We start from the raw sequence: 115,343 nt of genomic DNA, 5'->3' as shown, positions 1-115,343 counted from the left end.
ACCGAACGCGGCGCACGGCCCACCGGAACCGCCCGCCAGCCCGTGGGCAGCACGGGCGGGCGCACCTCCACGGCCAGGTCACGGGCCGCGCTGTTCCGCACCCGCAGCCGCTCGCCGTCGGCGGAGGGGCGCAGCCGCACGATCGACGACGACCGTGACCACACCCGCACCGATCGCAGTAGGTCGTTGCTGCCGTCACGTGTGTGCACCACCCACACCCGTACCGCCGACACCTCCACCGGACGTTTGAGGACCATCGACTCCTTGCTGGGGTCCCCCGAACCGGCCCGGTCCAGATCGAACTGCCAGCTTCCGCGCGGCGGGGTGACCCAGCGCGAGCCGATCCGGTAGTCCACCGTGCCGAGTCCCAGGGCACTGCCCCACTCCTTGTCGACGCGGTGGATCAGCACCGGTGTGCCGAAGTGCAGTACCCACTGGTCCACGTCATGAGGGCTGCCCTTGGACGACCAGACGCCCCCGCGGTGACCGTCCCGCGCCATGTCCGGTGTGCTGCCCGGCGCGGAGTAGGTGGCCAGCGCCCGGGGCCAGTCCGCGCCCGGGGTGTAAGCGGCCAGGTCGACGTCATGGACCGAATCCGCCAACGGCCGCCGCCAGCGGTCGTACTCCTGCGGCAGCCCGAAGAACCACGACGGCGGCAGCGCCCCCGCCACCAGCAGGGACACCGCCAGCGGCAGGGACAGCAGCCCGACCAGATGGGCCGTCAGCAGTCCGCCACGCGCCGTTCCCGCGCCCCGGGCCGCCCCGCCCTCGCGCCCGCCGGGCACCCAGCCGTCGGTCCGCCGCCGGGCCGAGAGGCGGGCGCCCTCCAGGAGACTGCGGCGCGCCCGCGCGCGCCGCTCACCGGCCGCGAACAGCGCGGTCAGCGGCCGCCGTCCAGCCCCCGGCACCGCGGACCACAGACGCCGCCACCGCAACTCCGCCGCACGGGCCCGCCGTTGCCGCAGCGCCAGCCGCTCGGCGGCGGTACGGCGGCGGACACGGCGGACGGTGGGGCGGGAGGCGTTACGCGGGACGAGGCGCGGCAGACGACGCCGGCGCGCGACCCGCACCCCGGCGGCCCACAACAACAGCCCCCCGAGCGGCGCACCGTCCCGCGCCGCCCCGGCGGTCTCCGCCGTACCCTCCGCGGCGACCGTGTACCGGACCCGGGCGCCGAACCGCTCGACGGTGCGGACCAGATTGCCGCCACCGGAACGCTCCAGCCAGTCGCGGACCTCCGTGCCGGACGCCACCGCGGCCTCCGGCAGATCGGCGCCCAGCGGGGTCCGCCGCAGCGCTCCGGCCTTCGTGACCACCACCGCGATCCGGCCGGGCCGCCGCCGTGCCGGGAGGGCCTCCACGGCGTGCAGCACCCGCTCCACGGCGTCGGACGGATTCCGGGGCGGGACCGGTACCCGGCCGACGGCCTCCTGTCCGGCTTCGCCGGGCGCGAGCGCCCGCCGCACCGAGGGCAGCGCCGCCGCGTCGACCACGAACACCAGCCCGTCGGCGCGCCGCAGACAGCCCAGCGCGTCCACCGACTCCTGCCGGGTGTACGCCGAGCCGGGCGGATCGTAGACGACCAGCGGCACATCGGCCCCGCGCAGTCCGGTCAGCGTGGTGGCGTGCGTCGCGACCGGTTCGGGGCGCAGTACGCCGCCGAGCTCCTCCACCCGCTCCCGCGCCTCCGCCAGGGCCCGGTAACGCACCGCGCTGTGACCGGAGTCCGGGCCGCCCGCGAGCACCACGGTCCGGGGGCGCGCCCGCCCGCGCCCCGTCCGGCGCGGCAGCGGCCGGGCACACGAGGCGCAGGACGTCTCCAGACGGCGCGCCCCGAACGCCCGCGAGGCGGGCAGCCGGGCCCCGCAGCGGCAGACATGGCGCAGGGCCCCGTACCGGCCCGGCACCAGTCGCCGGTGACCCGCCCCGCAGACCGGACACCGGTGCACCGGCAGGGCCACCGGCTCCCCGCACTCCAGATGCGGACAGACCGCACCCCGGTCCGTCCGCCACCGCCCGGCCCGGTCCACGGCCGCAAGCGGCGCCCACCACACCACCGCGCGGACGGCGGACGCCACCGCCCACAGCGCGCACTGGACCACCGCGGCCAGCAGGCACAGCGCGGCCGCGAGGACCAGCACCGGCAGCAGACCGAGCAGGAAGGTCAGGTAGCCGAGTCCGATCCACGGCGCCAGACGCTCTCCGGACTCCCTCCGGACGTAGACCGGCCGGGCGCCCCGACGGGCTGCCGGGAGCACCGAGAGCCAGTCCTCGTAGGTGTCCCGGTACAGCCGCCCCAGATCGCGGAGGGCCGGACCGGGGAGATAGGCGCGGTACGCGGGTTCGACCGCGTCGCCACCGGGCCGTCGGTCACCGGGCGACGACACATGGACGAGGGCGGACGGGAGTTCCGGATCGACCAGGGCGAGCCGCCGGAAGGCGGCGGCGAGGCCGGACGGCCGCCCGGGCCGTCCGGGCACCGGGCGTCCCAGCGTCGCCCACAGGATCAGCAGATGGCGCCCCAGCAGGAACAGGAGCATCGCGGGCAGGTTGAGGCACAGCGCCACCGCCACCGCGATGGCCTGTGCGGGAAGGATGAGGACAGGCACCGTCTCACCCCTCGCCGCGCCACAGCACGCGCCGCAGCAGCCCTGGCGGGGAGGCGCCCCCGGGCGGTTCGCCGGGCGGCTCGCCGGGCGGTCGCGGCGGGACGGGGACGGCCAGTTCGCAGACGGCCGCGCAGGTCTCCTCCTCGCCCAGCAGACCGTGCTTGTACAGCCGCAGCACCCGCAGCGCCGCCTCGTGGCGCCGCCCGGGGTGCGCCCCGGCGCCGGTCAGCCACACCCGCAGCGCGGTGCGCGGCGCCGGTGCCCATGGCTCGCCGCCCTCGGCCGTCCCGAGCGGATCGGGCGGGCGGCGGGTCAGCGCCGCGCACACCTCGGGTGTGAGGGCCGCGTCCCGCAGCGCCGCGGAGCCCTCCAACGCCCGCAGCACCCCGGCCAGAACGGCCCTGCGGTGGGTGTAGGCGAGCGTGGCGTCCTGCGGTCCCGCCGGAACCACGGACCCCCGTGGTTCCGGCGGCAGCAGCGCGGTGAGGGTGTCGCCGAACGGACCGGGGCGGGCCGTCAGCCACTGCTCCGCGCCGTCCCGTACCGCTTCCGGTGCCACGTCCGCCTCGGCCAGCCGCAGCCGGACCGCTCCGGTCACGAAGCGCGCGAGCGCCGGCCCCGACGCGCCGTCCGTGCCCGGTTCCGCAGACGGTTCCGGGAACGTGCCCGTCAGCAGGGCCCGTTCCAGCGCGGGGCGGGCGGCGTCCCGGAAGGCGGGGGAGACGGCGAGCAGCCGGGCGGCGAGCGGCGCGTCCAGACCGGCCGGGCCGGAGGCCAGGGAGCGGTGCAGCTCGGGCGGTAAGAGCTCGGGCCGCCCCGCGAGGGTGCCGAGCAGCTCCTCGACCGCGTCCCGCTCCGCGGGCGCGGCATCCGCGGCGTCCCAGTCGCCACGGGTGAGCGCGACCAGGGCGCACACCGTGCCGAGCCGGGCCACCGGGGCCTTGGGCGCGGGCACCGCGGACCAGAGGTCGGCGACGGTGTCGAAGACATCGAGGTCGTCCTCGGCCCAGGCGCGGGCGAGCAGTCCGGCGGCCGTGGAGTGCGGTGCGCTCCCGGTGGCGGTGTCCTCCACGGGCAGCGGCCCATCGAGGTGGAAGACGGTGCCGTGCCCGTCGCCCCGGCGCTCCCACACCTCCGGGACCGTGCCCACCAGCAGCCGGTGGTCCTCGTCCGGCCGGTCGGTGTAGGTGATGAACGTCAACGCGGCGGCCAGCGGCGCCGGAAGGGCGAAGGACACGGCGGTGAGCCAGTCCAGCACCTGGTCACCGGAGGAGGCGACCAGCACCACAGGACCGGACCCGTCCGCGCCGTCCTCCGGCGTCCGTCCCAGCGCGCCCAGCACCGCCGAGAGCAGCCGCTCCAGCAGCCGTCCGCCCGCCGGACCGGTCTCCCGGAGCAGCCGCCGGACCCGGTCGGGGCCGGCCTCGCTGCCCAGGGGCAGTTCACCGGTCTCCGGCAGCGGACGGCCGTCGTCGGGGGCCGGGGTCTCCGCCCACAGCGGCGCACCCCACAGCTCCACCGGCCGCAGCCCGGTCAGCTCCTCCGGCACGGCGAGCACGGTGTGGCAGAAGTAGTTGCCCCAGCGGCCCGTGTAGTCCTGGCCGACGCTGCGGATACGGGTCACCGCGCGCACCGGGCCGAGCAGGTCGTAGGCGAACGCCACCGGGTGGGCCGTCGGTTCCGTGCCCGCTCCCGGCGGCGGGGCGTAGGCCATCAGCGGCCGCAGTCCCTCCAGCGTGGCGCGCGGGACGTCCGCCGACACCGCGGTGAACCGGAACCCGCCCTGCGGATCACCGGCACCGGGAGGGGCGGAGGAGTAGTGCGCCTGTCCGGCCACGGCGGCTCACCCCGTTCCCCGGTCGAGCATGCCGAACCGGTGCAGCAGCCACATCAGCGGATCCTCCACCCGGTGCGGCCGCACCCCGCCCAGACCCAGCTCCGCGCCGCGCGGCGACGAGCCCAGCATCGACACGGCGAAGAGCTGGTAGTCGGCGCAGGACTGGTCCAGCCGACGGGCGAGCCCGCCCTCCTGCCACCCGGTCAGCAGAGCCCGCAGCTCGGTGTGCACGGCGGCGCGGTCGTCCGCGTCGAACACCGGGCCGGGCGTACGGGTGCGGTGCAGCGGGGAGTTGTCGGGCAGCCGGGGCCACAGCAGATCCAGCTTCGTGAGCGCCACCCCGACCGGGACCGGCACCTTCCGGCGTCCGCCGGGGGCGTGCACCTCGCCGAGGTGGCGCAGCACCCGGGTGAGCACGTCCGCCGACGGACCGGCGGTGTGCTCGGCGGTGCGGACGGCGCCGCCCGCCGCCGCGCCGGATGCCGGGTTCGACGCCGCGCCGGGCCCCGCCACGTCCCCGGGGTCGACCAGCACCACCACCGCGTCGGCCTCCGCGAGGTACCGCAGCCGGGTCTCCATCCGGTCCCGGGAGCCGAAGTGTTCACCCGCGGTGTCCAGGAAGACCAGGGTGAGCGAGGTGTCCCGGGTCCTGCCGAACGCGCCGCGGCGGGTGCGGCCGAGCCGGTACACCAGCGGGCGGCCGCCGTCCCGCTCCTGGGTCTTGGGCACGGTCCGGTGGCCGTCGTACAGATGGCGCTCGTAGCGCTCCCGGTAGTCGTCGGTGGTGCGGTCGTCGCACGGCACCAGCGAGGTGCCCAGCTCATCGCCGAGACGGTGCAGCAACTCGTGGACCAGCACCGCGATATACGTGCTCTTGCCCGAGCTGACCGGCCCGGCGAGCGCCACGATCCGCCCCGGCGACTCCAGATAGCCCTCCGGCAGCCGGTCCCCGCAGGCGTGGCAGCGGCGCCGGGTGGTGAGATGGCCGCAGGTGCCACAGGTCGCGCGGCGGTCCAGCGGATCGGCCGCGGCCAGCCGCCGGTCCTCGGCGCACTCCCGGCCGCCCGTGACACAGACGAAGCCGAAGCCGCCGCGGCCGACGCGCCGGAAGCAGTGCGGACACACCCAGGTGCGCCGCCCGCGCCCACCGCCGCTGAACCTCATCGGTCACCCACCTGCTCCACCCGTCGTCGCATGCGTCCCCCTCATGTCCCTCGCCCCACCCGGAGTTCATGTGTCGGCGGATCGCGCAGCAGCACCCCGTCGGCGACGGCGAAGCAGCGCAGCCAGTAGCCCTTGCCGCCCGGCCCCTTCCCGCCGGGCGCGGGCACGGTGAGCTCCACCGGCCGTCCGGCGCGCAGTTCGACGTCCGTGAGCTCTCCGAGCGTCTCGCCGTCCCCGGGCGTCAGCGGCCAGCTCTCGCCGTACGCCCGTACCAGCAGCAGCCGTTCCGCGTGCACAGTGGCTTCCGCGGTGAACACCGCGCGCAGGGCGCGCCGTCCGGGCAGCCCGGACCGGCGCAGCCGGTAGCCGACCTCGACCCGCGCGGGCAGCGAGACGGACGAGGGGGCGCCGCCCACCCGCGGCCCGGCGCCGGACGCCATCGCCCGCACCTCGATCTCCACCGCCGCCCCGTCCGCCACCGGGATCCGGGCCCCCGCCCCGTGCAGATACGCGGCGCGGGTGACGGTCCTGCGGCCCGCCGGGGCACCGCCCACCGTCCAGGACACCTCGGCCGCGTCCACCCCGTGGGCGGGCCAGTCGAACGCCACGGACACCTCACCGCCCAGCCGCCGCGCCTCGATCCGGCCGAGCCCCGGCAGCACCTCGACCCGCCGGTGCGGACCGGTCACCGCCTCGTCCCCGGCCACCGTCACCACCAGCACGGTGGCGCTGCGCGCCGGGACCGTGAACCGCAGACCGCCGGGGGCCGGTGCGGCCGTCAGCGGACGGGCGGCGGGCCGCAGTCCGGCCACCGGCAGCCGAGTCCCCTCCGGCCACGGCACCGCCCCGTCCAGCAGATAGAGCGCGGCGTCGCCGCCGGACGGCGCGGGGAACCGGGCCACCAGCGCCGCCGGATCGTCCGCCGCCGGCTCCACCCGCAGCGCGGTCACCGCCCGTGGCGGGGAGACCGGGGTGGCCGGGAGCCGGACGCCCTCGGTGACCGTCCGCGAACCGTCCGGGCCGCGGTAGACCACCGCGATCCGGTAGCGGTGGACGGTGCCGTTGGCCAGGCCGCCCTCGGTGAAGCCGTCCCGGCGGGTGACCACCCGCACCGCGCGCCCGCCGTGCACATCGCGGGTCACCTCCACCGACTCCGCCCCGGCCGGACACCGCCAGGCGCCGGTGACGGTGGCGTCGCCCGCCCGCAGCGACACCTGCGACACCTCGGGGCGGTGGTACACCGGCCCGCACACCGTGAGCGCGGACACCGGGGTGTCCGGCCCCGCTCCGCGCCGCACCGCCACGCCGTAGTACAGCGGACGGCCGACGAACAGGGCGGCGCCGTCGGGTGCGAAGGTGTCGCGCAGCGAGGTGGCCGCGGGGGAGTCCGGCCGCAGGACGGTGCCGTCGAGTGCGGAGCGCGGCGGCCTGCCCGCGCGCCGCACCACCAGGTACTCCGGCTCCCCGGCGGTGGAGGCGGAGGGCTCCCACTCCACCAGCACCCCCGCGTCGTCGGAGACCGCCCTGGCCCGCGGTACCGGACGGGCGGGCAGCGCCCGGCGCAGCGCGTCCGCCCCGGGCAGGTCCGCGGCGATCTCCCCGGCCCGCTCCAGCAGTTCCCAGCCGCGGTCCGGATCGCCGCCGCGCAGTCCGGCGGCCCGGTCGCGCAGCCGCACCGCCTCGGCCAGCCGCTCCCGGACGTGCGCGGCCAGCCCGGCCGTCTCCTCCGGCAGCGCACCGTCCGGGAACCGGTCCAGGACGGCGGCGGCCTCGGCGAGCAGCCCGTCGGCGGCCAGCCGCCGCAGCCGCCCGGTGACCGGGTCCCCGGCGTGCTCGTGGAGGACGGCGAAGACCAGCCGCTTGGCGTCGGCCTCGGCGACCGACAACTCCCCGACGGCGTGGGCCAGCAGGGTGGCGGCGCCGGAGCGGGCCGCGCGGTGCTCGCGCACCGAGGCGGCCAGTTCGTACCGCAGTACCGCTCCCAGGGCTTCTTGGCCGCCCTCGCCCAGCACCTGCCGCAGCGCGGCCACCACACCGTGCGCGGCGGTCTGGGCGGCGCTGTGCGGCAGCCGCGCCCAGCGGAGGGCCGCCCGGTCCAGGTCCCGTTCCCCGGGCGGGGGCTCGCCGAAGGGGGCCAGCGGGGCGGCGGTCCGGCCGCCGGGTCCGTCCGCCGCCAGGAAGTCGGCGACATGGCGCAGCCGCAGCAGCCCGAGCTGCCGGGCGCAGCGCAGATACGCCGGATGCGGGGCGGCGGGCAGCGTGTCCGGCTCCCTGACCTCGATCCCCGCCCCGCGCAGCGTCTCGCGCACCCGGTCCCCGGGGACCCCGTGGGCCGCCGCCACCTCCTCGACGGTGGCGGGTGCGATCAGCCCGAGCCCGTCCGCGGCCTCCTCCAGCGCGGCCACCAGCCGGCGGCGGCCGTCGTCCTCACGGCGGCCCTGGTCGGCCAGTGCCGCCCGCAACGGCGCCAGGTCGCCCGCCGCCGCGGCGTCGAACACCCGCTGGTGGACCGGGTGTCCGGCCTCCAGCGCCTCGATCACCGGCCGGTACTTCAGCCGGGACCGGCTCCGCCGCCAGCAGGCCCGGGTCTCCCGCACCGCCTCGGTGACCGAGGCACCGGTCAGCGGCTCCTCGAGCTGGTACCGCCAGCGCAGGTCGTCCTTGAGCGGCAGCCCGTGGTCCAGCACCTCACGGCGGTAGCGCGCCTCGTCGAATGCCATCGCTCACCTCCCCCAACGGCGTTCCGGCGGCGGCCGGTCCAGGCGGTCCCGGTTCAGGCGATCCGCTCCTTGGTGAGGGAGAGCCTGGCCTCCTCCACCGCCTCCTCGGTCATCCCGCCGATCCGCACCGTGAGGGTCAGCCGTTCACCGGTCTCGCGTTCGGTGGCCACGACCGTCAGCAACCCCGAGGTGTCCAGGGTGAACTCGCACTGGATGGGCCAGCGCTCGGGCTTGTCCGGCGGGATGTCCAGCGTGCCGTCGGCGACCACCGTGTTGTGGCCCAGCTCATCGGACTCGACCGCACCGGCCTGTTCCATCACCTTGATGTCCACCTTCCGCTGACCGGCGCGGATGGTGTAGAAGTCCTGGACCACCGCGACCGGCAACGCATCGTTGGCGTGCACCAGATGGGTCACGTACTCCCGCTCCAGAGTGGTGTCCCACACCTGGATGCCGTAGCCGCGCGAGGCGACGGTGGAGATCGTGTACGGCTGGTGGGTGATCCGCCCGGTGTCGGGCACCTGCGGCGCCTCCTCGGCGGACACCTCACCGCTGTTGATCACGTACAGCGCGCGGTCCAGGGCGTACAGCGAGGCGCCGCGGGCCACCGCGAGATCCGGGTTGTGCAGCCGGGGCTCGAAGCCGAACTCCTCGCGCAGCCGCCGGGCCACCGCGGGCATCTTGGTGGCCCCGCCCACCAGCAGGACGTCGTCGAAGTGCGCCACCCCGCGCTCCCGGGCCAGTTCCACGGTGCGCCGGGTGAGGTCGACGGTGCGGTCCAGCAGGTCCCGGGTGAGCTCCTCGACCAGCTCCTGGGTCAGCTCGACCGGCTCCACCAGCCCCTGGTGCATCACCCGGACCGTGTACGCGCCCCGGAACGACAGCGCCTTCTTGGCCTCCTCGGCGTCCTTGCGCAACTGGGTCTCGGTCTGCGGATCGGCCAGCGGATCGCCCGCGTCGGGGAACCGGGTCCGGAAGGCGTCCACCAGGTGCAGCACCAGCCGGTCGTCCCAGTCGGAGCCGCCCAGTTCCTTGGCGCCGTCGGTGCACACCACCTTCAGCTCGGTGCCGCGCAGCGTCAGCACCGTGGTGTCGAAGGTTCCGCCGCCCAGGTCGTACACCAGGATCGCGCGGTCACCGCCGTCCGCGCCCGCGCCCAGCGCGCCGTAGTCGAGGGCGGCCGCGATGGGCTCGGCCACCACGTCCAGCACCCGCAGACCCGCGATCTCGCCCGCCTTGCGGGTGGCGTCGCGCTCGGCGATCCCGAAGTAGGCGGGAACGGTGATGACCACGTCCCGCACCTCGTGGCCGCCGCTGATCCGCGCGTCGTCGGCGAGTTTGCGCAGCACCCGGGCGGAGATCTCCTCCGGGGTGAACGACCGGCCGTGGAACTCGCGGGTCACCGCCTCGCCCATGTCCCGCTTGATGAGCTGCACCACCGCCTCCGGGTCCACCACGGCGGCGTCCTTGGCGGACTGGCCCACCACGGTGCCGTCCGCGCTCTCGAAGTACACGACCGAGGGGGTGGTGTCCGAACCCTCCAGATTGCGCAGCACGGTGGGTCTGCCCACGTCGTCCACGCAGGCGATGCACGAGTAGGTGGTTCCCAGGTCGATGCCGTAGACGGCCATACGTGCCCCCTCCGCTGTCCTTCCCTGCCCCGATCACTGCCCCGCGGCCGGCGGCGCACCGCCCGGCGGCACCCAGCGCGCCACCACGACCTCGGCCTTGCGCACCACCCGCTCACCGCGGGCGAATCCGGCCGCCGCCACCCGCGCCACGGTGCGGTCCGCCTCCTGCGAGGCGGCCTCGGCGCGCCCCACCGGGCGGTGCCGCGCGGCGTCGAACGGCTCGCCCTCCCGCGGGGCGTAAAGCTCGGTACCGGTGCCCGCGAGGGTGTCCGCCGCCTCGTCGGCCAGCGCCCGCAGCAGCGTGCGCAGTTCACCGGTGTCCAGCGGGGCGTCGATCTGCTCGGCCTGCCGCAGGATCCGGTCGTACAGCCGGATCAGGCCGTGCCGCACCAGGTCCAGGGCGGTGTCCAACTCGCCGCGGCGCAGCTCCTGGAGCTCGGTGTGCAGCCGGGTGATGATCTCCTCGCGCCGGTCGGCGAGATCCTGCTGCCGCGCCAGCGCGGCGGTGAACCCGGCGACGGCGTGCTCCAGCCCGCCGTCCGGTCCGGCCTCCGGCGCCGCGTCCTCGGTGACGGCGGGTGCGTCGGTGACCGCCGGTCCGTCGGTCTCGGCCGGTTCTCCGGGCGCGACCGGATCTTCGGTCGTCGTACTGGGTTCCGTCTCCGGCACGCGCGCCCCCCGAAGTCTGTGCGGCCGAGTCTGTGCGGCGCATCAGACCCTAGCGCAATCGCCGTGACCGGGGGCGGAACTGGCGGTGCGACGCGCGGAGTTGACGGCAAGCGGTTACGGCAGCAGCTTGTCCAGGGTGATGGGCAGATCGCGGACCCGGACCCCGGTGGCGTGGTACACCGCGTTGGCGATGGCCGCGGCCGTGCCGACGATGCCCACCTCGCCCGCGCCCTTGGACCCCATCGCGTTGGTGTGCGGATCCCGTTCGTGCACCCAGTGCGCCTCCACCGCGTGCACATCGGCGTTGGCGGCGATGTGGTACTGGCCGAAGTCGTGGTTGACCACATGTCCGAACCGCGGGTCCAGCACGCTGTGTTCGTACAGCGCCATCGACATCCCCTGCGTCATCCCGCCCATCAGCTGGGAGCGGACGGTCTTGGGGTTGATGACCCGGCCCACGTCGAACATCCCCAGCAGCCGTGCCACCCGCACCTCCCCGGTGTCCCGGTCCACCCGCACCTCGGCGAACTGGGCGCCGAAGCTGTGCATCGCGTAGCGGTCCTCGTCGGGGTTGGCGGGCATGTCCGCGGTGACCTCCAGGCCCTGCGCCGGGACGGTACCGCCGTGGTCGGACTCCAGGACCTGGCGCAGCCGTTCGGCCGCCGCGCAGATCGAACTGCCCCAGCTGCTGATCCCGGAGGAGAACCCGGCCACCGACGCGGGCGGCAGCGCGGTGTCCCCGATCCGCACCTCCACCTGTTCGACCGGGACGCCCAGCGCGTCCGCCGCGATCTGGGTGAGCGTGGTCCAGGTGCCGGTGCCCAGGTCGGCGGCGGCGATCAGCACCCGGTGGTGGCCGTCGGGGGTGACCCGGATGGTGGCGCTGCTCCCCGGCAGCCGGGGCGAGGGGTACGTCGAGGCGGCCACCCCGCTGCCCAGCAGCCAGCGCCCGTCCCGGCGTGCCCGGGGGGCGGGGTCGCGCCGCTCCCAGCCCGCCCGGCGGGCGCCCTCGCGCAGACAGGCCACCAGATGGCGGCTGGAGAACGGCAGTCCGGACTCGGGGTGGACCTCCGGCTCGTTGCGGATCCGGAACTCCACCGGGTCCATTCCGCAGGCGAGGGCCATCTCGTCCATGGCCGACTCCAGCGCGAACATCCCCTGCCCCTCGCCCGGTGCCCGCATGATGGTGGGCACCGGGATGTCCAGGGGCGCCAGCCGGTGGGTGGTGCGGCGGTGCGGGGCGGTGTACATCAGCCGGGTGCACACCGCCACCTGGTCCGCGTACCCCTTGGCCTTGGCGGTCTGTTCGGCCACCTCGTGGGCGATGGCGGTGAGCCTGCCGTCGCCGTCGGCGGCCAGCCGGATCCGCTGGATCGAGGCGGGGCGGTAGCCGACGAGGGCGAACATCTGCTGACGGGTGAGCGCGAACTTCACCGGGCGGCGCACCGTACGGGCGGCCATCGCGGCAAGCACCGCGTACGAGTGGGGGTAGACCTTCGAGCCGAAACCGCCCCCGACGTGCGGTGAGATCACCCGGACCCGGTCCGGCGGCAGTCCCAGCACCCCGGCGATCAGCATCTGGCTGAAGGACGAGCCCTGGGTGGAGCAGTACACCGTCAGCGCGCCGTCGTCCCAGCTCACCACGGCGGTGTGCGGCTCCATCGGGTTGTTGTGGTACATCGGCGTGGTGTAGGTGGCGTCCAGCCGGACCGGGGCCGAGTCCAGCGCCGCGTCCGCGTCCCCGAGCAGGCTGTCGGCGGGTGAGCCGTCCTGGAGGTCGCCGGGGGCCGAGCCGAACTGGGCGGCGTGTTCGGGTTTGCGGAGGTCGTCGCGGTCCGCGCGGAGCACCACGTCGTGCTCCCGCGGCGCGTAGCCGAAGCGGACCAGTCCGGCGGCGGCGCGCGCGGCCTCCAGGGTCTCGGCCACCACGGCACCGGTGAACTGCCCGCGCCAGGCCACCTCATCGGTCTGGAGCACGGCGAGTTCGGGGTCGTCGGGCCGGGTCAGCGAGGGTGCGTTGAGATGGGTGAGCACGGTGAGCACCCCGGGCTCGGCCTCCGCCTCGGCGGTGTCCACCGAGGTGATCCGTCCGGCGGCGATGGTCGACTGGAGGGGGTACAGATGGACGGCGTGTTCCACCGGCCACTCGTAGGCGTAGGTGGCGGTGCCGGTCACCTTCTGGGCGCCGTCGATGCGGTCCATCGGGCTGCCGATGGCGTGGGGCCGTGCGCGGACATCGCTCATCGCCCCTCCTCCAGCAGTTCGAGCAGGACGCTCACCATGGTGTTGCGGGCGAGCGGCACCTTGAACGCGTTGCCCGGCAGCGGGGTCGCGCGGGCCAGTTCGGCCGCCGCCGCGTCCCGGAAGCTCTCCCCGGTGGCGGGCGCGCCGTGCAGCGCGGACTCGGCAGTGGTGGCCCGCCACGGCTTGTGGGCCACACCGCCGAGCGCGATCCGCACCTCCCGTACGGTGCCGTCGGCCACGTCCAGCGCGGCGGCCACCGAGACCAGCGCGAAGGCGAACGACGCCCGGTCGCGCACCTTGCGGTAGCGGGAGGGGATCAGATGGGCGGGCGGGGGCAGTTCGACCCCGGTGATCAGCTCACCGCGGGCCAGCACGGTGTCCCGCTCGGGGGTGTCCCCCGGCAGCCGGTGCAGAGCGGTCACCGGGATCCGCCGCTCCCCGTCCGTACCGCGCACCGTGACCGCCGCGTCCAGCGCGGCCAGCGCCACCGCCATGTCCGACGGATGGGTGGCCACGCAGGCGGGGGAGGAGCCCAGGATCGCCATATCGCGCTGATGGCCCTCCAGCGCGGAACAGCCCGACCCCGGCGCGCGTTTGTTGCACGGAGTGGTGACGTTCTGGAAGTACGGGCAGCGGGTGCGCTGGAGCAGGTTGCCGCCGGTGGTGGCGACGTTGCGCAACTGGCCCGAGGCGCCGGACAGCAGTGCCTGGGAGAGCATCGGATAGCGCCGCCGGACCCGGTCGTCGGCGGCCAGGTCGCTGTTGGGGACGGCCGCGCCGATCCGCAGCCCCCCGTCGGGCAGTTCCTCGATCCGGTCCGAGATCAGCCGCCGTACGTCGATCAGCACCTCGGGGGTGGCCACCTCGAGCCGCATCAGATCCACCAGATTGGTGCCCCCGGCCAGGAAGGCCGCCTCCGGCTCCTCGGCCAGCGCGGTGACGGCGGAGGACACGTCATCGGCGCGTTCGTAGCGGAAGGGCTTCATCGGTGCGCCACCTCCGCGATGGCCGGGACGATATTGGCGTACGCGGCGCAGCGGCACAGGTTGCCGCTCATCCGCTCGGCGATCTCCTCGTCGTCCAGCACCACATCGGTGGCGCCGGGGTCCTTGCTCACCGCGCTGGGCCAGCCCGCCTCCGCCTCCGCCAGCATCCCGCAGGCGGAGACGATCTGGCCGGGGGTGCAGTAGCCGCACTGGAAGGCGTCATGGGCGATGAACGAGCGCTGGAGCGGATGCAGCCCGCCGCCGTCACCGTCGGCGAGTCCGGCCGCGGTGACGATGTCCGCGCCCTGGTGGGCCACGGCCAGGGCGAGGCAGCCAAGGGCCCGCCGGCCGTCGATCAGGAGGGTGCACGCGCCGCACTGTCCGTGGTCGCAGCCCTTCTTGGGGCTGGTGTTCCCCAGTCGGTCGCGCAGGGCGTCCAGCAGCGTCGTACGGGTGTCGACGGTCAGCCGGTGCTCGGTACCGTCCACCCGCAGCGTGATCTCCACGTCCATGGTCCTGTCCTTGTTCGTCGTCCCGCCGGGATGTCACGCAGCTCTCCCAGTGTCGGACAAATGTGCACTGATCGCCCGTCCGGTGGCGGTAACCTCGCACCTTGACGTGATCTGTGCACGGTGATTGCATGTGGCTCATCCACTGAGCCACTGGGGGAGGATGAGCGTGGAGGCACTGCCCCGCGAAACCATCGTCGACGTCCTGGAGAACCGCCTGCGGGAGGACATCTTCACCGGCCGTCATCCGGCGGGCACCCTGCTGCCACCGGAGCGCGAGCTCGCCGAGGGATACGGGGTCACCCGCACCACCCTCAAACACGCCTTCGGACGGCTGATCCAGGCCGGACTGCTGGAGACCCGGCACGGTGTGGGCACCCGGGTGCGCGACTACGCCCGCCTCGGCGGCGCCGATCTGCTGCCCATGCTGGTACGGCACAGCCCCGACTGGATCGGTGAGGTGTTCGAGGTGCGGCGCTCCGTGGGCGCGCTGATCGCCGAACGGGCCGCCACCCGCGCCACCGACGGGCAGAAGGACGAACTGCGCACCCTGCTCGCCGAGGTGGGCGAGGCCGGGGACACCGACGCAGTGCAGCTCGCCGATGTCGAGGTGCACCGGGCGCTCGCCCGCGCCACCGGCAACCGCGTCTACGCCCTGCTCACCAACACCCTCTTCAACGCCTATCTGCCCGTGCGCACCGCCCTGTCCGGGCCCTTCACCGATCCCGCCGCCGCCCACGACCGGCTGGAACCGGTGGTCGAGGCCGTGGTCCGGGGCGATCCGCGCGCCGCGCACCGGGCCGCCGAGGCGTATCTGACCGCCACCGAACGCATCATGCTGGAGGGCCTCGCATGAGCATGCGCACCAGCGCTCCGGACGGCAACCACGCCCCCGGGAGCGACACCGGCACATCCGAACGCCACCGGCCGCCCCGGCGCGGCACCACCTTCCGGGAGTCCATGCTCGGCCGGATCCGCCTCGAAGGCGAGGACCACGACCGCCCGGTCCGCCTCGATCTGCGGGTCGCGGCCGAGCGGGTGCTGCGTCCGCTCGGCACCACACCGGCCCGGCTGGAGGGCCGGATACGCGTCGCCGGGTGGGCCGACGACCCCGACGCCACCGGAACCCTGGAGATCTCCCCGTTCGCCCGGCGCCGCATCCGCTACCGGATCGACTTCACCGCGGACGGCCGCCGCCTCAGCCTCGACGGCTGGAAGTCCATCAGCCCCCGCCGTCCGCTCGCCTCGATGACCGTGCTGCCGTACACGCTGTACGAGGACGGCAGGGCCATCGGGACCGGCACCGTACGGTTCCCGCTGACCACCCAGCTCCTGCCGTTCCTGGCCAGCTTCCGCTTCCCGCGCCGCGAGGAGTCGGCCCCGCTGCACGCGCCCCGGTGGGACGGCACCCCCGGCCGCACCGAGGTCTGGTACACCACCGCCACCGACCCGGCCACCGGCACCGGGATCTGGCTGCACCATGAACTCGTGGCCCCCTCCGACGGATCCCCGGCCTTCGCCCACGGCTGGGCCGCCGCCTTCCCCCAGGACGGCCCGGTGCGCCACGCCCGCTTCGGCCCCACGCCCTGGACCCGCCCCGCCGAGGGATTCAGCGGCGACGGCATCCAGGCGGCCCCCGGTCAGCTCAGCGGTACGGCGGGGGAGTTCAGCTGGAAGCTGTCCGAACAGCCCACCGACACCCCGCTGTACACCTTCCCCCGCTGGTCCTGGCGGCGCCCCCTGCTGCCCGCGGCCCAGATCCTCCCGGCCGCCCGCGCCCGCTACAGCGGCACCCTCAGCTACGACGGCACCACCCTCACCCTCGACGGCGCGCCGGGCGCCTCCGCCCGGATCTACGGCCACGGCAACGCCCACCGCTGGGCCTGGCTCCACGCCGACCTGGGCGACGGCGGGGTGCTGGAGATCGTGGCCGCCGTCTCCACCCGCCCCGGACTGCGGCGGCTGCCCCCGCTGGTCTTCCTGCGGCTGCGCCACCGCGGCCGCACCTGGCCCCGGCGGGCCGAGCGCGCCGCCCTGGGCTGGGCCGGACTCGGCCGGTTCCGTGCCGATGTCGCCCTGCCCACCTGGACGGTGACCGGACGCGCCGGACTGCGCCGGATCCGCGTCGAGGTCACCCAGCCCGAGGACCGGACGCTGGCCCTGGACTACGCCGACCCCGACGGTTCCCCCGCGGTCTGCCGCAACAGCGAGAGCGCCGACGCCCACGTCCTGCTCGAACGCTGGTGGGGCAGGTGGCGTACGGAACGCGTCTGGACCCTCGACGGCACGGCACACGCGGAGGTGGGCGACCGATGAACCCCGACACCCCCCACGGCGACACCTCCCGCGCCGCCGTCTGCACCTCCGCCACCCGGCTGCGTGCGCCGCACGGTGGCGGCAGCCTGGACGGCCTGGTCGCCGCCCTCCTCGCGGACGACGGCGCCACCCCGTGGCCCGGCCGGGTGCCCCGGCGGCTGGAGACCGTGCTCTCCTCGATGCCGCTGCCCGCCCGCGCCGGAGTGCGCGCCGCGGCCGCCGCGCTCGACGGATTCGCGCTCGCCACCACCGGCCGCAGGCTGAGCGCCCTCCGCCCGGACGAACGGGAACGGCTGCTCGGCTCGCTGGGCGCCCGCTCCGCGCTGCTCCCGCTGTTCGACGTGCTCAAGGTCCCCGTCCTGCTCGCCGCCGGTACCGAGCGCATGCTCGACCACGGCGGCAGCCGGCCCGGGCCGGCGCTCTCGCGCCAGGACCCGCCGCTGGACTGCACCCCCGCCGACGCCTGGCCCGCCCGCTCCACCGCCGACGCCGTGGTCATCGGCTCCGGTGCGGGCGGGGCCATGGCCGCCCGCACCCTCGCCCGCGCCGGACTGAGCGTGGTCGTCCTGGAGGAGGGCCACCACCACTCCACGGCCTCCTTCGGACGGCGCACCCCGCTGGACCGGTTCACCGAGCTGTACCGGGACGGCGGCGCCACCGTGGCCGTCGGCAACCCCCCGCTGCTGCTGCCGGTCGGCCGGGCCGTCGGCGGCACCACCGTGGTCAACTCCGGTACCTGCTACCGCACTCCGGACCATGTCCTCGGACGGTGGCGCGGCGCCTTCGGGTTCGAACTGGCCGACCGCTTCGACGCCGCGCTGGACGACGCCGAGAAGACCCTCCAGGTGGCCACCCAGCCGCTGGACGTGCTCGGCAACAACGGACTGCTCGCCCTCAGCGGCGCCGAACGGCTGGGCTGGCAGGCCGCGCCACTGCGCCGCAACGCCCCCGGCTGCAAGGGCTCCTGTCAGTGCGTCGTGGGCTGCCCCACCGGCGCCAAGCAGAGTGTGCAGCTCTCCGTGCTGCCCGACGCCTGCGCCGCCGGAGCCCGGATCGTCACCGGCGCCCGGGTGCGGCGGATCCTCGTCGAACGCGACCGCCCCGGCGGACCGCGCGCCGCGGGCGTCCGGGTGCGCCGGGAGGACGGGGCCGAACTGGAGATCCTCGCCCCGCTGGTGGTCGTGGCCGCGGGCGCCCTGGAGACACCGCCGCTGCTGCGCCGCTCCGGCCTCGGCGGCCATCCGATGCTCGGCCGCAACCTGAGCGTGCATCCGGCGACCAGCGTGGCCGGGCGGTTCGCCGAACCCGTCACCGCGTGGGAAGGGGTGCTCCAGAGCGTCGGGGTGGAGGAACACCACTCCGACGGCGTCCTGATCGAGGCCACCGCCACTCCGCCGGGCATGGGCTCCTTCGTCCTCCCGGGCCTCGGCGGCGAACTCCGCCGCGAACTGGAGACCTCCGACCGGCTCGCCACCTTCGGCGCCATGATCGCGGACCGGCCGTCCGGCCGGGTGCTGGGCCGGGACCGTACCCTGCTCCGCTACGGACTGGACCGCCGGGACGCGGGCCGTCTGGTGCGGGCCGTGCGCGCCATGGGCGAACTGCTGCTCGCGGCGGGCGCGGAGGAGGTGCTCACCGGGCTCCCCGCCACCCCCCGGGTGCGCACCCTCGACGAACTCGACGCCGCCCTGGAGAAGGTGAACGGCCGTCAGCTCCATCTGTCCGCGTTCCACCCCACCGGTACGGCCGCGGCGGGTGCCGATCCGCAGCGGGCCCCGGCCGATCCGGCGGGACGGCTGCGCGGGGTGCGGGGAGTGCTGGTGGCCGACGCCTCGGTGCTGCCGAGCTGTCCCGAGGTCAATCCGCAGCTCTCCATCATGGCCGCCGCCCTCACGGTGTGCGAGGCCCATCTGGAGGGGGCGGAGGCGGCCGTGGCGGTCTCGGGCGGCATCGGCTGACCGGTGGCGTCCGGCCCGGCTACACCCCGGCGGTCACGATGCCGATGACCTCGGTGGCGGCGGAGAAGTCCGGGGTGAGCCGGTTCTTGGTGATGGCGAAGGCCACCCCGTTCGCCACGTCCCCGAAGGTGAAGCTGCCACCGGCGCCGCCCATGCCGAACACCCCGGCCTTCCGCTGGGAGCCGTCGGGCAGTCCGAGCGCGAAGCCGAGCCCCCAGGCGGACTCGTTGCCGTAGATCCGGTCGGTGCCGCTCGCCGCCACCGAGGTCATCTCCCGCAGCCGCTCCGGGGAGACGAGCCGGACACCGGGGATGTCACCCATCAGGGCGGCGTGGAGCCGGGCCATGGCGCGGGCGGAGGTCTTGCCGCCCGCCGGGATGTCGGCGGCCAGGATGTCCGTGCGGTTGCCCAGCGCGGCCGTGGGGAACGCGGCCTTCGGGCCGGCCCGGAACATCGGCAGGTCCTCGGGCAGCCCCGCCCACATCTCCTCGGCGCCCGGCGCGTCCTCCAGGCGTGCCAGCCGTCCGTGCTCGGACACCGGCATCCCGAAGTACAGCTCGTCCGCCACGCCCAGTGGTCCGGTCAGCTCCTCGCGCAGTACCCGGGCGAGGGGGCGGCCGGTCACCCGGCGCACGATCTCACCGACGATGTAGCCGAAGGTGTACGCGTGATAGCCGACCGCCGTGCCCGGCTCCCACCACGGCTCGGCATCGGCGATCACCGCACACATCCGCTCCCAGTCGCACAGCTCCTCGACGGTGGTGTCCAGGGGCAGCCCCGGCACCCCTGCGGAGTGCGTGAGCACCTGCCGTACGGTCACCCGCTCCTTGCCGTGTGCCCCGAACTCCGGCCACAGCGCGGCCACCGGGGTGTCGTAGCCGAACGCGCCCCGCTCGGCCAGCACGTGCACCAGCGCCGAGGCGGCCGACTTTCCGATGGAGTAGTTGTAGAACACCGTCGCCGGGGTCACCGGCCGTCCGGTGGCCGGATCGGCGATCCCCGCCACCGCGTCCACCACCAGCTCCCCGTGCCGGTGGACCGCCACCTGGACACCGCGCTCCGCCCCGGACTCCACCATCCGGTCGATGCTCCGCCGGACCCGCTCCGCCGTGCCGTCCATCACCGCTCCTCATCCGCGTACCGCTGTCGCGCCTGTGGAAGGTGAGACCGGAGGGCGGCCGGAAACTCATCGCCGCCCCGGCGGGGCGCCCGCGGCGGGGTCCGCGGGCCGCGCGCCGCGGCGGTCCTGGACCGCCCTCACGAGCGGTCGGCCGCGACCTCCAGATGCGGCAGGTAGTGGTCCATCCGGTCCCGCTTGGTGCGCAGATATGTGATGTTCTCCTCGCGCGGCGGGGTCAGCAGCGGCACCTGCTCGCTGACGTCGATGCCATGGCGCAGCAGCGCGTCCCGCTTGAGCGGGTTGTTGGACAGCAGCCGCACCGACCGCACCTGGAGGTCGTGCAGCATCTCGGCCGCCACCTGGTAGTCACGGGCGTCCGCGGGCAGTCCGAGGGCCAGATTGGCCTCGACGGTGTCCATCCCCTCGGCCTGGAGCTGCATCGCCTGCAGTTTGGAGAGCAGACCGATGCCCCGGCCCTCATGGCCACGGAGGTAGATCAGAATGCCGCGGCCCTCGCGGGTGATGGTGTTCAGCGCGGCGGAGAGCTGGTCCCCGCACTCGCAGTGCTTGGATCCGAAGGCATCTCCGGTCAGGCACTCCGAATGCAGCCGGGTAAGAACGTCCTCACCCTCGACATCACCGTATACCAGGGCTATTTGTTCATCCCCGCGATTGAGGTCGAGGTAGCCGACCGCGCGGAATTCGCCGTACACGGTGGACAGTTGGAGATTCGCCACGCGCTTGGCACCCGCGGTGCGAGCACTGGAGTCGAACACGCTATCACTTACTGTCATGTCCCGATCCTATCTGGCAAACTGCCTGCGGTGTAGGTGAAAATGGCGGGCATGTGTCGACACGATGCCCCGGTATACGAACGAAAGGCCCGGAAAACATGAGCAGTTCGGGAACGCGACCACAGGTCCCGGATCTTCTGCCGACGGATACGACGGAGGACGTCCGGGCCCGGGGAGCCCGGGTCGCCGTCCTGCCCGTGGGGAGTTTCGAACAGCATGGCGCCGGACTCCCGCTGATCACCGACACGGTCGTGGCCTGCGCGATCGCCAGTGAGATCGCCGCGGTCCACCCGGTGCTCGCGCTGCCTCCGATCACCGTCTCCTGCTCGCACGAGCACGCGGACTGGCCCGGTACGGTGAGCATTTCCGCGGCCACCCTGCACGCCGTCGTCCGGGACATCGCCGTATCGCTGCGGGCCTCGGGCGTCCACGCCCTCGTCGTGATCAACGGACACGGCGGGAATTACGTGCTGCGCAACGTGGTACAGGAATCCGCGGGCATCGGTATGCGTATGGCACTTTTCCCGGGCTCGGCCGACTGGGCGGCCGCGCGTGAGCGGGCCGGAGTGCAGACGCCGTCCAACAGCGATATGCATGCCGGAGAACTGGAGACTTCCATCCTCCTGCGGGTCCGCCCGGAACTCGTCCGGCCCGGACAGGAAAAGGCCGACTGGATAGCGGATGACCGGAAGCATCTGCTCACCCTCGGTATGTCCGCCTATACGGAGTCCGGGGTCATAGGGAGGCCCTCCCTGGCATCCGCCGAAAAGGGAAAGGAACTCCTGGCCGGTCTCGTCGATTCCTTCCATGAGTATCTCTCCTTGCTCGGCGCCCGGGAGGAGACGCGATGACGGACCGCACCGCCGAACTCGACGCGGCGCGCGCGTGGGACCTGCTGCGCGCGGTCCGGACCGGAACGGAGGCCGAGGCGGCCGGTCTGGTCCGGGACGCGGACGGTACGCACCGGTGGCGGCAGCCCGCCACACCCGAAGCCGGGGAACTCGCCGCGCGCTACGCCCCCCTGTGCCTGGCCGGGCCCCGGCTGGTGGTGGCCCAGCTCGGCCAGAGCCTGGACGGGTTCATCGCCACCCGCACCGGCGACGCCGACTACGTCACCGGTGAGGAGGACCGCCTTCATCTGCACCGGCTGCGGGCGCTCACCGACGCGGTGCTCGTCGGCGCCGGAACCGCCGCCGCCGACGATCCGCAACTCACCGTCCGCGCCTGCGCCGGTGACCATCCGGTGCGTGTTGTCGTCGATCCGCATGGCCGGGTTCCCCTCACTCGCCGGGTCTTCACGGACGGTTCAGCGCCCACGCTGTGGGTGGTGGCCGCCGGCAGCGAGCACCCGGCCGCCCCGGAGGGCGTGGAGGTGCTGACGCTGCCGGACCGCGACGCATTCGCCCCCCACCGCCTGGTGGACGCGCTCGCGCGGCGCGGCCTGGGCCGGATGCTGGTCGAGGGCGGCGGGGTGACCGTGTCCCGCTTTCTGCACGAGCGGGCACTGCACCGGCTCTACGTCACCGTGGCGCCGGTCCTGATCGGCGACGGTGTCCCCGGACTGCGGTTCGCCGGTACCCCGGTGCTGCGGGACGCGCTGCGCCCCTCCGTGCGCCGCGGTGTCCTCGGCGAGGACACCCTCTTCGAACTCGACCTGGGGACGCCGCAGCCCGGCGGCCCACTGGCCGATGAGCACCGCGACACCGGGCAGGCTCGCCGCGAAGGTGAGCACCCCGTAGACCACGGCCACCGAAAGACCCTGGCCGGCGCCGAGCCCCGCGGCGCCGAACGCCCAGGCGGTGACCCCCTCCCGGGGACCCCAGCCGCCGACGTTCAGCGGCAGCGCCATGGCGATCAGGGCCAGCACCAGCAGCGGCACCAGCACGGCGACCGGAGCGGTTGACCCCGCGGCCCGCGCGGCCAGCAGGAACGTGGCCACATGTCCGGCCAGGACGACCACCGAGGCCACCGCCACCCCCGGCCAGCTCCCGCGGGCCAGCAGCCCGCGGCGCGCCTCGGCCAGCGCGCCGCGGAGCGCCCGCCGCCCCCGGGAGGGGCCGGCCGCTCCGCGGCGACGCCGTACCAGCAGCGCCACCACCCCGGCGGCCACCACGGCCACCGCCGTCACAGCGACCGGGGACCCGGCGATCCGGGCGGCCACCCGGCCGGTCTGCTCCAGTGCCACCGCCGGATGGGCCAGCAGCAACAGCACTCCCACCGCGATCAGCACCACCTGACCGGCCACCCGCTCCAGCACCACCGCGCGCACACCACGCCCGACATCACCGGAGGTGCGCCCGTGACGCACCGCGCGGTGCACATCGCCCAGCACCCCGCCGGGCAGCGCGGCGTTGAGGAACAGCGAGCGGTAGTAGTCCGCCACGGCCCGGCCCAGCGGCAGCCGGATCCGCAGGCCCCGCGCCACCAGACACCAGCGCCATGCGCTGAACACCGTGGTGAGCAGACCCAGTCCGAGCGCCGCCAGCAGCGTCGGCCCGTCGATCCTGCGCAGTCCGTCCACGAACGCGCCTGTGCCCAGCCGCCACAGCAGCACCGCGAGGATGACCGTACCGGCCACCGCGCCGAGCCGCGCCCGGACCGCCCCGCTCATGCCGCGGCCCCCACCGGTACGGGCAGCGCCAGCAGATCGCGGTGGTGCACCACCGCCCCCAGACCACCGGACGCGCACACCTCCAGCCGGCGCCGCAGATACGCGTCCGCGCGCGCCCCGAGGTCCGGCCGCTGCTCCTTGGCCGCGCCGACCCAGCCCCGCAGCCACTCCGCCGTCAGCGCGGACTCCTCCGGGCCCAGCCGCCACGGGCTGCTGTGCGTCCGCACCACCACGCCCCGCCGTTGGAACGATTCGGTGGCCACCGCCACCGCCTCCGGACCCAGCAGCACCCCACGCCGCTGATGGGCGTTGAAGGCGTCCAGGATCTCGTCGTCCAGCGGATCGGCCGGGGTCAGCTCGACCCGGCCCATCACCGACAGCGCCAGCAGCACCGGACACCCGGCCTCCGCGCACAGCGCGGCCAGCCGGTCGATCTCCTCCCGCGTCAGGACGTCCAGCAGCGCCGAGGCGGTCACCAGGGAGGCGCCCGCCAGATCCGCCGCGGTCAGCCGTCCCAGATCGCCCTGCCGGGTCTCCACCTGCACCGGTGTGCCCCCGGCGTCGCACGGCGGCTGTCCGGCGGCCCGCTGGAGCAGCCGCGGATCCCGGTCGTGCAGCACCCAGCGCTGCGGCGCGTGCAGCCGGGGCGCCAGCCAGCGGCCCATCGACCCGGTGCCACAGCCCAGGTCGTGCACCACCAGCGGACCGTCCGGCCCCGGCCGTGCGGCGAGCTGGGCCCGCAGCGCATCCAGCAGTTCGGGGGCGCGGGCCGCCGCGTCGGCACCCTCGCGCAGCTCAAGCCAGTCGGGGGTGTAGCGCGGTGTGTCGGTCGCCGTCACGCGGCCCTCCCGGTGTCCCGGCGGAGCCGGTCCAGCACCGTGGCCAGACTCCGCGATGTCGTGTCCCACCCGTCCAGGGCGGTGCGCCGGCCGCGCGCGGCCTCCCGCAGCCGCCGCCGCGTGTCGGGCTCACCCAGCCAGCGGCGCAGCGCGGCGGTGAGCGCCTCCGGGTCCTCCGGGGCGATGAGCATGCCCGGCACACTGCCGTCCGGCGCCTTGCCCACCGCCTCCGGGACCCCGCCCACCTCGGTGGCGAGCACCGGGATGCCACGGGCCAGCGCCTCGGTGACCGCCATGCCGTAGGTCTCCGCGTGCGAGGGCAGCACCAGCAGATCGGCGGCGGCGTAACTGGCCTCCAGCTCCGCGCCCGAGCGCGGGCCGACCAGCCGCAGCCGGTCCTCCAGACGCGACCGTCCGATCAGCTCCCGCACCCGCTCCACATAGTCCGGATGCCGGTCGAGACCGCCCACGAACGTGCACTCCCACGACAGATCGCCGATCCCGGCCAGTGCCTCGATCAGTCCCCGCTGTCCCTTGCGCGGGGTCACCGACGCCACGCACAGCAGCCGCGTCCCGGCCTCGCCGCCCTCGGCGGCGGGCCCCGTATCGGCCCCGGGCGCGGCCACATGCACCTGCCCCGGGGCGAGTCCGTGCAACGCCACCAGCCGCCGGGCCGCCCAGTCGCTGGTGGCCACCACCGCGCCCACCGCGCGCAGCGTCCGGCCCTCCAGCGACTGCAGATCCGCCGACCGGCCCGGGGCGAGCCCGGTCTCGTCACCGAGCGGCAGATGCACCAGCACCGCCAGCCGCAGCCGCGCCGCCTCGGGCACGACGAGATACGGCACGGCGCAGGCCACCAGCCCGTCGAGGAGCACCACACTGCCGTCGGGCAGCTCCGCCAGGATCCGGGCCAGTTCGGCACGGGAAGCGGCGGTCGGCTGGGGCCATGCCCCGGTCACCGCGTGCTCGTGCACCTCCCAGCCGGTGCCGGGCAGATCCCGGCACACCCGCAGGTCATAGACGTTGCCCCCGCTCGGCGCGGTGGGATCGTGCACATCGCCGGGCATCACGATGTGCACCGCCCGCGGTTCACCGCCGCTCACAGGGCACGCTCGTAGCTCGCCCAGGCGATATGCGATTCGTGCAGGGTGACCGTCACACCCGTGAGCCCCCGGGCCCCTTCGCCCAGCGCCCCGGCATGCACCCGCTCCACCAGCCGGTCGGCGATCACCTTGGCGAGGAACTCCGTGGAGGTGTTGATCCCCGCGAAGTCCGGTTCGTCGTCGAGATTGCGATAGCTCAGCGCCCCGGTCACCTGACCGAGTTCACGGGTGGCCAGTCCGATGTCGACGACGATGTTGTCGTCGTCCAGCTCGGTGCGGCGGAACGTGGCGTCCACGAGGAACGTCGCCCCGTGCAACCGCTGCGCGGGTCCGAAGACCTCGCCGTGGAAGCTGTGGGCGATCATGATGTGGTCGCGGACGGTGATGCTGAACAACGGAATGACCCTCCAGGTGCGCGCGTCGGGCCCGTCTGCCGGGGCACGCCGTCTAGTACGGCCGATGCGTTCTCCGTGTTCAGACCGATTTCGCGGCGGCCTCAGGGGCCGTACAGCACACGGTGGCACAGCCCCGGGAGTTCACCCGAGGCCAGCCGCGGCAACACCCCCGGCAGCTCCTCGAAGGAGCACTCCCCGGTCACCAGCGCATCGAAGGAGGGATCGGCCAGCAGCTCCAGGGCCAGCGCGAGCCGGTCGCCGTAGCCGCGGCGCGGGCCCCGGTTCGGCGACACCGTCCCCACCTGGCTGCTGCGCACGGTCAGCCGGCGCGAGTGGAACGCCTCGCCCAGCGGCAGACTGATCCGCCGGTCGCCGTACCAGCTCAGCTCCACCACCGTGCCCTCCGGGGCGAGCAGTTCCAGCGAACGGGCGAGCCCGGCCTCGCTGGCACTGGCGTGCACCACCAGGTCACAGCCGTCCGCGGCCTCCTCCGGCAGCGCGAACTCCACACCGAGCGCCGCCGCGACCCCGGCCCGCGCCGGATCGGCGTCCACCAACTGCACCCGCACCGCCGGATAGCGGGCCAGTACGGCGGCCACACTCGCCCCGATCATCCCGGCGCCCACCACCGCGATCCGGTCCCCGAGCAGCGGCGCGGCGTCCCACGCCGCGTTCACCGCGGTCTCCACCGTCCCGGCCAGCACCGCCCGCCGCGCGGGCACGTCCTCGGGCACCACCGTCACCGCGCTCGCCGGGACCACATAGCGGGTCTGGTGCGGATGGAGACAGAACACCGTGCGCCCCAGCAGTTCCCGGGGCCCCTGCTCCACCTCACCGACACTGAGATAGCCGTACTTCACCGGCGCCGGGAACGCGCCCTCCTGGAACGGCGCCCGCATCGCGGTGTGCTGGCTCTCCGGCACCCCGCCCCGGAACACCAGGGTCTCCGTACCCCGGCTGACACCCGAGCACAGAGCGCGCACCACCACCTCGTCATCGGCGGGTTCGGGCAGCTCCACCTCCCGTATCTCGCCGTGGCCGGGGGAGCGGAGCCAGAAGGCGCGGGCGACGCGCTCCATCGGTGTCCTCCAGAGGGATCGCGCTGAACAGCTGAACAATCGGGCGGCGGCACACGTACGGAAGGCCAGCCGCGATCACGGTACGCGGCGCTCATCAACTCCGCCACACAGCCGGAGGGTGCACGGTGGCAACCCTGAATGACACATACAACGCCAAACCGCTGCGACAGGAGACCGCGGCGGGGGCGGGCGCCCAGCTCGCCCTGATCGCCCTGCTCGGCACGGCACTCGGCCTCGGTCCGGCGGGATGGCTGACCGGACTGGTCTTCGCCCTCGCCACCTGGGCGGTGCTCAACCGCGCCGTGTCCCGTTCGTGGCTGCGCTCGTTCGGGGCGGCCAACCGCGTCACCCTGGCACGGGCCACCCTGGTCGGCGGGGTGACCGCGCTGGTCGCCGACTCCTTCCAGAGTCCGCCCCAGGTCACGGTGCTGGTCGCGCTCACCGCGGTGGCGCTGATCCTGGACGCGGTGGACGGCAAGGTGGCCCGCCGCACCGGCACCTCCTCCCCGCTGGGCGCCCGCTTCGACATGGAGGTGGACGCGTTCCTCATCCTGGTGCTCAGCGTCTACGTGGCCACCTCGCTCGGCCCCTGGGTCCTGCTGATCGGCGCCATGCGCTACGCCTTCGTCCTGGCGGCCCGGTTCCTGCCGTGGCTGCACGGTGAACTGCCGCCGAGCACGGCCCGCAAGACGGTGGCCGCGCTCCAGGGCATCGCCCTGCTGGTGGCCGGGGCCGCGATCCTCCCCAGGACCGCGGCCTTCGCCGAAGTACTGCTCGCCCTGGCCCTGCTGAGCTGGTCCTTCACCCGTGACATCGGGTGGCTGTGGCGCACCCGTCACCGGCGTGCGCATGCCCAGGGCTGAGGGGCACCGCAGGGCAGTCAGGAACGGCGGCCCTTGCGGCGGACCTTGATGGTGCGCATATCGGTGACCCCGGTCCGCAGCACCCGGTACGGATAGCCGTACGCCTCCAGGACCGCCAGCGCCCGCCGTGTGGCGCCCTGTTCACCGTCGTCCGGCTCCACCACCCCCACCTGGCAGCGGAAGGTGAACGCCGACAGACCGGTGTCGCAGGTGAACCCGCCCGCCTCGGTGAACGCGGCCTGGAAGGGGCCGGAGCTCTCGGTGAGGGCGCTGCGCTGGGCGTCGTCGAGTCCGTCGAACACGCCCCGGATCGTCACCCTGAACACGGCCGGTCCTCCTCCTGCGGGGACTTCGGGTCCTTCGCGTCCTTCGGGGCGTAGCCGAGCACCCGCTCGCCCAAGGATTCCTCGATGAGGTCGAGGAGTTCGAGGACGGCGGCGGCGATGGTGTCCGGCGGCTCACCCGCCGTGGTGCGCCTGCCGATCTCGGCGTAGACCAGCGCGTGGTTGCAGCTGATCTGTGTGGCCATCACCCGTGGCAGCGGATCGTCCGGCGCCGCGCCGGTCTCCTCGGCGAGGACCGCGGCGAGCGCGTCGGTCATCCGCGAGCCGAGGTCCTCCAGCCGGGCGAGGAGGGTGGGGGCGGCGCGCATCATCGCGAAGAACCGGCCGTACCCCTCGGACAGGCCCACCGCGCGGTCGCGGCGGCGCACCTCCTCGCGCAGCCGCCCGAGGACCGCCCGCGCGGCGCTCTGGCCGGAGCCGCGCTGCCGGACGATATCGGCGAGCCGCTCGGGGGACGCCTGGTCGGGCGGCAGGACCAGGTCCTCCTTCGCCGGGAAGTACTTGTACAGCGTGTTCACCGAGACCTCCGCCGCCTCCGCGACCTCGGCGACCGTGACCTGGTCGAAGCCGCGCTCCACGAACAGGGTCACGGCCGTTTCCGTGATGCGCAGGCGCGTACGCCGCTTGTGCCGTTCCCGTAGTCCTTCAGCCATGACGGAAGTCTAACCGCACTGCAAAGTCTCATTGACCTCCAAAGGTTAAGTCGATTGCAGTTTTGCAGTCCGTTGTGCTTCCATCCTCGGCATGTCCTCACTCTCCTCATCCGTGATCCGGATCCGGGGCCTCACCCGGACCTTCCAGCTCAAGAGCGGACCGGTGCACGCCGTCCGCGGTATCGACCTCACCGTCGGCCGGGGTGAGATCCTCGGTTTCCTCGGCCCCAATGGCGCGGGCAAGACCACCACCCTGCGGATGCTCACCACCCTGCTGCCGCCCAGCGGCGGTGACGCCGAGATCGCGGGCCATGACCTGCTGCGCGACCCGGCGGGCGTCCGCCGCCGTATCGGCTACGTGGCCCAGTCGGGCGGGCTGGACCCCGCCTGCGGGGTCCGCGAGGAGCTGGTCACCCAGTGCCGACTGCATCTGATGTCCCGCGGTGCCGCGCGTGAACGCGCCGGTGAACTCGCCCGCGAGCTCGGTCTGTCGGACCTCATGGACCGTCCGACCGGTGCGCTCTCCGGTGGTCAGCGCCGTCGGCTGGAGATCGCGATGGGCCTGGCCAACCGGCCCGAAGTGCTCTTCCTCGACGAGCCGACGACGGGGCTCGACCCCGGCAGCCGGGCCGAGTTGTGGGAGCTGGTGGCCCGCGTCCGCGCCGAACACGGCACGACCGTCTTCCTGACCACCCACTACCTGGACGAGGCCGACGCGCTCGCCGACCGCGTGGTGGTCGTGGACTCCGGACGGATCGTCGCCGAGGGAACCCCGGCCGACCTCAAGACCCGCTACACCGGTGATCCGGCGGCCAGCCTCCAGGACGCGTTCCTCGCCATCACCGGACGCGGTGCGACCGGTGAACCGGTGGCCATCTGAGCCCCGCCACCACCTGATCTCACACCATTCACCTCAACCCCATGAGACCCATGACACTCCTCGCCCACACCGGCATCGTCTTCGGCCGCGCGCTGCGCGCGACCCTCCGCTCCAAGACCAATCTCTTCTTCGGCATGCTCCAACCCCTGCTCTTCCTGGCGCTCTTCGGTCCGCTGCTGACCGAGCTGGACATCGGCGTCAGCGGCTCCTCCTGGCAGGCCCTGGTCCCCGGCGTCCTCATCCAGCTCACCCTGCTCGGCGGCTCCTACGTGGGACTCGGTCTGCTGATGGACCGCAGCCTCGGGGTGGTCGACCGGATGCGCGTCACCCCCGTGACCCCGCTCGCCCTGCTGCTCGGCCGGACCCTGCGCGACGTCGTCCAACTGGTGGCCCAGGCCGTCCTGCTCGTCCTCCTCGGCCTGGCCCTCGGCCTGCGCGCCCCGCTGCCGGGCGTCCTGCTCGGCCTGCTCTTCGTCGCCGTGGTCGCCGCGGCGCTCTCCGCGCTGTCCTACGGTCTGGCGATGCACATCAGGACAGGCCAGGAGTTCGCCGCCGTCGTCAACACCGCGGGTATGCCGCTGATGCTGCTGGCCGGTCTGCTGCTGCCGATGTCGCTCGCCCCCGGCTGGCTCGACGGCATCTCCCGCGCCGTCCCGTTCCGGTACACGGTCGACGCCGTGCGCCAGGTCTTCCTGGGCCACTACGCGAACGGCACGGTGGCCGTCGGCGCGGCCGTCACCCTGGCCCTGGCCGCCCTCTGCCTCCTCGCCGGCGCCCGCCTCTTCCGCAGCGCCCCGGCCTAGCGGCCTTCGGGACCATCCCGGAACACACAGTGGCGCAACGACGGATGCGGCCCGAGGAGATCCTCGGGCCGCATCCGGTATGAAGCTGTATCGCTGTGTGTCCGAGGGGGGACTTGAACCCCCACGCCCGATAAAGGGCACTAGCACCTCAAGCTAGCGCGTCTGCCATTCCGCCACCCGGACCAGGTGTCTGCCGTGCGGCCCGCGGCCGCTCCGACGTGGAAACCATAGCAAACATCCGGGCGTGCTCGATCACACGGATGCCCGGGCCCGGGCCGGTGGCCGGGGGGTTCTGGGCGGGGTTGGTGTGTGACGGGGGCATGACGGCGATATTGCCGCCTTGGGCTGGGCGGGCGGGGGGTGGAGTATGGCTGGTGGGCCCCGTCGTGGGTCGGCCCGGCTGCGGGCTGCGCGCCGCGGCAGTGAACAGGAGGAGGCAGCGTGAGCGAGTCGCTTTCGGACGCGACGACCGCCGGTACGGTCACGGGCGAGGACGAGGTCGTCGACCTCTGCCGCGACCTGATCCGTATCGACACCAGTAACTACGGTGACCACTCCGGCCCCGGCGAGCGCGCGGCTGCCGAGTACGTCGCCGAAAAGCTCGCCGAGGTGGGGCTCGAACCGCTGATCGTCGAGTCCGCCAAGGGCCGGGCCTCGACGGTGGCGCGCATCGAAGGCGAGGACCCGTCCCGTCCCGCGCTGCTCATCCACGGCCACACCGACGTCGTACCGGCCAACGCCGAGGACTGGACTCATCACCCCTTCTCCGGCGAGATCATCGACGACTGCGTCTGGGGCCGGGGCGCGGTCGACATGAAGGACATGGACGCCATGACGCTCGCGGTGGTCCGCGAGCGGCTGCGCACCGGCCGCAAGCCCCCGCGTGACATCGTGCTCGCCTTCCTCGCCGACGAGGAGGCCGGCGGCGTGTACGGGGCGCGGCACCTGGTCAACCATCACCCGGACCTGTTCGAGGGTGTGACGGAGGCGATCGGCGAGGTCGGCGGGTTCTCGTTCACCGTCAACGAGGATCTGCGGCTGTACCTGATCGAGACCGCCCAGAAGGGCATGCACTGGATGCGGCTCACGGTGGACGGCACCGCGGGGCACGGCTCCATGACCAACAAGGACAACGCGATCACGGAGCTGGCGGAGGCGGTCGGACGCCTGGGGCGGCACAAGTTCCCGGTGCGGGTGACCAAGACCGTGCGGTCGTTCCTGGACGAGCTCTCCGATGCCCTCGGCACCCCGCTCGACCCGGAGAACATGGACGAGACCCTCGCCAAGCTGGGCGGTATCGCGAAGATCATCGGGGCGACGCTGCAGAACACGGCCGCGCCGACGATGCTCGGCGCCGGGTACAAGGTCAATGTGATCCCGGGGCAGGCCACCGCCCACGTCGACGGGCGCTTCCTGCCGGGGTACGAGGAGGAGTTCCTCGCCGACCTCGACCGCATCCTCGGCCCGCGGGTCAGGCGCGAGGACGTGCACGCGGACAAGGCGCTGGAGACCAGCTTCGACGGCGCCCTGGTCGACGCCATGCAGTCGGCGCTGAAGGCCGAGGACCCGATCGCCCGCGCCGTGCCGTACTGCCTCTCGGGCGGTACGGACGCCAAGTCCTTCGACGACCTCGGCATCCGCTGCTTCGGGTTCGCTCCGCTGAAGCTGCCCCCGGAGCTGGACTTCGCCGGGATGTTCCACGGCGTCGACGAGCGGGTGCCGGTGGACGGGCTGAAGTTCGGGGTGCGGGTGCTGGACCGGTTCCTGGACGCCTGCTGATCACCTGACCCGAGCCGGGCCATGGCCGCGCCATGGCCCGGCTCGTGCCGTGCTGGTGCCCCGCGGTCGTGTCCGCTTCGCGCCGATCACCGCTGTGACCGGTGCGGACGGCGATCGGTCACGGGCATCCACCGGTTCGGCCTAATCGATCAGACATACCGAAAGAACCGAAAAGAGTGAATGCTGTCGTAGCTTGATAGCTTGATTGCTCCCTCCTCGTTACATGGGGTGTGCGGCTCGTGACAGGGGCCGCGATGCCGAATTGGGGGGTGGGAGCAGTACCCCGCCTTCGGCAATTACCGCATCGATCACGTGACATCGGGTCACGGTCCACCGGGATGTGATCCCGGGTGGTTTCGGAGGGCGTGCCATGCGCTCCGGAGCGGCCCGGGCATGGGGGCGCGGACGGAAGACGTCCGCGCGCAACCCGGCTGGGACGACGGCAAAGGCAGGGGAGCAAGAAGTTATGCGACAGGTTGCGAAGAAGGGCCTGATCACCGTAGCGGCGGCGAGCGGAGTGCTGGCCGTGACCGGTGGCTACGCCCACGCGAGCTCGGGGGCGGACGGCGGCGCCGTGGGCTCGCCGGGGATCGTGTCGGGCAACTCGATCCAGGCGCCGGTGAACGTGCCGGTGAACCTGTGCGGAAACACGGTCACCGTCATCGGGATGCTGAACGGCTCCGGTGGCGGGAGCTGCGGCGGGCAGACCGATGACTCGGGCAGCGGCTCCGGCGGCTCCAGCTCCACCAGCGGCTCCCAGGCCCAGGGCGGCACCCAGGGATCGCCCGGCATCGTCTCCGGCAACAACGTCCAGGCTCCGGTCAACGTTCCGGTCAATGTGTGCGGGAACAACATCGGCGTCGCCGCGATCGGCAACTCCAGCGACGGCGGCGACTGCGGCATGGTCGAGGCGGTTCCGAACGAGCCCGGTGAGCCGAACGAGCCGGGTGAGCCCAATGAGCCGGGCGAGCCTAACGAGCCGGGCGAGCCCAATGAGCCGGGGGAGCCCAACAACCCCGGTGAGCCGAACGAGCCCGGTGAGCCGAACAACCCCGGTGAGCCCAACAACCCGGGCGAGCCGAACGAGCCGGGGGAGCCCAACAACCCCGGTGAGCCGAACAACCCGGGCGAGCCCAACACCCCGGGTGACAACACGCCCGGTGACGACAACCCCGGCGATGACTCGGACCAGCCCGGTACGGACGGGTCCGACCCGTCCGCGAACCTCGGTGGCTCCCACGTCGCCGGTGACGAGCAGCTGGCCCACACCGGTGCCGGACCGGTCGACCTGGCCATTCCGGCCGCCGCCGGGATGCTGCTCGCGGGCACGGTGCTCTACCGTCGCGCCCGCGCGGCGCGCCGCTGACCCGCACGCGCCGTACCGCTACGGCGCGCAGCAGGCACCACACGGCACGGGTCATTCACCGACCGCCACACCACATGGTGTGACGACGGCGTAACTCTCGGCGGGCCCCGCGACACCGCGGGGCCCGCTCCGCGTTCCGGCGCGCTACCAGGTGGCGCGCAGCTGGCGGATGATCCGCCGCCGCAGCCGTACCCGACGGCTGCCGTCGGGGTTGAGCCTGAGGCGATCCAACTCCCAGTGTCCGTATTCGGCGTGGTCGGTCAGTATGCGGGTGGTCGCCTTGCGGGAGACCCCGCGCGGGACATACACGTCGCAGAATTCATATTCCGGCATCGCATCTATTGTGCGGGAACTGCCCTGCTACGGATAGCGTCTGCACTATGTCTGATGCTGCGCAGCCATCCGCTGCCGAGGTACGCGCCGCCGCCGAAGCGGTGAAGGCCGCACTGGATCGTCACCTCGACGCTGTCGAACGCCGGTCGGGGGAAGCAGACCCAGCCGTGTATGCCGCGTTCAACGAACTGGCAGCGGCAGCCGAGGTCTATGACGAGCTGCTCTACGACGCCTATGACGAGGTCACCCCCTTCGAGATCCCCGGGGATGACACGCTGCCCGCCTACGCCGGGCCGGACGAGCCCAGCGTGCTGAATGTACTGATCCGGCGGGACTACACGATCAACGAACCGCAGCGGCTGCTCGCACAGGCCCAGCGGATCGCCGATCTCGATCCGGACTCCGCCGCCGGCAACGGCAGGCTGGGCGGTGAACCGGCCGCCGTCGGCGAGAGCGTCCATGCCGCGCTGGGCGTGCTCTTCGGCGAGTTCGAGCCGGATGAGATCGCCTCCCGGCACAAGGAGTTCGGACTGGAGGAGGGCGACTCCACCCTGTGGGTGGCGGCAGCCGAGGAGCCCGCCGAACCGGGGGAGTGGCTGTCCGCCCCCTTCGACCAGGCCGACCCCGAGCAGGTGGTCTGCCGCTTCGACGTCAGCTCGGTCTTCGACGAGGAGGACGAGGAAGACCTCGAGGTACTGGGCCCGGGAGGCTGAACCGCGAGCCGCGGAAGCGCTGTGCGCCGGGCGGCCCCGCCCGGCGCCGCGCTCCGGACTCCGTCGGCGCGGACGCGTGACCGCCGACCGCCCCGGCCCGTTTGCATCGGCCGGAGCCGCACCGGGCCCCGAATCCGGCTCGGCCCGCGGCCGGCCGTGCGCGGCGCATGATGCGTGGCGCCACCGCCCCGCACGGCGCGGCCGTGGCAAGCCGCCCTGTGCCCGGGGACGAGGCCGTCAGGGAGATGTCGGGGGGACCTGGGCCTGGAGGAGGGCGCGCAGACGGGTGGTGCGGTCCTTGAACGGGATCTCCGCCACCGCCCGGGGCAGCGCCGCATCCGCGCCGTGCACCACGGACAGATGGCGCTCACCACGGCTGAACGCGGTGTAGACCCACGACCGGGTCAGAGCCGACACGGCGTCCCCCGGCAGCACCACGACCGCCGCGGGCCACCGCGCCCCGGCGGCCTGGTGCGCGGTGATCGCCCAGCCGTGCCGCAGCAGTTCACCGACGTCCTCACGCGCCACCACCACGGGTGTGCCGCCGCAGTCCAGCCGCAGCCCGTCGGCCTCCGCCGACACCACCGTGGCCAGGACCGTACGGCCCGGGGCCGGGGTGTACGCCACGCGGTCGCCCGGGTCGAAGCCGCCGAACCGGCCGGGGCCCGGGTTCAGCCGTTCCTTGAGCGCCGCGTTCAGCGCCCGCGTCCCGGCGGCACCGCCGTGGCCCGGGGTGATCACCTGCGTCCCCTCCGGCGGCACGCCGATCGCGCGCGGCACCGAGTCGGCGACGAGCTGCACTGTGCGGTGCACCGCCTCGCCCGCGTCCCGCACGGGCACGATCACGACCTCCTTGCCCGGTGCCTCGACCTGGTTCAGCTCGCCGATGCCGATCCCGGAGACCAGCTCACCGACCGGCCCCGGGTCCGGGGTGCGGGAGACGACCTGCGGGCAGCGGCGGGCCGCCAGCAGATCCGCGAAGACCCGCCCCGGCCCCGCCGACCAGAGCACACCGGGGTCGCCGCTCAGCACCAGCCGTGCGCCGTCCGGCAGTGACTCGACGAGCATCGCCGCCGTCTCGACGTCGAGTTGCGGCGCGTCCAGCACGGCCAGCACGTCGAGCTCCAGCGCCCCTTCCTCGTCGCGGCCGGGGCCCTCGCCGCCGGACAGCAGCCCGGCGACGGTGACGGCCGACGGCGCCGCGTCCCCGGCCGCGTCGGCGTCGATCAGCGCGGCCAGCCGCCGTCTGCCGTCCTCGCTGTGCGCCGCGGCGTACGCCCGCAGGCCCATCGCGCGGGCGGCGGCGACCAGCGCCGCCGGTTCGGCGCGGGCCGCCTCGCCACCGCTGTGGGCGACCAGGCCGTGGTCCGCCACGGTACGGATCAACTCGGCGGCGGAGGCGGACGGAGCGGCGGCGGCAGCCTTCTCCCAGTCGGCCGCCGCGGGTCCGTGGACCGCCCCCGGCCCGTCGGCCGGTTCGTCGTCGGCGGACCGCTCCGCCGGGACGGCCGGTACGGAGAAGGTGCTGGCCAACCGGGCCAGACCGTCCGCCAGGCTCTCTTCCGCCAGTGCGTAGCGGTCCAGTCCCAGCAGGATCCGCACGGGCTGTTCGGCGTCCTCCTCGCCGTCGTCGCCCGCGGGGCGGGCGGCTGCCGGAGCGTCCAGCGCGTCCTGGAACACCAGCACCTCGCCGTCGGCGATCACCGTACGCAGCGCCTCGTCCGGGTCGGGCACGGACACCTTGGCGAGCGCGGTGCGCAGCGCCCCGGACTCCAGCGCGGTGTGTCCCTCGAGAGCGGCGCGCTCCAGCAGCCAGCCGGTGAGCGCCCGCACCCGGCGCTCGTCGTCCGGACGGCACTCGGGGCCGAGCAGCGCGCGGGCGAAGCCGTCGGCCTGCTCGTGGCGGACCCCGGGGACCGCGAGGAGCTGCCAGGGGTCTTCCCGCAGTGCCTCGGCCGCCCGCTCGCCGAGCACCTCGGCCACCTGCCCGGCCAGCGACTCGGGCGCCCCACCGGCGGTGAGCACCTGCCGGACACCGGCGGCTCCCGGCACCTCACCGTCCGGACCGCGCCTCGGGCGGGACGCGGCCCGCACCGCGCCCTCGGCCGGGCCGGGCCGGGGCTGCGGCGGCCGGGGCGCCGCCGGGGCGGCCGGGGCGGGTGCCGGACGACGGGCCGGAGCGGGCTCGTTGAAGAACGACGCGGCTGACCGCTCACCGCTCTCCACGGCCCGCACCGCGGCCGCGAGTGCCTCGGCGGCGGCCGACCGCCGCCCCTTGCCGCCCCCGCCGGTCTTCTCGGGGGCGGTGTCGGCCGCGTCGGGCGAGCCCGCGCCCTTCGGCGCGCCGGTCCCGGCGGCCGGGCCCGACGCCTCAACCTCTCCGGCGGAGTCGCTCGCCGTACCCCCGCTGTCCATGCCGTCTCCGTTGCCGACCCGCTCGCGGGCGGGGGCGGGCGAGCCCGCGGCCGCCGACGCCTCGGTCCCGCTGTCCGTGTCCGACCGCCCCGCGCGGTCGTCATCGCCGTCAACCGGCTCATGGGTCGGGTCGGCCGCGCCGCGTACAGCGGCATCCGGCTCGCGGGCCGGGCTAGGCGAGCCCTCCGCATCCGCCCCCGCGCGGGTGTCCGTGTCCGCCTCCTCGGGGGCCTCGCCCGACTCGGCCGCGCCACGCCCCTGGTCGTCCGGGCCGGCCTCGGCGCCCTCCGAGGCCACGGACGCGGCGACGCCCGAGGGTGCCGGTTCCGCCCGGCTCCCCGCGGGCTCGCCCGCCCCGGTGGCGCCACCCCCGGCATCCGCTTCCGGCGCGGGCGCCGCCTGCGGGGCGGTGCCGGCCTCCTCGGGCGCGGATGCGGCCTCGCCGGCGAGGCGGTCGCTACTCACAGCGTGCTCCAGTCCTGATCGGGATAGCGGTGCACGGGCGCCGACACATCGTCGAGCGCCTGGCAGATCTCGTCCGGAAGACTAAGGGTCTCCACCGACAACGCGGCCCTGAGCTGCTGGGCGTTGCGCGCGCCGACGATCGGCGCGGCGACGCCCGGCCGGTCGCGGACCCACGCGAGGGCGACCTCCAGCGGGGTGGTGGCCAGACCGTCGGCGGCTATGGCGACCGCCTCCACGACACGGCCCGCCTCCTCGTCGAGATACGGCGCGACGAAGGCCGCGAGCTCGGAGGCGCCGCGGGAGTCCGAGGGGGTCATATGGCGGTACTTGCCCGTCAGCACGCCCCGGCCGAGCGGGGAGGACGGCAGCAGCCCGATACCCAGATCGAGGGCGGCGGGCAGGACTTCGCGCTCCACTCCGCGCTGGAGTAGGGAGTACTCCATCTGGGTGCTGGCGAGCCGGGTGTGCGCACCGGAGGAGGCGAGCTGCCAGGTGGCGGCCTTGGCGAGCTGCCAGCCGCAGAAGTTGGAGACGCCCACGTACCGGGCGCGTCCGCTGCTGACCGCGATGTCCAGCGCCTGGAGGGTCTCCTCGAGCGGGGTCACCGGGTCGAAGGCGTGCACCTGCCACAGATCGACATAGTCCGTGCCCAGCCGCTCCAGCGAGGCGTCCAGCGCGGCCAGCAGATGGCCGCGCGAACCGTCGAACCGCCGGTCGGGATCGGGCACGCTGCCCGCCTTCGTGGCGATCTGGAGGTCGCGCCGGGGCACCAGCCCCTCCAGAAGCTGCCCGAGGAGGTACTCGGCACCGCCGTCCGCGTACACATCCGCGGTGTCGACCAGTGTGCCGCCCGCCTCCCAGAACGCCTTGAGCTGGTCCGCGGCGTCGTGTTCGTCGGTGTCCCGCCCCCAGGTGAGCGTGCCGAGTCCGAGCCGGGAGACGCGCAGGCCCGTGCGGCCGAGGTGCCTTTGCTCCATGAACGTCGAGATTACTGGCCGGAATGCGAGCCGTGGCGGGCTGTGGATAACCTCCCTCTGCCGTATCGCGGCCTCGCGCGCTAGAGTCCCCGGAACAGGGACGTTACTGATCAGTATGAGGTGCGGTATGAGGCTCGGAATCAACCTCGGCTACTGGGGCGCGGGGATGGACGCGGACAACCTCGCGGTCGCGCGTGAGGCCGACCGGCTCGGCTACTCGGTCTGCTGGGCGGCCGAGGCGTACGGCTCGGACGCCGCCACCGTGCTCGCCTGGGTCGCCGCGCAGACCGAGCGCATCGACGTCGGCTCCGCCATCTTCCAGATCCCGGCCCGGACGCCCGCGATGACGGCGATGACCGCGGCCACCCTCGACACCCTCTCCGGCGGCCGCTTCCGCCTCGGCCTGGGCGTCTCCGGTCCGCAGGTCTCCGAGGGCTGGTACGGCGTGCGGTTCGACAAGCCGCTCGCCCGCACCCGTGAGTACGTCGAGGTCATCCGCAAGGCGATGTCCCGCGAGCGGCTGACCCACGAGGGCGACAACTGGACGCTGCCGCTGCCCGGCGGCCCCGGCAAGGCGCTCAAGCTCACGGTGCACCCGGTCCGCGAGCACATCCCGCTGTACATCGCCGCCATCGGCCCCAAGAACCTGGAGCAGACGGGCGAGATCGCCGACGGCGCGCTCGTGCTGTTCTACGCCCCCGAGCACGCCGAGGAGACCACCCTCGGTTCGCTGCGCGCCGGCCGGGCCAAGGTCGGCAAGGACCTCGAGGGCTTCGACGTGGTGCCCACCGTGCCGATGGCCGTCGGTGACGATGTACGCGGCCTGGCCGACCACTTCCGTCCGTACACCGCGCTCTACGTGGGCGGCATGGGCAGCGCCAAGCAGAACTTCTACAACAAGCTGGCGCAGCGCATGGGGTACGAGAAGGAGGCCGCCGAGATCCAGGAGAAGTACCTCAGCGGTGACAAGGCGGGCGCCGCCGCGGCCGTGCCCCACGAGCTGATCGACTCCACCTCGCTGATCGGCCCCGTCGAGCGCATCGCCGAGCGGATGCAGGCGTACGCCCAGGCCGGGGTCACCACCCTGTCGCTGACCCCCGCAGGCTTCACGCTGGAGGAGCGGCTGGCCGGTCTGCGGGCGGGTGTCGAGGCGCTGGAACGGGCCGGGGTGGCCTGAGGCCTACGGAGAAGTCCTGCGGCCGTGGTGGGGGCTCGGGGGTCTTCCCCGCCACGGCCGTCACCGTGCACAACGCCCCCGCGCCCGAGTGGTTACGCCCGCGCGCGCCTTCCGCGGATTCGCCCATGTGGACGAGCCGGACCCCTCACCTGTTGCCGCCGCGTACCCCCGGCATTTGACTTCTTCTGCGCGGAGGTCGTGCACGGAGCGCACGGAGGTGGCGGCGATGCTCTCGGCGAAAAGTGTCTTCCAGGAGATCCTCGACAACGACGAGGCGTTCCGGCTCTTCTGCTCCATCGCGGCCAGCGGCGAGGCCCAGGGCGGCTGGGAGAACGGCCGGATCGCCGCCCTCGTGCCCGACAGCCAGCGCGCCCTCGCGCCCAAGATCGCCCGGCATGGCGCCGACGAGGACAAGCACGGGCGCATCTTCAACGCGCTGCTGCGCAAGCGTGACCTGGAGCCCATCGAGGTCCCGCGCGACACCGACTACACCATGCTGCTGGAGGCGCGCGGTATCGGTCTGGCCCACGACAAGCTGCGCCGGGACGAGCCGCTGACCGAGCACGACATCGTCGTCTACCTCGCCCACAGCAGGGTCACCGAGCAGCGCGCGGCCGCCCAGATGATGCTGCTGCGCAAGTGTTTCGGAGACCATCCGGTCCTCGGCCGCGCGGTGGAGATGATCTCCAATGACGAGGACAACCACCTCGCCTACTGCCACGAGGAGCTGCTGCGGCTGGCCGCCGTCGGGTACGGCCGGACCATCCAGCGCACCCTGCGGGACAGCGCACTGGTCGAGATGGAGGTCTACCGGTCGGTCAGCCTCGCCGTGATGTCCCATATGGGGCACATCCTGGGCTGGTCCAAGGCGAAGTCGTCGCTGCTGGCGGCGGGTGTGCGCGCCATGTACGGCTTCGAGCGGCTGGGCGGCTGGCGGCGGATGGTCACCCTGCGGATGCCCGAGCGGCGGAACGCCCTGGGCGGTCCCTCGCCGAGCGCCTCAGAGGCCCCCGAATTCGCCTGAGCCCTTCGCCTGAGTCCGTCCGCCTGAGCCCCGGCCGCGTGACCGGGTCCGCGGACCCGGTCACGCTCAGAGCCAGCCGCGGCGCTTGAACATCCGGTACAGCAGCGTGATCGCACCGGCCATCAGCAGCAGCACCGCCGGATAGCCCCACGGCTGCTCCAGCTCCGGCATGACGTCGAAGTTCATCCCGTAGACCCCGGCGATCAGCGTCGGCACCGCGGCCATCGCCGCCCACGCCGAGATCTTCCGCATGTCGTCGTTCTGCCGGACGCCCATCTGCGCGAGATGGGCGGCGAGGATGTCCGACAGCAGCCGGTCCAGCCCCTCCACATGCTCGTTCACCCGGGTCAGATGGTCGCTGACATCACGGAAGAACGGCCGTGACCCCTCGTGGACGAACGGCACCCCGGCACCCGCGAGCCGCGTCATCGGCTCGGCCAACGGACCCGTCGCCCGGCGGAATTCCAGCACCTCCCGCTTGAAGGCGTAGATCCGCCCCGCCGTGTTGTGCCCGGCCACGCTGTCCGGCGCGAAGACATCGGTCTCCAGTCCGTCCAGGTCCTCGTGGAGCTCGTCCGCGACATCGAGGTAGTGGTCCACGACCGCGTCGGCGACCGCGTACATCACCGCCGTCGGACCGTGCCGCAGCACCTCCGGCGCGTCCTCCAGCCGCTCCCGCACCGCGCCGAGCGGATTGGACTCCCCGTGCCGCACGGTCACCACGAAGGAGTCACCCACGAACACCATGAGTTCACCCGCGGTGACGGTGCCCGCCTTGTCGTCGTACCGGACCGGCTTGAGCACCAGGAACAGGGAGTCGTCGTACACCTCCAGCTTCGGTCTCTGGTGGGCGTGCAGGGCGTCCTCCACGGCCAGCGGATGCAGTCCGAACTCGCTGGTCACGAGCTCGAACTCGTTCGCGGTCGGCTCGTGGAGCCCGATCCAGAGGAAGGAGTCCCCGGCCGCGCGCGCCTGGTCGAGGGCGTCGGAGAAGTCGGCGGGTCCCTCGGTGCGGCGCCCGTCCTGGTAGATGGCACAATCCACGATCACGCGGGGCATTCTGCCGCCCTTGCCTCCGATACGCACAGCGGGGCGGTGCCGAGGATGCGTGAGCACCCCCGCTGAGGTGCCCGTCCAGGGTCGTAGGGTGGCAGCCATGCCCATGCTGATCCTCGTACGGCACGGCCGGTCCACCGCGAACACCGCGGGTGTACTCGCGGGCTGGACGCCCGGTGTCGCCCTCGACGAGCGCGGCGCCGCACAGGCCGCTGCGCTGCCCGACCGGCTGGCGCGGCTGCCGCTCGCCGCCGCCGTCACCAGCCCGCTCCAGCGCTGCCGGGAGACGCTCGCCCCGCTGCTCACCGCCCGCCCCGGGCTGCCCCTGCACACCGAGGAACGGATCGGGGAGTGCCACTACGGCGACTGGTCGGGCCGCAAACTGGCCGAGCTCGCCGATGAACCGTTGATGAACGTCGTCCAGCAGCACCCCTCCGCCGCCGCCTTCCCCGGCGGTGAGTCGATGCGCGCCATGCAGGCGCGGGCGGTCGACGCGGTGCGCGACTGGAACGCCCGGATCGAGGCGGAGCACGGCCCGGACGCGGTCTATCTGATGTGCTCGCACGGCGACATCATCAAGTCCCTGGTCGCCGACGCCCTCGGACTCCACCTCGACCTCTTCCAGCGCATCTCGGCCGAGCCCTGCTCGGTCACCGCGATCCGCTACACCCCGACCCGGCCGTTCCTCGTGCGGCTCGGGGACACCGGCGACTTCGCGGGGCTGGTCCCGCGTGAGCACGCCCCCGGTGACCAGGGCGGGGACGCGGCGGTGGGCGGCGACGCGGGAGCGCCGTGAACGCCGTGCGCGGGCGCGACGTGATCTCCGTGCGCAGTAGGGTGGTGCCGCGGCGCGCACACGCCGTGACCGCCGTGACCGGGCAGTCGTGACATTCAGCAATCAGCAGTCAACCAGCCGAGCAGTCGAACCAAATGGAGCAGGACGTTGTCCCGTCAGGTGTTCCTCTATGACCCGCCGGACCGTTTCGTCGCCGGTACGGTCGGGCTGCCTGGTCGCCGCACCTTTTTCCTCCAGGCGTCCGCCGGTGGCCGCACCACCAGCGTCGCGCTGGAGAAGACCCAGGTCGCCGCGCTGGCCGAGCGGATAGACGAGCTGCTGGACGAAGTGGTCCGGCGCACCGGCGGAAACGCCCCGGTCCCCGCCGTCGCACCGTCCGAACTCGCCGACACCGAGCCGCTGGAAGCCCCCGTGGAGGAGGAGTTCCGGGTCGGCACCATGGCGCTCGCCTGGGACGGCGAGGAACAACGCATGATCGTCGAGGCACAGGCCCTCGTCGAGCTGGAGGCCGAGTCCGAGGAGGACCTGGCCGAGGCCGAGGAGCGGCTGCTCCAGGACGATGTGAACGGGCCGCCCATGCTGCGGGTCCGGCTCACCGGCACCCAGGCCCGCGCCTTCGCCAAGCGCGCCCTGGACGTCGTCAACGCGGGCCGCCCGCCGTGCCCGCTGTGCAGCCTGCCGCTCGACCCGGAGGGACACGTATGTCCGCGCCAGAACGGATACCGCCGCGGGGCGTGACGCCCCCGGAGCCGTCCGAGCTGCTGGCCCTGGGCGAGCTGACGGTGCGCGGCCGGGTCCGGGAGGCGTCCAACGCGGTGCTCTACTGCACGGTCGAGTACATGGGCCACAGCGCGCCGTGCGTCTACAAGCCGGTGGCCGGGGAGCGCCCCCTGTGGGACTTCCCGGACGGCACCCTCGCCCAGCGCGAGGTGGCCGCGTACGAGATCTCCGAGGCCACCGGCTGGGGGCTGGTCCCGCCCACGGTGCTGCGCGACGGTCCGTACGGGCAGGGGATGTGCCAGCTGTGGGTCGAGGTGGCCGACGGCGAGGGCCTTGACGACGAGGCCGGGTCCGGGACCGGCACCGGGGACGGTACCGAGCTGCTGGCCCTGGTCGAGGGCGATGAGCCCGGCCCCGGCTGGAAGGCGGTCGGCTTCGCCGAGGTGGGGGAGGGCCGCACCGCGCTGCTGGTCCACGCCGACGACGTACGGCTGCGCCGGCTGGCCGTCCTGGACGCGGTGATCAACAACGGTGACCGCAAGGGTGGCCATCTGCTGCCCGCCGCCGGAGGACGGCTCTACGCGATCGACCACGGTGTGACCTTCAACGCCGAGGACAAGCTGCGCACCCTGCTGTGGGGATGGGCGGGGGAGCCGCTTCCGGACGATGTGCTCGAGGTGCTGGGCCGGTTGGCCGGGGAGCTGGCCGACGGCGGACCGCTGGGCGCCCGGCTGGCCGAGCTGATCACGGCCACCGAGATCGAGGCGCTGCGGGCCCGGGTGGCCGGGCTGCTGCGCACCGGGGCGCACCCCGAGCCCAGCGGACAGTGGCCCGCGATCCCCTGGCCGCCGGTCTGAAACCGGCGGGGCGGCGGGCCCCCTCGCGGTGCCCCCGGCGTACCGCGTCGCGGCTGTCGAACAGGGGTACAGCACCTTCGGGGAAGGAACGCAAGAGCGCCTATCCGGCCAACAGGTCTGGTCCGGTTCGTATCCGGAACTGGCATCCGGTTACGCTCATTGCATGTATGCCTGGCCCGCTTCTGAGGTTCCCGCCCTGCCTGGCAGAGGCCGCGACCTGAGGATTCACGACACCGCGACCGGGGGTTCGGTCACCCTGACCCCCGGCCCCGTCGCCCGCATCTACGTCTGCGGTATCACTCCGTACGACGCGACCCACATGGGGCATGCGGCGACCTACAACGCGTTCGACCTCGTTCAGCGCGTGTGGCTCGACACCAAGCGGCAGGTGCACTACGTCCAGAACGTCACCGACATCGACGATCCGCTGCTGGAGCGGGCCGTGGCCAACGGCGACGACTGGACCGCGCTCGCCGAGCGCGAGACGACGCTCTTCCGCGAGGACATGACGGCGCTGCGGATGCTGCCCCCGCAGCACTACATCGGCGCCGTGGAGTCGATACCGGGCATCGTGCCGCTGGTGGAGCGGCTGCGTGACCTGGGCGCCGCCTACGAGCTCGAGGGCGACATCTACTTCTCCGTGGAGTCCGACCCCTCCTTCGGATCGGTCAGCGGGCTGGACGCCGAGGCGATGCGGCTGCTGTCCGCCGAGCGCGGTGGCGACCCCGAGCGCCCCGGCAAGAAGAACCCCCTCGACCCGATGCTGTGGATGGCCGCCCGCGAGGGCGAGCCGAGTTGGGACGGCGCCTCGCTCGGCCGCGGCCGCCCCGGCTGGCACATCGAGTGCGTGGCCATCGCCCTGGACCACCTCGGCATGGGCTTCGACGTCCAGGGCGGCGGCTCCGATCTCGCCTTCCCGCACCATGAGATGGGCGCCTCGCACGCCCAGGTCCTCACCGGTGAGCGGCCGTTCGCGCAGTCCTACGTGCACGCCGGGATGGTCGCCCTGGACGGCGAGAAGATGTCCAAGTCCAAGGGCAACCTGGTCTTCGTCTCGGCGCTGCGCCGCGAGGGCGTGGACCCGGCGGCCATCCGGCTCGCGCTGCTGTCCCACCACTACCGGGCCGACTGGGAGTGGACGGACGAGGTGCTGCGCGAGGCGCGGGAGCGGCTGGACCGCTGGCGCGCCGCCGTCTCGCGGCCGGACGGACCACCGGCCGACGCGCTGGTGGAGGAGATCCGCGAGGCGCTCGCGGACGACCTCGACGCACCGTCCGCCCTGGCCGCGGTGGACCGCTGGGCCGCCGCCCAGTCGTCCTCCGGCGGTACGGACGAGGGGGCGCCCGGCCTGGTCTCCCGCGCGGTCGACGCGCTGCTGGGAGTGGCGCTCTGACCGCCCGCTGACCGGCCCCTGACCCACGGGAACGGGCCCGCACCGGACACTTCTTCCGGTGCGGGCCCGTTCGCCGTACGGTGCGCGGGGGCGGTGGTCAGCCGTCGGAGCCGGTCCGGTCCTCCCCGCCGCCGGTGTCCCCGTCCCCGGTGTCCGCGTCGGTGGACTCGTTCCCGTCGGTGCCGGTGCCGGTGCCGGTGGTGGGGCCGTCGGAGCTCTCGGCGGCGCTCTCGTCGCCGTCCGGGCCCTCGCTCTCCTCCCTGGCCACGTCGTCCTTCGGGGACGGCTTGCGCGGGCGTGTGTGGCCGCCGGCGGAGTCCCGCAGATACGAGCCGGTGCCCGGACCCTCCCGGCCGTCCGCGACACCTCCGCTCTCGGTGGCGTGGCCGCCCGGACCGGGCTGGCCGTCCCGCCGCCGCAGATAGCGCTCGAACTCGCGGGCGATGGCCTCGCCCGACGCCTCCGGCAGCTCCGCGGTGTCGCGCGCCTCCTCCAGCGACTGCACGTACTCCGCCACTTCGCTGTCCTCGGCGGCCAGTTGGTCCACGCCGAGCTGCCAGGCCCGTGCGTCCTCGGTCAGCTCGCCGAGCGGGATCCGCACCCCGATCAGGTCCTCGAGACGGTTGAGCAGCGCCAGGGTCGCCTTCGGATTCGGCGGCTGCGAGACGTAGTGCGGTACGGCCGCCCAGAGGCTCACCGCCGGAACACCGGCGTGGGTGCAGGCTTCCTGGAGGATGCCGACGATGCCCGTGGGGCCCTCGTAGCGGGTCTCCTCCAGGTCGAGGCTGCGGGCCAGATCCGGATCGGAGGTGACGCCGCTGACCGGTACCGGCCGGGTGTGCGGGGTGTCGCCGAGCAGCGCGCCGAGCACCACGACCATCTCCACGCCCAACTCATGGGCGTAGCCGAGGATCTCGTTGCAGAACGACCGCCACCGCATACTGGGCTCGATACCGCGCACCAGCACCAGATCGCGGGTCTTCTCACCGGTGTCCGCGCGGACGACGGAGAGCCGGGTCGTCGGCCAGGTGATCTTGCGGACCCCGGACTCCAGGGCCACGGTGGGACGGTTCACCTGGAAGTCGTAGTAGTCCTCGGCGTCGAGAGCGGCGAAGACCTCGCCCTTCCACTCCCGGTCCAGGTGCCCCACCGCGGTGGAGGCCGCGTCCCCGGCGTCGTTCCAGCCCTCGAAGGCACAGATCATGACCGGGTCGATCAGCTCGGGAACCCCCTCAAGCTCGATCACCCAGCGCCTCCTTCCGACCGGGGCGGACGGGTCGGTGCCGCCCCCGGTTCCAGTTCCATTGCGTGCGCACTAAGCCTACGGCTTAACGGGCCCTCCACCGCAGCCCCCGTACAGCGCGACACACAGATTCATCCGACCTGTACCCCCTGATCCGCCGCGCATTCCTGGACGGGATGCGAACAACGGCGCTATACATCGGACCACCGAAAAAGATCGGATGTTCTATTGCGTTGTGTTCGGAGGGTCTCGGCCGTCCGCGTACGCACACCCCGGAGGGACAGCCGCCCCGCACGGGCACGGATCAGCCCAACTCGCCCTTCGCTCAAGGGAACTGAGGTGTCATCCGTCATGGGAGCGCAGCCACTGCTCGACACTCGCGATGTGCACCGTCGCCCAGGAGTGCGCCGCCTCCGCGTCCCGGTCGCGCAGCGCGCCCAGGATCGCCCGGTGCTCGTGCAGGGTGCGGCGCACGGCGTCCTCATGGGTCAGCCCGCGCCACACCCGGGCCCGGGTGGTGGGGCCGGAGAGGCCGTCCAGCAGCGCGCAGAGCACCGAGTTGCCCGACGCCTGGACGATGGCGCGGTGGAACGCCAGATCGCAGGCGACCAGCTCCTCCACCGACGGCGCCGGTCCCAGCGCGTCCAGCTCGGCGGTGAGCGCGTCCAGCTCGGCGTCACCGATCCGGGTACAGGCCAGCGCGGTGGCCGCGGGCTCCAGGATCCGGCGCACCGCGAGGAACTCCAGCACCGTGTCGTCCCGGTGGAAGTCGACGACGAAGCTCAGCGCCTCCAGCAGCAACCGGGGGTCCAGACTGGTGACATAGGTGCCGTCGCCCTGGCGTACGTCGAGGATCCGGATCAGCGACAGCGCGCGCACCGCCTCGCGCAGCGAGTTGCGGGACAGGCCGAGGTCGGCGGCGAGCTCGCTCTCCTTGGGCAGCCGGTCACCCGGGCGCAGCGCCCCCGAGACGATCATGTCCTTGATTTTTTCGATCGCCTCGTCGGTGACCGCCATGGTGGACCTCCCCGGAGCAAACATCCGATCTCTGGGATCCATTATGGCGTGAGCGATGGCATGAGCGATCCGGTGGTGCCCGCCGGGAACACCACCGGACCGGATGCGCGGCGCCGGGAAGGGACTCAGGAGGGGCTCAGAAGCTCTCAGGGGGGCTCAGAAGGTGAACGGCCCCGGTGACTGCGCCGATGTGGCCGTGCAGTTCACCGTGATGAAGCCGAAGACGACCAGCTTCAGCGACTTGGCCTCCAGTTTGTCGCCCGCCGCGACCGTGCCGTTCAGCGGGCCGGTGGTGACAGCGGAGTTGGCGGGAATGGCCGGGTTGGCGTTCCCGGTGAAGGTGGTGGTCCCCGAGCCGTTCTTCGACAGTGTCAGGGTCGACTTCACCGCCCCGGCCGGGACATCGAGGGGCGTCGTGACCGCCGACGAGGACAGGGTGATGGTCGCGGAGGTGCCGTTCTGTGTGGCGACGAGCGTCGCCGATCCGGAGCCGAAGGCCCCGCAGTCGGCCGTGATGGTGGCGGTCGTGGGGGTGACCGCGGAGGCCGTCGGCGCCAGGGCGAGCGCCCCGGTGGCCAGCGCCGCTGTTCCCAGTGCCGTACTGATCCCGAGCGTGATGCGTCTCATGGGGGTGCCTTCCGGTGTGGGGGAGGTGCGTGAAGCGGAACGTGCTGACTGCCCGTCAGAAGAGGGGGTCGCTGTCATTGATGCGCGTGCCACCGAAGAAGGCAAGAGCGATCCCGCTGATTTTTCGCCCCACCGGACCGGGGGCTCTTCGTAAGCCCCAACTGCCCTAGGTGTGAGAGGTCGTCTGCGGCTTCCCGGAGGCCGCCCGGGCGGAAGGAGTGATCCTTCCGCCCGGCCGTCCGGACCGGCAGCGGCCCGCGGGGGTCAGGCGCGCTTGCCCAGCAGGTCCTCGACCCGGCCGCGGATGTCGTCCGAGTCCAGACCGCGGATGGTGAGGGTGGTGCGGCGGCGCAGCACATCGTCCGCCGTCTCGGCCCACTCATGGTCGCGGGCGTAGACGACCTGCGCCCAGATCTCCGGGGCGTCCGGGTGGATTCGCTCGGCGAGCGCCGGGTCGGCGCTGGCCAGCCGCGCGATGTCGAAGGACAGCGAACCGTAGTGGGTGGCCAGGTGGCGCGCGGTGTCCGCGGCCATCCGCGGACCGGGGGTACCGCCGTCCACCAGCAGCCGGTGTTCCACGGCGTGCGGGTTGGCGATACCCGGCAGCGGCATGTGCTTGGGGAGCTGCTTGACCGGCTCCATGTCGTCCGCGAGCGGACGGCCGGGCAGCTCGGCCAGCTTCTGCATCACGGTGCGGCCGATGTGCCGGAAGGTCGTCCACTTGCCGCCGGCTATGGACAGCATGCCGCCCTTGCCCTCGGTGACCACGGTCTCGCGCTTGGCCTTCGCGGTGTCGCCGGGGCCACCGGGCAGCACCCGCAGGCCCGCGAAGGAGTAGGTGATCAGATCACGGGAGAGCTGCTGGTCGCGGATGGAGAAGGCGGCCTCGTCCAGGATCTGGGTGATGTCGTTCTCGTTGACCGCGACATCCGCCGGGTCGCCCTCGAACTCCTCGTCGGTGGTGCCGAGCAGCAGCATGTCCTCCCAGGGGAGGGCGAAGGTGATGCGGTACTTGTCGATGGGGGTCGCCAGCGCCGCCTTCCACGGCGCGGTGCGCTTGAGCACCAGGTGCGCGCCCTTGGACAGCCGGATCGACGGAGCCGCGCCCGGGTCCTCCATCCGGCGCAGGTGGTCCACCCACGGTCCGGTGGCGTTGAGCACCAGCCGGGCGTTGACGCCGAACTCGGTGCCGTCGGTGCGGTCCTTGAGCTCCGCGCCGGTGACCCGGCCGTCGGTCATCCGCAGTCCGGTGACCTCGGCGTGGTTGAGCACGGTGGCACCGGCCTCGGCCGCCGCGCGGACCGTCATCAGGGCCATCCGGCTGTCGTTCATCTGGCCGTCGCCGTAGACCGCGACCGCCTTGAGGCCCTCGGTGCGCAGCTCCGGGACGTCACGCGCGGCCTTCTCGGGCTTAAGGACATGGCCGACGCCGTCCCGGAAGGCGGAGAGCGCGGAGTAGGCGAAGACACCCGCGCCCAGCTTGGCCGCGCCGTGCGGACCGCCCTTGTACACCGGCAGGTAGAAGGTCAGCGGATTGGCCAGGTGCGGAGCGACGGTGCGGGAGACCGCGCGCCGCTCGAAGTGGTTCTCGGCGACCAGCTTGACCGCCCCCGTCTGGAGGTAGCGCAGGCCGCCGTGGAGCAGCTTGGAGGAAGCGGAGGAGGTGGCGCCGGCGAAGTCGCCGGCGTCCACCATCGCCACCCGCAGCCCGGACTGCGCGGCGTGCCAGGCAGTGGTGATGCCCAGGATGCCGCCGCCGATCACCAGGAGGTCATAAGAAGCCTTGGACAGCTGTTCCCGGGTTTCGGCGCGGCCCGGGTTCGAACCGACAGCCGGGTGCGTTCCGAGCGACGGAACGCTCTGCAGGGTGGTCATTGTGTTACTCCTCGTCCTCGATCCAGCCCAGGGTCCGCTGCACGGCCTTGAGCCAGTTCTTGTACTCGCGGTCGCGTACGTCCGCGCCCATACGGGGGGTCCATTCCGCGGCCCGGCGCCAGTTGGCGCGCAGGGCCTCGGTGTCGGGCCAGAAGCCGACGGCCAGGCCGGCTGCGTAGGCCGCGCCGAGGCAGGTGGTCTCGGCGACCATCGGGCGCACCACGGGTGCGTCCAGGGCGTCCGAGAGGGTCTGCATCAGCAGGTTGTTGGAGGTCATACCGCCGTCGACCTTGAGGGCGCTGAGCTCCACACCGGAGTCCTTGGTCATCGCGTCGACGATCTCGCGGGTCTGCCAGGCCGTGGCCTCGAGCACCGCACGGGCGATGTGCGCCTTGGTGACATAGCGGGTCAGACCCGCGATGACACCGCGCGCGTCATCGCGCCAGTACGGGGCGAACAGACCGGAGAAGGCCGGTACGAAGTAGGCGCCGCCGTTGTCCTCCACCGAGCTGGCCAGCGTCTCGATCTCGGCGGCGCTGTTGATCAGACCCATCTGGTCCCGCATCCACTGCACCAGCGAACCGGTGACGGCGATGGATCCCTCGAGGGCGTAGACCGGCTTCTGGTCGCCGATCCGGTAGCCGACCGTGGTCAGCAGCCCGTTGTAGGAGTTGACCGGCTTGTCGCCGGTGTTCATCAGCAGGAAGGTGCCGGTGCCGTAGGTCGACTTGGCCTCGCCCTCGGAGAAGCAGGTCTGGCCGAAGAGCGCGGCCTGCTGGTCGCCGAGTGCGGAGGCCACCGGGACGCCCGCGAGGACGCCGTCGGCCGTGCGGCCGTAGACCTCGGCGGAGGAGCGGATCTTCGGCAGCACCGCGGCCGGGATCTGCATCGACGCCAGGATCTTCTCGTCCCAGTCGAGGGTGTGCAGGTTCATCAGCATGGTGCGGGAGGCGTTGGTGACGTCGGTGACGTGCACACCGCCGTTGACTCCGCCGGTGAGGTTCCAGATGACCCAGGAGTCCATGGTGCCGAAGAGGATGTCGCCGGACTCGGCGCGCTCCCGCAGCCCCTCGACGTTGTCGAGCAGCCAGCGGATCTTCGGGCCCGCGAAGTAGGACGCCAGCGGAAGGCCGGTCTCCCGGCGGAAGCGGTCCTGGCCGACGTTGCGGCCGAGCTCACGGCACAGGGCGTCGGTACGGGTGTCCTGCCAGACGAGCGCGTTGTGCACCGGCTCACCGGTGTTCTTGTCCCACAGCAGGGTGGTCTCGCGCTGGTTGGTGATGCCGATCGCCTTGACGTCGGCGGAGGTGATCCCGGCCTTGGTGATGGCGCCGGTGACGACTTCCTGGACGTTCTCCCAGATCTCGGTCGCGTTGTGCTCGACCCAGCCCGGCTTGGGGAAGATCTGCTCGTGCTCCTTCTGGTCGACGGAGACGATGCGTCCGTCGCGGTCGAAGACGATGCAGCGGCTGGAGGTCGTGCCCTGGTCGATGGCCGCGATGAAGGGGCCGTGACCGTGGGACGAGGCGCTGGTGGTGTGGGTGTCGCTCATGTTCTGAGGCTCTCCTGCGTGTCTGGGGGTGGGGGCTAGACGAAGGCGATCTCGTAGATACCGCCCGCGAGGGCACCGCCGAGGAGCGGGCCGACGACCGGGATCCATGCGTAGCCCCAGTCCGAGCCGCCCTTGTTGGGCAGCGGCAGGAGGGCGTGGGCGATGCGCGGGCCCAGGTCACGGGCCGGGTTGATGGCGTAGCCGGTGGGGCCGCCGAGCGAGAGGCCGATGCCCACCACGACCAGCGCGGTGATGAGGACGCCGATGGGGCCGAGGCCGTTGCCCTCGTTGTTCAGCCCCTGCGTGAGGATGGCGAGCACCAGCACCACGGTGCCGATGATCTCCGTCAGCAGGTTCTGCACCGTGTTCCGGATCTCCGGGCCGGTGGAGAACACTCCCAGAACCGGGCCCGCGCCGCCCGCGGCCTGCTTGACGTCGGCCGCGGCCGTGTCCTGCGCACCCGGACCGCCGACGATCTCGCGGTCGGTGAGGTGGGCGTGGAACTGACCGAGGTAGGCGAGCCAGACCAGGATCGCGCCGAGGAAGGCACCGGTCATCTCACCGAGCAGGTAGAACGGCACATCGCTCCACTCGGCCTTGTCGGTGAGGGCGAGCCCGAGGGTCACTGCCGGGTTGAGGTGCGCTCCGGAGAGCGGCGCGGATATGTACGCGGCGGTGAGCACGGCGAAACCCCACCCGAAGGTGATGGCGAGCCACCCCGCGTTGAGCGCCTTGGAACGCTTCAAGACGATGCCGGCGACGACGCCACCGCCGAGCAGAATGAGAACGGCGGTACCGATGGTCTCGCCGATGAAGATGTCGGAGCTGGACACCCGCGACTCCTTTGTCCTTCGTCCAGGGGAAGGCGAACCCCCGGGTCCCTCCGGTGGTCCGCGCCCTCAGGTGAGGGCGTTGGTCGGCCCGCGGCGAGTCCACCATAGCGAATATTGTCGTTAGGTGTTCGACAATGCCGACCGATGCACGGCAGTTTTCTTCACGGGGGAGACCTCGTCAAGGGTCGTGTGGCGGAAAAATCGCGGGTATGTGAAACCGTTGTGAACCGGTGCGGACCTGGGCGGACGTGATCAGAAGCGGCTTGCGCCGAGATCCCGGGACACGGCGCGGGCGCAGTCCCGGACCGCCGCCACGAGCTCCGAGCGCAGCTCTCCGCCGTCGCACACCCGTTCCACCGCGCCGGTGATGCCCACGGCCCCCACCGGCAGCCGCCGGCGGTCGTGGACGGGGGCCGCGACCGATGCGACGCCCTCCCAGGTCTCCTCCACGTCCGAGCCCCAGCCCCGGGCCCGGGTGAGGGCGAGGACGCCCTCGAACTCCTCGGCGCCGGTCACCGTGCGCGGGGTGAACTCCTTGCGCTCGCCCTCGGCCACCTCGCTGTGGGCCACCGGGTCGTAGGCGGAGAGCACCTTGCCCAGGGCGGTGGAGTGCAGCGGGTGCATGGCGCCGACCTCCAGCACTTGACGGCTGTCGTCCGGGCGGAAGACATGGTGGACGATGAGCACGCCCTGCTGGTGCAGTACGCCCAGGTACACGCTCTCGCCGCTGGAGCGGGCGAGGTCGTCGGTCCACACCAGCGCGCGGGCGCGCAGCTCGTGGACGTCCAGATAGCTGTTGCCCAGGCGCAGCAGCTCCGCGCCGAGCTGGTAGCGGCCCGAGGCCTCGTCCTGCTCGACGAAGCCCTCCTGCTGGAGGGTGCGCAGGATGCCGTGCGCGGTCCCCTTGGCCAGGCCCAGGGTGGAGGCGATATCGGACAGTCCCAGACGTCGCTCACCACCGGCGAGCAGGCGTAGCATCGCCGCAGCTCGCTCCAACGACTGGATGTTCCGGGCCATCGCCAACCTCCCGACCGTGTTCGACAATGCTGAACACTATCGGTCCATGCCGACGTTGCGGTACAGGAGGGCATACGAAAACGATCAACCTTCATCACACGGCGCCGTCCCGGAAGGTGGAACGAACATCGCCGTTCGGCGTCCGGCGGCTACGCTGGCCTGGTGCGCCCCCCTCGGACGGGGGCGCAAAGCCGACAGCCGTCGCACTCCAGGGAGCACTTCCATGGCCTTGCACATGCCATCGCCCACCGCAGCCGCCCGAGCCGACGCTCTCCGCGAGGCGCTGGCCACCCGTGTGGTGGTCGCCGACGGCGCGATGGGAACGATGCTCCAGGCGCAGGAGCCCAGCCTCGATGACTTCGAGCAGCTCGAGGGCTGTAACGAGATCCTCAACCTCACCCGCCCCGACATCGTCCGGTCGGTGCACGCCGCCTACTACGAGGTGGGCGTCGACTGCGTCGAGACCAACACCTTCGGCGCCAACCACGCCGCCCTCGGCGAGTACGACATCGCCGACCGCGTCTTCGAGCTGTCCGAGGCCGGTGCCCGGATCGCCCGCGAGGTGGCCGACGAGTTCGCCGCCGACGGACGCCACCGCTGGGTGCTGGGCTCGATGGGCCCCGGCACCAAGCTGCCCACACTGGGCCACGCCGCCTACACCGTGCTGCGCGACGCCTACCAGGCCAACGCCGAGGGCATGATCGCCGGCGGGGCCGACGCCCTGCTGGTGGAGACCACCCAGGACCTGCTCCAGACCAAGGCGTCCGTCCTCGGTGCCCGCCGCGCGCTGGACGCCACGGGGGCCAATCTCCCGCTGATCTGCTCGGTGACGGTGGAGACCACCGGGACGATGCTGCTCGGATCGGAGATCGGCGCGGCGCTGACCGCCCTGGAGCCGCTGGGCATCGACATGATCGGGCTGAACTGCGCCACCGGTCCGGCGGAGATGAGCGAGCATCTGCGCTATCTCGCCCGTCACTCGCGCATCCCGCTGCTGTGCATGCCCAACGCGGGACTGCCGGTGCTCGGCAAGGACGGCGCCCACTACCCGCTCACCCCGGCCGAGCTGGCCGATGCGCAGGAGACCTTCGTCCGCGAGTACGGCCTGTCCCTGGTCGGCGGCTGCTGCGGCACCACACCGGAGCATCTGCGCCAGGTCGTCGAGCGGACCCGTGGGCTCACCCCCGGCGAGCGGGATCCGCGCCCCGAGCCCGGCGCCGCCTCCCTCTACCAGACCGTTCCGTTCCGTCAGGACACCTCCTACCTGGCCATCGGTGAGCGGACGAACGCCAACGGCTCGAAGAAGTTCCGCGAGGCCATGCTGGAAGGCCACTGGGACGACTGTGTGGAGATGGCCCGCGAGCAGATCCGTGAGGGCGCCCATCTGCTGGACCTGTGCGTGGACTACGTCGGCCGTGACGGTGTGGCGGACATGGCGGAGCTGGCGGGGCGGTTCGCCACCGCCTCGACGCTGCCGATCGTGCTGGACTCCACCGAGGTCGACGTCATCCGGGCGGGGCTGGAGAAGCTGGGCGGGCGCGCGGTCATCAACTCGGTCAACTACGAGGACGGCGACGGCCCCGAGTCCCGCTTCGCGCAGGTCACCCGGCTGGCCCAGGAGCACGGCGCCGCCCTGATCGCGCTGACCATCGACGAGGAGGGCCAGGCCCGTACGGCGGAGAAGAAGGTGGAGGTCGCCGAGCGGCTGATCACGGACCTCACCACCAACTGGGGCATCCTCGAGTCCGACATCCTCATCGACACCCTCACCTTCACCATCTGTACCGGTCAGGAGGAGTCCCGGGGCGATGGCGTCGCCACCATCGAGGCGATCCGGGAGCTCAAGCGCCGCCGTCCCGATGTGCAGACCACCCTCGGTCTGTCGAACATCTCCTTCGGACTGAACCCGGCCGCCCGGATCCTGCTGAACTCGGTCTTCCTGGACGAGTGTGTGAAGGCGGGCCTGGACTCGGCGATCGTCCACGCCTCGAAGATCCTGCCCATCGCGCGCTTCGACGACGAGCAGGTCACCACCGCCCTCGACCTGATCTACGACCGGCGCAGCGAGGGCTACGACCCGCTCCAGAAGCTGATGGCCCTCTTCGAGGGCGCCACGGCGAAGTCCCTGAAGGCGGGCAAGGCCGAGGAACTGGCCGCCCTGCCCCTGGAGGAGCGGCTCAAGCGCCGCATCATCGACGGTGAGCGCAACGGGCTGGAGCCCGATCTGGACGCCGCGCTCGAGGAGCGGCCCGCCCTGGACATCGTCAACGAGACGCTGCTGGACGGGATGAAGGTCGTCGGTGAGCTGTTCGGCTCGGGCCAGATGCAGCTCCCGTTCGTGCTCCAGTCCGCGGAGGTCATGAAGGCCGCGGTGGCCCATCTGGAGCCGCATATGGAGAAGTCGGACGCGGAGGGCAAGGGCACCATCGTGCTGGCCACGGTCCGCGGCGACGTCCATGACATCGGCAAGAACCTGGTGGACATCATCCTGTCCAACAACGGCTACAACGTGGTCAACCTCGGTATCAAGCAGCCGGTCTCGGCGATCCTGGAGGCCGCCGAGGAACACCGCGCGGATGTCATCGGCATGTCAGGACTGCTGGTGAAGTCCACCGTGATCATGAAGGAGAACCTGGAGGAGCTCAACCAGCGCCGGCTGGCCGCCAGCTACCCCGTGATCCTCGGTGGCGCCGCCCTGACCCGCGCCTATGTGGAACAGGATCTGCACGAGATCTACGAGGGCGAGGTGCGCTACGCCCGCGACGCCTTCGAGGGGCTGCGGCTGATGGACGCCCTGATCGCCGTCAAGCGCGGTGTCCCCGGCGCGGCGCTCCCCGAGCTCAAGCAGCGCCGGGTGCCCCGCCGCGAGTCCGCACCTGTGCTGGAGCCGGAGGCGGACCAGGGACCGGTGCGCTCCGACGTGGCGACCGACAACCCCGTTCCCGAGCCGCCGTTCTGGGGCACCCGGGTGGTCAAGGGCATCCAGCAGGCCGACTACGCCTCCTGGCTGGACGAGGGCGCGCTGTTCAAGGGCCAGTGGGGGCTGAAGCAGGCCCGCACCGGCGCCGGCCCCGGCTACGAGGAACTGGTCGAGACCGAGGGGCGTCCGCGGCTGCGCGGGCTGCTGGACAAGCTGCACACCGAGAACCTGCTGGAAGCGGCTGTGGTCTACGGCTACTTCCCCTGTGTCTCCAAGGGCGATGACCTGGTCCTGCTCAACGAGGACGGCAGCGAGCGCACCCGCTTCACCTTCCCCCGCCAGCGCCGGGGCCGCCGTCTGTGCCTGTCCGACTTCTTCCGCCCCGAGGAGTCCGGCGAGACCGATGTCGTCGGCCTCCAGGTCGTCACCGTCGGCTCCCGGATCGGCGAGGCCACGGCCGAACTCTTCGAGTCCAACTCCTACCGCGACTACCTCGAGCTCCACGGCCTGTCCGTACAGCTCGCCGAAGCGCTGGCCGAGTACTGGCACGCCCGGGTCCGCGCCGAGCTCGGCTTCGCGGGAGAGGACCCGGGCGACGTCGAGGACATGTTCGCGCTGAAGTACCGCGGCGCCCGCTTCTCGCTCGGCTACGGTGCCTGCCCCGATCTGGAGGACCGCGCCAAGATCGCCGAACTCCTCCAGCCCGAGCGCATCGGCGTCAAGCTCTCCGAGGAGTTCCAGCTCCACCCCGAGCAGTCCACGGACGCCATCGTCATCCACCACCCGGAGGCGAAGTACTTCAACGCACGGTGACCGTTCCGGGACGTTCTGCCAGCGGCCATGAGGCGCCGGGCGGCGGCACGTCGTAAACTGGTCGATCCGGTAGAGGCCGGTCGCCTTCCGTTCCACGGGAGGAGGCCGGCCTTCGTGCCCCTTGTCCGGAGGTGTTTGGATGACCAGCAGCATCCCCGTCGTCAGTACCCGCACGGCCGAAGGGTCCGCACTGCAAGCCGTTCTGCTCGACATGGACGGCACCCTGGTCGACACCGAGGGCATCTGGTGGGACGCGGAGGTCTCGATCTTCGCCGAGCTCGGTCACGCGCTGGCCGAGGAATACCGCCAGGTCGTGGTCGGCGGCCCGATGACCCGCAGCGCCTCCTTCCTGATCGAGGCCACCGGCGCGGATATCGCGCTCGCGGAGCTCACCGGCCTGCTGAACAGCCGTTTCACCGAGCTGCTGGACGGCACCGTGCCGATGCTGCCCGGCGCCCGCAGGCTGCTCACCGAACTGGCCGCGCACGGTGTCCCCACCGCCCTGGTCTCCGCCTCGCACCGGCGGGTGATGGACCGGGTGCTGTGCTCGCTGGGCCCGGAGAACTTCGCGCTGACGGTCGCGGGTGACGAGATCGCCCGGACCAAGCCGCACCCCGACCCGTATCTGTTCGCGGCCGCCGGGCTGGCCGCCGAGCCGGCCCGCTGTGTGGTGGTCGAGGACACCGCGACGGGGGTGCGGTCGGCCGAGGCGGCGGGCTGCCGGGTGGTGGCGGTGCCATCGGTGGTGCCGATCGAACCCGCGGCGGGGCGTACGGTCGTCGGATCGCTCGAAGAAGTCGATCTCCCATTTCTCCAGGGGCTGGTCACGGGAATGCACTGATCGCATACTGAGCGTATTTCTGCAAATGACAGACTGAATAACCCGGGGGTCTTTTCCGCCGTGAACGGCGTCATAACGAACGTGATGTTTATCACTGAACTTGGCGTCGACGTGGGGGGTGGGTCTATGCTGCACGTCCTCTCTGGTGCGGTTTGCGTACACCCTTGTGTCCGGATTGGTGACATGCCGTACGAAACGCGACCGCGTCCGTATATCGGTCAAGCGCTGCCCGTTATCGGGGCGTGATATTGCCTCAACTTCGTTGTGTCTCAGCATGGCTGGCGCCGCCGACTAATCTCGTCGCGAGTGGTTGATCGATCGCAGGGAGACTCCCGACAATGAAGCGCAAGTCGCTGGTGCTGCCGGCCGTGGCGGGCCTACTGATGTCAGCGCTCACCGCGTGCGGCGGTACCGACGGCTCGGGGTCGGACGGTGACGCACTCGTCCTGGGCAGTACGGACGGGATCGAGGCCACCAAGGCGGCGCCCGCGCCCCTGGACCCGGACCTCGCCTATGACTTCGCCTCCTGGAGCGTCCTGCACAACGCGTTCCAGACGCTGATGCGGCTGCCCCGCTCGGGCACCGAGCCGATCCCCGACGCCGCCCAGAAGTGCGGCTTCCAGGACCGGCAGAGCGAGCAGTACCGCTGCACCCTGCGCAGCGGGCTGAAGTTCTCCAACGGCCACGCGCTCACCTCCGAGGACGTCAAGTTCTCCCTGGAGCGCATCCTGCGCATCAACAACCGCAACGGTCCGGTCTCCCTGCTCTCCAACGTGGACAAGGTCGAGGCCCCCAACGACCGTGAGGTGGTCATCCACCTGTCCTCTCCGGACGCCACCTTCCCCTCCAAGCTGACCACCCCGGCCGCCGCCATCCTCGACAGCGAGGTCTACGAACCGGACCGGCTGCACGAGGGTTTCGAGATGATCGGCTCGGGCCCGTACCAGGCCAAGACCGAGGTCGAGGACAACCGGCTGGCCAAGGTGACCTTCACTAGGAACCCGCACTACCAGGGCGAGGCGGAGCCGAAGACCGACACGGTCGTGATGCGCTTCTACAAGACCTCGGCGGAGCTGGAGAAGGCGCTGGTCAAGGGCGATGTCGACGCCGTTCACCGCGGTTTCTCGCCGGACCAGATCGACCGGCTGAACCGCGGCAAGGTCAAGGGCGTCCGGCTCTTCGAGCAGTCCGGCCAGGGCATCCGCTACCTCGGCTTCAACACCTCCGACCCGTCGGTGAAGAACAAGGCGATACGCCAGGCGATGGCCCACCTCGTGGACCGCCAGGCCCTGGTGCGCGATGTCTACAAGCGCACCGGCGAGCCGCTGTACTCGCTGATCCCGTCCAACGTCACCACGCACACCAACTCGTTCCACAACGAGTACGGCGACCCGGACCCCGCCGCCGCCCGCCGGGTGCTGCGCCAGGCCGGGATCCACACCCCGGTGAAGCTGACGCTGACGTACACCACCGACCACTACGGTCCGGAGACCGCCTCGGAGTTCAAGGAGCTCCAGCGCCAGCTGAACCGCAGCGGTCTGTTCGCCATCAAGATCAAGGGCGTCCCGTGGGCGGAGTTCCGCCCCAACCTCATCAAGCGCGAGTACCCCGTCTACGGCATGGGCTGGCTGCCGGACTTCCCGGACCCGGACAACTACATCGCGCCGTTCCTCACCAGGGACAACTTCCTCAACTCGCCCTACCGCAACAGCGCGATCCAGGACGAGCTGATCCCCAAGACGCGGCAGGAGACGCAGCGCGCCCTGGCCTCCAAGGACTTCCAGTCCATCCAGAACGCCGTCGCCAACGACGTCCCCTACCTGCCGCTGTGGCAGGGCAACACGTACGTGGCCGCCCGGGAGAACATCACCGGCGCGGAGTACGCGTTCGACTCCTCGACCATGCTCCAGCTCTGGGAGCTGGGCCGCGGCGCCGAGGGCTGACCACGTAAAGACGGGGGCCGGATTGCACGACGACGAAACTGTGAGGAACCAACCCGTGAGGAAACGTGACCAGTGGCTGGCAGCCCCCCTCGGGGCAGGGCTGGCCGCCGCCCTGCTGACCGGCTGCGGAAGCGAGGACGGTGACGCCGCCGACGGCGGCAAGCACGTGGTCATGGGGATGTCGGACGAGGTGCTCTCCACCGACCCGGCGTCCGGCTACGACCCCGGCTCCTGGCTGCTGTTCAACAATGTGTTCCAGTCCCTGCTGAGCTTCCCCAAGGGCAGCACCACCCCGCAGCCCGAGGCCGCGGAGACGTGCAGCTTCAAGGACAACGCCAGCCGGGTCTACACCTGCACCCTCAGGAACGATCTGACGTTCTCCAACGGCCACCCGCTCACCTCCGAGGACGTCAAGTTCTCCTTCCAGCGGACCCTGCGGATCAACGACAAGAACGGTCCGGCGGTGATGTTCGGGTCCATCGGGTCCATCAAGACCCCGGACAAGCGGACCGTGGTGTTCAACCTGAAGCACGCGGACGCGACGTTCCCGCAGAAGATCGCCTCCGGTGCGGGCTCCATCGTCGACCACCAGGAGTACCCGGCCGACAAGCTGCGCTCCGATGACGAGGCGGTCGGTTCCGGCGTCTACACCCTGAAGTCCTTCGACAAGGCCAAGGCCGACTTCGCCGTCAACGACGACTACAAGGGTCCCGCCGAGGCCAAGAACACCGGGCTGACCCTGAAGTTCTTCCACAACGAGCAGCAGGCGCTGAAGACCGCCGTGGAGGAGGGCGATGTCGACCTCGCCTACCGCGGACTGGCCATGAAGGACCTCGCCGACCTCCAGGCGCGCAGTGTCGGCGACGGCAAGAGCCTGGACGTGGTCGAGGGCACCGGCGCCGAGGTCCAGCACCTCGTCTTCAACATGAAGGACCCGGTGGCGGGCAAGCGCGGCGTCCGCAAGGCCGTCGCCTACCTCATCGACCGCAGCACCCTGGTGCGCGACGTCTACAAGCGCACCGCCGAACCGCTGTACTCGGTCGTCCCGGCCGGGATCACCGGCCACAACACCGCCTTCTACGACAAGTACGGCGACCGGCCGCAGCCCGCCAAGGCCAAGCAGGCCCTGCGGGAGGCGGGGGTCTCCGGCAAGGTCAAGCTGACCCTGTGGGGCACCCCGATCCGCTACGGCCCCGGCACCATCCCCGGGCTGCGCGCGATCGCCAAGCAGCTCAACGCCAGCGGGCTGTTCGACGTCGATGTGAAGAGCGCCGACGTCGAAACCTACGAGAAGGCCGTCGCCGCCGGGACGTACGGCGTGTATGTGAAGGGCTGGGTGCCCGACTACCCGGATCCGGACAACTTCGTCGCCCCGTTCTTCGGCGACGGCAACGTCCTGGCCAACAACTACAGCTCGGCGCTCCTCACCGGCCAGCTCATACCGGCCACCGCCGAGCAGCCCAGCCGCTCCGCCACGGTCGGCGACTACCAGCGGATCCAGGACGTCGTCGCCGACGATGTGCCCATGCTCCCGCTGTGGCAGGGCAAGCAGTACGCGGTCGCCCAGAACACCATCTCCGGGCTCCAGTGGACGCTGGACTCGTCCACCGTCTTCCGCTTCTGGGAGATCAGCAAGACGCCGCAGGACTGAGCCGCGGGACGGAGCAAGCCGACGGCCCCGGTGCCCGGACGGTCTGTCCGCGCACCGGGGCCGCCGGTCCGGCTCGTGCCGGGGGCGCTACTGGGCGCCGGGGCGGACCAGTCCGCTCTCATAGGCGTAGACGGCCGCCTGGACCCGGTCCCGCAGCCCCAGCTTGGTCAGCACATGGCCGACATGGGTCTTCACGGTGGTCTCGCTGACGAACAGATCCGCGGCGATCTCCGCGTTGGACAGTCCGCGGGCCACCAGCTTCAGCACCTCGACCTCGCGCTCGGTGAGGGTGTGCAGGGTGTCCGGCACCGGCTCCTCGCCCGAGGGCAGATGTCCGGCGTACTTGTCCAGCAGCCGCCGGGTGATGCTCGGCGCGAGCATCGCCTCACCGGCCGCCACCACCCGGATCGCCTGCACCAGCTCGGTGGCGGGCGCGTCCTTGAGCAGGAAGCCGCTGGCACCCGCGCGGAGCGCCTCCACCACGTACTCGTCCAGGTCGAAGGTGGTCAGCACCAGGACCTTGGCCGGGCCGTCCCGGCCGGGGCCGGTGATCTGGCGGGTGGCCTCCACACCGTCCATCCGGGGCATCCGGATGTCCATGAGCACCACATCGGGCTGGAGCGCCCGCACCTGGTCCAGGGCCTGCAGACCGTCGCCCGCCTCACCGACCACCGCGAGGTCCTGTTCCGCCTCCAGGATCATCCGGAAGCCGGTGCGCAGCAGCGGCTGGTCATCGACCAGTAGGACACGGATCGCCACGGGATCTCCTTCGCTCGACCGGCCCCATTATCCCGAAGCCGCCTCCGGGGACTGAACGGGGATGATCGGTAGCGGATAGGGCGGGGGAGTGCCACCGAATTCAGGACAATGGGCCTGGTGGTCGCACCAGCCGCAGAGCCGGGTCTGCCGGGGCAGGAACGCGCCGGTCTCGGTGGCCGTCCGGATCGCCTCCCACAGCGCCAGCAGCTTGCGCTCCACCGCCCGCAGATCGCCCTCGTCCGGGTCGTACGTCAGCACGTCCCCGCTGCCCAGGTAGACGAGCTGGAGGCGGCGCGGCACCATGCCGCGCAGCCGCCACAGCACCAGGGCGTAGAACTTCATCTGGAACAGCGGCTCGGCCGAGTACTGCGGGGCGGGCGCCTTGCCCGTCTTGTAGTCGACGATCCGGATCTCGCCGGTGGGCGCGACATCCACCCGGTCGATGATCCCGCGCAGGGTCAGCCCGGACTCCAGCTCGGTCTCCACGAACAGCTCACGCTCGGCGGGCTCCAGCCGGGACGGGTCCTCCAGCGAGAACCAGCGCTCCACCAGCCGCTCCGCCTCCGCCAGCCACCCGGCGAGACGCTCCGGGTCCACGCCGCCGCCGGTGCCCCCGTCGCCACCGGCCTCCTCCTCGCGGAACAGCTCCGCCAGCTCCGGCCGGTCCGCCAGCAGGCGCTCCCACTCGCCCGGCACCATCGCCCGGGCGCGCGGGGCGGTCCGCTCGGCCGCCGGAGCGTCGAAGAGCCTCTCCAGGACGGCGTGCACCACAGTGCCCCGGGTGGCTGCCGCACTCGGCTTCTCGGGCAGTTTGTCGATCACCCGGAAGCGGTACAGCAAAGGGCACCGCATGAAGTCGGACGCACGTGACGGCGACAGCGACGCGGAGCGGCCGGACCGCGGTGGCCCGTCCGCCTGTTCGGCCTTCCCGGTGGTGGTTCCCATGGCGAAGACCCTACGGCCCGCCACCGACAGCCGGACGCATACCATCGACGTCCGAGCCCCTGGCACTGCATGATCGTGGGGACCGTATCAAAACTGGGTGTGCGACCGACGCATCCGACGAGGGGACACCGTGGACAACAGCGGGCAGCCGCAGTCCGACAGCGGGGGATCGGACCGTACGACCGAACCGGAGGCAGGCAAACCGCAGCGGCCACGCGAGGTGGGCGGCGGCATCCTGATGGGCCGGCCGTTCGGCGTGCCCGTGTATGTCTCCCCGAGCTGGTTCCTGGTCGCCGCCCTCATCACCTGGGTCTTCGGCGGACAGCTCGAGCGCGTGCTGCCCGAGCTCGGCGCCGCCCGCTACCTGGTCTCGCTCTTCTTCGCGGTGGCCTTCTACGCCTCCGTGCTGGTGCACGAACTGGCGCACACCGTGGCCGCGCTCCGCTTCAAGCTGCCCGTGCGCCGGATCCAGCTCCAGTTCTTCGGCGGTGTCTCGGAGATCGAGAAGGAGTCGGAGACCCCGGGCCGGGAGTTCATCCTCGCCTTCGTCGGCCCGCTGCTCTCCCTGGTCCTCTCCGGCGTCTTCTACCTCGGCATGCTGCTGGTGGAGCCCGGTACGGTGCCCGGCGTGCTGCTCGCCGGCCTGATGATCTCCAACCTCATCGTGGCCGCGTTCAACCTGCTGCCCGGCCTGCCGCTGGACGGCGGCCGGATGCTGCGCGCCGTCGTCTGGAAGCTCAGCGGCAGGCCCATGACCGGCACCGTCGCCGCCGCCTGGAGCGGCCGGGCGCTCGCCGTAGCGGTACTGGTCGGTCTGCCCCTGCTCACCCAGGCCGGCGGCCTCGGCGGTGAGCCGGAGGACTTCGGCAGCGTGGACTCGCTCACCGACGCGCTGCTCGCCGCCATACTGGCCGCGATCATCTGGACCGGTGCGGGCAACAGCCTGCGGATGGCCCGGCTGCGCGAGCGGCTGCCCGACCTCCGCGCCCGTACGCTCACCCGCCGCGCGGTCCCGGTGGAGGCCGACACCCCGCTCTCGGAGGCGCTGCGCCGGGCCAATGAGGCGGGCGCCCGCGCCCTGGTCGTGGTGGACGCCCACGGGGTCCCCACCGCCGTGGTGCGCGAGGCCGCCATCGTCGGCATCCCCGAGCACCGCCGCCCCTGGGTCGCGGTCAGCGGTCTGGCCCAGGACCTCAAGGACGGGATGCGGGTCTCCGCCGAGCTCACCGGTGAGGATCTGCTGGACACCCTGCGGGCCACCCCCGCCACCGAGTACCTGGTGATCGAGGAGACCGGCGAGATCTTCGGGGTGCTGTCCACGGCCGATGTCGAGCGTGCCTTCGTCGCCGCCATGGCCCGTACGCCCTCCTGACGGCCGAGCCTCCGCCGGGCCGGGCGGGATGCCCGCGGTCCCGGGCACGGGCGGGCGCCCGGTAGGCTGTTCGCATGTCCGAACCGACCGGTGCCGCCCGCCGTCGCGGGCCCTTCCAGGTCGGGGACCAGGTCCAGCTCACCGATCCCAAGGGACGCCACTACACCTTCACGCTCGAGGCCGGGAAGAACTTCCACACCCACAAGGGTTCCTTCCCCCACGACGAGCTGATCGGTGCCCCCGAGGGAACCGTCGTGCGCACCACGGGAAACGTCGCGTATCTCGCGCTGCGCCCCCTGCTCCCCGACTACGTCCTGTCCATGCCCCGCGGTGCCGCCGTGGTCTACCCCAAGGACGCGGGGCAGATCCTGGCGATGGCCGACATCTTCCCCGGCGCGCGCGTCGTCGAGGCGGGCGTCGGCTCCGGCTCGCTCTCCATGTTCCTGCTGCGGGCCATCGGCGACCAGGGCATGCTGCACTCCTACGAGCGCCGGGCCGACTTCGCCGAGATCGCCTCGCAGAACGTCGAGCGCTACTTCGGCTCCCCGCACCCCGCCTGGCGGCTCACCGTCGGCGACCTCCAGGACAACCTGTCCGACACCGACGTCGACCGCGTCATCCTGGACATGCTGGCCCCCTGGGAGTGCCTGGAGGCCGTCTCCAAGGCGCTGGTGCCCGGCGGCATCCTGTGCGCCTACGTCGCCACCACCACCCAGCTCGCCCGGACCGTCGAGGCCATCCGCGAGCACGGCACCTTCAACGAGCCGTCGGCCTGGGAGACCATGGTCCGCACCTGGCACGTCGAGGGCCTCGCGGTACGTCCGGACCACCGGATGATCGGGCACACCGGCTTCCTGCTCACCGCCCGCCGTCTCGCGGACGGCGTGGAGCCGCCGCTGCGCCGCCGCCGCCCGGCCAAGGGCGCGTACGGCGAGGACTACACGGGCCCCGGCGCCACCGGCAAGGACTCCGGTGCCACGGGCGGCGCGAAGAGCGCCGCGGAGGGCCGGGACACCGCCTCCGGGGGCGCCTGACACCCCCGCCGGACCCCACCGGCACCAACGCCCCGGCGCGGCCACCGACTTCCCCCTGACGGGGCGGTGGCCGCGCCCTGTGAGATGTGGCACCATGCGGGACACCCCCCGCCTCAGCTCTCACATGGAGTCATCCCGCGTGCAGCCCCTGGGCCCGGACCTCGCGCACACCCGTACCCGCCCGGTGCACTGGCTCGCGACCGCGGCCGCGGTGGCCGCCGTCATCGCCGGGTCAGCGGTCGTCCAGCCGTCGGACGCCGAGGCCAGCGGCAGCGCGCCGCACGCCGCGGCCGTCAAGGCCCCCGATCCCCGCGCGGCGCAGTACCCGATGGACTGCGGAGGGGCCCGGCCGGATGTGGTGGACCGGGGCTCGGGGGACCTCGACGGGGACGGACGGCCGGAAACCGTCGCGGTGGTGCGCTGTCATTCGTCGACCGGTACCCCGCCGAGCGGTGTGTATGTCCTGTCGACCACGGATTCCGGGGACTCCGGGGATTCCGGGTCCACGCGGGGTCAGGGCGGCCGGGCCGCCGCCCCCCGGATCGTCGCCACCTTCGTGGATCCGAAGGAGCGGATGAGCATCCGGGATTTCGCGGTACGCGGAAAGAAGGTTTCGGCCACCCTGCTGGGATACTCGTCCGCCAAGGTCCCGCGGTGCTGTCCGGATCTGCAGCGTCAGGTCAACTGGCAGTGGCGGGACGGCAAGTTCGTCCTCAGCGCGCTGCCCGTCCCGGGGAGTGTGTGAGCGGTCACGCGGTGTCCCGTCACTCCGCGTCGGGGCCGTAGACCTCGACCCGGTCCGCGGCGCGGCGTACGTGGATGCAGTCGCCGGGGCACTCCTTGGCGGAGTCCACCACCTCGGTCAGCAGCTGGAGGGGCACGGGGGCCGTCGCCCCCTTGTCCTGGAGCAGCTCATCGTCGGCGCTCTTGACGTAGGCTAGACCGTCGATGTCGAGTTCGAAGACCTCAGGGGCGTACTGGGCGCAGATCCCGTCGCCCGTGCACAGGTCCTGGTCAATCCAGACTTCAAGATCGCCGAGCTCCTCGTTCCGCACGGTGCGTCGCCTGCCGTTCCCTCGATACGTGATTCAACAGTGTCTAAATATCGCCAGCCCTGGCGGGTGTTGACCGTCTCGACGATACAACCGCTCGCTTTCCGATGTTGTTGGGTGGGTATTCACCTGGCGTGAGGGAGTGCGCAAGGGTGAAGATCGGACACACGCCGACCGGGTTTGTGATCTAGGGGTTTCAACCCGCACCGGCCCAGGTAGGGTCAGGAAGCGTCCAGCTCCCCTTGGAGGAGGTGAGGACCGTGGCAGCCCACGACGACGACATCAACCGCGGCATCCGGCCGGGGCGGGGGTCTGATGACCCAGCCGGTCAGGTTGCCTATCTCGAGCAGGAAATCGCCGTCCTGCGCCGCAAGCTCGCCGACTCTCCGCGTCATACGAGGATTCTCGAAGAGCGGATCGTCGAGCTGCAGACCAATCTGGCGGGTGTCTCCGCACAGAACGAGCGGCTCGCGAACACACTCCGTGAGGCCCGGGACCAGATCGTGGCCCTCAAGGAAGAGGTCGACCGGCTCGCCCAGCCGCCGGCCGGTTTCGGAGCCTTTCTGCAGGCGAACGAGGACGGCACGGCGGACATCTTCACCGGGGGCCGCAAGCTCCGGGTGAACGTCAGCCCGGGCGTCGATCTCGACGACCTCAAGCGTGGCCAGGAGGTCATGCTCAATGAGGCGCTCAACGTGGTCGAGGCCATGGAGTTCGAGCGCGCCGGTGACATCGTCACCCTCAAGGAGATCCTTGAGGACGGCGAGCGCGCCCTGGTGATCGGGCACACCGACGAGGAGCGCGTGGTGCGGCTCGCCGAGCCGCTGCTGGAAACCACCATCCGTCCCGGTGACGCCCTGCTGCTCGAGCCCAGGTCCGGCTATGTCTACGAGGTCGTGCCCAAGAGCGAGGTCGAGGAGCTGGTCCTCGAAGAGGTCCCGGACATCGACTACACGAAGATCGGTGGCCTGGGGAACCAGATCGAGCTGATCCGCGACGCGGTCGAGCTCCCCTACCTCTACCCCGACCTCTTCAAGGAGCACGAACTGCGGCCGCCCAAGGGTGTGCTGCTGTACGGTCCGCCCGGCTGCGGCAAGACGCTCATCGCCAAGGCCGTGGCCAACTCCCTTGCCAAGAAGGTCGCCGAGGTGACCGGCAAGCCCGCGGGGAAGAGCTTCTTCCTCAACATCAAGGGCCCGGAGCTGCTCAACAAGTACGTCGGTGAGACCGAGCGGCACATCCGCCTGGTCTTCCAGCGGGCACGGGAGAAGGCCAGCGAGGGCACCCCCGTCATCGTCTTCTTCGACGAGATGGACTCCCTCTTCCGTACCCGTGGCTCCGGTGTCAGCTCGGACGTGGAGAACACCATCGTTCCGCAGCTCCTCTCGGAGATCGACGGTGTCGAGGGCCTGGAGAACGTGATCGTGATCGGCGCCTCCAACCGTGAGGACATGATCGACCCCGCGATCCTGCGCCCCGGCCGCCTCGATGTGAAGATCAAGATCGAGCGTCCGGACGCCGAGGCCGCCAAGGACATCTTCTCGAAGTACCTGACCCACACCCTCCCGGTACACACGGACGACCTCGCCGAGCACGGCGGGTCCTCGAAGGCCGCCGTCGCGGGCATGATCCAGTCGGTCGTAGAGCAGATGTACGCGGAATCCGAGGAGAACCGCTTCCTGGAGGTCACCTACGCCAATGGTGACAAGGAGGTCCTCTACTTCAAGGACTTCAACTCCGGCGCCATGATCCAGAACATTGTGGACCGGGCCAAGAAGATGGCCATCAAGGCATTCCTCGACCACAACCAGAAGGGGCTCCGCGTCTCCCATCTGCTCGCCGCGTGCGTGGATGAGTTCAAGGAGAACGAGGACCTGCCGAACACCACCAACCCGGACGACTGGGCCCGTATCTCCGGAAAGAAGGGCGAGCGGATCGTCTTCATCCGCACCCTCGTCACCGGAAAGCAGGGCGCGGACACGGGACGCTCCATCGACACGGTGGCGAACACCGGTCAGTACCTGTAACACCGCTGTCCGGCTGCGGATGTCCTGGACGGGGCATCCGCAGCCGGATGCGCTTTTCGGACCGCATTCTTCGTATGAGTCCTACGAGTCCGACCGGAGCAATGACTGAGATGATCTCCGCAGCACCGCAAAGCCGTCCTAGGCTCGTCGGTACCGCACTATCGCGGCGTGGGGGATCGAAGGCCGCGCATGGACCAGGAGCGCAGCGGTACTTGAGCGCCGATCCCTCCCGGGGGCGGCGCCGGGCAAGGAGGGCCGCATGACCGTACGGCGCGTGATGGGAATCGAGACGGAGTACGGGATCTCCGTCCCGGGCCACCCCAACGCCAATGCCATGCTCACCTCATCCCAGGTCGTCAACGCCTACGCGGCGGCGATGCACCGGGCGCGCCGCGCCCGCTGGGACTTCGAGGAGGAGAACCCGCTGCGGGACGCCCGCGGCTTCGACCTCGCGCGTGAGTCCGCCGACGCCAGCCAGCTCACCGACGAGGACATCGGCCTGGCCAATGTGATCCTCACCAATGGCGCCCGGCTCTATGTCGACCATGCCCACCCCGAGTACTCCGCCCCCGAGGTCACCAATCCGCGGGACGCGGTGCTGTGGGACAAGGCGGGTGAGCGCATCATGGCCGAGGCCGCCGTGCGCGCCGCCGAGCTGCCCGGTGCGCAGCCCATCCATCTCTACAAGAACAACACCGACAACAAGGGCGCCTCCTACGGCACGCATGAGAACTACCTGATGAAGCGGGAGACCGCCTTCTCGGACATCGTGCGCCACCTCACCCCCTTCTTCGTCTCCCGCCAGGTGGTCACCGGCGCCGGGCGCGTCGGCATCGGCCAGGACGGCCATGAGCACGGCTTCCAGATCAGCCAGCGGGCCGACTACTTCGAGGTCGAGGTGGGTCTGGAGACCACCCTCAAGCGCCCCATCATCAACACCCGGGACGAGCCGCACGCCGACGCCGAGAAGTACCGGCGGCTGCACGTGATCATCGGCGACGCCAACCTCTCGGAGATCTCGACCTACCTCAAGCTGGGCACCACCTCCCTGGTGCTGTCGATGATCGAGGACGGCTTTATCGCGGTGGACCTGGCCGTGGACCAGCCGGTGCGCACCCTGCACCAGGTGTCCCACGACCCCACGCTCGGTCGTCTCATCACTCTGCGTAGCGGCCGTACGCTGACCGCCGTACAGCTCCAGATGGAGTACTTCGAGCTGGCCCGCAAGTACGTCGAGGACCGGTTCGGCGCCGACGCGGACGAGCAGACCCGGGACGTGCTGACCCGCTGGGAGGACGTGCTCAACCGGCTCGAGCGCGACCCCATGAGCCTGTCCGGCGAGCTGGACTGGGTCGCCAAGCGCGAGCTGCTCGAGGGGTACCGGCGCCGTGACGGCCTGGAGTGGGACGCCGCCCGGCTCCACCTGGTGGACCTCCAGTACGCCGATGTGCGGCCCGAGAAGGGCCTGTACAACCGCCTGGTGGCGCGCGGCAAGATGAAGCGGTTGCTGGACGACCAGGACGTGGCACGGGCGCAGAACAAGCCCCCGGAGGACACCCGCGCCTACTTCCGCGGGCGCTGCCTGGAGCAGTACGCGGACGATGTCGCCGCCGCCTCCTGGGACTCGGTGATCTTCGACCTCCCGGGCCGTGACTCTCTGCAACGGGTTCCCACGCTGGAGCCGCTGCGCGGCACCCGGAACCACGTGAAGGAGCTCCTGGACCGCTGCCGTACCGCGGAAGACCTGGTCCGGGTCCTCTCGGGCGGCTGAAACGGGCTCCGGCCGGGAATCATCGAGGTGACCTCCGAGCGTTGTAGCAAGTGGGAGGCCGATGTCGGACCCGGATTGTAGGGTCTGATCTTGAGACCGATCGAATCAGCGGGCGAACCGAGCGGGGTGAGGGATATGGCGACCAAGGACACCGGCGGCGGACAGCAGAAGGCGTCGCGCTCGACCGAAGAGGTCGAGGAGCAGGCGCAGGACGCACAGGCCGCGGAAGACCTCAAGGAGCGGCAGGAGAAGCTCTCCGACGACGTCGACTCCGTGCTGGACGAGATCGATGACGTGCTCGAGGAGAACGCGGAGGACTTCGTGCGGTCCTTCGTCCAGAAGGGCGGCCAGTAAGACGCGCGTTCTCCGTCCTGCGTCCCCGCGAACAGGGGGGACGCAGGACGGATGACTTCCATGGCCAGGGGTATGGTCCGTGCAGTATTTCAAGATCTGGTGGAAGGAAACGTGTGGAAGCCAACACTCGTGACACAGGGCGTCTGCCGGCTGCCTTCCTGACGCCCGGCTCCTCGTCCTTCATGGATTTCCTGGGGGCGCATTCGCCCCAGCTGCTTCCGGGGAACCGTCCGCTTCCCCCGCTGCAGGGCGCCGTCGAGGCCCCGCACGGCACCACGATCGTGGCGGCCAGCTTCCCCGGCGGTGTGGTGCTCGCCGGTGACCGCCGGGCGACCATGGGCAATGTGATCGCGCAGCGGGACATCGAGAAGGTCTTCCCCGCCGACGAGTACTCGGCCGTCGGCATCGCCGGCACCGCCGGTATCGCCGTGGAGATGGTCAAGCTCTTCCAGCTGGAGCTGGAGCACTTCGAGAAGGTCGAGGGCACCGTCCTCTCGCTGGAGGGCAAGGCCAACCGGCTGTCGACCATGATCCGCGGCAATCTCGGCATGGCGATGCAGGGCCTGGCCGTCGTCCCGCTCTTCGCGGGCTGGGACGTCGACCGGGAGAAGGGACGTATCTTCTCCTACGACGTCACCGGCGGGCGCTCGGAGGAGCACGGCTTCGCGGCCACCGGCTCGGGCTCGATGTTCGCCCGCGGCTCGCTCAAGAAGCTCTACCGCGATGACCTGACGGAGGACCAGGCCGTCACCGCCGTCGTCCAGGCGCTCTACGACGCCGCCGACGACGACTCGGCCACCGGCGGGCCCGATCTGGCCCGGCGCATCTTCCCCATCGTCACGGTCATCACCGACGACGGCTACAAGAGGTACTCCGAGGCAGAGGTGTCCGAGGTCGCCCGCGCCATCCTCGAGCGGCGGCTCGAAGAGCCGGACGGCCCCCGCGCCGCCCTGCTCTGATCAGGACGGTGGACCCGGAATGCATTCGCCACTGACAGAAGGGACGGACAGCCGGTGACGACGCCGTTCTACGTATCTCCTCAGCAGGCCATGGCCGACCGCGCCGAATACGCCCGCAAGGGCATCGCGCGCGGCCGCAGCGTGGTCGTGCTGCAGTACTCCGACGGCATCCTGTTCGTCGCCGAGAACCCGTCCCGCGCCCTGCACAAGGTCAGCGAGATCTACGACCGCATCGCCTTCGCCGCGGTCGGCAAGTACAACGAGTTCGAGAACCTGCGCATCGGCGGTGTCCGCTACGCCGATCTGCGTGGGTACACCTACGACCGTGACGATGTCACGGCCCGTGGTCTGGCCAATGTCTACGCACAGACGCTGGGCACCATCTTCTCCAGCGCCGCCGAGAAGCCGTACGAGGTCGAGCTGATCGTCGCCGAGGTCGGGGAGGCCCCGGAGGACGACCAGATCTACCGGCTGCCGCACGACGGTTCCATCGTGGACGAGCACGGCTCGGTCGCCGTCGGTGGCAACGCCGACCAGATCAGCAGCTATCTCGACCAGCGCCACCGGGACGGCATGACCCTTGCCGAAGCCCTCAAGCTGGCCGTCGAATCGCTCGCCCGCGACAACAACGGCGGGGAGCGCAGTCTCACCGCCGAGCAGCTCGAGGTCGCGGTCCTGGACCGCAAGCGGCCACAGCAGCGGAAGTTCAAGCGGGTGCTCGGCCGCCAGCTCTCCCGGCTCCTGGAGTCGGAGGGCGCCGCCGCGGAGGACTCGTCCGTCGCGGAGTCCGAGGCCGAGGACTCCGAGGAGTAGCCACCGCACGGCTCCAGCACCGCGCCACTCGCTCCACCCCGCGCCCCGGCGGCCCCTGAGGCCCCCGGGGCGCGGTCGTATGGCACCGTGCCCCGCCGCGGACGGGTCAGCCCGGGGGAGGGGCCGTGGAGCCCCGGGCGAGGAGGTCCACGGCCAGCGTGGTGTCCTGGGCCGGTTCGCCGTCCAGCACCGCCATCAGGGCCCGCATCCCGGCCGCGCCCACCGCTTCCGCGGGCAGCCGGACCGTGGTCAGCTCCGGTTCCACCGCGGTGGCGAGCGCCAGGTCGTCGAAGCCCGTCACGGACACGTCGTCCGGCACCCGCAGCCCCAGCCGCCGAGCCGCCTTGCAGGCGCCCGCCGCCAGGATGTCGTCGTCGCACACCAGCGCCGTGGGCCGCGGGCCCGGGGCGGACAGCACACGTTCGGCCGCCCGGCGGCCCTCCTCGACGCTCAGTCCCGCGAGTTCGGTGCTCCACACCACACCGTCCGCCGCGCCCAGCGCCGCCGCGAGGGCATGGGCACGGACCCGGAAGGTCCAGGAGTCCACCGCCGCCGCGAGATGGGCGATCCGGCGGTGGCCGAGGCCGAGCAGATGGTCCGCCACCTGCCGGGTGCCGTCCGCCATGTCGAGGTTCACGGTAGCGGCCGCTGCCGCGTCGTCCGGGTCGCTGTCCAGCATCACCAGCGGCAGCCCGCCGCCGCGCACCGCCGCCAGGGCGTCGGCCGCCATCGAGGAGGCGATCACACCGTCGAGCGAGGCACGCGCGGAGTCGAAGGGGTCCCGGGCCGGGCCGACACCTTCGGGGGAGGGGTAGAGCACCACCCCGAAACCGTGGTCGGCGGCGACCTGTGCCGCTCCCGTGTACACCCGGGCGAAGAACTCGGTCGTCAGCGCGGGCACCACCAGCAACACGGTCCGGGTGCGGCCCAGCCGCAGACTGCGCGCCGCGAGATTGGGCCGGTACCCGAGCTGGCGCGCGGCGGCGCGCACGGTCTCCGCGGTGCGCTCGGACACCCGCCCCGGCCACTTGTCCCCGAGTACCAGGGAGACCGTGGCCTGGGAGACGCCCGCCACACGCGCCACATCCCGGCTGGTGGCCCGCCCCGCCGCCGCGCGGTCCCGGTCCGGTGCGGTGTCACCCGTCCGGCCGTTCCCCGGGACACCTTTCTCAGCGGCCCCGCTCGCCACCATCGCCTCCGCTTCCCTCCGCCGTACCCGGCGATCCGCCCCGTCCGCAGGCCCGGGAGTGGACCCGCGGCTGGCCGCCATGGTACGTATGACGACGGACGTTATACGTAAAACTCGACCATGACCCGCACCGCACGACACCCCCACGACCCACTGACCCACTGACCCACTGACCCATGAGGAGGGAACGGACGATGGCGGCTGGCTACGGGGACCTGCTGCGCACCCGCCATGCGGCGCGGCTGCTCACCGGCACGCTCATCGGACGGCTGCCGAACGCCACGGCCGCCATCGCGGTGCTGCTGTTCGCACGCTCGGAAGGCGGCAGTTACGCCCTGGCCGGAGGGCTGTCGGCGGTCTACGGCGCGGCCAATGCCATCGGCCAGCCCCTGCTGGGCCGCGCCGTGGACCGCTGCGGCCAGCCCCGGGTGATGCTGCCCGCCGCGGTCGTCTCCGCGCTCGGGATGGCGCTGTTCGTGGTGGTCGGACTGGACCCGCTGCCGGTGGCCTACGCGGCCATGCTGGTCGCGGGTGGGTTCACCCCGCCGCTGGAGGGCGGGCTGCGGGCGCTGTGGCCGACCGTGCTCGGGCGCGAGGACCGCATCCACGCCGCCTACGCGCTGGACGCGGTGGCGCAGGAGGTGATGTTCGCGGTCGGGCCGCTGTTGGTCACCCTGGTGGTGGCCGTGTGGTCGGAGGGCGCCGCGCTGCTGGTCATCAATGTCCTCGGGGTCGCGGGCGCGCTGTCCGTCGTGATGTCCCCGCCGTCCCGCCGGTGGCGCTCCGCGCCGCGCGAGGCCCACTGGCTGGGCGCGCTGCGCTCACCCGGGCTGCTGGTGCTGCTGGGCTCGTTCTTCTTCGTCGGACTGGCCCTCGGCGCCATCGCGGTGGGTTCCGTCGCCTACGCGGACCAGCACGGCGGCGGCATGGTCTCCAGCTATCTGCTGTCGGCGCTGGGCGCCGGCGCGCTGGTCGGCGGTGTGGCCTACGGCGCCCGCCCGTGGGCCGGGTCACCCGAACGGCGGCTGCTGGTCCTGGTCGCCGCGCTGGCGCTGGGCTATCTGCCGCTGGTGCTGGTGCCGGGTGTGGTGGCGATGACGGTCCTGGCCGGGGTGGCGGGTGTGTTCCTGGCTCCCGCGCTGGCGTGCGCGTTCGTCGTCGTCGACCGCCACGCCCCCCGCGGCACCGTCACCGAGGCGTTCTCCTGGCTGGTGACCACCTTCGTGGTGGGCAACGCGGTCGGCACCGCCGTCGCCGGACCGGCGGTGGAGTACGGCGGTGTGGGCCCCGGTTTCGCGGTGCCCGGGATCGCCGGCGCCGCCGGTCTGGTGGTGCTGCTCGCGGCACGCCGCTTCCTCGCCCGGCCGGTCGCCCCGCAGGGCGCCGAGGCGGGCGCGGGACCGGTCGCGGAGTCCCTTCCCGGGACGCCCTCCGGAGCCGCCGCGGAGGCGGTTTCCGACGCGGTTCACCCGGGGCCGTGTTCACCCGCCGCGGAAAATGATCGCAACCGTGCGGCCGAACCCGGTTTCAGAGCAGGCCATCAGGCGTAATGTTCAGTCATGGACCGCCGCATTTTCGGGCTGGAGAACGAGTACGGCGTCACGTGCACATTCAGGGGACAGCGTCGGCTGTCCCCTGACGAAGTGGCGCGGTACCTCTTCCGCCGTGTCGTCTCCTGGGGCCGCAGCAGCAATGTCTTCCTGCGCAACGGCGCCCGCCTCTATCTCGACGTGGGCTCGCACCCGGAATACGCAACCCCCGAGTGCGACAACGTGACCGAGCTGGTCACCCACGACAAGGCAGGCGAGCGCATTCTCGAGGGTCTGCTCGTGGACGCAGAGCGCCGCCTGCACGAGGAGGGAATCGCGGGCGACGTCTATCTCTTCAAGAACAACACCGACTCGGCGGGCAACTCCTACGGCTGCCACGAGAACTATCTGGTGGCCCGCCACGGGGAGTTCTCCCGGCTCGCCGACATTCTCATCCCGTTCCTGGTCACGCGGCAGTTGCTGTGCGGTGCGGGCAAAGTGCTCCAGACCCCGCGCGGCGCCGTCTACTGCGTCAGCCAGCGGGCCGAGCACATCTGGGAGGGCGTCAGCTCCGCCACCACCCGTTCCCGGCCGATCATCAACACCCGCGACGAGCCGCACGCCGATGCCGAGCGCTACCGCAGACTGCACGTCATCGTCGGCGACTCCAACATGTCCGAGACCACCATGCTGCTCAAGGTCGGCGCCACCGACCTGGTGCTCCGCATGATCGAGGCCGGCACGGTGATGCGTGACCTGACCCTGGAGAACCCGATCCGGGCCATCCGCGAGGTCAGCCATGACATCACCGGACAGCGCAAGGTGCGGCTGGCCAGCGGGCGCGAGGCGTCCGCCCTGGAGGTCCAGCAGGAGTACTACGAGAAGGCCGTGGACTTCTGCGACCGCCGTGGCATCCGCACCGGCACCGTCGAGCGTGTGCTGGAGCTGTGGGGCCGCACCCTGGAGGCGGTCCGGACCGAGGAGCTGGACCGGATCGAAACCGAAATCGACTGGGTGATGAAGTACAAGCTCATCGAGCGGTACCGGGCCAAGAACAACATCACCATGTCCCATCCGCGCGTTGCCCAGATAGACCTCGCCTACCACGACATCCACCGCCGCCGGGGGCTCTACTACCTGCTGGAGAAGCGTGGTCAGGCGGCCCGGGTCTGCAACGACCTGAAAATCTTCGAGGGCAAGTCGGTTCCCCCGCAGACCACTCGAGCCCGGCTGCGCGGCGACTTCATCCGCCGAGCCCAGGAACAGCGCCGGGACTTCACCGTGGACTGGGTGCATCTGAAGCTCAATGATCAGGCGCAGCGCACCGTGCTGTGCAAGGACCCGTTCCGTTCCGTCGATGACCGGGTGGAGAAACTCATCGCCGGAATGTGACGGTGAGTGAGCTGGCGGACGGCTTATGTTCCGTGCGGGCCCCGTGCGTTCTTCGGACGGGGCCCGCCGTACGACGTAGAGTGACGCGCATCGTCCATCGCAAGATCTACGTAACGAGGACTCCGTGCGCCGACGCTCCGTACTCCTTGCCGTGCCCGCGGGCCTGCTGACGCTGGCTGGCTGCGGTGACGACAAGTCAGGATCCGACAAGGCATCACCGTCCAAGGAGCCCACCAGTCCCACGCCCTCGCCCGCCCCCAGCGGCAAGATCGTGAGCGGGCCGGTGCCCCCCATCACCTCCGGATCGGAATTCGGCGACAAGCCGAAGATCGCCAAGGGGACCGGTAAGCCGTCGTCCACCCTGGCGGTCAAGACGGTCATCAAGGGGGACGGGCCGATGACGGCCAAGAAGGACTTCCTCCAGGTCAACTATCTCGGCCAGATCTGGAGCAGTGCCAAGGTCCTCGACAACTCGTTCGACAAGAAGAAGCCCGCCACCTTCCAGCTCGGCGCCGGTCAGGTCATCCCGGGCTGGGACCAGGCGCTGGTGGACCGCAAGGTCGGCAGCCGACTGGAGCTCGCCGTGCCGCCCGCCTACGCGTACGGCAAGCAGGGCCAGCCGCAGGCGGGCATCAAGGGCACCGACACGCTGGTGTTCGTCATCGACATCGTGAACCGCTTCAACGGCAAGAGCTCGGCCAAGGGCGACAAGGTGGCCCAGAGCAATATCGACCTGCCCAAGGTGTCGGACAACACCGACGGCAAGGCGCCCACCATCACCGTCCCCAAGAAGGCCGCGCCGAAGAAGCTGGTCTCGGAGTACGTCATCGAGGGCGACGGCGCCGAGGTGAAGAAGTCCGACGCGCTGCTCGTCCAGTACAAGGGCGTGCTGTGGACGAACGGCAAGCAGTTCGACGCCACCTACAAGCGCGGCGAACTCGCCCAGTTCTCCCTCCAGCAGGTCGTCAGGGGCTGGTCCCAGGGGCTCACCGGCAAGAAGGTCGGCAGCCGGGTGCTGATCGTCGTCCCGCCCGAGCTGGGCTACAAGAACGAGGCGAAGCCGGGCATCCCGGCCAACTCCACCCTGGTCTTCTCCGTCGACATCCTGGCGGTTCTGTAAGACTGTGCGGGTTGCCCACCACGTGACGAGGAGCAATTTCGTGAGCATCGAGAAGCCCGAGGTCGACTTCCCGGGCGGCGAGCCGCCGACCGATCTGCAGATCAAGGACATCTGGGAAGGTGACGGCCCCGAGGCCAAGGCCGGCAGCAACATCGCCGTCCACTACGTCGGCGTTGCCTTCAGCACCGGCGAGGAGTTCGACGCCAGCTACAACCGCAACACCCCGCTGCGGATCCAGCTCGGTGTCGGACAGGTCATCCCCGGCTGGGACCAGGGCCTGCAGGGCATGAAGGTCGGCGGACGCCGCCAGCTGATCATCCCGCCGAACCTGGCCTACGGCGACCGTGGCGCCGGTGGCGGCCGGATCAAGCCGGGCGAGTCGCTGATCTTCGTCTGCGATCTGGTCTCCGCCTGAGACCCCGGATGAGCCCCGCCGAGGGCCCCTGCCTGCGGGCGGGGGCCCTCGGCTTTTGCCCCGCGTCCCGGTAGCGGTACGGTCACGGTCGTAAGGTCACAGAGAAAGGGCGTCGATGGCGATTGCCAAGGCCGAGCGGCTGATGAATCTGGCGCTGTGCCTGCTGGGAACCCGGCGTCCGCTGACCAAACGGGAGTTGCGGGGCTCCATCGAGGCGTATCTGGAGGCCGCCGGTACCGCGAGCGGCGGCAACGACGACGCCTTCAACCGCATGTTCGAGCGCGACAAGGACGATCTGCGCGAACTCGGCCTGGTCATCGAGACGGTGGAGGGCATCGACGGCGAGATCGGCTATCTCGCCCGCCGTGACAGCAACCGGCTGCCCCCCATCACCCTGGACGCCGAGGAGGCCGCCGCCCTCGGTCTCGCCGCCAAGGTCTGGCAGCAGGCCCGGCTCGCGGGCGCCGCCAGCGGCGCGCTCCAGAAGCTGCGCGCCGCCGGGATGCCGGTCGCCGAGGAGGACCCGTACGACAGCCAGGCGCACAGCGCGCTGGAGCCGCACATCCCGGTCCACGAGGCCGCCTTCGAACCGCTGATGCTCGCCTGCCGCGACCGCCGTCCCGTCGTCTTCGACTACCGCAAGGCCAATGCCGCCCGCCCCGAGCAGCGCCAGGTCGAGCCCTGGGCGCTGGAGTGCTGGCGCGGTCAGTGGTACCTGGCCGGATGGGACCGGGAGCGGGCCGCCGAGCGGGTCTTCCGGCTCTCCCGGATCTGTGGCCGGGTGCGGCTGCGCGGCGGGGCGTACACCGCGGAGGTGCCCGACCACGTCACCGTGCGCGAGACCGTGGAGCGGTGGTCGGGGGAGACCGCCACCGCCACCGCCCGGATCCGGCTGCGCTCCGGCCACGGCTACCCGCTGCGCGCCAAGGCGCTCTCCACCACCCCGGACGGGGACGGCTGGGACGAGCTGGAGATCCCGTACGGCCACGGGCTGGACGCCTGGCTGGTGGAGTTCGGCCCGGACGTGGTCGTGCTGGCGCCCGACGAACTGCGGGCGGATGTCGTGGACCGGCTGCGCGCCGTGGCCAAGGGCTGAGGGGACGGACCGACTTCATATGGCCGGAAACGCCATTGACCAGACCCGGCGGATGCTGTCCCTGGTGACGTATCTGCGGGAACGCCCCGGCGCGCGCGTCGCCGAGGTCGCCCGCGCCTTCGGGATCAGCGAGGACGAGCTGATCTCGGACCTCGATGTGCTGCCGCTGTGCGGCACCAGCTTCCGCGGCGGGGACCTGCTCGACATCGACACCGACGGTGAGCGGATCTGGTGGCACAACCCCGACGACGTCGCCGAGCCGCTGCGGCTGGCCGCCGACGAGGCCACCGCGCTGCTGGTGGCCGCCCGCGCCGTGGCCACCCTCCCCGGACTGCGCGAAGGCGACCGGGACGCGCTGCTGCGCGCCACCGCCAAGCTGGAGGCCGCCGCGGGTGAGGCGGCCGGGGCCAGCGCCCGGCTCTCGGTCACCTTCGAGTCCGAGGGCGGTGTCTTCGCCGACGTCGACCGGGCCATCTCCGAGCGGCGGCGGCTGTGGCTGCGCTACTACTCACCCGCGCGCGACGAGATCACCGAGCGTGAGGTGGACCCGATCCGGCTGTTCGCCGTCGGCCGCACCTATATGGAGGCGTGGTGCCGGCTCTCCGAGGCGCGGCGCACCTTCCGGCTGGACCGGGTCGTCGAGATCAAGCTGCTGGATGACGCGTCCGACCCGCCGCGGATCGAGCTGCGGGACCTGTCGGACCTGTCCACCGGGCTGGTGCAGACCGGCGCCGAGGACCCCGAGGTGGTCGTCGAGGTCGCCCCCGGCGGCCGCTGGGTCGCCGAGTACTACCCGCACGACAGCGCGGAGGAGCTGCCCGACGGCGGTCTGCGGATCACCCTGCGCACCCCCGACCCCGGTTCGCTGCGGCGGCTGGCGCTCCGGCTGGGCAGGGACGGCCGGATCGTCTCCCCCCGGGAGCTCGCGGACAGTGCCCGGGACGCGGCGCAGCGGGCGCTCGCGGCGTACGGTGAGTGAAGGGACGCACACAGTGAAGCCTGGGGGGAATCCCGCCGCGGTGCTCTTCAAGGCCGCCTGTCCGGACTGCCGCGGCCGGTTCGAGCTGGCCGCGGGCGCGCTCCGGCTGGCGATCGGAGCCAGCGACCGCACCACCTTCTACTCCTTCACCTGCCCCGACTGCGGCGCCGCGGTCCGCAAACCGGCCGGTGAGCGGATCGTGGAGCTGCTCACCGGCGGCGGGGTCCGTACGCTGCGGCTGCACCCCACGGTCTAGGCTCTGCGTCATGCTCTGGCCGATGCTCGCGCTCTCGCTCGCCTCCTGCGGACTCGCCGTGCTCGCGCTGTGCGCGGTACGGGTCCACGCCGAGGTGCGCAGACTGTCCCGGCAGGTGGCCGAGAGCTCGCGGCGGATCAGCCGGGCCGCGGAGGATCTGGAACGGGCCACGGTGCCCCTCGGCTCCCACGTCGACGGGCTGCGCCGGGAGGGACAGCCCGCACCGACGGTCACCGATCGCGACTGACCGCGTCCGGCGCATCGGCCGCGGGCGCCCTGATGGGAGCCGTGTGCCCGAGGTAGGCTGACTGTTCGCGGCCTTGGACACGAGGCGGAGGGCCGCAACCAGGCGTCTGCACGGGGATTGCCCCGGGTTTACCCGTGCGCGCTACGATCGCTGACAGCACAGCGGCCGGACGCATGTCCGACGGGTCCGGCAGCCCACCCCCCAGCCGCCTCGGTGAGAAGGTAGACGCTTATGTTCGGAAGGCTCGGCGCCACCGAGATCATCCTCATCCTGGTCGTCATCGTGCTGCTGTTCGGCGCGAAGAAGCTCCCCGACATGGCGCGCTCCCTGGGCAAGTCCGCCCGGATCCTCAAGAGCGAGGCCAAGGCCATGAAGTCGGACGGCCAGCAGCAGCAGAACGCCCCGGCCGACCCGCCCACGCCCGGCCAGGACCAGAGCGCGCACCGCACCATCCAGGCCGCCCCTGGTGATGTCACCAGTTCGCGCCCGGTCTCCGAGCCGAGCGACACCACCAAGCGCTGACCCGGGGCCACTTGAAGGCGGCTCCGATGAGCCGTCCGACGCACGAGATGAGGACGTGGGTTGCTCAAGTCTGCCCGCAAGAAGGAGAAGGACCCTGAGGGGCGGATGCCCCTCTCGGACCACCTGCGCGAGTTGCGCAACCGGCTGGTGAAATCGCTTCTGGCGATCTGCGTGATCACCATCGTGGCGATGTTCTTCTACAAGGACATCGTCGACTTCTTGATGACGCCGGTCCTGGAGTCCGTCGGCTGCCCCGAAGGGACACAGGTGTCCCAGCTCACCGGGGGCGGTGGGGGGGACACCGGGAAGCGGTGCGCGGAGTTCACCACGAACGGTCTGCTGTCGCCGTTCACCATCATGCTGAAGGTCTCCTTCACCACCGGCCTGGTCCTCGCCACTCCGGTCTGGCTGTATCAGCTGTGGGCGTTCCTCGCGCCCGGTCTGCACCGCAACGAGAAGAAGTACGGTCTGTTCTTCGTCGGGCTCGGTGTGCCGCTCTTCGTCGGCGGTGCCTTCTTCGCGTACAGGATCCTTCCGAAGAGCGCCGAGGTGCTGCTCGAGTTCACGCCCGAAGGGGTCAACAACCTCCTCCCGCTGGACGACTTCCTCGATCTGCTGGCCCGCATGATCGTGGTCTTCGGGATCGCCTTCGAGCTCCCGCTGCTGCTGATCCTGCTGAACTTCACCGGCATCCTGAGCGGCCGCCGGATGATCGGCTGGTGGCGCGGCATGATCATGGGCATCACCGTCTTCGGTGCCATCGCCACCCCGAGCACCGACCCCATCGGCATGTTCGCCCTGGCCGGACCGGTCACCGTGCTCTACTTCGGCGCCTGCGGCATCGCGCTCCTCAACGACAAGCGCAAGGCCCGTCGCCGGGCCGCCGATCCCGACTTCGGTCTGGACGACGACGAGGCGTCGCACCTGGACCTGACGCCCGAGCCCGTCGGCGGCTCCCCGGCCGAGCTGACCGGCGGTGACGACGAGCCCGGTCCCACCCGGCGCAACGGCTACGACGACGTCACCTGAGGCGATCCGGACGGGGGTCGGACGCCACGCACCCGACCCCCGCCGCCGAGGGTCCCACCGCGTACGCGGACGGTGAGCGCGCCGGGGGGGCGCACAAAGCCCGGATAAAGATCGCGTGCGCTGTCGGGGGTGGCCGGTAGTCTCGTACGTACGATGACCGACGAGCTATCTCCCGCCGAGCGCTATGCCGCGGCCCGGGTCCGGGCCGCCGAGCAGGCCACCGCGCTGGCCCCCTTCCGAGAGATGTACGACTTCGCGCTGGACGAGTTCCAGATCGAGGCGTGCAAGGCCCTGGAGTCCGGCAAGGGCGTGCTGGTCGCCGCCCCCACCGGCTCGGGCAAGACCATCGTGGGCGAATTCGCCGTCCACCTGGCGCTGACCCAGGGCCGGAAGTGCTTCTACACCACGCCCATCAAGGCGCTGTCCAACCAGAAGTACGCCGACCTCGTCAAACGCTACGGCGCCGACAAGGTCGGTCTGCTCACCGGTGACAACAGCGTCAACTCCGAGGCACCGGTGGTCGTCATGACCACCGAAGTGCTGCGCAACATGCTCTACGCGGGCTCGCAGTCACTGCTCGGACTGGGCTATGTGGTGATGGACGAGGTCCACTACCTCTCCGACCGGTTCCGCGGCGCCGTCTGGGAAGAGGTCATCATCCACCTCCCGGCGTCGGTGACCCTGGTGTCACTGTCGGCCACGGTCTCCAATGCCGAGGAGTTCGGCGACTGGCTGGACACCGTCCGCGGTGACACCGAGGTGATCGTCTCCGAGCACCGTCCGGTGCCGCTGTGGCAGCACGTGCTCGCCGGGCGCCGGATGTACGACCTCTTCGAGGAGAAGAACGGCCAGGAGGGCGACCGCGGCGGCCGCCGTGAGGTCAACCCCGACCTGGTCCGGCTGGCCCGGATGGAGAACAGCCGCCCCGGCTTCGGCCGAGACAAGCGCCGCGGCCGCCCGGTGCGGGAGGCCGACCGGGAGCGCGAGCGCCGTCAGCGCAGCCGGATCTGGACACCGGGCAGGGCGGAGGTCATCGACCGGCTCGACGCCGAGGGGCTGTTGCCCGCCATCACCTTCATCTTCAGCCGCGCGGGCTGTGAATCGGCCGTCCAGCAGTGCCTGTACGCGGGGCTGCGGCTGAACGACGACGCGGCGCGCGCCCAGGTGCGGTCGATAGTCGAGGAGCGCACCGCGGGCATCCCCGACGAAGACCTCCATGTCCTGGGGTACTTCGAATGGCTCGAGGGCCTGGAGCGCGGTATCGCCGCCCACCACGCCGGAATGCTCCCCACCTTCAAGGAGGTGGTCGAGGAGCTGTTCACCCGCGGCCTGGTCAAGGCGGTCTTCGCCACCGAGACCCTGGCCCTCGGCATCAACATGCCCGCCCGCTCGGTGGTGCTGGAGAAGCTGGTCAAGTGGAACGGCGAACAGCACGCCGACATCACCCCCGGTGAGTACACCCAGTTGACCGGCCGGGCCGGACGGCGCGGTATCGACGTCGAGGGCCACGCGGTGGTGCTGTGGCAGCGCGCCATGGACCCGGCCGCGCTCGCCGGGCTCGCCGGCACCCGCACCTATCCGCTGCGTTCCTCCTTCAAACCGTCCTACAACATGGCGGTCAACCTGGTCTCGCAGTTCGGGCGGCACCGCTCGCGCGAACTGCTGGAGACCTCCTTCGCCCAGTTCCAGGCGGACAAGGCGGTCGTCGGCATCTCCCGCCAGGTCCAGCGGAACGAGGAGGGGCTCGAGGGCTACCGCGACTCCATGACCTGCCACCTCGGCGACTTCGACGAATACGCCCGGCTGCGCCGCGAGCTGAAGGACCGGGAGGGCGAGCTCGCCCGGCAGGGCGTGGCCCAGCGCCGCGCGGCCGCCGCGGTCGCGCTGGAGAAGCTGCGGCCGGGCGATGTGATCCATGTGCCCACCGGCAAGTTCGCCGGACTCGCGTTGGTGCTGGACCCCGGGCTGCCCGCGGGCCGCTCCAACGGCCACCGCGGCTTCGAGCACCACGACGGGCCCCGGCCGCTGGTCCTCACCGCCGAGCGCCAGGTCAAGCGGCTCGCCTCGATCGACTTCCCCATCCCCGTCGAACCGCTGGACCGGATGCGGATCCCCCGGTCGTTCAATCCGCGCAGTCCGCAGTCCCGCCGCGATCTGGCCTCCGCGCTGCGCACCAAGGCCGGGCACCACGACGTACGCCGCCACCGCAAGGAGCGTTCGGCCGCCGCCGACGACACCGAGATCACCCGGCTGCGGGCCGCCCTGCGCGCCCATCCCTGCCACGGCTGCTCCGACCGTGAGGACCACGCCCGCTGGGGCGAGCGCTACCACCGGCTGCTGCGCGACACCAGGCAGCTGGAGCGGCGTATCGAGGGCCGGACGAACACCATCGCCCGCACCTTCGACCGGATCTGCGCGCTCCTGACCGAGCTGGACTATCTGCGCAGTGACGAGGTCACCGACCACGGCAAGCGGCTCGCCCGGCTCTACGGTGAGCTGGATCTGCTGGCCAGTGAGTGTCTGCGGGACGGTGTCTGGGAGGGGCTGGCCCCCGCCGAGCTGGCCGCCTGCGCCTCCGCCCTCGTCTACGAGGCCCGCTCCGCGGACGACGCGCTGCCGCCCAAGCTGCCCGCGGGCCGCGCCAAGGAGGCGCTGGGCGAGATGGTGCGGATCTGGGGGCGGCTGGACGCCCTGGAGGAGGACCACCGGATCAACCAGGCCGAGGGCGTCGGCCAGCGCGAACCCGATCTGGGCTTCGCCTGGGCCGCCTACCGCTGGTCCTCCGGTCACGGTCTGGACGAGGTGCTGCGCGAGATCGATATGCCCGCCGGTGACTTCGTCCGCTGGACCAAGCAGGTCATCGATGTGCTCGGGCAGATCGCGGCCGCCGCCCCCGACGGCACGGTGGCGCGCAGCGCCCGCCGGGCGGTCGACGGGCTGCTGCGCGGTGTCGTCGCGTACTCCTCGGTGGGCTGAGTCCGGTCAGGACGGTTCGTAGGTGTAGGAGAGGGAGTTGCTGTTCCCGGCCGGGGTGTGGGCCACCACCATGACCGTGCCGGGAGCCCCGCCCGGGGCCACCGCCACCACCTGGGTGTCCGAGATCGCGAAGAACGCGGCGGGGTCACCGCCGAATGTCACGGCGTCGGTGTAGGTCAGATTGAGCCCGTTGAGCACCACGGAGTCACCGCCGAGCTCGGACCCCTGGGCCGGGTTGAGACTGGTGAGCACCGGTGCGCCGAGATAGGTGTAGTACGGGTTCCCGCTCCCGGTCGAACTGGTGCCGCCCGGTGTGGTCACGGTGACGGCGACCGTTCCGGTACCGGCCGGTGCGGTGACGGTGAGCTGGTTGTCCGAGATCACGGTGATCGAGGTGGCCGGGTTCCCGCCGAAGTCGACGGAGCCGGCGAGCGTCAGCCCGGTGCCGAAGACGGTGACGGTGTTGCCTCCGGCGGACGGCCCGAAGTGCGGCGCCAGATCCGACACGGTGGGCGCGGCGACATAGAAGTACGCCAGCGGATTGCTGATCCCGCCGGGCGTGGTGACCGTGACACTGACCGAACCGGGCGGCCTGGCCGGAGCGCTGACGGTGATCTGGGTGGCGGTGTTGGTGAGGATGGTGGCCGAGGTCCCGCCGAAGCTCACCTGGGTCGCCCCGGTGAGGTTGGTGCCGTTGAGGGTGACGGTGTTGCCGCCGGTGGTGGGCCCGGAGCTGGGGCTGAGGCTGGTGAGCAGGGGGGCGGTCACCGCGGTGTAGGTGTACGGAAGGCTGTTGCTGGTTCCGCCGGGTGTGGTGGCGGTGACGTTGGTGGTGCCTGTTCCGGGTGGTGCGGTGACGGTGATTTGGGTGGCGGTGTTGGTGAGGATGGTGGCGGGTGTGGCGCCGAAGAGGACTTGGGTGGCTCCGGTGAGGTTGGTGCCGTTCAGCGTCACCGTGTTGCCGCCGGTGGTGGGGCCGGAGGTGGGGCTGAGGCTGGTGAGGGTGGGTGCGGGGGTGGTGATGTAGGTGTAGGGGAGGGTGTTGCTGGTTCCGCCGGGTGTGGTGGCGGTGACGTTGATGGTGCCTGTTCCGGGTGGTGCGGTGACGGTGATTTGGGTGGCGGTGTTGGTGAGGATGGTGGCGGGTGTGGCGCCGAAGAGCACCTGGGTCGCCCCGGTGAGGTTCGCGCCGTTCAGCGTCACCGTGTTGCCGCCCGCCGCAGGACCGGAGCTGGGGCTGAGACTCGTCAGCAGCGGTGTCGCCACCGTGGTGTACGTATAGAACACGTTCTGCGTACTGGTGCCGCTCGGTCCCGTGACGGTGACCTTGACCGTGCCTGTTCCCGCCGGTGTCTTGGCGGTGATCTGCGTGTTGCTCACCACGACCACGTTGGTGGCCAGTTGGGAGCCGAACCTGACGACGGTGGCGCCCGGGAAGCCGGTGCCGGTGATGGTGACGGAAGTACCTCCCGTCGTGGCGCCCTGATTCGGGCTGACACTGGTCACTACGGGGGCCATCGTGCTCTCCTTCTCGTGCCTGGCAGGCGGCCGCGCTCTGGCCGATGGGCTGTCGGCCAGAGCGCGGGGGTCGCCGCTCGCCCGGCGCCTGGTGTGCGGACGGGGGACGGGGTGGGGTGATACCGGACGGTGCCGGATCAGGTGATGGTGAACGCCTGGGCGTTGGAGGCGCCGCCACAGGTGGTGACGGTGATGGTCCCGGCGCCGGCGTCGAGGCCGGCGGGCACCGTGGCGACCAGCTGGGTGTTGCCGAGGCTGGTGAAGTCGGCGGCGATGGTGTTCGTCCCGTCGTCGAACTCGACCGACACGACGTCCACCAGACAGGTGCCGTTGACCGTGACGCTGTCACCCTCGGTGCCCGTGGTGGGCGCCACGGAGGTGATGGCCGGGGTGGTGTAGTACGAGAACTGGGCCAGGTTGCTGACCGGGGTGCTCGAACCGCCCGCCGTGGTCACCACGACGTTCACCGTGTCGATGCACGGGTTGACCATCGTGTGCGCCGGTGTGTTGAAGGTGACCTGCGAGTTGGAGCTGAAGGTCGGGGTCGGGGTGACCGCCGTGCCGCCCACCGTGACCCCGGTCCCGGTCAAGAAGTTGCTGCCGAAGACGGTGACCGAGGTACCACCGGCGGCGGGACCACAGGTGGCGCTCACACCGCTGGTGGACGGCTCGGCGATCAGGAAGAACGGCAGGGTGTTACTGGTGACGTTGGTGTTGCTGGTGACGCTCACGGCCACCTGGCCCGCGCACAGCCCTGAGGGGATGGTGCAGGTGACCTGGGTGGCGGTGACGGTCAGTCCGGTGGTGATGGTCTTCGTACCGAAGTTCACCTTGGTGGTCGTCCCCATGGCGGTGCCGTTGATCTGGAGCGTGTCACCGGCCTTGCCCTGGTTGGTACTGGTAGTGGTGTCCACCAGGGACGTGATGGTTGCCATGATGTTGCCTCCTATGAGGGGCCGCTCGGCCAGGGGTGGGTTGCGGGGGTTCGGGGGGCACCGGGGCTCGGGCCCGGGCCGTCCGGCGCCAGGGATGAGCGGGCCGCTGACCTGCGCGGCCCGAGGCCGCGCCTGGCATCCCGGGTACGGATGCGAAGCGATGACGAGGGTTCAGAAGCGATGAGGATCGAACACGCTGGGGACCGTCGCGGCCTGCGTCGCGCCGGCGCAACCAGTCGGCGCCGAGAACCAGGTGCTGCGTGCCAATCTCGCTGAGTTGATTAAAGCAATCGGGTGATAGGTGCGACAGGTGCAATAGGGGTCATCGCAACACTCATCGGAAAATCGGCTTAAAAGCCGACACATCTTTTTCGCGCGGGAGTGCGCCCCTCGTCCCGAGTCGCCATCATTCCCGGTGACCGTCCACCGCCGAGGACGGCGGCAGCACGGCGGCCGCATACGCCGATGGCCCCGGCCGGGTGTCCTCACCCCGGCCGGGGCCATCGCATGGTGGTCGTCCGCGGCGCCACGCGCCGCGGTGTGGCTACGCGGCGTCCTGCCGCGCGCCCTCCTGCTCGGACTCCACCTGCTCGTTCCACTCCCGCTTGGACGCCTGCCAGCCGTCCTCGTTGTGACCGCGGCGCCAGTAGCCGGAGATGGACAGCCACTCGCGCGGCACCTGCCGCTCCAGCCGCAGATGGCGGCGGATCTCCTTCACGAAGCCCGCTTCGCCGTGGACGAAGGCGTGCACCTCGCCCGGCGGGAACTCCAGCGAGCGCACGGCGTCCACCAGTGCCTCGCCCACGGGCGCCGTACCCCGGTGCAGCCAGGTGATCTCCACGCCCTCCGGCACGGTCAGCTTGTGCTCCTCCTCGGGCCCCGCGACCTCCACGAAGGCCCGCACCGGGGCGCGGTCCGCGCCGCCGGACCCGTCCGGTGCCGCGGCGAGCCGCTCCAGCGCGGTGGCGATCGCGGGGAGCGCGCTCTCGTCCCCGACGAGCAGATGCCAGTCCGCGTCCGCGCTCGGGGCGTAGGCGCCGCCCGGTCCCAGCAGGTGGATCTCCTGGCCGGGTTCGGCCCCGGCGGCCCAGGGGCCGGCCAGCCCCTCGTCACCGTGGACCACGAAGTCCAGCGTCAGCTCGCGCGCCGCCGGGTCCCACGCGCGCACCGTGTACGTACGCGTCACCGGCCACTGGGCCCGCGGGAACTCGGCCCGGATCCGCTCGATGTCGAACGGCTCGGGATAGCTGACGCCCGGGGCCGGGAAGAGCAGCTTCACATAGTGGTCGGTCCACTCGCCCGCCGCGAACCCGGCCAGGCCGTCACCGCCCAGCACCACCCGCACCATATGTGGGGTGAGCCGGTCGGTGCGCACCACCTGGGCACGGTGGGGGCGGGGACTCCTGCGGGCCGGACGGTCTGCCATGGCGGTCTCCCTGATCAAAAACAGTTAGGGTTACCTAACCTAACAGCTCATCCCTCGAGGGTGGACAGAAGGCGCCGCAAAGATCCTCCCAAGCCCCAGCGCTCCTCGAGCTCGCCGAGTGCCCGCGGATCGCGCGGACGGCGCGGCAGCGCCGGGTCGAAGGCGGGCAGCGGGACGTCCCGGGCCACCCGCACCACCTTCGGGGCCACCGCGACATAGGCCCGTGCCTCGTCCAGCCGCTTGCGCTGCGAGGGGGTGAGCTTCGAGGCCGGATCGTCCACGGCGGCCATGATCCCGGCCAGGTCGCCATGGGCGGCGAGCAGCTTGGCCGCGGTCTTCTCGCCGATCCCGGGCACCCCGGGCAGTCCGTCGCTGGGATCGCCGCGCAGCAGCGCCAGGTCCGCGTATCCCGGGCCGTCCACGCCGTACTTCTCGCGCAGCGCCGCCTCGTCCACCAGCAGGAGGGTGCCGACGCCCTTGACCGGATAGAGGACCCGCGCCCGCCGGCCGTCGTCGACGAGCTGGAAGAGGTCGCGGTCGCCGGTGACGATGTCGACCGGTCCGGTGGCCCGGTCCGCGAGGGTGCCGATCACATCGTCCGCCTCGTGGTCCGCGGCGCCCACCCGGGCGATGCCCACCGCGTCCAGCACCGCGTCGATCACCGGGACCTGGGGGGAGAGGGTGTCCGGGACCTCCTCCTGGTCCACCCCCTCGCCCCCGGGTGCCTCCTCGGCCACCCGGTGCGCCTTGTAGGTGGGGATCAGCTCGACCCGCCAGCCGGGCCGCCAGTCGAAGTCCATACAGGCCACCAGATCGTCCGGCCGGTGGTCCTGCACCAGCCGGGCGATGAAGTCGAGCAGACCACGGACGGCGTTCACAGGTGTGCCGTCCGGAGCTCTGACCGAATCCGGCACTCCGAAATAAGCTCGGAAGTAGAGAGAAGCGGTATCGAGAAGCATCAGGCGTCGCGTCACGCCTCGCATGATGCCGTACCCCGCGGACATCGACGCACCGGGAGTGTGAAGTGCGCCACCGAAAGGTTTACGCCAACCGGATCAGGGCAAGCGCGCAGCCGGAGCGAACCCGTTCAACATTTCAACTATTGCATGGGGCATGCGGTCGGATATCGCATCGCTCTGCGACCTGCCGGCGGGGGTGGCGGGTCGCTTTTTGGTGCTACCTGAGAGGTGTGTGTGTCCAAGCTGCGAGCTGAACGCCTGTACAAGGTGTTCGGCAGACGACCTGATGAGGCGGTGGCGAGACTCGAGGGCGGCACCGACCGTGAGGAGCTGCGCGCGCAGGGTACGACAGCGGCGGTCATCGACGCCTCCTTCGACGTCGAGGCCGGCCAGATATTCGTCGTCATGGGTCTTTCCGGTTCCGGTAAGTCCACCCTGCTGCGGATGCTCAACGGACTGCTGGAGCCGACGGCGGGAAGCGTCCACTTCGACGGCCGCGACCTGACCGGACTCGACCCGCGCGATCTGCGCCGGGTGCGGTCCCACGAGATCAGCATGGTCTTCCAGCACTTCGCCCTCTTCCCGCACCGCAGCGTGCTGGAGAACGCCGCCTACGGCCTCGAGGTGCAGGGCATACCGCGCGCCGAGCGGATCAAGCGCGCCACCGAGGCGCTCGAGCTGGTGGGCCTGGGCGGCTGGGAGCGGTCCTGGCCCGACGAGCTGTCCGGCGGTATGCAGCAGCGCGTCGGCCTCGCCCGCGCCCTGGCCACCGATGCCGACCTGCTGCTGATGGACGAGTCCTTCAGCGCGCTGGACCCGCTGATCCGCCGCGATATGCAGGACCAGCTCCTCCAGCTCCAGAAGCGGCTGAAGAAGACGATCGTCTTCATCACCCATGACCTCAACGAGGCCATGCGGCTCGGTGACCGCATCGCCGTGATGCGCGACGGCCGGATCGTCCAGATCGGCAGCGCCGAGGACATCCTGGTCACCCCGGCCAACGACTACGTCGCCTCCTTCACCCAGGACGTCGACCGCAGCCGGGTGCTCACCGCCGGAGCGATCATGACCGAGCCCGCCGAGGTGCTGGGCACCACCACCGACGACGGCACCGAGCTTCGCACCGAGCGGGACGTCCTGACGGCCGCCCCGGCCACCGTCACCGCGGACACCCCCATCATCGAGCTGTTCACCCCCTGCTCCCGCAGCGGTGTCGCGGTCGCCGTGACCGACGACGACGGCTCGCTCATCGGTGTGGTCTCCCGCGCCCGGCTGCTGGCCGTCCTCGGCGAGCCCGACGGCGGGCCGGAGGACACCAGGCCCGACGGAACGGGACCCGAGGGGCCCGAAAGACCCGGTACACCGGAAGGGAAGGTGATCTCCGGTGCCTAGGATTCCGCTCGGCGACTGGATCAATTCCGGCGTCAACTGGCTCCGCGACAACCTGAGCTGGTTCTTCGACTTCATCACCTCGGTCGTGCAGGGCATGTACGACGCGGTGAACTCGGCGCTCAGCGCCCCCGAGCCGCTGCTGATGGCGGGCATCCTCGCGGTGCTCGCCTGGTGGCTGCGCGGTCTGCTGCCCGCCGTCCTCGCCTTCGCGGGCTTCGCGCTCATCGATTCGATCGAGCTGTGGGGCGAGGCGATGAACACCCTCGCCCTGGTGCTGGTCGCCGGTGTGATCACCCTTGTGTTCGCGGTGCCGCTGGGCATCTGGGCGTCCCGTAACCGCACCGTGAGCGCGCTGATCCGGCCGGTACTGGACTTCATGCAGACGATGCCCGCCTTCGTCTATCTGATCCCCGGCATCTTCTTCTTCGGCCTCGGGGTGGTCCCCGGTGTCGTCGCGACCGTCATCTTCTCGATGCCCCCGGGCGTCCGTATGACGGAACTGGGCATCCGCCAGGTGGATGCGGAGCTGGTCGAGGCGGCTGACGCCTTCGGCACCCATCCGCGCCGCACCCTGCTCCGCGTCCAGCTCCCGCTGGCCCTGCCCACCATCATGGCGGGCATCAACCAGGTGATCATGCTGGCGCTGTCCATGGTCGTCATCGCCGGTATGGTCGGCGCCGCAGGCCTCGGGGCCACCGTCTTCCAGGCGATCAGCTCCGTCGATGTGTCGATGGGCTTCGAGGGCGGCATCGCGGTGGTCATCCTGGCCATGTACCTGGACCGGATGACCAGCGCGCTCAATCAGCGTGTCTCCCCGCTCGCCCGCCGTGCGCTGGCCAAGGAACGGGCCAAGGGACTCAAGGGTGCGAAGGTGCTCCACTGGCGGCCCGCGACCTCGGTCGCGATGGTCGGTGTGGTCATCCTGGCCCTGGTCGCCGGCGGGATGAAGATGTTCGGCAGCGACGAGGCCGGCCCCGCCGTCTCCGCCAACGTCGGCAAGGGCCAGTCGGTCGACATCGGCTACATCAACTGGGACGAGGGCGTGGCCTCCACCTTCCTGTGGAAGGAGCTCCTGGAGCAGCGCGGCTTCAAGCCCAAGGTGCAGTCCTACGACGTCGGCGCCCTGTGGACCGGTCTGGCCGCGGGCAACGTCGACCTGCAGACCGACGCCTGGCTGCCGGCCACCCACGCCGCGTACTGGTCGAAGTACAAGGGCCAGCTGGAGAAGCTCGGCTCCTGGTACGACAAGACCTCGCTGGAGGTCGCCGTGCCGTCGTACGTCAAGGGCGTGAAGTCGCTGGAGGACCTCAAGAGCAAGTCCTCCACCTTCCAGAAGAAGATCATCGGCATCGAGCCCGGCGCCGGTGAGATGAAGCTGATGCAGGACAAGGTCATCCCGGACTACGGGCTCAAGGACTACACGCTGGTCAAGGGCTCCACCGCGGCCATGCTCGCGCAGCTCGACCGCTCCTACGCCAAGAAGGAGCCGATCGCGGTCACCCTGTGGTCCCCGCACTGGGCGTACAACAAGTACAAGCTCACCAAGCTCAAGGACCCCAAGGGCGCCTTCGGCAAGGGCGACCACATCGACACCGTCGCGCGTAAGGGCTTCTCGAAGGAGAACCCGCAGGTCGCTGAGTGGATGAAGAAGTTCAAGCTGGACGAGAAGCAGCTCACCAGCCTCGAGGCGGCCATCCAGGACGCGGGCAAGGGCAATGAGCAGCAGGGCGTACAGGCCTGGCTGAAGAAGAACCCCGGCATGGTCAACAAGCTCGCCCCGGTGCCGGGCGGCGACCAGAAGGGCAAGGACGCCGGTGCCGCGCCCCAGATCGGCTACTTCCCGTGGGACGAGGACATCGCCACCACCTATCTGTGGCAGAACGTCCTGGAGCGGCGCGGCTACAAGCCGGAGATCAAGCAGTACGACGTCGGATCGATGTTCACCGGAATGAGCACCGGGCAGATCGATGTCGAATTCGACGGCTGGCTGCCGGTCGCACAGAAACAGTACTGGGACCGGTACAAGAAGAATCTCGTCGATGTCGGGGCGTGGTACGACAAGACCTCGCTCGAGATCGCGGTGCCCTCCTATGTCAAGGACGTGAAGTCCCTGGCGGACCTCAAGGGCAAGTCCGGGCTCTTCAAGGGCAGGATCGTCGGCATCGAGCCGGGCACCGGCGAGATGAAGCTGCTCAACAGCAAGGTCCTCAAGCAGTACGGCCTGGACAAGGAGTACGAGGTCACCAACGGTTCCTCCCCGGCGATGCTCGCTCAGCTCGAGCGCTCGTACGCCAAGAAGGAGCCGGTGGCCGTCGTCCTGTGGTCCCCGCACTGGGCGTACAACAAGTACAAGCTCACCAAGCTGGCGGACCCGCAGAAGGCGTTCGGGGCCAACAACCAGCTCCACACCCTCGCCAACAAGTCCTTCCCGCAGAAGTACCCGGAGTTCAACGGGTGGCTGAAGAAGTGGCACATGACCGAGAAGGAGCTCGCGAGCCTTGAGGCGTCCGTGCAGGACGCGGGCAAGGGCAATGAGGAGGAGGGCGTCCAGAAGTGGATCGACGCCCACCCCGGCATCGTGGACAAGATGGCACCGGTGGCTTCCTGACCCACCGCGTCACCACCACGACCGCACGCCGCCGCCGCGGCCGGGAGCATCCGCTCCGGGCCGCGGCGGCGGCGTTTCGCGGACCCGGCGGGCGCGGCGGACCCGGCACGGCCCCGGCGGTACGGCGGCGGGTACGCCGTACGGTGGAGCGATGAGCCCTCGCACCCCCGTCCGGCGTGTGGTGTCCCTCGTGCCCTCGCTCACCGAGGCGGTCGCTGCCACCGCGCCCGAGCTGCTGGCCGGGGTGACCGACTGGTGCACCCATCCGCCCGGTCTCGGCGCGGAGCGGATCGGCGGCACCAAGAACCCCGACACCGCGCGGATCGCCGCCCTCGCACCCGATCTCGTCATCGCCAACGAGGAGGAGAACCGCGCCCCCGACCTCGACGCGCTGCGCGCCGCCGGCCTCTCCGTGCTGGTCACCGAAGTGCGCACCCTGGAGCAGGCGTTCAGCGAACTGGACCGCGTCCTGGTGCGCGGCTGCGGACTGCCGCGCCCCGGCTGGCTGGACGAGGCCGAGGCGGCCTGGGCGGACATCACCCCCGACGGCCCGCCGCGGCGCGCCGTCGTCCCGGTGTGGCGGCGGCCGTGGATGGTGCTGGGCCGGGACACCTTCGCCGGGGACGTCCTCGCCCGGCTCGGCGTACGCCACCTCTACAGCGGCCACGAGGAGCGCTATCCCCGTATCCCGCTCGACGCGTTGACGGCCGCGGGCGCGGATCTGGTGGTCCTGCCGGACGAGCCGTACCGCTTCACGGCCGACGACGGCCCCGAGGCGTTCCCCGGCCTGCCCGCGGCCCTGGTCAGCGGCCGCCATCTCACCTGGTACGGGCCCTCGTTGGCGGCGGCCCCGGCGGTGCTCACCGCCGCGCTGACGTCGGCGGACTGACCCGGCCCGGCCCCGTGGGGCGTTCGGCGTTCGCGGGATGTTCCGGCTGCCGGGTGCGCCAAGGACCTCCGCACTGAGCAGGGTTGAGGCCGCCGGCCCCGCGGGCCGGGTGCGCCTCCGGACCGTGCCGGTCGCCTTCCGGCGGTGGGCCCATAGGGCAGTGCCGGCCGTGGGGTGTGCCGGGCGCGCCGAGTGGGTTCCGGTCCACGGGGCCGGTCGGGCGTACCCGTCGCGTTCTGCGGGACCGGCCACCACCGGCCGGGCGCCGGTCATCCGCCTCCGGTCATCCGCGGACGGCGGCCGGGGACGGGCCGGCCGACGGTGGGGGAGCGAGGAGGGTGCCGTGGGCCAGGCCGGCCGCCGTCCGCGCCGCGACCAGCGCCCACGCCGCCACCAGCAGGCCGTACAGCCCCACCGACAGCCAGCCGAACGCGTCCAGCCCGGTGTGGCGGGACAGCGCCGCCGCGCCCGTGACGCAGGTGCCCACCGGGAAGGTGAACCCCCACCACGTCATCGCGAACGGCATACCGCGCCGCACGGCCCGCACCACCATCGCCCCGGCCAGCGCCAGCCACAGCAGCGCGAACCCCGTCACCGGCACCCCGTAGGCCACCGAGGCGAACCGCGCGACGGCCTCCGGGGCCCCGGTGTACCCCGCGGACCGCACCGCGTCGGCCAGCGCGCCCGCGGCCGTCGTGGACTGTCCGAGCGGGCCGAGGACCAGGAAGAGCGTGGGCGTCAGCGCGACCGGCAGGGGCCCGTGCCGCACCAGACGGCCGAAGACCAGCGGCAGCATGAGCAGGGTCGCCAGCAGACTCGCCCCCATCAGCGCGGCACACCCCAGCAGCATGGCCGCGCGCCACTGCCCGGCGGGCAGATGCGGCACCAGCGGCGGGCCGAGCGCCGCCGACACCATCGGCGCCACCACGGGCAGCAGCCACACCGGGGAGGCGTCCGCGGGGCCGATCCGGTGGCGGGTCACCATCAGGTACGGGATCCCGGCGGCGACCACCAGGCCCAGCAGCGTCCCCGCCGTCCACAGCACCGCGTCCACCGCCACCGCCGCCGTGACGCCGATGACGTCCGCGCCCATCGACAGCGTGCCGCCGCCGACCGCGAGCAGCGCCATCGCCAGACAGCCGTAGAACGGCGCGACCGCCGGGTCCAGCAGGTGGTCGCGGGCCCGGTCGCGGTGGCGGGTCCAGTGCGCCGCACGGGCCACCAGCACGACGGCCAGCATCAGCACCGACAGCGCCCACACCAGGCGGCACACCGCGCGCAGCCCGGGGACCCCCACCGGCAGACCGGCGCCCGCGCCGGCCACGATCGCGGTGCCCATCACCGTGGCGTACCAGTTGGGACCCAGGTGGCGTACGGACGCCCGGGGGCGTCCGCCCACGGTGGCGGGGAGGGGACGGGCAGGCGCGACAGTGACCATGACGGCAGCCTCGCGCGCCCGCCCGGCGGCCACCAGACACCGCGATCCTATGAGGACATAAACTGCGTTTATGAGCGACGGACGGAACGACGGCGGCGCACCGATACCCCACGGGACCGACGGGGGCGCGGCGACCGCGCCCGTCTCGCACCGCGTCCCCGACCTCGGCGCGCTGGAGCTGCTGCTCGCCGTCGCCCGCCTCGGCAGCCTCGGCCGCGCGGCCCGTGAACTCGGCATCACCCAGCCCGCCGCGAGCAGCCGGATCCAGGCCATGGAACGGCAGTTGGGCATCGCCCTCGTCGACCGCTCACCGCGCGGCTCCCGGGTCACCGAGGCCGGGGCGCTGGTCACCGACTGGGCACGGCGGGTGGTGGAGGCCGCCGAATCCTTCGACGCGGGTGTCCACGCCCTGCGCGACCGCCGTGACTCCCGGCTGCGGGTGGCCGCCAGCATGACCATCGCGGAGTACCTGCTGCCCGGCTGGCTGATCGCGCTGCGCACCCTGCGCCCGGACACCGCCGTCTCCCTGCTCGCCGGGAACACGGCGGCCGTCGCGGGGCGGCTGCTGGGCGACGAGGCGGACATCGGCTTCGTCGAGGGCCTCGATGTGCCCGGTGGGCTGGACGGGGTGGTCATCGGCCATGACCGGCTGGCCGTCGTCACCGCCCCCACCCACCCCTGGGCCCGCCGCCGTGCCGCGATCAGCCCTGCCGAGCTCGCCGCCACCCCGCTGATCCTGCGCGAACGCGGCTCCGGCACCCGCCAGGTACTGGACGCCGCCCTCGCCGGCCACGGCGGTCTCGCCGCCCCGCTGCTGGAGCTCGCCTCCACCACCGCGGTCAAGGCGGCGGCCGTGAGCGGCGCCGGACCCGCCGTGCTCAGCCGGCTGGCCGTGCGCGAGGAGCTCTCCGCCCGGCGGCTGGTGGAGGTCGCCGTGGCCGACGTGACGCTCCGCCGTGACCTGCGCGCGGTCTGGCCCGCCGGACACCGCCCCACCGGTCCGGCCCGTGATCTGCTCGGGCTCACCCGGCCGGGCGGCGAGCACCGCTAGGGTCCGTCTTCAAAGGGGGCGTCCGGCCGCGACCGGCGTCTGGTGCGGTGGATCGCAAGGCGGAGGATCGCCCTCGTACTGGGCGTACTTGGGCGACTCCGACAACGCAGCGAGGTGCCGTGCCAGGCGTCGGGAGCAGGGCGGCCCCTTTGAAGACGGACCCTAGGGCGTGTCCGACCCGGACCTGTCCTGCGGGCGGCGCCAGGGCCGGATGGCTGAACGGCGGCGGGCCGCGCGGGCCCGCCACCGGCACAGTGGGGCCATGAACGCAGACAACAGCGGCGCCCTGGGCCAGGGCCGCGTGGCGACCCGGCTGCCCGCCCGGGACCTGGACCGGGCACGGCGCTTCTACGCCGAGAAGCTGGGCCTGGAGCCCGTCGACGAACGCCCCGGCGGACTGCTGTACCGCTGCGGCGGTACGGACTTCGCGGTGTTCCAGTCGACCGGGACCTCGTCCGGCACCTTCACCCAGATGGGCTGGGAGGTGGCGGACCTCGACGCGGCGGCCGCCGAGCTCCGCGGGCGCGGTGTGGTGTTCGAGGAGGTCGACGTGCCCGGGTTCCGCACGGAGGGCGGGATCGCCCGGATCGAGGGGAACTACCCGAGCAAGGGCGCGCGGGGGGAGCGCGCCTTCTGGTTCCGGGACAGCGAGGGCAATCTGCTGGGCGTCGGCCAGTTGGTCTTCTGAGCCGGTCCGCCGGATGGCCCCGTGCGTTGGTGGACGGGGCGCAGGCGGACCGCGCGGCGCGGCGGCACCGGGCCCGTCAGGACCCGGCGCCGCCCCACCGGTCCGCTCAGCCGTGGAGCTCGCAGCAGCTCTCCCGGCGCAGGTGCCGTCCCACTTCCAGCCAGCGTTCGGCCGACATGCCGTGCCGCTCCTGCCCGGTGGTGGCCGGGAAGGACTCCACCAGCTCCTCGCTCCGGAACGGGATCCCGCCGCGCAGTACCGCCTCGGTCCGTACCAGGGAGTCGAAATCGGTGAAGGGATCCCCGTCGACGACCGTCAGGTCCGCCAGCTTCCCGACCTCCAGGGTGCCCAGATCCCGTTCGGCGCCGAAGGCCCGCGCGGGCAGTACGGTCGCCGTGCGCAGCGCCTCGGCGGGGGAGAGCCCGTACCGGTGCAGCGCCCGCAGCGCCAGGTGCAGATGGAGACCCACCGGCACCAGCGGCTGGTCCGTGCCCAGCGCGACCACTCCGCCCGCCTCCAGGACCCGGCGGTAGACCCCGATCTCCGTGCGCAGGGTGCCGAGCTGGGCGTCGGTCGGCGGTGTCCCGGCGAGCTGCCGGACCAGTGCGGTGTCCCAGGGCGGCATCAGCCGGGTGACCCGCTCGTCCCGCGCCAGTGAGGGGTCCGCCCCGACCAGTGGCCCGGCGGTGAACGGGGTGGCGATGAGCCGGAAGTCCGAGGTGGCCGTGTAGACCTCGGTGAGGTCCTGGTACGCCCGCCCGGTCGCCGTCGTGGCGTGTCCGTACTCCAGCCGCTGGGTGGCCTGCAGATGGGTCGTCAGATCCTGGCCGAGCTGGATGCCGGGGGTGCACAGATGGCTTCCGGTGCGCACCCCGAGCCGTTCGTGCGCGAACCGCGCCGCCTCCTCCATCACCCAGCCCGGCGCCCGGACATAGGTCTTGACGAAGTCCCAGTCGAGCCCGGCCGCGCGCTCCAGCGAACGGCGCAGCCCGTCCCGGGTGCGGTGCGCCCGGCCCATGCTGTAGGCCACCCGCGGCCCGTCCAGCAGCTCACCGGTGGCCAGCAGCCGCGGCCCGGCCAGGGCGCCCGCCGCCACCGCCTCCCGCAACCGCGCCTGCTCGTAGGCGAAGCCGCCCAGGGACACCGCGGTGGTGATGCCGTAGGCGAGTTGGAGCGCGGTCTGACGGCCGCCATAGGTGTACTGCCAGGGATGGGTGTGCGCATCCCACAGACCCGGCAGCACGGTGCGGGACGAGGCGTCGATCCGGCGCTTGGCCACCCGTCCGCCGCGGTGCGGCTCCACGGCGGCGATCCGCCCGCCGCGCACCACGATGTCCACGTCCTCGCGGACCGTGCCACCGCCGTCCGAGCCACCCGAGCCGCCGCCATCCGTGCCGTCCCAGAACCGTCCGGCGTGCACCACGGTGTCGGCCGGACGCGGCCGCCGCCGGTCCAGCGGCACCCGCACCGTACGGGTCTCGCCCGACTCGACGTCCAGCAGCCGCAGCCGCCCCGACGACAGGTACAGCACCCGGCGTGAGTCCCCCGACCAGGAGGGGTGGTCGGCGGCCTCGTCGGTCAGCCGCCGCGGCGCGCCGTCGGGGGTGCCGTCGGGCCGCACCGGCAGCAGCCACAGCGCGGACTCCGAGACGAACGCCATATGGCGGCCGTCGGGGGACCAGACGGGCCCGGAGTCGTAACGGTCCGAGAGCGAGGTGTGTGCGGCCACCGCGTGCAGCTTCGCCGCTCCGCTCGCCGCGTCCACGACCCGTATCAGGTTGTAGCCCTCACGGAACCGCTGGTTCAGCCGGTTGCGGTCGCACAGCGCGATGTACCGGCCGTCGGGGGACCAGCTCGGCCGTCCCGGCAGTCCGCCCGCGCCCAGCGGCGCGGCCAGCACCCGTTCGGTGGCGGCGTCGAGATCGCGCAGGACCAGGTTTCCCGACATGTCGACACAGGCGAGCCGCTTGCCGTCGGGGGAGAGCGCCGGATGCACCCGGCCCCCGGACGCCAGAACGGTCTCCTCACCCGAGCCGAGCTCCCGGCGGCGCACCGCCAGCAGTCCGTCGCGGTCGTCGGCGAACACCAGCGCGCGTCCGTCGGACGTCCAGGTGGGCGCCAGGAGATAGCGGGTGGGCGCCGCCCGTACGACCCGCCTGGGAGTCCGGCCGCCCGTGATATCGGCGACCCAGAGGGAGTTGAGCGCGGCGAAGGCCACACGGCGGCCGTCCGGGGACAGCGCGGGCAGGTGGATCCCGCGCACCGGCCGCGCCCCGCCGCCGTCGAAGTCGTAGTCCTTGACCCGGTAGCGGGGCCGCTCGACGGGGAGGGTGGCGCGGAAGGGTATCTCCCGGGACGTGCTCCGGTCCCCCTCCCGCCCACCGGGGCGCACGAGCTGGAACCGCCCGTCCACGGTCAGCAGCAGATCCCCCTCGGCCGTCCAGCGCGGTGGCACCGGATGCGGTTCGCCCTCCAGCGCCACCGGCTTCCCGTCCACCACCAGGGTGCAGGAGGCGCTCGGCGCGGGGGTGGTCCGCAGATAGGCGAGCCGTCCGTCCGCCGCGAGCGCGGGGGTCATCACCTGGGCGCCGGTGGCCGGTTCGGTGTGCTCCAACCGCACCGGACCGGTGCCGTCGGCCCGTACGGAGGCCACCGTACGCGTGTCCAGCACGCTGCCCACCGGCGTTCCGCCGGGCACCCCGCGGACGAACAGCACCCGCTCGCCGTCCGCCGACCACGTCGGGTCGAAGTCCTCCCAGGCACCGTCCTGGAGCGGGCCTTCCTGCCCCGACAGCCCGGTGAGCCGGGTGAGTTCACCGCTGGCCGCCTCCAGCACCCACACCCGGTACGGGCTGCCCGCCACCGGGTCGCCGCCGCGCTCGGAGGCGAAGGCGATCCGGGTGCCGTCGGGCGACCAGGCCGGACCGCGGTCGTCCCAGGGGCCGTCCGTCCGCTGCCGCAGCTCCGAACCGTCGGGGCGCAGCGTCCAGATGTGGAACCCGCCGCCCTTGTACGCGCATATCGCCAGCAGCTCGCCGTCGGGGGAGAAGACGGGCCGGGTGGGCTCCAGCCCGGGCGGGGTGAGCGCGGTCGCCTCGCCACCGTCCCGGGGCACGGACCACAGGACGTTCTGCACCTCGGCGACCAGACGCGGGCCGGAGGCCGCGGAGGAGCCACCGGAAGGGGCGAGCGTCGCGGCGCCGTTGGTGGCGGCGGTGAAGGAGAGCGAGGCGCGCCGCGTCCGCCGGCCGGCCCGCGCACCGGCGGCGGCAGCGGCCTCGACGGGCAGCGCGGTGACGGCGGCGGTGGCGCTCCCGGCAGCCGTGGCCTGGAGGAAGCGCCGCCGGGAGAGGGCGGAAAGGGGGGTGTCCGGCGCGCCCGGGGCGTCCCCGGAGTCCGGGTCTTCTGGAGCGCCGGGGGTGATGGAAGCGTCTACGGCGCCGGGGGCGACTGGAGTGTCCAACGATCCTCCTGTGACACGGGGGTTGTGCGGGGCAGGAGTTCATAAACGGCAGACGAAGCGCTTGATCGTTGCACACCCCACGGGTTCGTGGTCAACACCTTGCTGCCAACAGCCTTGGCTTGGGCCCCGGGTAAGGGGAGAGTTGGCTTCCGTTCCCGCCCACGCTCCAGCCGTGCTCCACCCGCAGTCCATGTACCCTCCAGCCCCCGCTCACGCCCCACTCCACCGGCCCCATCAGCAGGGCACCGACCCGACCCCAGGAGACGAGACCGAATGCCAGCAGGCGGCACCAGCTACCGCACCGACCAGCTGCCCACCCCGGACGGTGTGCGCATCGCGACGTACACGTGGCTGCCGGAGGGCCGCACGCCGCGCGCGATCGTCCAGATCGCCCACGGCGCCGCCGAACACGCCCTGCGCTACGACCGGTTCGCCCGCTACCTCAGCGGGCACGGCTACGCCGTGGTGGCCTCGGACCACCGCGGACACGGGGCCACCGCGGAGTCCACGGGCGGTCTCGGGATCGTCGGCGAGGAGGGCGACAGCTGGCGGGCGATCGTCTCCGACCTGCGCGCGGTCGGCGACCGCGCCCGCACCGAACACCCCGGGCTGCCACTGGTGCTCCTCGGCCACAGCCTGGGCTCGATGCTGGCCCGCGACTGCGCCCAGGAGTACGGCGCGGAACTGGCCGGGCTGATCCTCTCGGGAACCTTCCGCACCCTCCCCGCCACCGAGCTGGAGGACGCGATGGCACGGATCGGGGAGGAGGTCGCGACCGGCGGCCGCACGGTGCTGTCCACCTTCACCCCCACCCTCTTCGCCTCGTTCAACGACCCGTACGAGTTCGGCACGGGTTTCGAATGGCTCACCCGGGACCCCGCGGAGGTGGCGTCGTACGCGGCGGACGAGCGGTGCGGCTTCCCGTTCAGCGCGGGTCTCGCCCTGGACTGGGTACGCGCCGTACGCAAGATCAACGACCCCCGGCAGCAGGCCCGGATCCCGGCCGACCTGCCGGTGCACCTGGCGGTGGGCACCGAGGACCCCTGCAACCAGCGGATGACCCTGGTCTACGAACTGCTGGAGGACTTCCGCCACATCGGGACGCGGGAGTTGAGCTGGCGGGGCTACCAGGGTGCCCGGCACGAGATCCTCAACGAGACCAACCGGGACGAGGTGCAGGCGGACCTGCTGGCCTGGCTGGACAAGCACGTCTGAGGGGTGGGGGCGGGCCTGGGCGGCTCGGGCGGGCGCTGGGGCCGAAGGCAGGCCCGGGTTCCTGACCTGAGCAGGCTAGGGACCTGGACCGGGCTCGGGGCCTGGACCGGGCTCGGGACCTGGACCAGGCCCGGACCGCCCGGTTCACCGGCTCAGGAAGCCGGAGATCCGCTCCCGGAGCGAGGCCGGGTCCAGCCCCTGACCGGCGAGGTGCTCCTCGATCCCGCCGTAGCGCCGCAGCTCGCGCCGTCCGATGCCGAGCCCGAGCACACGGTGCGGCAGGTCCGGGAGGGCGTCGTTGACGGCGGTGATCGAGGTGCCCGCGAGATATGGCTCGACGAGCACGACATCGGCCGACCCGGTGCCCGCCTGGACGGCCGCGCGCAGCGAACGCTCGTCGAAGGGGCGCACGGTCGTGGCGTAGAGCACGGTCACGTCCAGCCCCGCCACGGCGGCGAGCACGTTGTCCAGCATCGGCCCGACCGCGATCACCACACCGCCGCGTCCTTCCCGCACGGTCAGGAAACGGCCGGGGGTGACATCGCGCGGCGCGGTGTTGCCGTGCGCCGACAGCCGGACGTAGACGGCGTCGTCATCGGCCGCGGCGGCGTGCCGCAGCAGGGTTTCGGCCTCGTCGGGGTGGCCGGGTACATGCACGGTCCAGCCGTCGAGGGTGTTCAGCAGGGCGACGTCCCCGGGTGACATATGGGTGAAACCGCCCGCGGGCCAGTCGTAGGAACCGGCTGCGCTCACCAGCACCCCACCTGTGCCCTGGTGCCCGAAGTCCAGCTTGAGCTGCTCGAAGGGGCGCTCGACCAGAAAGCTGGCGAACGTGTGCACAATCGGCCGCATTCCGGTCAGCGCCAGTCCGCCACCCACCCCCACCAGCAGCTGCTCCCGGATCCCGACGTTGATCACCCGGTCGGGATGGGCGCGCTGGGCCTCGGCGAAGTTCGCGACGCCGATCTCGGCTAGCACGACGGCCAGCCGGGGGTCTTCGTCGAGGAGACGGGAGACGGTGGAGGTGAAGCGCTCACGCATGGTGTCCATGACGTGGAGGTCCTTTCACGGAGACGTTCGGTGGGTGGGGCCGGCGGTGAGGGTCAGCTCTTGGGCTCGACCCGGGCGACGACGACGTGCGGCCGCCCCGGGTGCGGCGCGGTGTACGCCTCGTGGAGAGCCTGGTGATCCCGGCCGTCGACGGTGGCCGTGGACCACCCCTCGGCGGCGAAGCGGGAGGCGATGCCGCCGGGCCAGCCGTGGGTGGCGGAGGCGTTGTCGATCACGAGCGTGTGCAGCCGCTCCAGCCCGACCGCCCCGGCGTACGCGATCGCCTCGTGATTGCTGCCCTCGTCCAGCTCCGCGTCGCCGATGAGCACCCACACGGCGGGTCCGGTGCGCCCCTGCGCCCGCAACCCGAGCGCCGTCCCCACGGCCAGCGGCAGCCCGTGGCCGAGCGACCCGCTGCTGATCTCGGCGCCGGGCACCAGCAGCCGGTCCGGATGGTGCCCGAGCGGGGAGTCGTAGGAGCCGAAGCCCGGCAGCAGCGACTCGCTGAAGAACCCCTTGGTGGCGAGCACCGCGTAGTACGCCATCGGGCCGTGCCCCTTGGAGAGCAGGAACCGGTCACGTTCGGGATCGTCCATGCTCTCCGGCGACACCCGCAGCACCCGGTCGTAGAGCACCCAGAGCGCGTCCAGCGTGGAGGTGGCGGCCGGACCGTGCTTCTCGTCGCCGCTCATCAGACCCATGAGACGGGGGAGGTCGTGGTACGCGTCGGCGCTGTGAACTGCGGTGGAGGTCATGGGAAGAGCGTGCAACTTCAAGCGGACTTGAAGTCAAGCGCCCGATGTCGCCCACCTGGCCCGGCCCCCGGCCCGCCTAGGATCGACCGCCATGACGTCGACTTCCGACCTCCTCACCATCGGGGAGCTGGCCACCCGCAGCGGCCTGGCCACCTCGGCCCTGCGCTACTACGAGGAACTCGGCCTGATCCACTCCCGGCGCACCGCCGGCCGCCAGCGCCGCTTCGCCCGCTCCACGCTCCGCCGCGTCGCGTTCATCCGCGCCGCTCAGCAGGTCGGCCTCTCCCTCGACGAAACCCGCGCCGCCCTGGACCGCCTCCCGGCGGACCGTGCCCCCAACGCCACCCAGTGGAACGCGGTCGCCCGCGCCTGGTCCCACCGCATCGACCAGCAGATCGCCGACCTGGAACGGCTGAAGCGCAAGCTCACGGGCTGTATCGGCTGCGGCTGTCTCTCGCTGCGCAAGTGCACCCTCTACAACCCCACCGACACCGCCGCCGCCCTCGGCCCGGGCGCGCGCTACCTCCTCGGCGACGAACCGCAATCGACTGGCGACTCAACGTGACCATGGCTGCGCGCGCCTGCCCCCACCTCCCCTCCGCACCGCCGCCCACCTGGCGGAGATCCATCCCCCGCCCCCTGCTGGCAGCGACCACCCCCTGAAGTGCGGTATTGTTCTCGTGCGCGGTCGGCGAGGGCAAAGGCCCGAGCGGGACGAGCACCGGGACGTGGCGCAGCTTGGTAGCGCACTTGACTGGGGGTCAAGGGGTCGCAGGTTCAAATCCTGTCGTCCCGACCAGCGTTTTCGCAGGTCGGAGGCCGTTTCCGCAGAGATGCGGAGGCGGCCTTTTCGGTGTTTTCGGGGGTTGTGGTCGCATAGCGGTCGCATGCGCGGGACGGGCGCCTGGAGCGCTGGGGCAACTGATGGCTCTGGCCGGTGCTTTGCTGACGGTGATCTGGTTGTGGAGTCGTGGGCTGTGGTCGCAGGGTGGTCGTGGCTTTGGTAGCTGCACCCTCTGTTCGGCGGTGGTGAGGGTTGCGTCGATGGCGTTCACGGCGGTGCGGGCGGTTTGGGCGCCCTGCGCGCCCTGCACCGGCGCAGCTTGATCGACCATGATCGGTACGCCCCTCACCAGGCCGCGCGCGTTCACCAGCTCATCCAGCGCGCCACCCGCGACACTCTCACCTTCGAGCAGCACACGCAGTACGCCCGCACCGCCGCCGACGCGCTGATGGACGCCTGGCCCGAGATCGAACGCGACACCGCCCTCGCCCAGGCCCTGCGTGCCAACACAACGGCCCTCACCACCCACGCCGAAGACGCCCTGTACCGCCCAGCCGCCCATAAGGCGCTGCAGCGCACCGGTGCAAGCCTCGGGGAGTGCGGTCAGGTCACCGCCGCCATCAACCACTGCCAATACCTCGCCACCACCGCCCGCCGCCGCCTCGGCCCGGACCACCCCGACACCCTCGCCGCGCGGCATAGCTTTGCCCACTGGCGGGGGAAGGCGGGGGATCCGGCCGGCGCCGCGGACGCCCTCGCCGAACTGCTGGACGACACGCTGCGGGTGCTGGGCCCCGACCACCCCGACACGCTCATCACCCGTCACCGTCTCGCTGGCTGGCGGGGAGAAGCGGGAGATGCGACTGGCGCGGCAGCCGCCTTTGCAGAACTGCTCGCCGCCCGGCTGCGGCTGCTCGGCCCGGACCATCCCGATACGCTCGCCGCCCGGCACAGCTTTGCCCACTGGCAGGGACACAAAGGTGACGCAGCGGGCGCCGTGGTCGGATTCAGGGAACTGCTCGCCGATCGCGTACGGGTACTCGGCCCGGAGCACCCCGATGCACTCTCCACCCGCCAGCTCCTCGCTTACTGGCTGGGAGAGGTGGAAGATGTAGCTGAAGCTGCGGCCATCACCTCCGAGTTGCTGGCATTTCGGCTTCGTGTGCTGGGCCCCGATCACCCTCACACGCTGGCGACCCGCCACAATTTTGTTCACTGGCGCGGCCAGTCGGGGGACGCAGCCGGCGCCATAACCGGGTACGAGGATCTGCTGGCCGATCGGATACGGCTACTCGGCTCGGACCACCCCCATACTCTGGCCACCAGGCACAACCTCGCCTGGTGGCAGGGGAAGGCGGGGGATGCGGCCAAGGCTGTAGCCACCTACGCGGAACTGCTGGAGGATCGGCAGCGGGTACTGGGCCCGGACCACCTCGATACCCTCACCACCCAACGCAACCTTGTTCACTGGCAGCGGGAGGCGGAGAGGACGGCCCGGCCGTCTACAGCCGTAGAGAGGCAGAAGCCTTGATCGGAATCGCTGCCAGCCTCCTACGCACCGTTCCAGCCCCTGGCATGTGACGCTCTCATGGCCCCGGCCGTGGTCACTCATGCGGTCTGTCCGATCTGGCGCGCACTCTGTGCCTTTCCGGCCTTCTCCGCACGGGCCCGCCAAAGGGCGGCTGCTTCGGCCGCCGCAGCTTGGCGGCGGCGCTGGGAGCGAGCCGCCTCGAACGGGGTCGTACCGGAGCAGCTGGAACCACCCGCTGGAACAACTCCCAGAACCCATCCGGCACCAGACGCTCCATCATCGCTGTCCCGGCCGTCAGCCTAGTAATCAAGCCAGTTGAGACGGTCTCTTATGTGGGTGCGCCGCATCCTTGATGTGTCGCCAGGTGGCGGGGGACGCTCTGAGGGCCAAGGTCATGTCCGGTGTTCGGTGACCTCGTGCGGTTCCTGCAGTGCCCGCAAGGTGTCCGCGAGCGCGGGTGGCGGCGCGGGAACGGCGCTCAGGTGGGCGCTGAAGGGAGCGAGCGGCCCGTCGCGAGTGCTCGGCGTGCGAAGGCACGGGAGCTGATCGAGCGGCTCGTCGCCGAGGGACGTGTCCGGTTTGCTGATCCCGATGACGACGAGGTCGCGGAGTGGCGGCGCGTCGTCAACTACGCGAAGCGGCATGGCCTGGAACCGGCGGGCAAACGCATCGAGAAGGTGTACTACGGCGGGCCTGGGCTGGAGCTGTTCCTTGCGGAGGACCCGCATCCCCATGCGCGGAGTCAGCGACCGAAGACGGGTGGGCCTTCGGTACCTGCTCCCTCGCGATCGGGACGCCTGCATCCGGTGGTAGTTGTGCTCGGCAATGACGAGGGTCAACTGGCGATGCCGCCTGAGCTGCGCCGTAGGTCGCTTCTGCTGCTACAGGGACTTGGTAGCTGAGGCGGTACGACCAGGCGGCCGGGTCGCTGGCGGGATCGGAAGAGCCGGACGCTTGAAGAGACACTCGGCGTGATCCTCGGAGGGGATTGAGGGGGAGCGGTAGCGGACGCTCGGCGCAGGCAGGATGACGAGCGTGCCACGGCAGAGCGCGAACTTCGTTGGCAAGCGGCCACGGGCATGGCGAAAGACCAGGCTGTTCGCGATCAACTCGCCAAGGGGGATGGAACCCCTACGTCAGGGCTGGGGGCCGGAAGTACGGGTGAGCTATCCATCCAGGCTGCGTTGAACTGCTCCAAGGCGTGCGGTCAGGGCGACATGGGCGCCGCGTGGAGGTCGGCGTCGTACAGCCGCCGTATGGGTCAACGGTCGCCGTCACGATCGGGAGGAGGCCATCGTTTGGCGGCTACGCAGAGGAGGGCAAGCTGCCTCCGACACGTCTTGGGACGACACCACCCCCGGTCGGCCCGGGGTGAGGGTCACGTCGAATCGAAGATATGCCGCGACGTGAGGGGTCTCGCCCAGCGGGGCATTGGTGAACCTTTGGGTGATACCAACACTCCGCCGATGCCGTTCGACCAGGGCGTGGGGGCCGACGGCGTGTGCTATCTCGCTGGACGTCAACTCGCCTCCAACGGCATCGCTGGCCAACTGTTCCCGGGCCTTGAAAGCCGTCCGATAGAGGGTTTCCAGTTCCCGCTCTCTGAGGTCCGGCCCCTGGCGGGGGCAAGCCTTCAGCGAGCGCGTCGTCACCGAGACGCCCAGGGCGCGCGTGCGGGTGACGGTGTAGGAGTAGCAGCGAGTGACCTGCCCTTGTCCTCCCGCGATCGGGTTGCCATTGTCATAGGGAGACGTGAAGGCAGCCACCACCTCGGCGACCGTGTCGTGGACCGCGTAGGACTCCAGGTTCGCCGTCCGCGAGACCTGCCACAGCATGAAATGAACGCGTGCGGATGAGGGGAACGGTGTACTGCCGTTCTGTCGGATGGCGCGGCCGAACGCATGAGCCAGGTCGGTGGACGCCTTCATGGCCGCCTGCTTGTTGCGGTTCGCCATCCTTTCCTGCGCGAAGTACAGACTGACGATGCCGATGAGTGCGAGGGCGCACACCGCACCGAGCGCCTTGGCCCACGGCGCGGTGCGTCCCATGCCGGGACCACGCCTCAACGGCGTTGCCTCCTGCTGTCCGGCGCGTCATTCGCCTCACGCAGACCTCCGATCGCCTGCTGCATAGCGTCAGCGTACGCGGAAGTTCCGGTCTTGTTCGGGTGATAGCTCTCCCTGCTGATGCACCAACTGTCTGTCGAGAGACACTTGAAGTCCCCCGCGCCGTTCTGCGCTTTGACGAGCTTGTTGATTCCTCCGGGGGTGGGGTGGCACAGGCTCGTTTTCCGTCGAAGCTGCGGTCGGGGTTCACATGGACGATGTTCTTGTCGCCGAGACTTTCTACGGTTTCTATTTCGGCCTGCTGCATGTAGACAGCCATGCGGTTGAGGATCTGCGCGCCCGTGGTGCCCACGCCGGTCACACAGGTGAGGCCGATGCTTCCGAAGAGTTGCGGATACCCCATGATCGTGATCTTGGTATTCGGCGCCTTGGAGCGGATTCTCATCCTTTCCGGCGTCGTTCCGACCGCTGAGTGATCGCGGCTGCGAGACCCAGGCAGAACAGCACCCCCGCGGCAGCGGCGGCCAGTGGGGAGCCACTTGTATGTGCGGGCCACATCCAGGGGTACGGACGGCCAGCAGGCCCCAGTCCGATGAGTCCGCACACGATGGGTACGGCGGCCACCGTGACAGGACCGTACTGGGCATCGGCGAAGCGCTGAACGAGCAGACCGGTTCCGAGATAGCCGAGAAAGTTGCGTGCCGCCGCGAAGCCGAGGGGGAAATCGAGGAGAATGCCCTCGACCGAGGCGACGACCAGTACCGTGCAGCCGGCAACCACCGCCGTTCCGGCTTCCCAGCACTGTACGGACCGAACCGCCGCCGCACCGGACTCCCACGGTGTTCGTTTCAGACCGTAGAGCATCGCGCACGCGGGGAAGACCGGAAGCACGAGCGGCACAGGGATGCCCCCGGACGATCCGCTGAACAGTGACGGCACGGGAAGGTTCGAGTCGGCGAGCAGCGGTGCGCAGATCATGCACGCGCCGAGAACCACGGCACAGGTCAGCGCGGCGTGAGCGCGGAGCCACCAGATCACGTCGGTTTCTCCGTGGCTCGGGTGAACGCGGACAGCGTCAGTTCGGGCTTGATGGAGCAGTCGCGTACGGAACGCATGTTGCGATCGAACCACGTCCTTTGCGAGGAGCGCGGTAACTCACGCACCTTCTCCGCGTACCGCACGTGTTCGGCCGGCCATTGCAACGCATCCGGCCGGACACCCGCAGTCATGGCGAGCCAGGGATAGATGACCGAGACAGCCTCATCGCCCGGGTACGCGGCACCCGGTGTGAGTGCGCATGCGGGAGGGTCCAGCGGAAGCAGGCTGGTGGCCGTCACGCTCAGGACGGTCTCACGATCCGGTACGACCTGGCTGAAGGCCATCTGCCCGGGCGGTGTCAGGCCGGCAGTCCGCAGTCGGCGTTCGGCCACATGCGACCAGCGAACGAAGTCGGCCTGATGGTCGAGCTGTTCAGGCCACAGGCAAACCTGAGGCTGGTTCCCCACGCAATGGAGGGCGGTACGATCACGCGCCTGTTCGCCGTCGAGTCCCAGGGGCTTGGCGACCACCACGGCGGCGACCAGCCCCGTAACAGCGACAGCGGACGAAAGAATCCAAAATCCTCTGCGGCTTCCGACGAACAGGAAGATCCACACGGCCGCGAGAGCCCCGATGGAGAAGAGCGCGGTCGCGCCCAGGCTGCGAAGTGAGGGCTCCTGATCCAGGCGGCAGCAGTCGCCGATGCCCTGGCCATTCAGGTGCCTCAGCCACGCCGGGCGATCGAGGGCCGCCGGCCAGAACCCCCAGAAGTACCCGAAGACGAGCATGAGGGCAGTACCGAGCAACCTGGGCAGCCAGCGGCCTACCAGATAGCCGACGGCCACATGCGAGATCACGACGGTGTAGGAAACCGCGAGCACTGTCCAGTCCGGTCCTCCTGGGGTGTCGCGCGCGGGACCCGCGAACGCCACGAGTGCTGCGAGGATGCCGAGCACCCCGAGAAGAGCGACCGGTGCGAGGTGCTCACAGGCCACCCTCAGGTCACTCCGACTCGGCGCCCAAGTGGAGATGGCCGCTTGCTTCAGGCGCCCTGACTCCCACGCGGCACAGGCGCCACAGACAGCGCTGACGACGCCGAGCACGATAGTGGATTGGGCAGTCACCGATTCCCAGTACGGGATCGTCGAGTCCGTGTTGCCAGAACTGAAGAACAGGAGAGCCGGGACGAGGAGCAGGGTTGCCCACAGAGCTGAGCCCGAACGGAGCAGAGTCTTCCAGCGCATCTTCGCTCAGACCTCCCCGCGAACGAGCGACCGGTACGCCATCTCGGCCCGGCGGTCGACAGGAACCTCATGAGGAGCCAAGGCCAAGAACTCTCCGACATCGCCTTGGAATGTGACGTCTCCCCGGTCGAAGACCATAACCGTGTCGTAGATGTCGGCGAGATCCTCAGTCTGGTGGGTGGACACCACGAAGTGGACCGTTTGGGTTAGCTCCGCCACGAGCTCACGGAAGACGGCGCGCTGCACTGGATCGAGCCCGGCGGTCGGCTCATCGAGCAGAACCAGGTCCGCTTGGTGCACCAGGGCCTGAGCAATCCCAAGGCGTCTCAGCTGACCGCCTGACAGCTCGTGGCTGCGTCGCGAGCCCAGCTCGCCGAGCTTGACATCGTCGAGTGCTTTGGCCGACTGATCCCACGCTTGACGTTTGGACAGTCCCTTGAGCCAGCCGGCGAACGCGACCTGCTCACGGGCTGTCAGCCCGGGAACCGGATTGATGTGCTGTGGCAGCCAGCCGACCCGTCGGCGGTACGCGCTTCGGTCACGCCGCCGAGCGCTGTCGAGCGAGCCGAGGGTAACGCTCCCGGCCCCAGGACTGAGAACGGACGCTCCGAGTGAAAGCAGCGTTGACTTCCCTGCCCCGTTGGGGCCCAGCAGCACTGTGCAACCAGGAGGGAACTCAAGAGTCAGTGCAGCGAGGACAGGCGCATGGGATCGATACCCGAACGTGCAGTTTGCGTAACGTAATGGCACGAGATGTCCGAGGGGAGTGGCGGTTAATGGACAGAGCATGTCACCCGGTCCGCCAGGTGACCGCGCGGGCCGGGTGACATACGGAGCTCAGTACCTGACGTTGACCTTCTCTACTCCTAGACGAATGCCGCTGCCGTCCCCTCCGTTAATCCTTGAGAGGTTGAAGTAGTACCAGTTTTCGCCCTGGCGGCCGAAGTTCGACGTCTCGCAGGTGTTGTTGTCCCTGGCGATGACAGGGTCAGGAAGAGCCCTCCGCTCCTTCTTCAGCTGAATTGTGGCGGATATGAACCTGGAGGCACCATCCACTTTGCACCCGGAGAATCTCACCGTGGTACGCGCGGCGTCGTGATTGAGATCGTGCCAGTGGCGCGACTCCTTACCCGGGAACCAGCCGCCGATGCTGCTGTCGAATCCCCCTTCGGCGTGGGCCACTCCCATACCGAGCAGCCCAACGGCCACGGTCATCGTCGCGACGACGGCCGCGTTGCGTGATGTGCGCACAGACATCTCCAGCATCTAGCATGAATCAACACTCTTTAGGTCCGCTATGAGGCATTTAGCCATCCAGCTCGAACATATTCGCACATCAAGGCGAGGGGATATGTTACGGATAGGAGGAGTGTCCGAAATCAGGCAATCCATGGCTCAAATCAGGCTTTGAAGTTGGGAACTTCAACTGATTCGATCCTCTAGTACTGCAATTGCGGTTGGGGTGACGAGGTCGAGCGCAGTGATCACAAGCACGGAAGGCATCCCGCACTCACCAGCGGGCTGGACCCTGAACACCACCCACGGCCGGGTCGACCTTCCCGGCTCCGGTACCCCGATCGAGGACTCTCAGTGAGCCAGCACCGTCCCGCTCGTGCGTCGGTGTTCTCGGCCGGGTCCTGGGGAACCGCCCTCGCCAAGATCATGGCCGACGCCGGCACTGACGTAGTCATGCATGCCCGGCGGAGTGAGATCGCCGACGCGATCACCACGGCGCACCGCAACCCCGGGTACTTCCCGGATATCGAACTGCCTCACACCGTAACGGCCACCACCGACCCGACCGTCGCGCTGGGAGGCGCCGACTTCCTCCTGCTGTCCATTCCCGCGCAGTCCCTGCGGGCGAATCTCGCTGCGTGGGCTCCGCACATCGGTCCCGAGACATTGATCGTGTCGCTGATGAAGGGCATCGAGCAGGGCAGCAAGCTGCGGGCGAGTCAGGTCATCACCGAGGTGACCGGAGTGAGCGCCGACCGGGTCGCGGTACTGTCTGGCCCGAACCTCGCTCCCGAGATCATGGGCGGCCAGCCCGCCGCCGCAACGATCGCCTGCCCCGACGAGGACGCCGCACGCCGCTTCCAACAGGTCTGCCGCACCCCCTACTTCCGGCCGTACACCAGCATCGACGTCGTGGGCTGCGAGCTGGGCGGCGCAGTGAAGAACGTCATTGCCCTGGCGGTCGGCATCTCCTCAGGCATGGGCCTCGGCGACAACGCCGCGGCCCTGCTCATCGCCCGCGGACTGGCCGAGACCACACGACTGGCCGTGGCCATGGGCGCCTGCCCAGCCACCCTCGCCGGGCTGTCCGGCCTGGGCGACCTGGTGGCAAGCTGCACCTCCCCGCTCGCCCGCAACCGCACCTTCGGCGTCCACCTGGGCCGGGGTCTGAGCGTCGAGGAGGCGACGGCAGCCACCCGGCAGACCACCGAGGGCGTCAAGTCCGCCGAGGCGGTTCTCGACCTGGCCCGTACCCGAGGTGTCGAGATGCCGATCGCGGAAGTGATCTCCGCTCTGCTCAACGACAAGATCACCCTTGCCGAGACCGCCGCCGCGCTGATGCAGCGGCCCCCCAAGCCCGAGCGCTGACCTCTCGCAGCGCTCCAGCCACGCAGGGCTGGAGGCCCACGCCCCGTCGATACGGCGGCGGGGCCTCGTACACCGACCACGCGGGGCACTCATATCGGACCCAGCTGCCCAGGAGCGACGCCACCGGTATCGGGTTTCAGGGGGCCGACCCGGCGTCGACACGCTCCACCAGTTCATCCACGAAGCGCACCCTGGCAGAACCCACTGACAAACGCCGTCTCTCGGCGAGCCGTTCTCGGAACTCGGCAACATTCTGAACCTGCGTAGGGGTGGTGATGGAACGGTGACCGTGAGGCGGGCCCGCGCCCTGCTGGACGAGCACACCGCCGTGCGCGGGCCGCCGGGGACCGGGTGGGACCTGCACTCCGCCGAGCAGGCCGAGGCGCGCCTGCTCGCCTGGATCGACAACGACTTCGAGGACGACCTGCGCGGCGCGATGGCAACGGCAGCTGAGGAATCGGTGCCAGGCGTCTGGCGGGTGACCCTGCGCGTGACGGGGGAGTTCTGACCGTGGGCTGCAGACCTCTTGCACCGTCGGGCAGCCCCGGGCTGCCTAGGACGAGATGGCGTGATGGCCCCTCGCCCTCCCATCAGCCCTTGTCGAGGAAGTCGCGGGCGCCGCGCAGCCTGGTGTTCAGCCGGCGTTGCGTGGCGCCGCTGTCCAGGCGCACGTCCAAGGCTCCCAGGAGCTGCGTGTCCGCCCGGCGGCCGACGGACAGCCGGCCGACGGACAGCCGGGCGGGGTCGATGCCATCGCGTCGGGCGATGAGTACGCCGAGGTCGTAGCGGCTGAGGGCATCGGGTCCGCGAGGTGAAAGACACCGGCCGCGTCCGACGGGGCAAGCTCCCAGAGCGCGGCGGCCAGGTCAGCGACATGCACAGGACAGCGGATGTCGTCCGTGAACAGAGCCCCCCGCCATGTGCCGTCGGCCAGCTCGTGCACCGCCCGTTCGTGGGCGGACCCGCCATCCCCGATGATCAGCGAGGTGCGGGCGACGACCGCAGCAGGATGAAGCAGACGCACAGCGGTCTCGGCGGCGGCCTTCGCGGCTCCGTAGGGAGTCACCGGATCGGGGAGAGCCGCTTCGTCGTAACGGGAGCTGCGGCTCCCGGAGAAAACCGCGTCGCTGGAGACGTGCACCAGCCGGATGCCACGCCGCGCGGTGGACTGAGCAAGGCGGACAGGGCCATCGGCAGTGACCGTCCAGTCGGCATCCCCACTGGACGCGTTGATCACCACGCTGGGCTCCACCGCGTCGATGACTTTGTCGAGAGCACGAGGATCACGGAAGTCCAGCCGGTGCCACGAGACGGAAGGGGTAA

General features: G+C 71.5%; 96 protein-coding genes, 2 tRNA genes and 3 pseudogenes (1 of these 101 running past the window's edge). 53 read left to right on the top strand and 48 right to left on the bottom strand.

Annotated features, from left to right (window positions below):
- The 9 genes from NMK44_RS17420 to NMK44_RS17380 all read right to left on the bottom strand — a co-directional run.
- Positions 1–2,609 carry the 5' portion of a hypothetical protein gene (locus tag NMK44_RS17420; protein WP_254744017.1) on the bottom strand. The gene continues 208 nt to the left of window position 1, outside the view, so 2,609 of the gene's 2,817 nt are visible here — the first part of the coding sequence; the start codon lies at positions 2,607–2,609; the stop codon falls past the left edge of the window.
- A gap of 4 nt (positions 2,610–2,613) precedes the next feature.
- The gene (locus NMK44_RS17415) at positions 2,614–4,446 is read right to left on the bottom strand and encodes a GAP1-N2 domain-containing protein (RefSeq protein WP_254744015.1); all 1,833 of its coding nucleotides are present in this window, start codon (positions 4,444–4,446) and stop codon (positions 2,614–2,616) included.
- Positions 4,447–4,452: 6 nt separating this feature from the next.
- Positions 4,453–5,610 carry a TRAFAC clade GTPase domain-containing protein gene (locus NMK44_RS17410; protein ID WP_254744013.1) on the bottom strand — a complete coding sequence of 386 codons (1,158 nt, stop codon included), beginning with the start codon at positions 5,608–5,610 and terminating at the stop codon, positions 4,453–4,455.
- A 41-nt stretch (positions 5,611–5,651) separates the two neighbouring features.
- Positions 5,652–8,330, bottom strand: a complete 2,679-nt coding sequence (locus NMK44_RS17405; RefSeq protein WP_254744011.1) for a hypothetical protein — start codon at positions 8,328–8,330, stop codon at positions 5,652–5,654.
- A 53-nt stretch (positions 8,331–8,383) separates the two neighbouring features.
- A complete protein-coding gene (locus NMK44_RS17400) occupies positions 8,384–9,961 on the bottom strand; it encodes an Hsp70 family protein (protein ID WP_254744009.1) in 1,578 nt (525 codons plus the stop codon).
- 33 nt (positions 9,962–9,994) lie between these two features.
- On the bottom strand, positions 9,995–10,630 hold the full coding sequence (locus tag NMK44_RS17395) for a nucleotide exchange factor GrpE (protein WP_254744007.1): 636 nt from the start codon (positions 10,628–10,630) through the stop codon (positions 9,995–9,997).
- Positions 10,631–10,744: 114 nt separating this feature from the next.
- Positions 10,745–12,874 carry a xanthine dehydrogenase family protein molybdopterin-binding subunit gene (locus NMK44_RS17390; protein ID WP_254744005.1) on the bottom strand — a complete coding sequence of 710 codons (2,130 nt, stop codon included), beginning with the start codon at positions 12,872–12,874 and terminating at the stop codon, positions 10,745–10,747.
- A complete protein-coding gene (locus NMK44_RS17385) occupies positions 12,871–13,860 on the bottom strand; it encodes an FAD binding domain-containing protein (RefSeq protein ID WP_254744003.1) in 990 nt (329 codons plus the stop codon). The genes NMK44_RS17390 and NMK44_RS17385 overlap by 4 nt, the downstream gene beginning before the upstream one ends.
- Positions 13,857–14,372 (bottom strand): 2Fe-2S iron-sulfur cluster-binding protein, encoded by a 516-nt coding sequence (locus tag NMK44_RS17380; RefSeq protein WP_254744001.1) that lies wholly within the window; start codon positions 14,370–14,372, stop codon positions 13,857–13,859. The genes NMK44_RS17385 and NMK44_RS17380 overlap by 4 nt, the downstream gene beginning before the upstream one ends.
- Positions 14,373–14,532: 160 nt before the next feature.
- On the opposite strand from NMK44_RS17380, the gene NMK44_RS17375 reads away from it, so the two are divergent.
- Genes NMK44_RS17375 through NMK44_RS17365 form a run of 3 tightly spaced genes read left to right on the top strand, consistent with a single transcriptional unit; the run spans position 14,533 to position 18,643 of the window.
- Positions 14,533–15,225 carry a FadR/GntR family transcriptional regulator gene (locus NMK44_RS17375; protein ID WP_254744260.1) on the top strand — a complete coding sequence of 231 codons (693 nt, stop codon included), beginning with the start codon at positions 14,533–14,535 and terminating at the stop codon, positions 15,223–15,225.
- Entirely contained in the window at positions 15,222–16,685 is a 1,464-nt protein-coding gene (locus NMK44_RS17370) for a tocopherol cyclase family protein (protein ID WP_254743999.1), read from the top strand. Before NMK44_RS17375 ends, NMK44_RS17370 begins: the two co-directional genes overlap by 4 nt.
- Positions 16,682–18,643 (top strand): GMC family oxidoreductase, encoded by a 1,962-nt coding sequence (locus NMK44_RS17365; protein WP_254743997.1) that lies wholly within the window; start codon positions 16,682–16,684, stop codon positions 18,641–18,643. The genes NMK44_RS17370 and NMK44_RS17365 overlap by 4 nt, the downstream gene beginning before the upstream one ends.
- Positions 18,644–18,662: 19 nt before the next feature.
- Here the strand turns inward: NMK44_RS17365 and NMK44_RS17360 are convergent, their stop codons facing one another.
- A complete protein-coding gene (locus NMK44_RS17360; RefSeq protein WP_254743995.1) occupies positions 18,663–19,763 on the bottom strand; it encodes a serine hydrolase domain-containing protein in 1,101 nt (366 codons plus the stop codon).
- Between the two features lie 137 nt (positions 19,764–19,900).
- Entirely contained in the window at positions 19,901–20,557 is a 657-nt protein-coding gene (gene ribA / locus NMK44_RS17355; protein ID WP_254743993.1) for a GTP cyclohydrolase II, read from the bottom strand.
- 98 nt (positions 20,558–20,655) lie between these two features.
- Here ribA and NMK44_RS17350 point away from each other — a divergent pair, with 98 nt between their 5' ends.
- Both NMK44_RS17350 and NMK44_RS17345 read left to right on the top strand, forming a co-directional pair.
- Entirely contained in the window at positions 20,656–21,408 is a 753-nt protein-coding gene (locus tag NMK44_RS17350; RefSeq protein ID WP_254743991.1) for a creatininase family protein, read from the top strand.
- Positions 21,405–22,052 (top strand): annotated as a pseudogene (locus NMK44_RS17345) (RibD family protein); the annotation flags it as partial. The gene NMK44_RS17350 and the pseudogene NMK44_RS17345, both read left to right, overlap by 4 nt.
- A gap of 276 nt (positions 22,053–22,328) precedes the next feature.
- On the opposite strand, the pseudogene NMK44_RS17340 reads toward NMK44_RS17345, so the two are convergent.
- The 5 genes and pseudogenes from NMK44_RS17340 to NMK44_RS17320 all read right to left on the bottom strand — a co-directional run.
- Positions 22,329–23,168, bottom strand: a pseudogene (locus tag NMK44_RS17340) (lysylphosphatidylglycerol synthase transmembrane domain-containing protein); the annotation flags it as partial.
- Positions 23,165–24,076, bottom strand: a complete 912-nt coding sequence (locus NMK44_RS17335; protein ID WP_374215283.1) for a class I SAM-dependent methyltransferase — start codon at positions 24,074–24,076, stop codon at positions 23,165–23,167. The gene NMK44_RS17335 and the pseudogene NMK44_RS17340, both read right to left, overlap by 4 nt.
- Complete coding sequence (locus tag NMK44_RS17330) at positions 24,004–25,074, bottom strand: glycosyltransferase family 4 protein (protein ID WP_254744258.1); 1,071 nt, start codon at positions 25,072–25,074, stop codon at positions 24,004–24,006. The genes NMK44_RS17335 and NMK44_RS17330 overlap by 73 nt, the downstream gene beginning before the upstream one ends.
- Before the next feature lie 32 nt (positions 25,075–25,106).
- Positions 25,107–25,505: a 6-pyruvoyl trahydropterin synthase family protein gene (locus NMK44_RS17325; RefSeq protein ID WP_254743987.1), complete on the bottom strand. Its 399-nt coding sequence runs from the start codon at positions 25,503–25,505 to the stop codon at positions 25,107–25,109.
- A gap of 101 nt (positions 25,506–25,606) precedes the next feature.
- Positions 25,607–26,584: a zinc-dependent alcohol dehydrogenase gene (locus NMK44_RS17320; RefSeq protein WP_254743985.1), complete on the bottom strand. Its 978-nt coding sequence runs from the start codon at positions 26,582–26,584 to the stop codon at positions 25,607–25,609.
- Between the two features lie 125 nt (positions 26,585–26,709).
- Here NMK44_RS17320 and NMK44_RS17315 point away from each other — a divergent pair, with 125 nt between their 5' ends.
- The gene (locus NMK44_RS17315; protein ID WP_254743983.1) at positions 26,710–27,447 is read left to right on the top strand and encodes a CDP-alcohol phosphatidyltransferase family protein; all 738 of its coding nucleotides are present in this window, start codon (positions 26,710–26,712) and stop codon (positions 27,445–27,447) included.
- Between the two features lie 17 nt (positions 27,448–27,464).
- On the opposite strand, the gene NMK44_RS17310 is transcribed toward NMK44_RS17315, so the two are convergent.
- Both NMK44_RS17310 and NMK44_RS17305 read right to left on the bottom strand, forming a co-directional pair.
- Entirely contained in the window at positions 27,465–27,773 is a 309-nt protein-coding gene (locus NMK44_RS17310; protein WP_254743981.1) for a DUF6204 family protein, read from the bottom strand.
- Positions 27,761–28,444 carry a TetR/AcrR family transcriptional regulator gene (locus tag NMK44_RS17305; RefSeq protein WP_254743979.1) on the bottom strand — a complete coding sequence of 228 codons (684 nt, stop codon included), beginning with the start codon at positions 28,442–28,444 and terminating at the stop codon, positions 27,761–27,763. Before NMK44_RS17305 ends, NMK44_RS17310 begins: the two co-directional genes overlap by 13 nt.
- 91 nt (positions 28,445–28,535) lie before the next feature.
- On the opposite strand from NMK44_RS17305, the gene NMK44_RS17300 reads away from it, so the two are divergent.
- Positions 28,536–29,324: an ABC transporter ATP-binding protein gene (locus tag NMK44_RS17300; RefSeq protein ID WP_254743977.1), complete on the top strand. Its 789-nt coding sequence runs from the start codon at positions 28,536–28,538 to the stop codon at positions 29,322–29,324.
- Between the two features lie 50 nt (positions 29,325–29,374).
- Complete coding sequence (locus tag NMK44_RS17295; protein ID WP_254744256.1) at positions 29,375–30,127, top strand: ABC transporter permease; 753 nt, start codon at positions 29,375–29,377, stop codon at positions 30,125–30,127.
- 98 nt (positions 30,128–30,225) lie between these two features.
- Here the strand turns inward: NMK44_RS17295 and NMK44_RS17290 are convergent.
- Positions 30,226–30,310: transfer RNA gene (locus NMK44_RS17290), tRNA-Leu, on the bottom strand.
- A 258-nt stretch (positions 30,311–30,568) separates the two neighbouring features.
- Here NMK44_RS17290 and NMK44_RS17285 point away from each other — a divergent pair.
- The gene (locus NMK44_RS17285) at positions 30,569–31,906 is read left to right on the top strand and encodes a M20/M25/M40 family metallo-hydrolase (protein WP_254743975.1); all 1,338 of its coding nucleotides are present in this window, start codon (positions 30,569–30,571) and stop codon (positions 31,904–31,906) included.
- Positions 31,907–32,372: 466 nt separating this feature from the next.
- Entirely contained in the window at positions 32,373–33,272 is a 900-nt protein-coding gene (locus NMK44_RS17280) for a chaplin (RefSeq protein ID WP_254743973.1), read from the top strand.
- A gap of 144 nt (positions 33,273–33,416) precedes the next feature.
- On the opposite strand, the gene NMK44_RS17275 is transcribed toward NMK44_RS17280, so the two are convergent.
- The gene (locus NMK44_RS17275; protein WP_254743971.1) at positions 33,417–33,605 is read right to left on the bottom strand and encodes a DUF5703 family protein; all 189 of its coding nucleotides are present in this window, start codon (positions 33,603–33,605) and stop codon (positions 33,417–33,419) included.
- A 47-nt stretch (positions 33,606–33,652) separates the two neighbouring features.
- On the opposite strand from NMK44_RS17275, the gene NMK44_RS17270 reads away from it, so the two are divergent.
- Positions 33,653–34,318, top strand: a complete 666-nt coding sequence (locus NMK44_RS17270; RefSeq protein WP_254743969.1) for a hypothetical protein — start codon at positions 33,653–33,655, stop codon at positions 34,316–34,318.
- A gap of 237 nt (positions 34,319–34,555) precedes the next feature.
- Here NMK44_RS17270 and NMK44_RS17265 read toward each other — a convergent pair whose 3' ends face one another.
- Entirely contained in the window at positions 34,556–36,733 is a 2,178-nt protein-coding gene (locus tag NMK44_RS17265; protein ID WP_254744254.1) for a helix-hairpin-helix domain-containing protein, read from the bottom strand.
- 461 nt (positions 36,734–37,194) lie between these two features.
- Positions 37,195–38,175: an aldo/keto reductase gene (locus NMK44_RS17260; RefSeq protein WP_254743967.1), complete on the bottom strand. Its 981-nt coding sequence runs from the start codon at positions 38,173–38,175 to the stop codon at positions 37,195–37,197.
- Positions 38,176–38,302: 127 nt separating this feature from the next.
- Here NMK44_RS17260 and NMK44_RS17255 point away from each other — a divergent pair, with 127 nt between their 5' ends.
- The gene (locus NMK44_RS17255; protein ID WP_254743965.1) at positions 38,303–39,352 is read left to right on the top strand and encodes an LLM class F420-dependent oxidoreductase; all 1,050 of its coding nucleotides are present in this window, start codon (positions 38,303–38,305) and stop codon (positions 39,350–39,352) included.
- Positions 39,353–39,578: 226 nt separating this feature from the next.
- A complete protein-coding gene (locus NMK44_RS17250) occupies positions 39,579–40,376 on the top strand; it encodes a ferritin-like domain-containing protein (protein WP_254743964.1) in 798 nt (265 codons plus the stop codon).
- Positions 40,377–40,442: 66 nt separating this feature from the next.
- On the opposite strand, the gene corA is transcribed toward NMK44_RS17250, so the two are convergent.
- The gene (gene corA / locus NMK44_RS17245; protein WP_254743963.1) at positions 40,443–41,435 is read right to left on the bottom strand and encodes a magnesium/cobalt transporter CorA; all 993 of its coding nucleotides are present in this window, start codon (positions 41,433–41,435) and stop codon (positions 40,443–40,445) included.
- A 97-nt stretch (positions 41,436–41,532) separates the two neighbouring features.
- On the opposite strand from corA, the gene NMK44_RS17240 reads away from it, so the two are divergent.
- From NMK44_RS17240 to mshC, 4 genes are all read left to right on the top strand, one after another.
- Complete coding sequence (locus NMK44_RS17240; protein ID WP_254743962.1) at positions 41,533–42,228, top strand: histidine phosphatase family protein; 696 nt, start codon at positions 41,533–41,535, stop codon at positions 42,226–42,228.
- Positions 42,229–42,375: 147 nt separating this feature from the next.
- Entirely contained in the window at positions 42,376–42,966 is a 591-nt protein-coding gene (locus NMK44_RS17235; RefSeq protein ID WP_254743961.1) for a DUF3090 domain-containing protein, read from the top strand.
- Positions 42,930–43,805: an SCO1664 family protein gene (locus NMK44_RS17230; protein WP_254743960.1), complete on the top strand. Its 876-nt coding sequence runs from the start codon at positions 42,930–42,932 to the stop codon at positions 43,803–43,805. Before NMK44_RS17235 ends, NMK44_RS17230 begins: the two co-directional genes overlap by 37 nt.
- Positions 43,806–43,968: 163 nt before the next feature.
- Positions 43,969–45,198, top strand: a complete 1,230-nt coding sequence (gene mshC, locus NMK44_RS17225) for a cysteine--1-D-myo-inosityl 2-amino-2-deoxy-alpha-D-glucopyranoside ligase (RefSeq protein WP_254743959.1) — start codon at positions 43,969–43,971, stop codon at positions 45,196–45,198.
- A 97-nt stretch (positions 45,199–45,295) separates the two neighbouring features.
- On the opposite strand, the gene NMK44_RS17220 is transcribed toward mshC, so the two are convergent.
- The 7 genes from NMK44_RS17220 to NMK44_RS17190 all read right to left on the bottom strand — a co-directional run bounded on the left by NMK44_RS17220 (position 45,296) and on the right by NMK44_RS17190 (position 53,362).
- Positions 45,296–46,444 (bottom strand): PAC2 family protein, encoded by a 1,149-nt coding sequence (locus tag NMK44_RS17220; protein ID WP_254743958.1) that lies wholly within the window; start codon positions 46,442–46,444, stop codon positions 45,296–45,298.
- 339 nt (positions 46,445–46,783) lie between these two features.
- On the bottom strand, positions 46,784–47,458 hold the full coding sequence (locus NMK44_RS17215) for a FadR/GntR family transcriptional regulator (protein ID WP_254743957.1): 675 nt from the start codon (positions 47,456–47,458) through the stop codon (positions 46,784–46,786).
- 156 nt (positions 47,459–47,614) lie between these two features.
- On the bottom strand, positions 47,615–48,085 hold the full coding sequence (locus NMK44_RS17210) for a hypothetical protein (RefSeq protein WP_254743956.1): 471 nt from the start codon (positions 48,083–48,085) through the stop codon (positions 47,615–47,617).
- Between the two features lie 264 nt (positions 48,086–48,349).
- Positions 48,350–49,960 (bottom strand): glycerol-3-phosphate dehydrogenase/oxidase, encoded by a 1,611-nt coding sequence (locus tag NMK44_RS17205; protein ID WP_254743955.1) that lies wholly within the window; start codon positions 49,958–49,960, stop codon positions 48,350–48,352.
- Positions 49,961–49,964: 4 nt separating this feature from the next.
- Positions 49,965–51,512 carry a glycerol kinase GlpK gene (gene glpK / locus NMK44_RS17200; RefSeq protein WP_254743954.1) on the bottom strand — a complete coding sequence of 516 codons (1,548 nt, stop codon included), beginning with the start codon at positions 51,510–51,512 and terminating at the stop codon, positions 49,965–49,967.
- A 35-nt stretch (positions 51,513–51,547) separates the two neighbouring features.
- On the bottom strand, positions 51,548–52,345 hold the full coding sequence (locus tag NMK44_RS17195) for an MIP/aquaporin family protein (RefSeq protein ID WP_254743953.1): 798 nt from the start codon (positions 52,343–52,345) through the stop codon (positions 51,548–51,550).
- Positions 52,346–52,597: 252 nt separating this feature from the next.
- Positions 52,598–53,362, bottom strand: a complete 765-nt coding sequence (locus NMK44_RS17190; RefSeq protein ID WP_254743952.1) for an IclR family transcriptional regulator — start codon at positions 53,360–53,362, stop codon at positions 52,598–52,600.
- Between the two features lie 223 nt (positions 53,363–53,585).
- Between NMK44_RS17190 and metH the strand changes: the two genes are divergently transcribed.
- The 4 genes from metH to NMK44_RS17170 all read left to right on the top strand — a co-directional run bounded on the left by metH (position 53,586) and on the right by NMK44_RS17170 (position 61,530).
- Positions 53,586–57,095, top strand: coding sequence for a methionine synthase (metH, locus tag NMK44_RS17185; protein ID WP_254743951.1), 3,510 nt, complete (start codon positions 53,586–53,588; stop codon positions 57,093–57,095).
- A 139-nt stretch (positions 57,096–57,234) separates the two neighbouring features.
- The gene (locus NMK44_RS17180; protein WP_254743950.1) at positions 57,235–57,936 is read left to right on the top strand and encodes an HAD family hydrolase; all 702 of its coding nucleotides are present in this window, start codon (positions 57,235–57,237) and stop codon (positions 57,934–57,936) included.
- Positions 57,937–58,274: 338 nt separating this feature from the next.
- The gene (locus tag NMK44_RS17175; protein ID WP_254743949.1) at positions 58,275–59,879 is read left to right on the top strand and encodes an ABC transporter substrate-binding protein; all 1,605 of its coding nucleotides are present in this window, start codon (positions 58,275–58,277) and stop codon (positions 59,877–59,879) included.
- A gap of 55 nt (positions 59,880–59,934) precedes the next feature.
- On the top strand, positions 59,935–61,530 hold the full coding sequence (locus tag NMK44_RS17170; protein WP_254743948.1) for an ABC transporter substrate-binding protein: 1,596 nt from the start codon (positions 59,935–59,937) through the stop codon (positions 61,528–61,530).
- Positions 61,531–61,617: 87 nt separating this feature from the next.
- On the opposite strand, the gene NMK44_RS17165 is transcribed toward NMK44_RS17170, so the two are convergent.
- Together NMK44_RS17165 and NMK44_RS17160 are read right to left on the bottom strand one after the other, a co-directional pair.
- A complete protein-coding gene (locus tag NMK44_RS17165; protein ID WP_009719179.1) occupies positions 61,618–62,289 on the bottom strand; it encodes a response regulator in 672 nt (223 codons plus the stop codon).
- 27 nt (positions 62,290–62,316) lie between these two features.
- The gene (locus NMK44_RS17160) at positions 62,317–63,234 is read right to left on the bottom strand and encodes a RecB family exonuclease (protein ID WP_254743947.1); all 918 of its coding nucleotides are present in this window, start codon (positions 63,232–63,234) and stop codon (positions 62,317–62,319) included.
- A gap of 130 nt (positions 63,235–63,364) precedes the next feature.
- Here NMK44_RS17160 and NMK44_RS17155 point away from each other — a divergent pair, with 130 nt between their 5' ends.
- From NMK44_RS17155 to NMK44_RS17145, 3 genes are all read left to right on the top strand, one after another.
- Positions 63,365–64,606, top strand: coding sequence for a site-2 protease family protein (locus tag NMK44_RS17155; RefSeq protein WP_254743946.1), 1,242 nt, complete (start codon positions 63,365–63,367; stop codon positions 64,604–64,606).
- Between the two features lie 74 nt (positions 64,607–64,680).
- Positions 64,681–65,640 carry a tRNA (adenine-N1)-methyltransferase gene (locus NMK44_RS17150; protein ID WP_254743945.1) on the top strand — a complete coding sequence of 320 codons (960 nt, stop codon included), beginning with the start codon at positions 64,681–64,683 and terminating at the stop codon, positions 65,638–65,640.
- A gap of 124 nt (positions 65,641–65,764) precedes the next feature.
- On the top strand, positions 65,765–66,385 hold the full coding sequence (locus tag NMK44_RS17145; protein WP_254743944.1) for a hypothetical protein: 621 nt from the start codon (positions 65,765–65,767) through the stop codon (positions 66,383–66,385).
- A 19-nt stretch (positions 66,386–66,404) separates the two neighbouring features.
- On the opposite strand, the gene NMK44_RS17140 is transcribed toward NMK44_RS17145, so the two are convergent.
- Positions 66,405–66,695, bottom strand: coding sequence for a ferredoxin (locus NMK44_RS17140; RefSeq protein WP_254743943.1), 291 nt, complete (start codon positions 66,693–66,695; stop codon positions 66,405–66,407).
- Positions 66,696–66,952: 257 nt separating this feature from the next.
- Here NMK44_RS17140 and arc point away from each other — a divergent pair, with 257 nt between their 5' ends.
- From arc to prcA, 5 genes are all read left to right on the top strand, one after another.
- The gene (arc, locus tag NMK44_RS17135) at positions 66,953–68,719 is read left to right on the top strand and encodes a proteasome ATPase (protein ID WP_254743942.1); all 1,767 of its coding nucleotides are present in this window, start codon (positions 66,953–66,955) and stop codon (positions 68,717–68,719) included.
- Positions 68,720–68,978: 259 nt separating this feature from the next.
- Positions 68,979–70,490: a depupylase/deamidase Dop gene (dop, locus tag NMK44_RS17130; RefSeq protein WP_254743941.1), complete on the top strand. Its 1,512-nt coding sequence runs from the start codon at positions 68,979–68,981 to the stop codon at positions 70,488–70,490.
- 135 nt (positions 70,491–70,625) lie between these two features.
- On the top strand, positions 70,626–70,844 hold the full coding sequence (locus NMK44_RS17125) for a ubiquitin-like protein Pup (protein WP_059148607.1): 219 nt from the start codon (positions 70,626–70,628) through the stop codon (positions 70,842–70,844).
- 113 nt (positions 70,845–70,957) lie between these two features.
- Positions 70,958–71,803: a proteasome subunit beta gene (gene prcB, locus NMK44_RS17120; RefSeq protein ID WP_254743940.1), complete on the top strand. Its 846-nt coding sequence runs from the start codon at positions 70,958–70,960 to the stop codon at positions 71,801–71,803.
- 54 nt (positions 71,804–71,857) lie between these two features.
- Positions 71,858–72,616, top strand: coding sequence for a proteasome subunit alpha (gene prcA, locus NMK44_RS17115; RefSeq protein WP_254743939.1), 759 nt, complete (start codon positions 71,858–71,860; stop codon positions 72,614–72,616).
- Between the two features lie 106 nt (positions 72,617–72,722).
- On the opposite strand, the gene NMK44_RS17110 is transcribed toward prcA, so the two are convergent.
- Entirely contained in the window at positions 72,723–73,808 is a 1,086-nt protein-coding gene (locus NMK44_RS17110; protein WP_254743938.1) for a LacI family DNA-binding transcriptional regulator, read from the bottom strand.
- Positions 73,809–73,999: 191 nt separating this feature from the next.
- On the opposite strand from NMK44_RS17110, the gene NMK44_RS17105 reads away from it, so the two are divergent.
- From NMK44_RS17105 to NMK44_RS17055, 11 genes are all read left to right on the top strand, one after another.
- Entirely contained in the window at positions 74,000–75,355 is a 1,356-nt protein-coding gene (locus NMK44_RS17105) for an MFS transporter (RefSeq protein ID WP_254743937.1), read from the top strand.
- A 9-nt stretch (positions 75,356–75,364) separates the two neighbouring features.
- Entirely contained in the window at positions 75,365–76,726 is a 1,362-nt protein-coding gene (gene pafA / locus NMK44_RS17100) for a Pup--protein ligase (protein ID WP_254743936.1), read from the top strand.
- Between the two features lie 124 nt (positions 76,727–76,850).
- The gene (locus NMK44_RS17095) at positions 76,851–77,846 is read left to right on the top strand and encodes an FKBP-type peptidyl-prolyl cis-trans isomerase (protein WP_254743935.1); all 996 of its coding nucleotides are present in this window, start codon (positions 76,851–76,853) and stop codon (positions 77,844–77,846) included.
- 40 nt (positions 77,847–77,886) lie between these two features.
- A complete protein-coding gene (locus NMK44_RS17090; protein ID WP_254743934.1) occupies positions 77,887–78,261 on the top strand; it encodes an FKBP-type peptidyl-prolyl cis-trans isomerase in 375 nt (124 codons plus the stop codon).
- 115 nt (positions 78,262–78,376) lie between these two features.
- A complete protein-coding gene (locus NMK44_RS17085; RefSeq protein WP_254743933.1) occupies positions 78,377–79,357 on the top strand; it encodes a helix-turn-helix transcriptional regulator in 981 nt (326 codons plus the stop codon).
- A 19-nt stretch (positions 79,358–79,376) separates the two neighbouring features.
- On the top strand, positions 79,377–80,336 hold the full coding sequence (locus NMK44_RS17080) for a helix-turn-helix transcriptional regulator (RefSeq protein ID WP_254743932.1): 960 nt from the start codon (positions 79,377–79,379) through the stop codon (positions 80,334–80,336).
- Between the two features lie 13 nt (positions 80,337–80,349).
- The gene (locus tag NMK44_RS17075) at positions 80,350–80,592 is read left to right on the top strand and encodes a hypothetical protein (RefSeq protein ID WP_254743931.1); all 243 of its coding nucleotides are present in this window, start codon (positions 80,350–80,352) and stop codon (positions 80,590–80,592) included.
- A 10-nt stretch (positions 80,593–80,602) separates the two neighbouring features.
- Entirely contained in the window at positions 80,603–80,839 is a 237-nt protein-coding gene (locus tag NMK44_RS17070) for a hypothetical protein (protein ID WP_254743930.1), read from the top strand.
- 231 nt (positions 80,840–81,070) lie between these two features.
- A complete protein-coding gene (gene tatA, locus NMK44_RS17065; protein ID WP_201881789.1) occupies positions 81,071–81,361 on the top strand; it encodes a Sec-independent protein translocase subunit TatA in 291 nt (96 codons plus the stop codon).
- Between the two features lie 60 nt (positions 81,362–81,421).
- On the top strand, positions 81,422–82,390 hold the full coding sequence (gene tatC, locus NMK44_RS17060; RefSeq protein WP_254743929.1) for a twin-arginine translocase subunit TatC: 969 nt from the start codon (positions 81,422–81,424) through the stop codon (positions 82,388–82,390).
- Positions 82,391–82,543: 153 nt separating this feature from the next.
- Positions 82,544–85,366 (top strand): DEAD/DEAH box helicase, encoded by a 2,823-nt coding sequence (locus tag NMK44_RS17055; protein ID WP_254743928.1) that lies wholly within the window; start codon positions 82,544–82,546, stop codon positions 85,364–85,366.
- A 6-nt stretch (positions 85,367–85,372) separates the two neighbouring features.
- Here the strand turns inward: NMK44_RS17055 and NMK44_RS17050 are convergent, their stop codons facing one another.
- The 4 genes from NMK44_RS17050 to NMK44_RS17030 form a co-directional block, all read right to left on the bottom strand.
- Positions 85,373–86,884, bottom strand: a complete 1,512-nt coding sequence (locus NMK44_RS17050) for an IPT/TIG domain-containing protein (RefSeq protein WP_254743927.1) — start codon at positions 86,882–86,884, stop codon at positions 85,373–85,375.
- Positions 86,885–87,021: 137 nt separating this feature from the next.
- Complete coding sequence (locus NMK44_RS17040) at positions 87,022–87,819, bottom strand: IPT/TIG domain-containing protein (protein WP_302888329.1); 798 nt, start codon at positions 87,817–87,819, stop codon at positions 87,022–87,024.
- 544 nt (positions 87,820–88,363) lie between these two features.
- Entirely contained in the window at positions 88,364–89,245 is an 882-nt protein-coding gene (locus NMK44_RS17035; RefSeq protein WP_254743926.1) for a siderophore-interacting protein, read from the bottom strand.
- 47 nt (positions 89,246–89,292) lie between these two features.
- The gene (locus tag NMK44_RS17030; protein WP_254743925.1) at positions 89,293–90,249 is read right to left on the bottom strand and encodes a 5'-3' exonuclease; all 957 of its coding nucleotides are present in this window, start codon (positions 90,247–90,249) and stop codon (positions 89,293–89,295) included.
- Between the two features lie 189 nt (positions 90,250–90,438).
- Between NMK44_RS17030 and NMK44_RS17025 the strand changes: the two genes are divergently transcribed.
- The 3 genes from NMK44_RS17025 to NMK44_RS17015 all read left to right on the top strand — a co-directional run bounded on the left by NMK44_RS17025 (position 90,439) and on the right by NMK44_RS17015 (position 95,093).
- Positions 90,439–91,596, top strand: coding sequence for a quaternary amine ABC transporter ATP-binding protein (locus NMK44_RS17025; protein ID WP_254743924.1), 1,158 nt, complete (start codon positions 90,439–90,441; stop codon positions 91,594–91,596).
- A complete protein-coding gene (locus NMK44_RS17020; protein WP_254743923.1) occupies positions 91,589–94,204 on the top strand; it encodes an ABC transporter permease/substrate binding protein in 2,616 nt (871 codons plus the stop codon). The genes NMK44_RS17025 and NMK44_RS17020 overlap by 8 nt, the downstream gene beginning before the upstream one ends.
- 151 nt (positions 94,205–94,355) lie before the next feature.
- On the top strand, positions 94,356–95,093 hold the full coding sequence (locus NMK44_RS17015) for a helical backbone metal receptor (RefSeq protein ID WP_254743922.1): 738 nt from the start codon (positions 94,356–94,358) through the stop codon (positions 95,091–95,093).
- A 283-nt stretch (positions 95,094–95,376) separates the two neighbouring features.
- Here the strand turns inward: NMK44_RS17015 and NMK44_RS17010 are convergent, their stop codons facing one another.
- The gene (locus tag NMK44_RS17010) at positions 95,377–96,531 is read right to left on the bottom strand and encodes a TDT family transporter (RefSeq protein ID WP_254743921.1); all 1,155 of its coding nucleotides are present in this window, start codon (positions 96,529–96,531) and stop codon (positions 95,377–95,379) included.
- A gap of 70 nt (positions 96,532–96,601) precedes the next feature.
- Here NMK44_RS17010 and NMK44_RS17005 point away from each other — a divergent pair, with 70 nt between their 5' ends.
- Together NMK44_RS17005 and NMK44_RS17000 are read left to right on the top strand one after the other, a co-directional pair.
- Entirely contained in the window at positions 96,602–97,582 is a 981-nt protein-coding gene (locus NMK44_RS17005; protein WP_254743920.1) for a LysR family transcriptional regulator, read from the top strand.
- 262 nt (positions 97,583–97,844) lie between these two features.
- The gene (locus tag NMK44_RS17000; protein ID WP_254743919.1) at positions 97,845–98,270 is read left to right on the top strand and encodes a VOC family protein; all 426 of its coding nucleotides are present in this window, start codon (positions 97,845–97,847) and stop codon (positions 98,268–98,270) included.
- A 106-nt stretch (positions 98,271–98,376) separates the two neighbouring features.
- Here NMK44_RS17000 and NMK44_RS16995 read toward each other — a convergent pair whose 3' ends face one another.
- Positions 98,377–101,694, bottom strand: a complete 3,318-nt coding sequence (locus tag NMK44_RS16995) for an amidohydrolase family protein (protein WP_374215288.1) — start codon at positions 101,692–101,694, stop codon at positions 98,377–98,379.
- A 312-nt stretch (positions 101,695–102,006) separates the two neighbouring features.
- Here NMK44_RS16995 and NMK44_RS16990 point away from each other — a divergent pair, with 312 nt between their 5' ends.
- Positions 102,007–102,948, top strand: coding sequence for an alpha/beta fold hydrolase (locus NMK44_RS16990; protein WP_254743915.1), 942 nt, complete (start codon positions 102,007–102,009; stop codon positions 102,946–102,948).
- Between the two features lie 144 nt (positions 102,949–103,092).
- Here NMK44_RS16990 and NMK44_RS16985 read toward each other — a convergent pair whose 3' ends face one another.
- The gene (locus tag NMK44_RS16985; protein ID WP_254743913.1) at positions 103,093–103,998 is read right to left on the bottom strand and encodes a transketolase family protein; all 906 of its coding nucleotides are present in this window, start codon (positions 103,996–103,998) and stop codon (positions 103,093–103,095) included.
- Between the two features lie 53 nt (positions 103,999–104,051).
- A complete protein-coding gene (locus NMK44_RS16980; protein WP_254743911.1) occupies positions 104,052–104,753 on the bottom strand; it encodes a thiamine pyrophosphate-binding protein in 702 nt (233 codons plus the stop codon).
- A gap of 91 nt (positions 104,754–104,844) precedes the next feature.
- Here NMK44_RS16980 and soxR point away from each other — a divergent pair, with 91 nt between their 5' ends.
- From soxR to NMK44_RS16955, 4 genes are all read left to right on the top strand, one after another.
- Positions 104,845–105,318 carry a redox-sensitive transcriptional activator SoxR gene (gene soxR, locus NMK44_RS16975; protein WP_254743909.1) on the top strand — a complete coding sequence of 158 codons (474 nt, stop codon included), beginning with the start codon at positions 104,845–104,847 and terminating at the stop codon, positions 105,316–105,318.
- 157 nt (positions 105,319–105,475) lie between these two features.
- A tRNA-Pro gene (locus tag NMK44_RS16970) sits at positions 105,476–105,552 on the top strand.
- Positions 105,553–105,823: 271 nt separating this feature from the next.
- Positions 105,824–107,068, top strand: coding sequence for a tetratricopeptide repeat protein (locus NMK44_RS16965; protein WP_254743907.1), 1,245 nt, complete (start codon positions 105,824–105,826; stop codon positions 107,066–107,068).
- 401 nt (positions 107,069–107,469) lie between these two features.
- Positions 107,470–107,970, top strand: a complete 501-nt coding sequence (locus NMK44_RS16955) for a hypothetical protein (RefSeq protein ID WP_254743905.1) — start codon at positions 107,470–107,472, stop codon at positions 107,968–107,970.
- Positions 107,971–108,342: 372 nt separating this feature from the next.
- Here the strand turns inward: NMK44_RS16955 and NMK44_RS16950 are convergent, their stop codons facing one another.
- A complete protein-coding gene (locus NMK44_RS16950) occupies positions 108,343–109,116 on the bottom strand; it encodes a hypothetical protein (protein WP_254743903.1) in 774 nt (257 codons plus the stop codon).
- Positions 109,117–109,384: 268 nt separating this feature from the next.
- Between NMK44_RS16950 and NMK44_RS16945 the strand changes: the two genes are divergently transcribed.
- Positions 109,385–109,606 carry a hypothetical protein gene (locus NMK44_RS16945; RefSeq protein WP_254743901.1) on the top strand — a complete coding sequence of 74 codons (222 nt, stop codon included), beginning with the start codon at positions 109,385–109,387 and terminating at the stop codon, positions 109,604–109,606.
- Here NMK44_RS16945 and NMK44_RS16940 read toward each other — a convergent pair.
- Genes NMK44_RS16940 through NMK44_RS16925 form a run of 4 tightly spaced genes read right to left on the bottom strand, consistent with a single transcriptional unit; the run spans position 109,576 to position 112,682 of the window.
- Positions 109,576–110,172, bottom strand: a complete 597-nt coding sequence (locus tag NMK44_RS16940; RefSeq protein WP_254743899.1) for a hypothetical protein — start codon at positions 110,170–110,172, stop codon at positions 109,576–109,578. The genes NMK44_RS16945 and NMK44_RS16940 overlap by 31 nt on opposite strands.
- Positions 110,169–111,416, bottom strand: a complete 1,248-nt coding sequence (locus NMK44_RS16935; protein WP_254743897.1) for a DUF7224 domain-containing protein — start codon at positions 111,414–111,416, stop codon at positions 110,169–110,171. Before NMK44_RS16935 ends, NMK44_RS16940 begins: the two co-directional genes overlap by 4 nt.
- Positions 111,417–111,422: 6 nt before the next feature.
- On the bottom strand, positions 111,423–112,205 hold the full coding sequence (locus NMK44_RS16930) for an ATP-binding cassette domain-containing protein (protein ID WP_302888328.1): 783 nt from the start codon (positions 112,203–112,205) through the stop codon (positions 111,423–111,425).
- A 48-nt stretch (positions 112,206–112,253) separates the two neighbouring features.
- Positions 112,254–112,682: a hypothetical protein gene (locus NMK44_RS16925; RefSeq protein ID WP_254743893.1), complete on the bottom strand. Its 429-nt coding sequence runs from the start codon at positions 112,680–112,682 to the stop codon at positions 112,254–112,256.
- 324 nt (positions 112,683–113,006) lie between these two features.
- Between NMK44_RS16925 and NMK44_RS16920 the strand changes: the two genes are divergently transcribed.
- Both NMK44_RS16920 and NMK44_RS16915 read left to right on the top strand, forming a co-directional pair.
- Positions 113,007–114,020, top strand: a complete 1,014-nt coding sequence (locus NMK44_RS16920) for an NAD(P)H-dependent glycerol-3-phosphate dehydrogenase (RefSeq protein WP_254743891.1) — start codon at positions 113,007–113,009, stop codon at positions 114,018–114,020.
- A 289-nt stretch (positions 114,021–114,309) separates the two neighbouring features.
- Positions 114,310–114,528, top strand: coding sequence for a hypothetical protein (locus tag NMK44_RS16915; RefSeq protein ID WP_254743889.1), 219 nt, complete (start codon positions 114,310–114,312; stop codon positions 114,526–114,528).
- A gap of 82 nt (positions 114,529–114,610) precedes the next feature.
- Here the strand turns inward: NMK44_RS16915 and NMK44_RS16910 are convergent.
- Positions 114,611–115,343: pseudogene (locus tag NMK44_RS16910) on the bottom strand (SDR family oxidoreductase); the annotation flags it as partial.

Source organism: Streptomyces cucumeris, from assembly GCF_024295805.1.
GTDB lineage: Bacteria > Actinomycetota > Actinomycetes > Streptomycetales > Streptomycetaceae > Streptomyces > Streptomyces cucumeris.
Note: the sequence above shows the minus strand (reverse complement) of the source record. Positions and strands in the feature narration are given on the sequence as shown.

Bases quoted from the DNA above. Each gene is read 5' to 3' on its own strand.
- NMK44_RS17410 (WP_254744013.1), bottom strand. From the start codon at position 5,610: ATGAGGTTCAGCGGCGGTGGGCGCGGGCGGCGCACCTGGGTGTGTCCG.
- NMK44_RS17405 (WP_254744011.1), bottom strand. From the start codon at position 8,330: ATGGCATTCGACGAGGCGCGCTACCGCCGTGAGGTGCTGGACCACGGG.
- NMK44_RS17400 (WP_254744009.1), bottom strand. From the start codon at position 9,961: ATGGCCGTCTACGGCATCGACCTGGGAACCACCTACTCGTGCATCGCC.
- NMK44_RS17390 (WP_254744005.1), bottom strand. From the start codon at position 12,874: ATGAGCGATGTCCGCGCACGGCCCCACGCCATCGGCAGCCCGATGGAC.
- NMK44_RS17385 (WP_254744003.1), bottom strand. From the start codon at position 13,860: ATGAAGCCCTTCCGCTACGAACGCGCCGATGACGTGTCCTCCGCCGTC.
- NMK44_RS17380 (WP_254744001.1), bottom strand. From the start codon at position 14,372: ATGGACGTGGAGATCACGCTGCGGGTGGACGGTACCGAGCACCGGCTG.
- NMK44_RS17375 (WP_254744260.1), top strand. From the start codon at position 14,533: ATGAGCGTGGAGGCACTGCCCCGCGAAACCATCGTCGACGTCCTGGAG.
- NMK44_RS17370 (WP_254743999.1), top strand. From the start codon at position 15,222: ATGAGCATGCGCACCAGCGCTCCGGACGGCAACCACGCCCCCGGGAGC.
- NMK44_RS17365 (WP_254743997.1), top strand. From the start codon at position 16,682: ATGAACCCCGACACCCCCCACGGCGACACCTCCCGCGCCGCCGTCTGC.
- NMK44_RS17360 (WP_254743995.1), bottom strand. From the start codon at position 19,763: ATGGACGGCACGGCGGAGCGGGTCCGGCGGAGCATCGACCGGATGGTG.
- ribA (WP_254743993.1), bottom strand. From the start codon at position 20,557: ATGACAGTAAGTGATAGCGTGTTCGACTCCAGTGCTCGCACCGCGGGT.
- NMK44_RS17350 (WP_254743991.1), top strand. From the start codon at position 20,656: ATGAGCAGTTCGGGAACGCGACCACAGGTCCCGGATCTTCTGCCGACG.
- NMK44_RS17330 (WP_254744258.1), bottom strand. From the start codon at position 25,074: ATGCCCGGCGATGTGCACGATCCCACCGCGCCGAGCGGGGGCAACGTC.
- NMK44_RS17320 (WP_254743985.1), bottom strand. From the start codon at position 26,584: ATGGAGCGCGTCGCCCGCGCCTTCTGGCTCCGCTCCCCCGGCCACGGC.
- NMK44_RS17305 (WP_254743979.1), bottom strand. From the start codon at position 28,444: ATGGCTGAAGGACTACGGGAACGGCACAAGCGGCGTACGCGCCTGCGC.
- NMK44_RS17300 (WP_254743977.1), top strand. From the start codon at position 28,536: ATGTCCTCACTCTCCTCATCCGTGATCCGGATCCGGGGCCTCACCCGG.
- NMK44_RS17295 (WP_254744256.1), top strand. From the start codon at position 29,375: ATGACACTCCTCGCCCACACCGGCATCGTCTTCGGCCGCGCGCTGCGC.
- NMK44_RS17280 (WP_254743973.1), top strand. From the start codon at position 32,373: ATGCGACAGGTTGCGAAGAAGGGCCTGATCACCGTAGCGGCGGCGAGC.
- NMK44_RS17275 (WP_254743971.1), bottom strand. From the start codon at position 33,605: ATGCCGGAATATGAATTCTGCGACGTGTATGTCCCGCGCGGGGTCTCC.
- NMK44_RS17270 (WP_254743969.1), top strand. From the start codon at position 33,653: ATGTCTGATGCTGCGCAGCCATCCGCTGCCGAGGTACGCGCCGCCGCC.
- NMK44_RS17265 (WP_254744254.1), bottom strand. From the start codon at position 36,733: ATGGACAGCGGGGGTACGGCGAGCGACTCCGCCGGAGAGGTTGAGGCG.
- NMK44_RS17260 (WP_254743967.1), bottom strand. From the start codon at position 38,175: ATGGAGCAAAGGCACCTCGGCCGCACGGGCCTGCGCGTCTCCCGGCTC.
- NMK44_RS17255 (WP_254743965.1), top strand. From the start codon at position 38,303: ATGAGGCTCGGAATCAACCTCGGCTACTGGGGCGCGGGGATGGACGCG.
- NMK44_RS17250 (WP_254743964.1), top strand. From the start codon at position 39,579: ATGCTCTCGGCGAAAAGTGTCTTCCAGGAGATCCTCGACAACGACGAG.
- corA (WP_254743963.1), bottom strand. From the start codon at position 41,435: ATGCCCCGCGTGATCGTGGATTGTGCCATCTACCAGGACGGGCGCCGC.
- NMK44_RS17240 (WP_254743962.1), top strand. From the start codon at position 41,533: ATGCCCATGCTGATCCTCGTACGGCACGGCCGGTCCACCGCGAACACC.
- NMK44_RS17230 (WP_254743960.1), top strand. From the start codon at position 42,930: ATGTCCGCGCCAGAACGGATACCGCCGCGGGGCGTGACGCCCCCGGAG.
- mshC (WP_254743959.1), top strand. From the start codon at position 43,969: ATGTATGCCTGGCCCGCTTCTGAGGTTCCCGCCCTGCCTGGCAGAGGC.
- NMK44_RS17215 (WP_254743957.1), bottom strand. From the start codon at position 47,458: ATGGCGGTCACCGACGAGGCGATCGAAAAAATCAAGGACATGATCGTC.
- NMK44_RS17210 (WP_254743956.1), bottom strand. From the start codon at position 48,085: ATGAGACGCATCACGCTCGGGATCAGTACGGCACTGGGAACAGCGGCG.
- NMK44_RS17205 (WP_254743955.1), bottom strand. From the start codon at position 49,960: ATGACCACCCTGCAGAGCGTTCCGTCGCTCGGAACGCACCCGGCTGTC.
- glpK (WP_254743954.1), bottom strand. From the start codon at position 51,512: ATGAGCGACACCCACACCACCAGCGCCTCGTCCCACGGTCACGGCCCC.
- NMK44_RS17190 (WP_254743952.1), bottom strand. From the start codon at position 53,362: ATGGCCCGGAACATCCAGTCGTTGGAGCGAGCTGCGGCGATGCTACGC.
- metH (WP_254743951.1), top strand. From the start codon at position 53,586: ATGGCCTTGCACATGCCATCGCCCACCGCAGCCGCCCGAGCCGACGCT.
- NMK44_RS17180 (WP_254743950.1), top strand. From the start codon at position 57,235: ATGACCAGCAGCATCCCCGTCGTCAGTACCCGCACGGCCGAAGGGTCC.
- NMK44_RS17175 (WP_254743949.1), top strand. From the start codon at position 58,275: ATGAAGCGCAAGTCGCTGGTGCTGCCGGCCGTGGCGGGCCTACTGATG.
- NMK44_RS17160 (WP_254743947.1), bottom strand. From the start codon at position 63,234: ATGGGAACCACCACCGGGAAGGCCGAACAGGCGGACGGGCCACCGCGG.
- NMK44_RS17150 (WP_254743945.1), top strand. From the start codon at position 64,681: ATGTCCGAACCGACCGGTGCCGCCCGCCGTCGCGGGCCCTTCCAGGTC.
- NMK44_RS17145 (WP_254743944.1), top strand. From the start codon at position 65,765: ATGGAGTCATCCCGCGTGCAGCCCCTGGGCCCGGACCTCGCGCACACC.
- dop (WP_254743941.1), top strand. From the start codon at position 68,979: ATGACCGTACGGCGCGTGATGGGAATCGAGACGGAGTACGGGATCTCC.
- NMK44_RS17125 (WP_059148607.1), top strand. From the start codon at position 70,626: ATGGCGACCAAGGACACCGGCGGCGGACAGCAGAAGGCGTCGCGCTCG.
- NMK44_RS17110 (WP_254743938.1), bottom strand. From the start codon at position 73,808: ATGGTGGCGAGCGGGGCCGCTGAGAAAGGTGTCCCGGGGAACGGCCGG.
- NMK44_RS17105 (WP_254743937.1), top strand. From the start codon at position 74,000: ATGGCGGCTGGCTACGGGGACCTGCTGCGCACCCGCCATGCGGCGCGG.
- pafA (WP_254743936.1), top strand. From the start codon at position 75,365: ATGGACCGCCGCATTTTCGGGCTGGAGAACGAGTACGGCGTCACGTGC.
- NMK44_RS17085 (WP_254743933.1), top strand. From the start codon at position 78,377: ATGGCGATTGCCAAGGCCGAGCGGCTGATGAATCTGGCGCTGTGCCTG.
- NMK44_RS17080 (WP_254743932.1), top strand. From the start codon at position 79,377: ATGGCCGGAAACGCCATTGACCAGACCCGGCGGATGCTGTCCCTGGTG.
- NMK44_RS17070 (WP_254743930.1), top strand. From the start codon at position 80,603: ATGCTCTGGCCGATGCTCGCGCTCTCGCTCGCCTCCTGCGGACTCGCC.
- tatA (WP_201881789.1), top strand. From the start codon at position 81,071: ATGTTCGGAAGGCTCGGCGCCACCGAGATCATCCTCATCCTGGTCGTC.
- NMK44_RS17055 (WP_254743928.1), top strand. From the start codon at position 82,544: ATGACCGACGAGCTATCTCCCGCCGAGCGCTATGCCGCGGCCCGGGTC.
- NMK44_RS17050 (WP_254743927.1), bottom strand. From the start codon at position 86,884: ATGGCCCCCGTAGTGACCAGTGTCAGCCCGAATCAGGGCGCCACGACG.
- NMK44_RS17040 (WP_302888329.1), bottom strand. From the start codon at position 87,819: ATGGCAACCATCACGTCCCTGGTGGACACCACTACCAGTACCAACCAG.
- NMK44_RS17035 (WP_254743926.1), bottom strand. From the start codon at position 89,245: ATGGCAGACCGTCCGGCCCGCAGGAGTCCCCGCCCCCACCGTGCCCAG.
- NMK44_RS17030 (WP_254743925.1), bottom strand. From the start codon at position 90,249: ATGTCCGCGGGGTACGGCATCATGCGAGGCGTGACGCGACGCCTGATG.
- NMK44_RS17015 (WP_254743922.1), top strand. From the start codon at position 94,356: ATGAGCCCTCGCACCCCCGTCCGGCGTGTGGTGTCCCTCGTGCCCTCG.
- NMK44_RS17010 (WP_254743921.1), bottom strand. From the start codon at position 96,531: ATGGTCACTGTCGCGCCTGCCCGTCCCCTCCCCGCCACCGTGGGCGGA.
- NMK44_RS17005 (WP_254743920.1), top strand. From the start codon at position 96,602: ATGAGCGACGGACGGAACGACGGCGGCGCACCGATACCCCACGGGACC.
- NMK44_RS17000 (WP_254743919.1), top strand. From the start codon at position 97,845: ATGAACGCAGACAACAGCGGCGCCCTGGGCCAGGGCCGCGTGGCGACC.
- NMK44_RS16990 (WP_254743915.1), top strand. From the start codon at position 102,007: ATGCCAGCAGGCGGCACCAGCTACCGCACCGACCAGCTGCCCACCCCG.
- NMK44_RS16985 (WP_254743913.1), bottom strand. From the start codon at position 103,998: ATGGACACCATGCGTGAGCGCTTCACCTCCACCGTCTCCCGTCTCCTC.
- NMK44_RS16980 (WP_254743911.1), bottom strand. From the start codon at position 104,753: ATGACCTCCACCGCAGTTCACAGCGCCGACGCGTACCACGACCTCCCC.
- soxR (WP_254743909.1), top strand. From the start codon at position 104,845: ATGACGTCGACTTCCGACCTCCTCACCATCGGGGAGCTGGCCACCCGC.
- NMK44_RS16950 (WP_254743903.1), bottom strand. From the start codon at position 109,116: ATGGGACGCACCGCGCCGTGGGCCAAGGCGCTCGGTGCGGTGTGCGCC.
- NMK44_RS16945 (WP_254743901.1), top strand. From the start codon at position 109,385: ATGGACGATGTTCTTGTCGCCGAGACTTTCTACGGTTTCTATTTCGGC.
- NMK44_RS16935 (WP_254743897.1), bottom strand. From the start codon at position 111,416: ATGCGCTGGAAGACTCTGCTCCGTTCGGGCTCAGCTCTGTGGGCAACC.
- NMK44_RS16930 (WP_302888328.1), bottom strand. From the start codon at position 112,205: ATGCTCTGTCCATTAACCGCCACTCCCCTCGGACATCTCGTGCCATTA.
- NMK44_RS16925 (WP_254743893.1), bottom strand. From the start codon at position 112,682: ATGCTGGAGATGTCTGTGCGCACATCACGCAACGCGGCCGTCGTCGCG.